The organism is Streptomyces nodosus, from assembly GCF_008704995.1.
In the GTDB taxonomy this organism is placed as follows: domain Bacteria; phylum Actinomycetota; class Actinomycetes; order Streptomycetales; family Streptomycetaceae; genus Streptomyces; species Streptomyces nodosus.
The window spans coordinates 799,300-912,724 of sequence record NZ_CP023747.1 but is presented as its reverse complement, the minus strand read 5'-3'; the positions used below and the strand labels follow the sequence as shown (position 1 = coordinate 912,724).

Annotated in this window: 100 protein-coding genes and 1 pseudogene (2 of these 101 running past the window's edge); 51 read left to right on the top strand and 50 right to left on the bottom strand. The window is 71.5% G+C overall.

What is annotated here, in order from left to right; all coding sequences use genetic code 11:
- Both CP978_RS04075 and CP978_RS04070 read left to right on the top strand, forming a co-directional pair.
- Positions 1-282 carry the final stretch of a hypothetical protein gene (locus tag CP978_RS04075; RefSeq protein WP_063839039.1) on the top strand. The gene continues 285 nt to the left of window position 1, outside the view, so only the last 282 of its 567 coding nucleotides appear in the window; its start codon lies off the left edge, out of view; its stop codon occupies positions 280-282.
- Positions 283-452: 170 nt separating this feature from the next.
- Positions 453-938: a DUF4232 domain-containing protein gene (locus CP978_RS04070; protein ID WP_158508320.1), complete on the top strand. Its 486-nt coding sequence runs from the start codon at positions 453-455 to the stop codon at positions 936-938.
- A 30-nt stretch (positions 939-968) separates the two neighbouring features.
- Here the strand turns inward: CP978_RS04070 and CP978_RS04065 are convergent, their stop codons facing one another.
- The 3 genes from CP978_RS04065 to CP978_RS04055 form a co-directional block, all read right to left on the bottom strand.
- Positions 969-1,694: a polysaccharide deacetylase family protein gene (locus CP978_RS04065; RefSeq protein WP_052454522.1), complete on the bottom strand. Its 726-nt coding sequence runs from the start codon at positions 1,692-1,694 to the stop codon at positions 969-971.
- 104 nt (positions 1,695-1,798) lie between these two features.
- A complete protein-coding gene (locus tag CP978_RS04060; protein ID WP_043437568.1) occupies positions 1,799-2,725 on the bottom strand; it encodes a DMT family transporter in 927 nt (308 codons plus the stop codon).
- A 7-nt stretch (positions 2,726-2,732) separates the two neighbouring features.
- Positions 2,733-3,542 (bottom strand): SDR family NAD(P)-dependent oxidoreductase, encoded by an 810-nt coding sequence (locus CP978_RS04055; protein WP_052454010.1) that lies wholly within the window; start codon positions 3,540-3,542, stop codon positions 2,733-2,735.
- 370 nt (positions 3,543-3,912) lie between these two features.
- Between CP978_RS04055 and CP978_RS04050 the strand changes: the two genes are divergently transcribed.
- Positions 3,913-5,079: an MGDG synthase family glycosyltransferase gene (locus CP978_RS04050; RefSeq protein ID WP_079161996.1), complete on the top strand. Its 1,167-nt coding sequence runs from the start codon at positions 3,913-3,915 to the stop codon at positions 5,077-5,079.
- Positions 5,080-5,191: 112 nt separating this feature from the next.
- Here CP978_RS04050 and CP978_RS04045 read toward each other — a convergent pair whose 3' ends face one another.
- Together CP978_RS04045 and CP978_RS04040 are read right to left on the bottom strand one after the other, a co-directional pair.
- Entirely contained in the window at positions 5,192-5,629 is a 438-nt protein-coding gene (locus CP978_RS04045) for an SPW repeat protein (RefSeq protein WP_227745311.1), read from the bottom strand.
- A gap of 208 nt (positions 5,630-5,837) precedes the next feature.
- Entirely contained in the window at positions 5,838-6,521 is a 684-nt protein-coding gene (locus CP978_RS04040; protein WP_052454520.1) for a dienelactone hydrolase family protein, read from the bottom strand.
- Positions 6,522-6,843: 322 nt separating this feature from the next.
- On the opposite strand from CP978_RS04040, the gene CP978_RS04035 reads away from it, so the two are divergent.
- Positions 6,844-8,004 (top strand): glutathione-independent formaldehyde dehydrogenase, encoded by a 1,161-nt coding sequence (locus tag CP978_RS04035; protein ID WP_043437566.1) that lies wholly within the window; start codon positions 6,844-6,846, stop codon positions 8,002-8,004.
- A 45-nt stretch (positions 8,005-8,049) separates the two neighbouring features.
- Here the strand turns inward: CP978_RS04035 and sbnA are convergent, their stop codons facing one another.
- Genes sbnA through CP978_RS04010 form a run of 5 tightly spaced genes read right to left on the bottom strand, consistent with a single transcriptional unit; the run spans position 8,050 to position 17,110 of the window.
- Complete coding sequence (gene sbnA / locus CP978_RS04030; protein WP_043437565.1) at positions 8,050-9,066, bottom strand: 2,3-diaminopropionate biosynthesis protein SbnA; 1,017 nt, start codon at positions 9,064-9,066, stop codon at positions 8,050-8,052.
- Positions 9,067-9,102: 36 nt separating this feature from the next.
- Positions 9,103-10,179 (bottom strand): 2,3-diaminopropionate biosynthesis protein SbnB, encoded by a 1,077-nt coding sequence (gene sbnB / locus CP978_RS04025; protein ID WP_043437562.1) that lies wholly within the window; start codon positions 10,177-10,179, stop codon positions 9,103-9,105.
- Positions 10,176-11,183, bottom strand: a complete 1,008-nt coding sequence (locus tag CP978_RS04020) for a TauD/TfdA family dioxygenase (protein WP_043437557.1) — start codon at positions 11,181-11,183, stop codon at positions 10,176-10,178. Before CP978_RS04020 ends, sbnB begins: the two co-directional genes overlap by 4 nt.
- A 40-nt stretch (positions 11,184-11,223) precedes the next feature.
- Complete coding sequence (locus CP978_RS04015; RefSeq protein ID WP_043437554.1) at positions 11,224-14,496, bottom strand: non-ribosomal peptide synthetase; 3,273 nt, start codon at positions 14,494-14,496, stop codon at positions 11,224-11,226.
- Between the two features lie 13 nt (positions 14,497-14,509).
- On the bottom strand, positions 14,510-17,110 hold the full coding sequence (locus CP978_RS04010; protein WP_227745608.1) for a Pls/PosA family non-ribosomal peptide synthetase: 2,601 nt from the start codon (positions 17,108-17,110) through the stop codon (positions 14,510-14,512).
- A 489-nt stretch (positions 17,111-17,599) separates the two neighbouring features.
- On the opposite strand from CP978_RS04010, the gene CP978_RS04005 reads away from it, so the two are divergent.
- Positions 17,600-18,751 carry a glutathione-independent formaldehyde dehydrogenase gene (locus tag CP978_RS04005; RefSeq protein WP_043448103.1) on the top strand — a complete coding sequence of 384 codons (1,152 nt, stop codon included), beginning with the start codon at positions 17,600-17,602 and terminating at the stop codon, positions 18,749-18,751.
- Positions 18,752-18,824: 73 nt separating this feature from the next.
- Here the strand turns inward: CP978_RS04005 and CP978_RS04000 are convergent, their stop codons facing one another.
- Positions 18,825-19,454: a DedA family protein gene (locus tag CP978_RS04000; protein ID WP_043437552.1), complete on the bottom strand. Its 630-nt coding sequence runs from the start codon at positions 19,452-19,454 to the stop codon at positions 18,825-18,827.
- Between the two features lie 144 nt (positions 19,455-19,598).
- On the opposite strand from CP978_RS04000, the gene CP978_RS03995 reads away from it, so the two are divergent.
- Complete coding sequence (locus tag CP978_RS03995; RefSeq protein WP_043437550.1) at positions 19,599-20,078, top strand: general stress protein; 480 nt, start codon at positions 19,599-19,601, stop codon at positions 20,076-20,078.
- Positions 20,079-20,216: 138 nt separating this feature from the next.
- On the opposite strand, the gene CP978_RS35510 is transcribed toward CP978_RS03995, so the two are convergent.
- A complete protein-coding gene (locus tag CP978_RS35510) occupies positions 20,217-20,390 on the bottom strand; it encodes a hypothetical protein (protein ID WP_174498606.1) in 174 nt (57 codons plus the stop codon).
- Here CP978_RS35510 and CP978_RS35505 point away from each other — a divergent pair.
- From CP978_RS35505 to CP978_RS34765, 3 genes are all read left to right on the top strand, one after another.
- Positions 20,383-20,673: a hypothetical protein gene (locus tag CP978_RS35505; protein WP_052454007.1), complete on the top strand. Its 291-nt coding sequence runs from the start codon at positions 20,383-20,385 to the stop codon at positions 20,671-20,673. The two genes, CP978_RS35510 and CP978_RS35505, sit on opposite strands and share 8 nt — an antisense overlap.
- Before the next feature lie 254 nt (positions 20,674-20,927).
- Positions 20,928-25,526 (top strand): cation-translocating P-type ATPase, encoded by a 4,599-nt coding sequence (locus tag CP978_RS36065; RefSeq protein WP_052454006.1) that lies wholly within the window; start codon positions 20,928-20,930, stop codon positions 25,524-25,526.
- A gap of 242 nt (positions 25,527-25,768) precedes the next feature.
- Positions 25,769-25,909 (top strand): hypothetical protein, encoded by a 141-nt coding sequence (locus CP978_RS34765; protein WP_158508319.1) that lies wholly within the window; start codon positions 25,769-25,771, stop codon positions 25,907-25,909.
- A gap of 50 nt (positions 25,910-25,959) precedes the next feature.
- Here CP978_RS34765 and CP978_RS03980 read toward each other — a convergent pair whose 3' ends face one another.
- A complete protein-coding gene (locus CP978_RS03980; protein ID WP_174498605.1) occupies positions 25,960-26,769 on the bottom strand; it encodes an SGNH/GDSL hydrolase family protein in 810 nt (269 codons plus the stop codon).
- Positions 26,770-27,295: 526 nt separating this feature from the next.
- Between CP978_RS03980 and CP978_RS03975 the strand changes: the two genes are divergently transcribed.
- A complete protein-coding gene (locus tag CP978_RS03975) occupies positions 27,296-28,465 on the top strand; it encodes an alanine--tRNA ligase-related protein (RefSeq protein WP_043437545.1) in 1,170 nt (389 codons plus the stop codon).
- A gap of 6 nt (positions 28,466-28,471) precedes the next feature.
- Here the strand turns inward: CP978_RS03975 and tpg are convergent, their stop codons facing one another.
- The 3 genes from tpg to CP978_RS03960 all read right to left on the bottom strand — a co-directional run bounded on the left by tpg (position 28,472) and on the right by CP978_RS03960 (position 32,194).
- Positions 28,472-29,029 (bottom strand): telomere-protecting terminal protein Tpg, encoded by a 558-nt coding sequence (gene tpg / locus CP978_RS03970; RefSeq protein WP_043437544.1) that lies wholly within the window; start codon positions 29,027-29,029, stop codon positions 28,472-28,474.
- Between the two features lie 9 nt (positions 29,030-29,038).
- Positions 29,039-31,288 (bottom strand): telomere-associated protein Tap, encoded by a 2,250-nt coding sequence (tap, locus tag CP978_RS03965; protein WP_043437542.1) that lies wholly within the window; start codon positions 31,286-31,288, stop codon positions 29,039-29,041.
- Between the two features lie 96 nt (positions 31,289-31,384).
- A complete protein-coding gene (locus CP978_RS03960) occupies positions 31,385-32,194 on the bottom strand; it encodes a LysR family transcriptional regulator (protein WP_043437541.1) in 810 nt (269 codons plus the stop codon).
- A 151-nt stretch (positions 32,195-32,345) separates the two neighbouring features.
- Here CP978_RS03960 and CP978_RS34760 point away from each other — a divergent pair, with 151 nt between their 5' ends.
- The gene (locus CP978_RS34760) at positions 32,346-32,837 is read left to right on the top strand and encodes a nuclear transport factor 2 family protein (protein WP_043437539.1); all 492 of its coding nucleotides are present in this window, start codon (positions 32,346-32,348) and stop codon (positions 32,835-32,837) included.
- A 273-nt stretch (positions 32,838-33,110) separates the two neighbouring features.
- Positions 33,111-33,590 (top strand): pyridoxamine 5'-phosphate oxidase family protein, encoded by a 480-nt coding sequence (locus CP978_RS03945; protein ID WP_043437538.1) that lies wholly within the window; start codon positions 33,111-33,113, stop codon positions 33,588-33,590.
- Positions 33,591-33,855: 265 nt separating this feature from the next.
- On the opposite strand, the gene CP978_RS03940 is transcribed toward CP978_RS03945, so the two are convergent.
- Positions 33,856-34,752 carry a serine hydrolase gene (locus tag CP978_RS03940; RefSeq protein WP_052454005.1) on the bottom strand — a complete coding sequence of 299 codons (897 nt, stop codon included), beginning with the start codon at positions 34,750-34,752 and terminating at the stop codon, positions 33,856-33,858.
- A gap of 381 nt (positions 34,753-35,133) precedes the next feature.
- Here CP978_RS03940 and CP978_RS03935 point away from each other — a divergent pair, with 381 nt between their 5' ends.
- Entirely contained in the window at positions 35,134-37,746 is a 2,613-nt protein-coding gene (locus CP978_RS03935) for a SpoIIE family protein phosphatase (RefSeq protein ID WP_052454004.1), read from the top strand.
- Positions 37,747-37,759: 13 nt separating this feature from the next.
- Here CP978_RS03935 and CP978_RS03930 read toward each other — a convergent pair whose 3' ends face one another.
- A complete protein-coding gene (locus CP978_RS03930; RefSeq protein WP_079161993.1) occupies positions 37,760-38,932 on the bottom strand; it encodes a PP2C family protein-serine/threonine phosphatase in 1,173 nt (390 codons plus the stop codon).
- Positions 38,933-39,167: 235 nt separating this feature from the next.
- On the opposite strand from CP978_RS03930, the gene CP978_RS03925 reads away from it, so the two are divergent.
- Entirely contained in the window at positions 39,168-40,001 is an 834-nt protein-coding gene (locus CP978_RS03925; protein WP_150478140.1) for a maleylpyruvate isomerase family mycothiol-dependent enzyme, read from the top strand.
- A gap of 64 nt (positions 40,002-40,065) precedes the next feature.
- Here the strand turns inward: CP978_RS03925 and mgrA are convergent, their stop codons facing one another.
- The gene (gene mgrA, locus CP978_RS03920; protein WP_150478139.1) at positions 40,066-41,109 is read right to left on the bottom strand and encodes an L-glyceraldehyde 3-phosphate reductase; all 1,044 of its coding nucleotides are present in this window, start codon (positions 41,107-41,109) and stop codon (positions 40,066-40,068) included.
- Positions 41,110-41,317: 208 nt separating this feature from the next.
- Here mgrA and CP978_RS03915 point away from each other — a divergent pair, with 208 nt between their 5' ends.
- Both CP978_RS03915 and CP978_RS03910 read left to right on the top strand, forming a co-directional pair.
- Entirely contained in the window at positions 41,318-42,196 is an 879-nt protein-coding gene (locus tag CP978_RS03915) for a YegS/Rv2252/BmrU family lipid kinase (protein WP_043437536.1), read from the top strand.
- 334 nt (positions 42,197-42,530) lie between these two features.
- Positions 42,531-43,007: a lamin tail domain-containing protein gene (locus CP978_RS03910; RefSeq protein WP_043437534.1), complete on the top strand. Its 477-nt coding sequence runs from the start codon at positions 42,531-42,533 to the stop codon at positions 43,005-43,007.
- Positions 43,008-43,209: 202 nt separating this feature from the next.
- Here the strand turns inward: CP978_RS03910 and CP978_RS03905 are convergent, their stop codons facing one another.
- The gene (locus CP978_RS03905) at positions 43,210-45,546 is read right to left on the bottom strand and encodes an ATP-binding cassette domain-containing protein (RefSeq protein WP_043437533.1); all 2,337 of its coding nucleotides are present in this window, start codon (positions 45,544-45,546) and stop codon (positions 43,210-43,212) included.
- A 223-nt stretch (positions 45,547-45,769) separates the two neighbouring features.
- Between CP978_RS03905 and CP978_RS03900 the strand changes: the two genes are divergently transcribed.
- The gene (locus CP978_RS03900) at positions 45,770-46,615 is read left to right on the top strand and encodes a class I SAM-dependent methyltransferase (RefSeq protein ID WP_043448095.1); all 846 of its coding nucleotides are present in this window, start codon (positions 45,770-45,772) and stop codon (positions 46,613-46,615) included.
- A gap of 82 nt (positions 46,616-46,697) precedes the next feature.
- Here CP978_RS03900 and CP978_RS03895 read toward each other — a convergent pair whose 3' ends face one another.
- The gene (locus tag CP978_RS03895; protein WP_043437532.1) at positions 46,698-47,915 is read right to left on the bottom strand and encodes a saccharopine dehydrogenase family protein; all 1,218 of its coding nucleotides are present in this window, start codon (positions 47,913-47,915) and stop codon (positions 46,698-46,700) included.
- 147 nt (positions 47,916-48,062) lie between these two features.
- Between CP978_RS03895 and CP978_RS03890 the strand changes: the two genes are divergently transcribed.
- Positions 48,063-48,800, top strand: coding sequence for a TetR/AcrR family transcriptional regulator (locus CP978_RS03890; protein ID WP_043448094.1), 738 nt, complete (start codon positions 48,063-48,065; stop codon positions 48,798-48,800).
- Positions 48,801-48,912: 112 nt separating this feature from the next.
- On the opposite strand, the gene CP978_RS03885 is transcribed toward CP978_RS03890, so the two are convergent.
- Positions 48,913-49,323, bottom strand: a complete 411-nt coding sequence (locus CP978_RS03885) for a hypothetical protein (protein ID WP_144401430.1) — start codon at positions 49,321-49,323, stop codon at positions 48,913-48,915.
- Positions 49,324-49,539: 216 nt separating this feature from the next.
- On the opposite strand from CP978_RS03885, the gene CP978_RS03880 reads away from it, so the two are divergent.
- The 8 genes from CP978_RS03880 to CP978_RS03845 all read left to right on the top strand — a co-directional run bounded on the left by CP978_RS03880 (position 49,540) and on the right by CP978_RS03845 (position 59,624).
- Positions 49,540-50,016 carry a hypothetical protein gene (locus CP978_RS03880; protein WP_052454003.1) on the top strand — a complete coding sequence of 159 codons (477 nt, stop codon included), beginning with the start codon at positions 49,540-49,542 and terminating at the stop codon, positions 50,014-50,016.
- A gap of 185 nt (positions 50,017-50,201) precedes the next feature.
- Entirely contained in the window at positions 50,202-54,374 is a 4,173-nt protein-coding gene (locus CP978_RS03875) for a Pls/PosA family non-ribosomal peptide synthetase (RefSeq protein WP_063839038.1), read from the top strand.
- Complete coding sequence (locus tag CP978_RS03870; RefSeq protein ID WP_227745310.1) at positions 54,371-55,147, top strand: BPL-N domain-containing protein; 777 nt, start codon at positions 54,371-54,373, stop codon at positions 55,145-55,147. Before CP978_RS03875 ends, CP978_RS03870 begins: the two co-directional genes overlap by 4 nt.
- 101 nt (positions 55,148-55,248) lie before the next feature.
- Positions 55,249-55,677: a GntR family transcriptional regulator gene (locus CP978_RS03865; RefSeq protein WP_043448088.1), complete on the top strand. Its 429-nt coding sequence runs from the start codon at positions 55,249-55,251 to the stop codon at positions 55,675-55,677.
- Entirely contained in the window at positions 55,674-56,630 is a 957-nt protein-coding gene (locus CP978_RS03860) for an ABC transporter ATP-binding protein (protein ID WP_043437530.1), read from the top strand. The genes CP978_RS03865 and CP978_RS03860 overlap by 4 nt, the downstream gene beginning before the upstream one ends.
- Complete coding sequence (locus CP978_RS03855; protein WP_052454002.1) at positions 56,627-57,589, top strand: ABC transporter permease; 963 nt, start codon at positions 56,627-56,629, stop codon at positions 57,587-57,589. Before CP978_RS03860 ends, CP978_RS03855 begins: the two co-directional genes overlap by 4 nt.
- Positions 57,590-57,779: 190 nt before the next feature.
- Positions 57,780-58,349, top strand: coding sequence for a TetR/AcrR family transcriptional regulator (locus CP978_RS03850; RefSeq protein WP_043437529.1), 570 nt, complete (start codon positions 57,780-57,782; stop codon positions 58,347-58,349).
- A 99-nt stretch (positions 58,350-58,448) separates the two neighbouring features.
- The gene (locus tag CP978_RS03845) at positions 58,449-59,624 is read left to right on the top strand and encodes a GDSL-type esterase/lipase family protein (protein WP_043437528.1); all 1,176 of its coding nucleotides are present in this window, start codon (positions 58,449-58,451) and stop codon (positions 59,622-59,624) included.
- Positions 59,625-59,850: 226 nt separating this feature from the next.
- On the opposite strand, the gene CP978_RS03840 is transcribed toward CP978_RS03845, so the two are convergent.
- Both CP978_RS03840 and CP978_RS03835 read right to left on the bottom strand, forming a co-directional pair.
- Positions 59,851-60,180 (bottom strand): antibiotic biosynthesis monooxygenase family protein, encoded by a 330-nt coding sequence (locus tag CP978_RS03840; protein ID WP_043437527.1) that lies wholly within the window; start codon positions 60,178-60,180, stop codon positions 59,851-59,853.
- A gap of 72 nt (positions 60,181-60,252) precedes the next feature.
- The gene (locus CP978_RS03835) at positions 60,253-60,624 is read right to left on the bottom strand and encodes a hypothetical protein (RefSeq protein ID WP_043437526.1); all 372 of its coding nucleotides are present in this window, start codon (positions 60,622-60,624) and stop codon (positions 60,253-60,255) included.
- 253 nt (positions 60,625-60,877) lie between these two features.
- Between CP978_RS03835 and CP978_RS35495 the strand changes: the two are divergent.
- Positions 60,878-61,213 (top strand): annotated as a pseudogene (locus tag CP978_RS35495) (helix-turn-helix transcriptional regulator); the annotation flags it as partial.
- Between the two features lie 173 nt (positions 61,214-61,386).
- Here CP978_RS35495 and CP978_RS03825 read toward each other — a convergent pair.
- Together CP978_RS03825 and CP978_RS03820 are read right to left on the bottom strand one after the other, a co-directional pair.
- Complete coding sequence (locus tag CP978_RS03825; protein WP_227745309.1) at positions 61,387-62,082, bottom strand: DUF1963 domain-containing protein; 696 nt, start codon at positions 62,080-62,082, stop codon at positions 61,387-61,389.
- Positions 62,083-62,588: 506 nt separating this feature from the next.
- Positions 62,589-63,089 carry a MarR family winged helix-turn-helix transcriptional regulator gene (locus CP978_RS03820; protein ID WP_043437524.1) on the bottom strand — a complete coding sequence of 167 codons (501 nt, stop codon included), beginning with the start codon at positions 63,087-63,089 and terminating at the stop codon, positions 62,589-62,591.
- A gap of 122 nt (positions 63,090-63,211) precedes the next feature.
- Here CP978_RS03820 and CP978_RS03815 point away from each other — a divergent pair, with 122 nt between their 5' ends.
- From CP978_RS03815 to CP978_RS03800, 4 genes are all read left to right on the top strand, one after another.
- A complete protein-coding gene (locus CP978_RS03815) occupies positions 63,212-63,727 on the top strand; it encodes a YceI family protein (RefSeq protein ID WP_043437522.1) in 516 nt (171 codons plus the stop codon).
- Between the two features lie 342 nt (positions 63,728-64,069).
- A complete protein-coding gene (rodA, locus tag CP978_RS03810) occupies positions 64,070-65,248 on the top strand; it encodes a rod shape-determining protein RodA (protein ID WP_376697988.1) in 1,179 nt (392 codons plus the stop codon).
- Between the two features lie 136 nt (positions 65,249-65,384).
- Complete coding sequence (locus CP978_RS03805; RefSeq protein WP_052454000.1) at positions 65,385-66,842, top strand: FtsW/RodA/SpoVE family cell cycle protein; 1,458 nt, start codon at positions 65,385-65,387, stop codon at positions 66,840-66,842.
- Between the two features lie 144 nt (positions 66,843-66,986).
- Positions 66,987-67,334, top strand: a complete 348-nt coding sequence (locus CP978_RS03800) for a DUF1330 domain-containing protein (RefSeq protein ID WP_043437518.1) — start codon at positions 66,987-66,989, stop codon at positions 67,332-67,334.
- Positions 67,335-67,405: 71 nt separating this feature from the next.
- On the opposite strand, the gene CP978_RS03795 is transcribed toward CP978_RS03800, so the two are convergent.
- Complete coding sequence (locus CP978_RS03795) at positions 67,406-67,873, bottom strand: winged helix-turn-helix transcriptional regulator (RefSeq protein ID WP_043437516.1); 468 nt, start codon at positions 67,871-67,873, stop codon at positions 67,406-67,408.
- 89 nt (positions 67,874-67,962) lie between these two features.
- On the opposite strand from CP978_RS03795, the gene CP978_RS03790 reads away from it, so the two are divergent.
- Complete coding sequence (locus CP978_RS03790) at positions 67,963-68,511, top strand: PaaI family thioesterase (protein WP_052453999.1); 549 nt, start codon at positions 67,963-67,965, stop codon at positions 68,509-68,511.
- Here CP978_RS03790 and CP978_RS03785 read toward each other — a convergent pair.
- Entirely contained in the window at positions 68,484-69,023 is a 540-nt protein-coding gene (locus CP978_RS03785) for a hypothetical protein (protein WP_043437514.1), read from the bottom strand. The two genes, CP978_RS03790 and CP978_RS03785, sit on opposite strands and share 28 nt — an antisense overlap.
- A 67-nt stretch (positions 69,024-69,090) precedes the next feature.
- Positions 69,091-71,556 (bottom strand): SpoIIE family protein phosphatase, encoded by a 2,466-nt coding sequence (locus CP978_RS03780; RefSeq protein ID WP_150478138.1) that lies wholly within the window; start codon positions 71,554-71,556, stop codon positions 69,091-69,093.
- 305 nt (positions 71,557-71,861) lie between these two features.
- Between CP978_RS03780 and CP978_RS03775 the strand changes: the two genes are divergently transcribed.
- Positions 71,862-72,821, top strand: coding sequence for a Vgb family protein (locus CP978_RS03775; RefSeq protein ID WP_227745307.1), 960 nt, complete (start codon positions 71,862-71,864; stop codon positions 72,819-72,821).
- On the opposite strand, the gene CP978_RS03770 is transcribed toward CP978_RS03775, so the two are convergent.
- The 3 genes from CP978_RS03770 to CP978_RS03760 form a co-directional block, all read right to left on the bottom strand.
- Entirely contained in the window at positions 72,818-73,858 is a 1,041-nt protein-coding gene (locus CP978_RS03770) for a LacI family DNA-binding transcriptional regulator (protein WP_043437512.1), read from the bottom strand. The two genes, CP978_RS03775 and CP978_RS03770, sit on opposite strands and share 4 nt — an antisense overlap.
- Before the next feature lie 123 nt (positions 73,859-73,981).
- Positions 73,982-75,733 carry a discoidin domain-containing protein gene (locus tag CP978_RS03765; protein WP_043437511.1) on the bottom strand — a complete coding sequence of 584 codons (1,752 nt, stop codon included), beginning with the start codon at positions 75,731-75,733 and terminating at the stop codon, positions 73,982-73,984.
- Positions 75,734-75,824: 91 nt separating this feature from the next.
- The gene (locus tag CP978_RS03760) at positions 75,825-76,925 is read right to left on the bottom strand and encodes a DUF1996 domain-containing protein (RefSeq protein ID WP_043437510.1); all 1,101 of its coding nucleotides are present in this window, start codon (positions 76,923-76,925) and stop codon (positions 75,825-75,827) included.
- 458 nt (positions 76,926-77,383) lie between these two features.
- On the opposite strand from CP978_RS03760, the gene CP978_RS03755 reads away from it, so the two are divergent.
- Positions 77,384-79,600 (top strand): discoidin domain-containing protein, encoded by a 2,217-nt coding sequence (locus tag CP978_RS03755; protein ID WP_043437509.1) that lies wholly within the window; start codon positions 77,384-77,386, stop codon positions 79,598-79,600.
- A 142-nt stretch (positions 79,601-79,742) separates the two neighbouring features.
- Here CP978_RS03755 and CP978_RS03750 read toward each other — a convergent pair whose 3' ends face one another.
- Complete coding sequence (locus tag CP978_RS03750; RefSeq protein WP_221501102.1) at positions 79,743-80,492, bottom strand: NPP1 family protein; 750 nt, start codon at positions 80,490-80,492, stop codon at positions 79,743-79,745.
- A 183-nt stretch (positions 80,493-80,675) separates the two neighbouring features.
- Positions 80,676-81,821, bottom strand: coding sequence for a chitinase (locus CP978_RS03745; protein ID WP_174498604.1), 1,146 nt, complete (start codon positions 81,819-81,821; stop codon positions 80,676-80,678).
- 323 nt (positions 81,822-82,144) lie between these two features.
- Between CP978_RS03745 and CP978_RS03740 the strand changes: the two genes are divergently transcribed.
- The 7 genes from CP978_RS03740 (at position 82,145) to CP978_RS03710 (ending at position 88,754) form a co-directional block, all read left to right on the top strand.
- Positions 82,145-82,795 carry a CatB-related O-acetyltransferase gene (locus CP978_RS03740; RefSeq protein ID WP_043437508.1) on the top strand — a complete coding sequence of 217 codons (651 nt, stop codon included), beginning with the start codon at positions 82,145-82,147 and terminating at the stop codon, positions 82,793-82,795.
- Between the two features lie 241 nt (positions 82,796-83,036).
- The gene (locus CP978_RS03735; RefSeq protein ID WP_043437506.1) at positions 83,037-83,777 is read left to right on the top strand and encodes a DUF1684 domain-containing protein; all 741 of its coding nucleotides are present in this window, start codon (positions 83,037-83,039) and stop codon (positions 83,775-83,777) included.
- 55 nt (positions 83,778-83,832) lie between these two features.
- The gene (locus CP978_RS03730; protein ID WP_043437504.1) at positions 83,833-85,356 is read left to right on the top strand and encodes an ABC transporter substrate-binding protein; all 1,524 of its coding nucleotides are present in this window, start codon (positions 83,833-83,835) and stop codon (positions 85,354-85,356) included.
- Positions 85,356-86,321, top strand: a complete 966-nt coding sequence (locus tag CP978_RS03725) for an ABC transporter permease (protein WP_043437502.1) — start codon at positions 85,356-85,358, stop codon at positions 86,319-86,321. Before CP978_RS03730 ends, CP978_RS03725 begins: the two co-directional genes overlap by 1 nt.
- Complete coding sequence (locus CP978_RS03720; RefSeq protein ID WP_043437500.1) at positions 86,318-87,196, top strand: ABC transporter permease; 879 nt, start codon at positions 86,318-86,320, stop codon at positions 87,194-87,196. Before CP978_RS03725 ends, CP978_RS03720 begins: the two co-directional genes overlap by 4 nt.
- Entirely contained in the window at positions 87,193-87,993 is an 801-nt protein-coding gene (locus tag CP978_RS03715; RefSeq protein WP_043437499.1) for an ATP-binding cassette domain-containing protein, read from the top strand. Before CP978_RS03720 ends, CP978_RS03715 begins: the two co-directional genes overlap by 4 nt.
- Positions 87,990-88,754 (top strand): ABC transporter ATP-binding protein, encoded by a 765-nt coding sequence (locus CP978_RS03710; protein WP_043437498.1) that lies wholly within the window; start codon positions 87,990-87,992, stop codon positions 88,752-88,754. Before CP978_RS03715 ends, CP978_RS03710 begins: the two co-directional genes overlap by 4 nt.
- 54 nt (positions 88,755-88,808) lie before the next feature.
- Here the strand turns inward: CP978_RS03710 and CP978_RS03705 are convergent, their stop codons facing one another.
- The 13 genes from CP978_RS03705 to CP978_RS03645 form a co-directional block, all read right to left on the bottom strand.
- On the bottom strand, positions 88,809-89,336 hold the full coding sequence (locus CP978_RS03705) for a DUF302 domain-containing protein (RefSeq protein WP_043437496.1): 528 nt from the start codon (positions 89,334-89,336) through the stop codon (positions 88,809-88,811).
- A gap of 5 nt (positions 89,337-89,341) precedes the next feature.
- Positions 89,342-90,151: a BTB/POZ domain-containing protein gene (locus CP978_RS03700; RefSeq protein WP_052453998.1), complete on the bottom strand. Its 810-nt coding sequence runs from the start codon at positions 90,149-90,151 to the stop codon at positions 89,342-89,344.
- Between the two features lie 108 nt (positions 90,152-90,259).
- On the bottom strand, positions 90,260-90,847 hold the full coding sequence (locus tag CP978_RS03695) for a CGNR zinc finger domain-containing protein (protein WP_043437493.1): 588 nt from the start codon (positions 90,845-90,847) through the stop codon (positions 90,260-90,262).
- A 71-nt stretch (positions 90,848-90,918) separates the two neighbouring features.
- A complete protein-coding gene (locus CP978_RS03690; RefSeq protein WP_079161990.1) occupies positions 90,919-91,929 on the bottom strand; it encodes a cytochrome c oxidase assembly protein in 1,011 nt (336 codons plus the stop codon).
- Positions 91,930-92,193: 264 nt separating this feature from the next.
- Positions 92,194-92,769, bottom strand: coding sequence for a TerD family protein (locus tag CP978_RS03685; RefSeq protein ID WP_043437491.1), 576 nt, complete (start codon positions 92,767-92,769; stop codon positions 92,194-92,196).
- A gap of 274 nt (positions 92,770-93,043) precedes the next feature.
- Complete coding sequence (locus CP978_RS03680; protein WP_043437489.1) at positions 93,044-93,661, bottom strand: phosphatase PAP2 family protein; 618 nt, start codon at positions 93,659-93,661, stop codon at positions 93,044-93,046.
- A 486-nt stretch (positions 93,662-94,147) separates the two neighbouring features.
- Positions 94,148-94,330, bottom strand: coding sequence for a hypothetical protein (locus tag CP978_RS03675; protein WP_043437487.1), 183 nt, complete (start codon positions 94,328-94,330; stop codon positions 94,148-94,150).
- A 379-nt stretch (positions 94,331-94,709) separates the two neighbouring features.
- Positions 94,710-97,175 (bottom strand): SpoIIE family protein phosphatase, encoded by a 2,466-nt coding sequence (locus CP978_RS03670; protein ID WP_221500843.1) that lies wholly within the window; start codon positions 97,173-97,175, stop codon positions 94,710-94,712.
- 111 nt (positions 97,176-97,286) lie between these two features.
- Positions 97,287-98,480 carry a PP2C family protein-serine/threonine phosphatase gene (locus tag CP978_RS03665; RefSeq protein ID WP_174498603.1) on the bottom strand — a complete coding sequence of 398 codons (1,194 nt, stop codon included), beginning with the start codon at positions 98,478-98,480 and terminating at the stop codon, positions 97,287-97,289.
- Positions 98,481-98,646: 166 nt separating this feature from the next.
- Positions 98,647-99,084 (bottom strand): hypothetical protein, encoded by a 438-nt coding sequence (locus tag CP978_RS03660; protein WP_043437484.1) that lies wholly within the window; start codon positions 99,082-99,084, stop codon positions 98,647-98,649.
- 54 nt (positions 99,085-99,138) lie between these two features.
- Positions 99,139-99,354 carry an antitoxin gene (locus CP978_RS03655; protein ID WP_043437482.1) on the bottom strand — a complete coding sequence of 72 codons (216 nt, stop codon included), beginning with the start codon at positions 99,352-99,354 and terminating at the stop codon, positions 99,139-99,141.
- 162 nt (positions 99,355-99,516) lie between these two features.
- Entirely contained in the window at positions 99,517-100,707 is a 1,191-nt protein-coding gene (locus tag CP978_RS03650) for an acyl-CoA dehydrogenase family protein (RefSeq protein WP_043437479.1), read from the bottom strand.
- The gene (locus tag CP978_RS03645) at positions 100,704-101,888 is read right to left on the bottom strand and encodes a CaiB/BaiF CoA transferase family protein (protein WP_043437476.1); all 1,185 of its coding nucleotides are present in this window, start codon (positions 101,886-101,888) and stop codon (positions 100,704-100,706) included. Before CP978_RS03645 ends, CP978_RS03650 begins: the two co-directional genes overlap by 4 nt.
- Before the next feature lie 231 nt (positions 101,889-102,119).
- Between CP978_RS03645 and CP978_RS03640 the strand changes: the two genes are divergently transcribed.
- From CP978_RS03640 to CP978_RS35490, 9 genes are all read left to right on the top strand, one after another.
- Positions 102,120-103,589 (top strand): PucR family transcriptional regulator, encoded by a 1,470-nt coding sequence (locus CP978_RS03640; RefSeq protein ID WP_043437474.1) that lies wholly within the window; start codon positions 102,120-102,122, stop codon positions 103,587-103,589.
- A 113-nt stretch (positions 103,590-103,702) separates the two neighbouring features.
- On the top strand, positions 103,703-104,476 hold the full coding sequence (locus CP978_RS03635; protein WP_052454516.1) for a GntR family transcriptional regulator: 774 nt from the start codon (positions 103,703-103,705) through the stop codon (positions 104,474-104,476).
- 228 nt (positions 104,477-104,704) lie between these two features.
- Positions 104,705-105,826, top strand: a complete 1,122-nt coding sequence (locus tag CP978_RS03630) for a TIGR03364 family FAD-dependent oxidoreductase (protein WP_079161987.1) — start codon at positions 104,705-104,707, stop codon at positions 105,824-105,826.
- A 53-nt stretch (positions 105,827-105,879) separates the two neighbouring features.
- Positions 105,880-106,575 carry a phosphonatase-like hydrolase gene (locus CP978_RS03625; RefSeq protein WP_043437469.1) on the top strand — a complete coding sequence of 232 codons (696 nt, stop codon included), beginning with the start codon at positions 105,880-105,882 and terminating at the stop codon, positions 106,573-106,575.
- A complete protein-coding gene (locus CP978_RS03620) occupies positions 106,572-107,726 on the top strand; it encodes an ABC transporter ATP-binding protein (RefSeq protein WP_043437465.1) in 1,155 nt (384 codons plus the stop codon). Before CP978_RS03625 ends, CP978_RS03620 begins: the two co-directional genes overlap by 4 nt.
- Positions 107,719-108,621, top strand: coding sequence for a 2-aminoethylphosphonate ABC transporter permease subunit (locus CP978_RS03615; protein WP_043437463.1), 903 nt, complete (start codon positions 107,719-107,721; stop codon positions 108,619-108,621). The genes CP978_RS03620 and CP978_RS03615 overlap by 8 nt, the downstream gene beginning before the upstream one ends.
- Positions 108,608-109,405: an ABC transporter permease gene (locus CP978_RS03610; protein ID WP_043437460.1), complete on the top strand. Its 798-nt coding sequence runs from the start codon at positions 108,608-108,610 to the stop codon at positions 109,403-109,405. The genes CP978_RS03615 and CP978_RS03610 overlap by 14 nt, the downstream gene beginning before the upstream one ends.
- A 161-nt stretch (positions 109,406-109,566) precedes the next feature.
- Positions 109,567-110,631, top strand: coding sequence for a 2-aminoethylphosphonate ABC transporter substrate-binding protein (locus CP978_RS03605; RefSeq protein WP_043437458.1), 1,065 nt, complete (start codon positions 109,567-109,569; stop codon positions 110,629-110,631).
- 53 nt (positions 110,632-110,684) lie between these two features.
- Positions 110,685-110,981, top strand: coding sequence for a DUF6479 family protein (locus CP978_RS35490; protein WP_311775004.1), 297 nt, complete (start codon positions 110,685-110,687; stop codon positions 110,979-110,981).
- Here CP978_RS35490 and CP978_RS03600 read toward each other — a convergent pair.
- Positions 110,940-111,671: an ANTAR domain-containing protein gene (locus tag CP978_RS03600; protein ID WP_052453997.1), complete on the bottom strand. Its 732-nt coding sequence runs from the start codon at positions 111,669-111,671 to the stop codon at positions 110,940-110,942. The genes CP978_RS35490 and CP978_RS03600 overlap by 42 nt on opposite strands.
- A 133-nt stretch (positions 111,672-111,804) precedes the next feature.
- Here CP978_RS03600 and CP978_RS03595 point away from each other — a divergent pair, with 133 nt between their 5' ends.
- The gene (locus CP978_RS03595) at positions 111,805-112,146 is read left to right on the top strand and encodes a helix-turn-helix transcriptional regulator (protein WP_043437456.1); all 342 of its coding nucleotides are present in this window, start codon (positions 111,805-111,807) and stop codon (positions 112,144-112,146) included.
- 166 nt (positions 112,147-112,312) lie between these two features.
- On the opposite strand, the gene CP978_RS03590 is transcribed toward CP978_RS03595, so the two are convergent.
- Both CP978_RS03590 and CP978_RS03580 read right to left on the bottom strand, forming a co-directional pair.
- Positions 112,313-112,624, bottom strand: coding sequence for a hypothetical protein (locus CP978_RS03590; protein ID WP_174498602.1), 312 nt, complete (start codon positions 112,622-112,624; stop codon positions 112,313-112,315).
- A gap of 296 nt (positions 112,625-112,920) precedes the next feature.
- Positions 112,921-113,425: the final stretch of a metallophosphoesterase family protein gene (locus CP978_RS03580; protein ID WP_043437453.1), read on the bottom strand. The gene runs 509 nt beyond the window's last position; only the last 505 of its 1,014 coding nucleotides appear in the window; the start codon falls outside the window, past its right edge — the gene reads right to left on this strand; it ends in the stop codon at positions 112,921-112,923.

Sequence of the window (113,425 nt, the reverse complement as noted above, 5' to 3'; positions counted from 1 at the left end):
GAGGCCGCCCGCCACTGGGCGAGCCTGACCGAGGACACGCCCGGGACCGCAGGGGCCGGGGGCCGGTTCCCGTACGCCGTGGCCGCCATACTCGGCGCCGGTCTGGCCGTCGCCCTGGCCACCGCGACCCTGCTGCTGGCCGCCGGATCCGAGGACGACCCGCACCGGTGGACGGTCGCGGCCGTCCCCGCGGCGGTCGTCGCCGGCTTCCTCACCCTGGCATTCACCCGCACATCGATGGCCCGCCGACGGGCGGCGGGCCATCTCAGGACCCCGCGCTAGGGGTGGTTCCCGGGTCGGATCCCTCACCGGCCCGGGAATCGCGGCACCCGCTGCCGCCGACGGCACGTCGGGATGCCGCGCCGTCGCCCGCGCCGTACCGTCGACCTGGAACGAACGCGCTCCGCGACCCCGCGGAGCGCCGGTGCGAGACGGTCATGGAGGCGGGCCTCATGTCCCCTGTCCACAGACGGGCGGCCGTCGTCGCCGCCCTCCTCGCCGCCACGGCCTCGGGGACCGGAGCGGTACAGGCCCAGGCGGCGGCCCCGACCTGCCGGACGGCCGATCTGTCCCTGTCCGTCGGTCAGGTGACGGGCGGTGCGGGATCGTTCTTCCACCCGATCCGGTTCACCAACACCTCGGCCCGCAGCTGCGCGCTGCGCGGCTATCCGGGGGTGAGCGTCCTGGACTCGCGGCACCGGCAGATCGGAGCCGCGGCGAGTGCCGGCCCGCACTCCGTGACCACCGTGCTCGTCCATCCGGCCGGGAGTGTCTACGCCGCCGTCCGCACCAACGATCCGAGCATCGTCGACCGTTGCCGGGCGACCTCGACCTATCTGCGGGTCTATCCGCCGGGCAACCGGGAGGCCGTCCTCGTCCCCCACCGGCTGCGCGTCTGCGGGGCCTTCCAGGTCAACCCCGTGCAGAGCACACCGTAGGCCGTCCGACCGAGGGGGAGCGGCGCCTGTTCATCGGGGGGCTCCCCGCCGGACCCCGGTTCCGTGCTCCGCGAGCGGACCCACGGACAGCCCGGCCTCGCGCAGCCCGAGGACCACATCGGGCAGGGCCCCGAGCGCGGCACGCCAGCAGCCGGGGGCCGAGGTCCGGTCGCTGTCGTGCAGCAGCAGCGTGCCCCCGCCGCGCAGCTCCGTCCCGATCACGGCACGTACGGAGGCGGGCGAGGCGTCGGCGGTCCAGTCCCTGCCCCAGGCCGTCCACAGCACGGGCCGCAGTCCCGCCGTCCGGGCGGCCGCCCAGCGGCCGGAGGTGAGGATCCCGTACGGCGGGCGGTACCACCGCGGCCGGCTGCCCGAGACCTCGCCCACCACCCGGGCGGCCCGCACCACCTCCGCCCGGTCCCGGGCGGGGCGGGGCAGCCAGGGGCGGTCATGTCTCCAGCCGTGCACCGCGAGTTCGTGCCCGCGCTCCGCGATCGCCCGGGTCAGCGCCGGATGGCGGACGACACTCTCCCCCAGCAGAAAGAAGGTCGCCCGCACCCCGAGACCGTCCAGTGCGTCCAGAAAGTGCGGGGTCGATGCGGGATCGGGGCCGTCGTCGAAGGTGAGGGCGACATGCCGGGGGTGGCCGGTGCCGGCCAGCCCGGGCAGGACACCGCGCCGCAGCCCCGGAAGCCAGGTGACGGCCGGGCCGATGTGCAGGGCCGCCACGGTGGCGAACGGCGCCAGCACCGTCATCGCGCGCCAGGCCGGGGAGCGACCGTAACGGACGGGGGAAAGGGACACGCGGACTTCCACCTCTTCCTGTCAGGGGCTCCGTACCCGGTCCCGGCGCCCCGGGCTCAGGGCCTCTGCGGCGCCGGCTCCGGGGATCCCGGGTCCGCCCCGTTGTGCGTCGACGACGCCGAGTCCCAGGCGCCGCGCACGGACGGGGCGTTGGCCAGCCCGATGCTTCCCACCCCGATGAGTACGACCCCGGTCACCTCCGGCAGCACCCGCACCCCGAGGGCGATCTGCTCCTCGAACAGCACCGCCCCCAGCACCACGCTGGTCAGCGCGTCGCCGAGGGTGAGGGCGGGCTGGGAGGCCGTCAGCGTCCCGGCCCGCAGCGCGCTCTGCAACAGCAGGAAGGCGATCGCTCCGGCGCCGACCGTGGCATACGGCGGCCACTGCGCCAGCACGGTGCCCGGATCGCGCGCCACCCGCCCCGTGACCTCCTTGAGCAGGGCGGCCGTGGCGGCGAACGACACGGCGGACGCCATCCCCAGCAACGCGGCGCGCGGCGCCCCCCTGACCGGTCGGGACACGGCGACGAGCAGGACCACCGCGCCCAGCAACGACACTCCCGTGAGGAGCCAGCGCCCCGGTGCGGCGGTGGACCGGCCGGGTGAGGGATCGGCCCCGCCCAGGAAGAGCGCGAGCCCCACGGCCAGGGCCATGAACGCCAGCCAGGTGCGGCGGTCCGGACGGCGGTGGAAGACCACGCTGCCGACGGCCAGGGTGAAGAGCAGCTCGGTCACCAGCAGCGGCTGGACGACGGACAGACTACCCAGGGCCAGCGCGGACGCCTGCAGCGCGGTGGACAGGGCGAGGAAACCGGCACCCGCCAGCCAGTGCGGTCGCCGTAGCACACCGGCCAGCCACCGTATCGCCTGGCGCATCCCGCGCCCGCCCTCCGGCTCGTCCGTCGCGGCCCGCCGCTGGAGCACCGAGGCCGCCGCGTTGGACAGCGCCGCGAGCAGGGCCAGCGCCATGGTCAGAGGGTTCACCCGTCACTCATCCGAACCGGGCGGCGAGCCGCCGGTACAGGGCGGGCGTCGTGCCCCGTACCCAGGCGGGAAACCGCAGCCAGCCGGGGACGAAGACCTCGTCCCGGCCGCGGGAGACCGCGCACCAGACGGCCTCCGCCACCCGCTCGGGCGGCACCGGCCTGGGCCTGGAGCGCCGATAGGGGGCTCCGCGGCGTTCGAAGAAGGGGGTGTCCACCACACCGGGGACCACATGGCTGACTCCCACACCGGTGCCGCGCAGTTCATAGCGCAGCGCATCGGCGAAGGCGCCCAGCGCCGCCTTGGCGCCGGAGTAGACGGCCTCGCCGCGCACCCCGACGGTGCCTGCGAAGGATCCGACGATCACCACCCGCCCGGAGCCGGCTTCGACCATATGGGGGAGCAGCTGCCGTACCAGATGCATCGTGGCGAGCACATCGACATCGATCACCTCGTCGATGGCGGGTTCCGGCATGGCGCTGAAGTCACCGGCCCAGCCGATCCCGGCACAGGCCACCAACAGGTCCACCCGGCCCAGATGGCCGAGGGCGAACTCGGCCAGTTGCCGGTGGGCGCCGGGCCGGGTGTGGTCCGAGGGGAAGACGGTGGCGGACGCCTGCGCCGCCACTCGGGACAGCCGGGTCGCGTCGCGGCCGTTGAGCACCATCCGCCACCCGCCCTCGGCGGTCAGCCGGCGGGTGACTGCGGCCCCGATGCCGGAGGAGGCACCGGTCACCAGTGCCGTACCCCGGTGCACCACCGGGGGCGGCTGGTCCAGGAAGAAGCCGGGGACGGAACGGGACGGGGCTTGAGACATGGCGGCTGACCTCGGCGGCGACGGTGAACACCGGAGTGACGGGCGGACGGTTGCTGCTCCCGGGGCCGCCGGAACGGCGGACCGGGAGTGCCCCGCCCGTCACACTCCGGCCTCGGAGCGAGCGTTTGGGACAGCATGACAGGGGACAATCGGTATCGATGTGTGCATTTTCCCCTGGGTTGCGACGACCGGCGACGCGAGCGACGAGCGGCCATGACCACCCCGTTCCGTCAGCCGGGTGAGCGGCGCCGCCCCGCCGACGGGACCGGGTCGTCGGCTCCGCCCGCCGTCACCCCCGTACGCCATGGCTGAGGCGGCGGGCCCCGGGCCCCTGAGGAGGCCTCGGCGACTGCTGATCGTCAGCGCCAGCATGGGATCCGGGCACGACACGGTGGCGGGGGAACTCGCCCGCCGCGCCCGGGGGCAGGGCCATGAGGCGCACCTCGTCGACGTCCTCCGACTGCTGCCGCACGGCCTGGGCGCGGATCTGCGGCGCTGCTACCGGGCCTCGGTACGGCACTTCCCCTGGGCGTACGACGTCCTGTACCGCACCCTGCTGCGGCGCGGGCCGGGCCGCCGCCCGAGCGGTGTCCCGCTGGCCCGCCTCGCAGGCGACCGCCTGACGGAACTGGCGGACCGCACCGGCGCGGATGTGGTGGTCCCCGTCTTCCATCTCGCCGCACAACTGACCGGACACCTCAGGGCCAGCGGCAGGCTCACGGTGCCCAGCGTCGTCTTCCTGATCGACTTCGCCGTGCACCGGCAGTGGCTGCACCAGGGGAACGACGGTTATCTCTGCGTCACGGACGAGGCCGCCGCCGCGGTGCGCCAGGAGATCGCGACGCCCGCCGAGACGACCGGCCCGCTGGTGTCCCCGGAGTTCTTCGCCGCCGCGGCGCCGATGCCGACGGTGCCGCCCGTGGTGCCGATGCCGACGGTGCCGCCCGTGGTGCCCACAGGGCCGGCGCGGCCCCTGGAACCCGAGGTGTCCGCCCCGCCCGTGCCGTCCCCGTGGTCACCGCACTTCACCGCATACGCCGCCGGGCGTACGCCGGTGCTGCTGGCCGCGGGGGCCTGGGGGGTCGGTTCCCGCCTTCCCGCCACCGCCGGGCTGCTGGCCGGGCACGGGTTCCTCCCGGCCGTGCTGTGCGGTCGCAACGAGCGGCTCCGGCGCCGGCTGTCCCGCGTACCGGGCGTGCTCGCCCTGGGGTGGGTCGACGACATGCCCGCTCTGCTGCGGACGTCCGGGGCCCTGGTGGACAACGCCGCGGGGCAGACGGCCGTACAGGCCCTGGCCGCGGGGCTTCCGCTGGTGGGGTACCGGCCGCTGCCGGGGCACGGGGCGGACGGGGTACGCCGGATGGCCGCACTCGGTCTCTCGGAACTCGCCGACGACGAGGCCGGTCTGCTCGGTGCGCTGGACCGGCTCACCATGGCTGGCCCCGCCCGGGAACGCCGGGTGGCCCACGGCCGGTCACTCTTCCGGGGCGATGTCCTTACGCGGCTGCTGGAGTTCGTCGACGCGTCCGCCGGTTGAACCGTCCCGGACGAACCGGGGGCCCGGTGTGCCGGGCCCCCGGTAGAGGCGTGTCGTACCAGCGGACCGCCGCAGGTACGACACGTCGCTCATGGAACCGTCAACCGTGGACTCACCGCGGGTGATGGTGGTGGTGCTGGCGCCGCCTCATCCCGACGGTCAGCCCCATCGCGGCCAGACCCAGCAGCGCGGTGATCGCTCCTATCACGCAGTTGTTCCAGATGGTGCCCGCGCTCGCGGTGTGGGTCACCGTGGCCACCCACGGGGAGATCAGCAGCCACAGACCGAGCGGCACGACCACCCAGGCCAGCCGGAACATGCGTCCCGGTGCCATGGTGAGCGCGAGCCCGATCAGGGCGACAGCGATTCCCACGATCAGATTGCTGGCCGTGATGTTCGGTGAACCCGTGTGGAAGTGCACGATCCAGGGCGATATCGCGGCGTAGACACCCGCCAGGAGGATCAGCCCCTCGATGAGGATCGCCGGCTTGCTGGAGGCCGTCCGTTCGAGCCGTTCCCGCATCTCCGCCAGCTCTGGATGCGTGCTCATTCCACCGGCACCGGTCATCCCGCCGGTCCCGGCCATTCCGCTGGTCCCGCTCGTCCCACTGGTCATTCCACCGGACTGCTGCGGATACGACATGGCTCTCGTCTCCCCTCTCTGGAGGTGCGTGAGGAGGTTGCTCCCAGGATATTTCCCTATGGCAGAAAATTCCCCCTTATGGGGGGTTTATTCACATGTTCAGGACATTTTGGGGTCAGGGTGTCGTGCCGGTCCGTCGCCCTTCGGGGGCTCGCCCCTCCAGATGCGTCAGGAACCAGCGGCCTGCGGCCTCAGCCACCTGCTCCAGGGCTCCGGGCTCGGGGAACAGATGGGTGGCCTCCGGTATCACACAGATCTCGTGCGGCGAAGGCAGCCGGTCGGCGGCCTCCCGGTTGAGATCCAGGACCACTTCGTCGTTGCCCCCGACGATCAGCAGGACCGGGGCCGTCACCCGCGCCAGGTCGTCGCCCGCCAGATCCGGCCGGCCACCCCGGGAGACCACCGCGTACACCTTCTCCGGATGTTCGGCCGCGGTCGCCAGTGCCGCGGCCGCCCCGGTACTGGCTCCGAACAGTCCCGTCGGCAGTCCGCTGGTGTCGGGCTCCCGCGCCAGCCAGTCCAGGGCCCCGTCCAGGCGTCTGCTCAGCAGGGGGATGTCGAAGCGGTGTTCGGCCGTGGTGGCGTCCACACGCTCCTCACGCTCGGTCAGGAGGTCCAGCAGCAAGGTTCCCAGCCCCATCTTGTGCAGTTCGGCCGCGACCGCGCGGTTGCGGACGCTGAGCCGGGAGCTGCCGCTGCCGTGTGCGAAGAGCACCACCGCCGGCACCTGTCCGGGCACCACCAGGTCACCCGTGAGCACCGCTTCCCGGGTGGGCACCATCACCAACTCGGAGATCATCTCGTTCATCTCCCCGCCGCTGTCGGATATCCGGCTTCAGCGGGTACCCACGGTGCGCCGGCCCACGCGGGCTGCCGCGCGGTAACGCTCAGGTGGAGCTTGACCCTCGTCTCACTCATGTGGCGGTCGAGACTCCTCGGAGAGCCCGCCCGGCCGAGCATCGCAGGGCCCGGGCGCGCGCACCGCTTGGGCGGGGCGTGTGTGCGGGACGCCTTCGGGTACTCGACCGCCGCCGGTGCGGGCCGTGGGGCGCCGTCGCCGCCCCGGGGCGAACGGCCGAGGAAGGCCGCGTCCGCACCCCCTGCACGCTGGGAGAGACGCCATGAAAGCAGCGGTATACGAAGGCCCCCGGAACGTCACCGTCAAGGACGTGCCGGACGCGAAGATCGAGCATCCGTGCGACATCCTGGTGAGGATCACCACCACCAATATCTGCGGCTCGGATCTTCATATGTACGAGGGCCGTACCTCGTTCCAGGCCGGGCGTACCTTCGGGCATGAGAACCTCGGGCAGGTGATCGAGGTCGGCCCCGCGGTCCGCAAGGTCCAGGTCGGCGAGTATGTGGTGCTGCCGTTCAACATCGCCTGCGGCTTCTGCAAGAACTGCGAACGGGGCCTGACGAACTACTGTCTGACCATGCAGCCCGAGCCGGACATGGCCGGTGCTGCGTTCGGATTCGCCGACATGGGCCCCTATCAGGGCGGCCAGGCCGAGTTCCTCCGGGTGCCCTACGGCGACTTCAACGCCCTGCGCCTCGGCGAGGACGGAGTCGAACGCCAGAACGACTATGTGATGCTGGCGGACATCTTTCCCACCGGCTACCACGCCACCGAGATGGCCGAGGTGAAGCCGGGGGACCAGACCGTGGTGTTCGGGGCCGGGCCCGTGGGGCTGATGGCGGCCTATTCGGCGCTCCTCAAGGGCGCCGGCCGGGTGTGGGTGGTGGACCACCAGCCGGACCGGCTGAGGGTGGCCGAGTCGATCGGGGCCCTGCCCATCAACTGCGCGGAACAGGATCCGGCCGAGGTCGTCAAGGAGGCCACCCTCGGTCTGGGCGCGGACAACGGGTGCGAGTGCGTCGGCTACCAGGCGCATGACGCCGGCGGCCACGAGGACGCCTCCCTCGCGCTCAACGGGCTGATCGACACGGTGCGGTTCACCGGCTCCATCGGGGTGGTCGGCGTGTTCATCCCCGAGGACCCGGGCGGAGCCGAGGCGCAGAACGAGATGGAGGCGCACGGCAAGGTGCCGATCGACTACGGTCTGATGTGGTTCAAGGGCCAGCGGATGGGCACCGGTCAGGCTCCGGTCAAGCGCTACAACCGCGGTCTGCGCGATCTGATCGCGGGCGGCAGGGCGGAGCCGGGCTTTGTGGTCTCCCATGAGCTGGACCTGGACCGGGCGCCGAACGCCTATGAACACTTCGACGCCCGGGACGACGGCTGGACCAAGGTCGTCCTGCACCCCGACGGCTCCCACTGAGCCCGGGCCCGGGGCCCGGCCGTCCGGACGTCGCCTGACGCGGCCCTAGGAATTCGGCCCCGTCGTCCGGGGGGCCGGCTCGCTGCCCCGGGGGCCGGCGACCTCGTCGGGGCCCAGTACCTGGTCGCCGTAGAGGTCCTGCAGCCAGTTGGTCTGGTAGATGGTGTCGAGGTAGCGCTCGCCGAGGTCCGGGGCGATGGCCACCGCCGTGATGTCACGGTCCTCGTTCCGGGCCATCCAGTCCATCGCGCCGCTGACGATGGTCCCGGTGGAACCGCCGAACAGAAAGCCGCTCCTGGCCAGACGGTGGCAGGCGCGGATGGTGTCCGCCTCCTCGACCTGCAGCACCTCGTCGACATAGGACTCGTCGAGCAGCGGCGGGCGCATGCTCATGCCCAGGCCGGGAATCATCCGCCGGCCCGGCTTGCCGCCGAAGATCACCGAGCCGACGCTGTCCACCGCGACGATCCGCACCGGGCGGTGCCACTCGCGGAAGTAGCGGGCGCAGCCCATCAGGGTGCCGGTGGTTCCCGCGCCGACGAACAGCACGTCCAGGCGCGGGAACTGACGGGCGATCTCCGGTGCCGTCCTGCGGTAGTGCGCCTGCCAGTTACCCGGGTTGGTGTACTGGCTGAGCCACACATAGCGCTGGTCGGAGGCGCACAGCCCGCGTACGTACTCGATGCGCGCCCCGAGGAAACCGCCGTTGGCGTCCAGGTCGGAGATGATGTGGACCTCGCTGCCCAGCGCCTCTATCAGCAGCCGGGTCGACAGATTGCAACGGGAGTCCGTCACACACAGGAACCGGTAGCCCTTGCTCGCGGCGATCACGCTGAGCGCCACCCCCAGGTTTCCGGAGGAGGACTCCACCATGATCGAGTCCGGCGTCAGCAGTCCGTCCCGCTCGGCGTTCTCCACCATCTCGACCGCGGCCTTCAGCTTGATCGAGCCGGCGAAGTTGAACCCCTCGCACTTCAGGTACAAGGCGCGCCCGAAGATCGACCGAAGGTCGACATAGAGCTGGCTTTCGTTGAAAGCATGAGGAGCGGAGATGACGGGCACGGTGGCCTCCTGATGCCAGGCCGGCGGACACGGCGTTCAGCCGTACCGGCGCAACTCATGGAAGAAGTCGTCGATGAGGTGGAGCTGCCCGGCCAGCGTGACCTCGTCGTAGACGTACTTGCCGACGGCGAGGTCGAGCACGCCGAGGCCGAAGGGGGAGAAGACCACCGGCCGGTCGGCCGGCGGTCTCACCTGTCCCGTCATGACGTCGTAGAGGGTGCCGTCCAGGAAATCGCGGTTTCCGGTGAGCTGTTCGGCCAGATGGGGGGAGGTGTCGGCTTTGAGGCAGTGCTCGACGTCGTCCACGAAGTTCGCCGACGCGAGCAGGATCTCGGGGGCGAGGTCGCGCAGGGACACATGCAGGACCAGCGGGTGGTGCGCGAACCAGGAGGGGTCGGTGACATGGGGCCGGCCGGCGACGGTGGCGAAGACCACCAGATCGCTGGAGCGGATCAGATCCTCGGGACGCTCGTGGACGGTGATCTCGCCGGCCCGTGCGGTGGCCGTCTGCTCCAGATGGCCACGGAACCCGGCGACGCTGTCGGCGGACACGTCGTGCACCCCGATGGCGTCGAACGTCCAGCCGGTGCCGGTCAGGAAGGCGTGGATGTACCGGGCGATCAGGCCCGTGCCGAAGAACCCGACACGGGTGGGGCGGGACCTGCCGCGGCTGAGCCAGTCGGCCGCCAGCGCCGCGGAGGCCGCGGTCCTGGTGGCGCTGATGATGGAGCTCTCCAGACAGGCGAAGGGATAGCCGGTGGCGTGGTCGTTGAGCAGCAGGACCGCGGAGGCCCGGGGGATCCCGGCCTGCACATTGCCCGGGAAGCTGGAGATCCACTTCAGGCCGTCCACCTGCATCGGACCGCCGAGGGAGGCCGGCAGCGCGATGATGCGGTCCGCGGGGCGGTCGGGGAAGCGCAGGAAGTACGACGGCGGGTTGACGGAGTCCCCGGCGCCATGGAGCCGATAGGTGGTCTCGACCAGCTCCACGATGTGCTTCTCGCGTCCCCGGAGCGTCTCCCGCACCTCGGCGCCGGAGATCACCGCGAAGCTCGGTGCCCGCAGTGGCCCGGAGCCGCCGGGCCGGGTGGCGGGGGAGGGCGTCCTGCTCATCGTCCGTCCACCTCCGGGGACGGGCATCCGTCGGCCAGTCGCCGGGGCTCGGCCATGGCGACCACCACCTGCCGCTCCCCGGTGAACGGCTCCCTGCTGTGTGCGGTGCGCACATTGTCGACCAGCATCAGATCGCCGGCCTGCCAGGGCTCACGCAGGGTGTGCTCCTCATAGGTGGCGTTGAGCGTCTCGACGATGTCCTCACCGAGGGGGCTCCCGTCCCCGAAGCGGGTGTTGAAGGGCAGCCCGTCCTCCCCGTAGACGTCCACCAGGTACTCCCGCACCTCGGGGGCCAGCGTCCACTCGTTGAGGAAGGCGATCTGGTTGAACCAGCAGCGGCGGCCCGTGAGCGGATGTCGCACCACGGCGCTGCGGCGCTGCCGGGTGCGCAGCGAACCGTCGGACTGCCACGCGAAGTCGATGGCGTGCGAGCGGCAGTAACGCTCGACGGCCACCGGGTTCCCGGTGCCGAACGACTCCTCCAGGGACGCCCCGATCTCGTCGTTGTAGCTGCGGGTGAGCAGCCAGCCCTCGCGTTCGAAACGCTCGGTCAGCGCGGCCGGCAGCGCCTCGAGCACCCGCTCGGCGTCGGCGATCCCGGTCGCCCCGCCCTCGCCGGGCGCGGTGAGACACGCGAACAGCATCAGACCGGGGACGTCCAGCGCGTAACTCAGTTCATGATGCATGCACATGGGCTGGTTGGAGGGCCATTCGGTGGACGAGTACAGCCCCGGGCCGTGGCTCTTCCGGGGAGCGAAGGCCTCACGCTCCGTCATCAGCTCACCGGCCAGCGCGGCGAGGACGGCACCGGCCTGGTCCGCCTCCCGCAGCCCCAGGCCGCGGACGAGGACCGCCCCGTGCTCGTCGACCCGGGCACGCAGCGCCTCGCGGTGCTCGGCCGCCCAGCCGCGCACGTCCCCGGGGGGCTCGACATGCACCAGGGGAGGTCTGCCCGGCTCCCGCTCCACCTGGAGAACGGGGGCCACGGATGAGGAGGACGACATCTGGTTTCCTTTCGGTTGTCGCTCGGGGGCGCGAGGGGACTCAGGAGGAGGTCAGTGGTTCGGGGGCGCCCAGGACGGCCTGTGCCGCGCCGGCCGGCCGGGTGCGCAGGAAGTAGTGGCCGCCGTCGGCGAGTTCGACCAGGTCCACCTGTTCGGCCAGCAGCTCCCAGTCGCGGAACCGGTCGCGGAAACCGGCAGTGTGGGGGTCGTCGGCGGCGACGACCACGGTGACGGGTACCGGCAGTCTCACCGCGGGCGGGTTCTCCAGCAGCTCGGCGAAGTAGCGGTGCGCGTCGGCACAGTCGTGCCGGTAGGCGGCGCCGATGTGCGCGGCATGGCGCGCATGGAGCTCACCGAGCTCGGTGTAGCCGCTGTCCGAGGTCAGCGTCGCGGCGATGCCGGCGTCGCTCAGCGCCGACAGCTCGGCGAGGGCGGCCCGTCTTTCGGCTGCGGTGCCGAGCAACTGCGCGGCCAGGAACACCCGCTTGACCTCGACCCCGCGCTCCCGCAACCGCCTGGCCGTCTCCAGGGCCGGTGCGGCGCCCGAGGAGTGGCCCCACAGCATGACCCTGTCCAGGCCGTGTTCGATGATCTCGTCGACGACCTGCCCGACCACCTGCGCCATCGGAGCGAACGCCTCGCTCCGGGCGGCCAGATCGTGACCGGGCAGATCCACGGCGTGGACCGTGGGCCCGTTGCCCGCCAGGGTGTCGGCCATCGGCCGGTAGTTGACCGCGTTGCCGCCGGCGTACGGGAAGCACACCAGCGCGCACTCCGGGGGGACGCCCGCCGTCCGGGACAGGGGCTGGAGAAGCTCGGTGCGCCGCCGGGCGGTGCCGTCGAGGAGCGCGGCCAGGTCGGCGAGCACCGGATGGCGGGTGATGTCCTTGAGGGACACCGCGCGGTCCAGCACGATGCTGAGTCTCACCGCCGAGAGCGAGGTGCCGCCGGAGCCGAAGAAATGATCCCGCCGGCCGATGTGGTGCTCGGGGACGCCCAGGATCTCGGCCCAGGCTGCCGCCAGTCTCCGCTCGCCCGGGGTGCGCGGGACGCGGTCGTGCCGCCCGGGGGCGTCGCCCTCCTGGACCGAGGTGTTCCGTTCGGCGAGCGCGGTCAGGGCCTTTCGGTCGATCTTGCCGTTGCCGGTCAGCGGCAGGGACTCCTGCCAGTGGAAGGCGGAGGGGACCATGTACGCGGGCAGCGCGGCGCCCAGCGCCTGCTGCAACACCTCCACCTGCTGCTGCCGGCCGGTGTAGAAGGCGATCAGATGCTTGCTCCGGCCGGCCCGCTCGGCGACGACCACCGCACCGTCGCGCACCCCGGGAACCCGCATCAGGGTGTTCTCGATCTCACCCGTCTCGATTCGGAAACCACGGATCTTGACCTGGTTGTCCCGGCGCCCGAGGAACTCCAGCTTGCCGCCGGGATGCCAGCGCCCCCAGTCGCCCCCGAGATAGAGGCGCTCGCCCGGCCGGAACGGATCCTCCCGGTAGGCGGCGCGGGTCCGCTCGGGATCGTTGACATACCCCCGCCCGACGCAGACCCCGCCGAACGCGATCACTCCTGGGGCACCCAGCGGCACCAGCGACAGATGCTCGTCGACGACATGGACGCGCACATTGCTGACGGCCCGCCCCAGCAGCACCCGGCCGTCCTCCGGCGGCCCGTCCATGACCTCGTGGTTGGTGTCGTCGGACGTCTCGGTCAGCCCATAGGCGTTGACCAGGGTGATCCCCGGCCGGATCGCGAACCAGCGCTGTACCAGCTCCGGCTTCAGGGCCTCGCCGGTCACCGACACACACCTCAGGTCGGGCAGCGCACGGGGATGCTGTTCCAGGTACGCCATCACGACCTCCAGATAGGAGGGCACGACCTGCACCACCCCGACCCGGCCACGGACGAGCGTGTCGACGAACCGCTCCACGTCCAGGATCACCTCCTGCTCGACGAGCAGGGTGCGTCCGCCGACCAGCAGCGCGGACAGCAACTGCCACAGCGAGATGTCGAAGCACTGCGGGGCCGTCTGCGCGACCACCACGCCCTCGTCGATCCCCAAGTCGTCGATCTTGGCGTAGAGATGGTTGAGCATCCCCGCGTGCTCGCACATCGCCCCCTTCGGCTCGCCGGTGGAACCGGAGGTGAAGTAGATGTAGGCGAGCCGGCCGGCGTCGACCTCCGTCCCGATGTCGTCGCCGGGGTGGTCCTCCGCGTAGGCCTCCTCGATCAGCAGCCGTTCGGCTTCCGGGAGGGTGGCCAGGGCCTGGTCGAGGGTGTGCGTGCTGTCCCGCTCGGTCAGCACCAGCCGGCACCCGGCACGGGACAAGGTCGCCGCGATACGGGCGGGGGGAAAGTGCGGCTCGACCGGTAGATAGACGCCCCCGGCCTTGAACACCGCCAACACCGCGGCCGGCCAGTCGAGCGTGCGATCGGTGACGACGGCCACCACGTCCTCCGGACCGAGCCCCCGCGCCAGCAGCGCCCGTGCCAACCGGTTCGCGCGTGCGTCGAGTTCCCCGTAGGTCCAGGTGCGATCGCCCCGCACCACCGCCACGGCCTCCGGATGCGCCCGCACCCGCTGCTCGAACAGCTCGTGCGCCCGCCCTTCCGGCAGCCTCCGGCGCGGCCCGGCGAGTCCTTCGAGCTGATAGCGCACCTCCTCGGCCGAGAGCAGACTCTGCCGTGCGTGTTCGGCGTCCGCGTCGGCGGCCATCAAGGCCAGCGCGGCCATGTGATAGCCGCCGACCCGGGCCGCGGCCTCGGCGTCCAGCACCTGTGTGCGATAGCGCAGCCGCACGGTCGGCCTTCCGTCCCGGTCGGACCAGCTCACGCCCAGCGCGATGCCGTCGGCCAGCCCGCTCTCCGTTCCGGTGGGGTCGAACACGACCTCGTACGAAGGGCCGGCCACCCCCAACTCCCGCCGCAGCTCGTCCACCGCGAAGTCCCGGTGTGCCAGCATCTCCTCCTCGACGCGCTGCGCCTCGGACACCAGCGCGCGCCATGACCCGGGCGCGACGCTCAGCCGGCACGGCAGCGCCTCGCTGCCCGCCCCGGCGACATAACCGGTCACCACGTCCCGCTCACCCGAGAGCACGGCCAGCACCTTGGCGTGTGCGGCCAGGAGCACGGCGCTCTCCGGCACCCCGAGCTCCGCGGCCAGCCCACGGATCTTCTCGGCCACGTCTTCCGGCACCGGCGCGGCGTACTCGAACACGCCCGCCGTCGGCATCCGCGCCCACCGTGGAACGGCGGTGAAACCGCCGGAGGTCAGCACATCGCTCCAGAATTCCCGGTCAGCCTGCACATTCGCTCCCATCGAATGGCCTTCCTCAACTCACGTTCGCCGAGGACGTCTCTGCCGCCCTTGCCGAGCCGACGGAGGGGGACTCCTCGGGCATGTCCGGCAGTTCCGCGGCCGGGTTCCCTCCCCACCGCGCGCTCGGGGGGACTTCCTCGCCCTTCATGAGGAAGGAGTCGGGGGCCAGTACGGCGCCGTCGCCCAGCGTCACGCCGTAGTGCACATGAGCGGCCACCCCGAGGGTGCAGCCGGCGCCGAGCGTGCTGTGGTCGGACTTGAAGGTGCCGTCCTCCTGCGAGTGGCACTGGATCTTGCTCCCCGCGTTGAGCGTGGAGTCGTCGCCGATGGCGGTGAGTGTGCGTTCGGTCAGATAGCAGCCGTCGTCGAAGACCCTGCTGCCGATGCGGACGCCCAGCAGTCGCCAGATCACGTTCTTGAAGGGCGTGCCGTTGAAAACGTTGAGGTAGTGGTCCGGCACCTTCCACAGCCGCTCGTGCCACCAGAAGTACGGGTCGTAGATGGAGCACAACTGGGGGCGCAGCCGGCGGAACGACCCGATGCAGCGCTCCACGAGGACGTAGTACAGGGCGGTGAACCCGACCGTGATCACCAGATAGGCGGCGATCACCAGATGCCCGACCGCGCCGTACAGATGGACGGAGACGAGGCCGAACGCCGTGAGGGCGAAGGCGTGCAGCCACCGCACCAGCAGGAACAAGGTGATCGAGCGGAGGTTGAAGCGGTTCTTCGCGGCGAGGTGGCGGCGCAGTTCCTGCCCGGTCCGCAGATGGTCGAACCGTGAGTCGCGCTCCACCGAACGGGGGATCTCGAAGCTCGGTGAGCCGAGCAGCCCGACGCCCTCGCGGATCTCACCGTCGAGGGGAATCATCACCTTCGTGGCCAGCAGGCAGTTCTCCCCCGTCCTGCCGCCCGAGGGATAGGCGATGTTGTTGCCGAGGAAGCTCCGCGCTCCGATCGTGGCCCGGGACACCCGGAAGGACGTGCTGGAGTAGTCCGCGTTGATGATGGAGAGCCCGTCGGCCACCATCGTCCCGCGGCCGACCGTGGCGAGAAACGGTGAATCGTGCTGGACCTCCGTGCCGAAGTTCGATCCGGTCTGCTCGACGTGGGACAGGTCGTATCCGAGGCCGCGCAGGTAGGGGACGATGTAGGAGCTGTCGCCGAAGAGCCAGGTGAAGAACTTGATGTTCGTCAGTCGGGCGATCGTCTGGTGCGCCGCGTAGTGGAAGCCGTAGAGCGGATAGACCGTGTCGGGCTTGACGGCCAGCCGGAGCAGGCGCGGAAGGCCGAACAGCACGGCGATCCCCACGACGACGAAGCCGAAGAACAGCACGAGTGACAGCGCCAGCGTGTCGGTCAGGAGGTGGATGGGGGAGAGATCGGTGTTCTCCGGGTCCAGCCGGTCGCCGAGCGCGGGAACCTCGGTGAACAGCATGTACACCCCGCCCACGGTCAGCGGGAGATACAGGGCGAACAGCTGAAGCAGGCTGAGCAACGCGAAGCTTGCCCGCCGTGAGGTGTCGCACCGGGCCGGTCCGATCCTCAGATAGTCGATCTCGGTGGGCTGTGCGGGTGACCCGTGGTGGTGCTCTCCCTCCGGGACCGACTGGCCGTGGTACAGGGCGGAGGCGTGACCGAGCTGGGCCCCGTCACCCATCGATGTGCCGATGTCGAGCACGGTCTTCTCGCCCACGAGCACCTTGCTGCCCAGGGTGACCCGGCCGGTCTGGATGCGTCCCGCGTATGCCCGGTAGCAGAGGAAGAACGAATCCTTGCGGATGACCGTACCGGAGCCGATCGTCAATAGATCCGTGCACACCGGAACATTGCGGGAAAGGATGGTCACTCCCTTTCCGATGCGCGCGCCCAGCGCTCGCAGATACATCACATACAGCGGATTGCCGATGAAGAGGATCATCGGATTGGCGTGCAGCAGGACCTTGACGACCCAGAAGCGCAGATACGTCAGACTCCAGACCGGGAACTCGCGGGGCTTCCAGCGGCCGACGAGGATCCATTTGGCCGCGATGGGGAAGGTGCACACCGCGAGGAATCCGAGGCCGCCGAATGCGACCGACCGCAGATATATGTCGACGAGGCCGGTTCCGTCGGAGACCCACTCGTATCCCCGGGTGGTGGCGATCCCGGTGACGAAGGAATACCCCAGGAAAATCAGCAGCTGGAGAGTTCCGCACAGGATGTACCTCGGCGTGCTCGGCCGCGTCGCGGGGGCCTCCGGCGCCACCGGCGCGGGGGTGGGGGAAGGGGCGGGCGCGCCGGCGGGAGGAGCGGGCATGGTGTGCAGGAGGGCCGCCGTCAGACTGCGGATCGTGGGATGCCGGTAGATGTCCTTCATGGAGGCGGACGGCAGGTCCGGCCGCTTCCTGATCCGCGCGCAGAACTGGGCCATGACCATGGAATTGGCGCCGAGGTCGCTGAAGAAATGGCTGTCGGGGGAAACCTGGTCGACGCTCACGATTTCGGCCAGCACCTCGGCGAGTTTCCGCTCCGCGGTCTGCCGGTCTTTCGTCGTCGGATCGGCCCTGCCGGGTCCGGCGGCCACGGGGCCGTCGGGCTCGGATTCCAAGAACTCGGCAGACTTTTCCACTATTCGAGCTCCTCGAGATGTTTCGACAACCATCGGCCGGTCTCCGGTCCGATGTCCTCGTGCCCGGAAAGGGCCGGACCGAGAAATCCGGAAGGCATGAGGTCCCGCGTCCCTACGTGATCACGAAACCACGCGATTCAGTGTCAGCCACCCGGCGTCACGGTGCCAGTCGGATCGGATCGCCGGAACAGACCGGCAGCGGAATCCCATGGTGGCATTTCTCGCCCTCCGCACCGCTGGAAGGAGTAACCCGTCACCCGTTCGGCGGAGCTGTGGTCCGGCACCGAGGAGCGCCGTCAGGGGCGGGCCGAGGCCGTCACGGTGTGGGTTGCGGCCCCCGCCGTACGGGCGTTACCTGGAGGTAGTCGGCGGTGAAGCGGGCGTGTCCCGGGGCCATGGTGCAGCAGGCCGGGCCCATGTCGCCGCGTGAGTTCACTGTGGCCGCCCGTCCGTCGCCGCCGTCGTCCGGCGCTCGACGCGGAGGTGACCCAGGTGAAAGCAGTCGTCTATGAGAAGCCCTTCAGCGTGACGGTGAGGGACGTCGACGATCCGCAGATCCAGCATCCCAACGATGTGCTGGTACGGGTCACCTCCACCGCGATCTGCGGATCGGATCTCCATATGTACGAGGGCCGTACCGCGGCCGAACCGGGCATCGTCTTCGGACACGAGAACCTCGGCGTCGTCGAGGAGACCGGCTCCGGAGTGACCTCCCTCGCCCAGGGGGACCGTGTGGTGATGCCCTTCAATGTCGCCTGCGGATTCTGCAAGAACTGTCTCGCCGGGGAGACGGGCTTCTGCCTGACCGTCAATCCCGGGTTCGCCGGCGGGGCCTACGGCTATGTGGCGATGGGGCCGTACAAGGGCGGCCAGGCGGAGCGGCTGCGGGTTCCGTACGCCGATTTCAACTGTCTGAAGCTGCCGCCGGGAAACGAGTTCGAGACCGACTTCGTGCTGCTCGCCGACATCTTCCCGACGGGCTACCACGGATGCGAACTCGCCGAGGTGTCCCCGGGCGAGAGCGTGGCCGTCTACGGGGCCGGCCCGGTGGGACTGATGTCCGCCTACTCGGCACTGCTGCGCGGCGCGTCCAAGGTGTTCTGCGTCGACCGGGTGGCGGAGCGGCTCGCCAAGGCGGAGGAGATCGGGGCCATCCCCATCGACTTCACCAAGGGCGACCCGGCCGAGCAGATCAAGGAGCACACCGGGGGACAGGGCACCGACAAGGGCGTGGACGCCGTCGGCTACCAGGCCCAGGCGCACGACGCCAGCCACGAGGAACCGGCCGTCGTCCTCAACGCCCTGGTCGAGACCGTGCGGCCGACCGGCAGGCTCGGTGTGCCGGGCCTCTATGTGCCCTCCGATCCGGGCGCATCCGATGAACACGCCCGGCACGGCCAACTTCTGGTCTCCATCGGCAAGATGTTCGAAAAGGGTCAGAAGATGGGCACCGGTCAGTGCAACGTCAAGCGCTACAACCGCCAGCTGCGCGATCTGATCATCGCGGGCCGTGCCCGGCCCGGCTTCGTGGTGTCCCATGAACTCCCGCTGGAACAGGCACCGCAGGCCTATCAGAAGTTCGACAAGAGGGTCGAGGGCTACACCAAGGTGGTGCTGCACCCGGGCCACGCGCTCGCGGCGTAGTCCGGCGCCTCACGGCCATGTGTGCCGCACACCCGGGGTCCCGTCCGGCCCGGGACCCCGGGTGTGCGCCGGGTCACGGCTCGCGGTGCCGGCGGCGGCGACGCAGCAGTCGGCGGGCGATCAGCGCGGCGACCAGCACCCCCAGGGCGATCAGCGCATACAGCTGGTAGCGGGAGATCACCCCGTACAGAGCGGTGACATGGGTACCCGCCAGATAGGCGAGGGTCACCCAGAACGCCACCCACAGCGCCGCACCGAGCGCGTTGAAGGCGAGGAAACGGGGCCAGGGCATGCCGCTGGTGCCCGCGATGAGGCCGTTGACCTGGCGGAGCCCCTCGACGAAACGGGCGACGGTGACGACCTTGCCGCCGTGCCGGGTGAAGAACTCCTCGGCCGTGCGGAAGCGTTCGGGGGTCAGAAACACATAGCGGCCCCAGCGATGGACGAAGGGGCGTCCTCCGGAGCGGCCGATGAGATAGCCGATGTTGTCCCCGACGGCCGCCGCGACGAACGCGAGCACCGCGACCGTGACGATGTCCAGCCGTCCCGCCCCGGCGTAGATCCCGGCCGCGATCAGGATGGTCTCTCCGGGCGCGGGGACCCCGAAGTCCTCGACGAGGATCACGACGCCGACGGCCCAGTAGCCGTAGTGGCCGAGCAGCGGGGCCAGATGAGCCAGCGGGCCCGGAAGCGGCGGCTCCATGGGTCCACCGTACGTCGCCGCGCGGCCCGTCGGCTTCTGCTCCCCGCTCCGGCGCGGCCGACCCGGCGGGAACCGCCCGCCTTGCGACGGGTGCCGCGGCGCAGGAGGCTGCTTGACGGGGGAGGCGACCCGGAGGGAGCTGCGATGACCCAGCATCCGCCCACGGCACCCGTCGACCGCCCGGTGGTCGGCTCCTATCCGACCTATGAGCGCGCCCAGCGCGCGGTCGACTTCCTCTCGGACAACAGGTTCCCGGTGGAACGCACCGCGATCATCGGCTCGGACCTGCGGATGGTGGAGACGGTGCTGGGCCGCCTCACCCGAGGCCGGGCCGCCCTGGCCGGCGCGGGCTCCGGAGCCTGGTTCGGGCTGCTCATCGGCCTGCTGCTGTCGCTGTTCGCCGCGGGCCACCATCATGTGATCGTGCTGATGCTCAGCGGACTGTTCTACGGCGCGATCTTCGGCGCCCTCTTCGGTTTCACCGGCCACGCCCTCACCGGGGGCCGGCACGACTTCGCCTCCCGCAACCAGATCGTCGCCGCCCGCTACGACGTGGTCGCGGAGGCCGATGTGGCGGAGGAAGCGAGGAACATGCTCATCAAGCTGGGCTGGCGCGAAGGCTGACGGGACGCGGGCTCCCGCTCCACCGAGGGTCCGTACAGCCGACCGGGAGAACGGGAAGCGGTCCGTGGCCGCCGTCGGAGGACCTGACGGCGGCCACGGACCCGCGGGGCCCGGGTCGCGCAGCGTGCCGGGCCCCGCTCACCTCTTCTCGGTGGGTGGCGCGAGCGGCCCGCGGTGCCTCAGGACGGCGTAGCCGATGCCGACGCCCATCGCCACCGGCCACTCCAGGGCGCCGAGCACGGCCAGCGCGCCGAGGCCGGCGTACAGCGGCAGACCGCCCTTGGCGGGCAGCAGACGACGAGCGGTGTTCATCGGCAGCGACGCGACCTCGACCACCAGGTCCGCCGCCTGGGCCAACGGCGGGACGGCGATGGTGATCGTACGGTGGCCTGTCGCGGGGGAGTCCTTCTTCGGCGTCGTCGCGGTCGATGTCTTCGCCACTGGGGCCTTCGCGGCCGGGGCCTTCGGGGCCCTTGTGGTGGGCGCCTTCGTGGTGGGCGCCTTGGTGGTCGGCCCGGAGCGGGGCCGCTGCGTCGCCTTCACCTTGGGGGCGGAGCGTGAGGTCTTCGTGCTCCGCGTGGCCGGGCGTTGTTGAGCGGTCTTCGGCGTGCTCACGGTTCACATCCGTTCATGGGTCCGGGACTTCACCCCCCAACCAGCGACCCACCGGGTGACGTCCGCCTCGTCGCGAACGCCGCCTGCCGGGCCACTGGGCCCAAGCTACCCGCGGCTTCCGGGGCCTGCGAGCCAGGCAGCCGTTCGGATCAACCCGTCGGGCGGGCGGCTCCGGAGCGGGTCAAGATGATCGCGAACGATGCGGAACAGAACTGCTCCGGAGGTGGAAATCGGATGTCGCTGCTGTCCGGGGTACGTCTGCCGTTGCCGACACCGCTGACCGAGGGACTGGCCGGCGAGGTGGCCGCCGGCGCGCGGGGCATCGTGGACTCGGCCACCGCACTGCTGCGTGGCGAACGTCGGGAGGTGTGGTCCCGCCCGGGCCGCTGCCACATCGAGGTGCGAGGGGTGCGCGGCCCCCGCGGGACGGAGGTCGGCCGCACCGTCGAACGCGCACTTGAGGAGCATCCGGGTGTGCTGTGGGCGCGGGTGAACGCTCCCGCGGAGCGTGTCGTCGTGGAGCTGGCCTCCCCGCCACCACCGCAGCGGGAGCTGCTCCGGATCGTCGCCCGCGCGGAGTCCCACGGGGCCACCGCCACCGACGAACCGGGCATGTCCGGCCCCTGGTGCCCCGAGCCGCACCATCCGAGCCAGGGGCTGCGCCGGCGGACGGCCCTTCCGGCCCTGATGGCGGACATCGGCGGACTGCTGCTCACCGTGGGCACGCGTCTGTCGCCGTGGACGCCCCTGCCCGCCGAGGCGGGCGCGCTGGCCACGGCGGTCCAATACCATCCGGGGCTGCGCAACATCGTGCTGACCGGCCTTGCCGGTCCCGCGCGCCCGGCGTCGATGGTGCCGGTGCTCAATGCCTTCGTCCAGGGCGTGGCCACCCGCGGTGGCGGACTGGTCCTCGATGTCACCCAGCGCCTCGCCCAGTGGCGGGAGACCGGCGCGGCCCTCCAGACATGGGCGGAGGCGGAGCCGCGACTGGTGCGGGGGCCGCAGGACGCGGAGGCCGAACCGATCGTGGTGGAACGCCCCAAGGGGCACCGGGACGTGGCGACGCGCTACGCCGAACGGGCCATGGGGACCGGCGCCGCGATCGGCGCCCTGACCACCCCGTACGCCGGGCCGCGGCGGGCGCTCGCGGTGGCGCTGTCCAGCATGCCGAAGGCACCGGAGGCCGGACGGGAGGGCTTCGCTACCAGCCTCGGCCGGTTTCTCGCGCTGCGCGGGGTCGTCGTCATGGACAACAGCGCACTGCGCCGCCTCGGCCAGGTGGACACCGTGCTGCTGGACGAGGGGGTGCTGCGCAGCGGCCGGCACGAACTGGCCGAGGTGACACTGCTCGGCGGCGCCGAGTCCGACCAGGTCGCCGACCGGCTCTTCGGCCTGTTCGACCCGGCCGCGCCCTGGCAGGTGCGGCGCGACGACGACGGCTGGGCACTCGGCCCGCTGGAGAACCTGGACGTGACCGGCCGCACCGGACGGGGGGCCGCCGAGCGGCTGCGGCGCCGGGGCGGCGAACGGGTGCTGGGCCTGGCCTTCCGGCGGCGCCTGGTGGCCGTGGCCGGCGTGGTGGCGCAGACCCTCCCGGGCGCGCAGGCCCTCGCGGCGGCGGCCCGCCGTTCCGGGATCCGGGTGGTGCTCGCCAGCGACCAGCCCTATCCGGAGCTCGGCTTCGTCGACGCGATGGTGCCCGCGGGCGGCCATCTGGTGGCGTCGGTACGCGCCTTGCAGGCGGACGGCGCGGTGGTGCTGCTGGTGTCGGGGAACCGCCGTGCGCTGGGGGCCTCCGACTGCGGCATCGGGGTCCACCGGGAGGGGGAACCGCCCGCCTGGGGCGCCCATCTGCTGGTCGGCACGGACCTGGACTCGGTCGCACTGATCCTGACCGGGGTCGGCGTGGCCCGTCAGGTCGACCGCGACAGCGCGGTGCTCTCCGCGAGCGGCAGCGGGATCGGCGCGGTCGCGGCGATGCGGGCACCCGCGGGCGAGGCATGCTCCCGCGGACAGGCCGCCTGCAACACCGCCGGCGGGATCGCCTTCGGCCTGGGGGTCTGGCGCGCCCGGCAGCTCTACTCACGCCCCGTCACCCCGTCCGTGGAGACCGTGCCCTGGCATCTGATGCCCCCCGAGCGGGTGCTGGACCGGCTGCGCTCCGGACCGGAGGGCCTCTCCTCCGAAGAGGCCGCGGCGCGCGCCCGAGGAGCCTCGCCGACGGGCGTGCTGCCCCGCACCACCCTGCCCTCCGCGTTCGTCGAGGAACTCGCCAATCCGCTGACACCGGTGCTGGCCGGAGGGGCGGCGCTGGCCGCCGCCGTGGGCTCCCGTGCGGACGCCGTGCTGGTCGCCTCCATCACGGCCACCTCGGCGCTGGTCGGCGGCTTCCAACGGGTGCGGACCGAGCGCGCCCTCGCCGAGCTGACCGCCCGCTCCGCAGTCGGCGCACGGGTACGGCGCGGGGGCCGCGAGCGGCTGGTCACCGCCGAGGACCTGGTGCCCGGCGATGTCGTCCTGCTGCGGCCCGAGGACGTGGTGCCCGCCGACTGCCGGCTGCTGGAGGCCGAGGGACTGGAGACCGACGAGTCCTCGCTGACCGGGGAGTCCCTGCCGGTGGCCAAGGACCCGGCCCCCGTGGTCGCCTCCCATCTCACCGACCGCCGCTCGATGCTCTACGAGGGCACCACCGTCTCCACCGGCGAAGCGGTCGCCGTGGTCGTGGCCACCGGAGCGGCGACCGAGGTCGGGCGCACCATGGCCACCGCGCGGGAGGCGGCACCGGTGACCGGCGTCGAGGCGCGGCTGTCGTCGCTGACCCGGGCCAGCCTGCCGGTGGCGACGGCCTCCGCGGCCGCGGTCGCCGGGGCCGGTCTGCTGCACGGGCGCCCGCTCGCCGAGAGCCTGGCCTCGGCGGTCAACCTGGCGGTCGCCTCGGTACCCGAAGGTCTGCCGTTCCTGGTCAACGCGGCCCAACTGGCCTCCGCCCGTCGCCTGGCCGAACACGGCGCGCTGGTGCGCAATCCCCGCACCATCGAGGCGCTGGGCCGGGCCGATGTGCTCTGCTTCGACAAGACCGGCACCCTCACCGAGGGCGACCTCCGGCTCGTCGCCGTCAGCGACGGGGACCGCACCGATCCCGTCGACCGGCTCGGACTGCCGCACAAGGCGGTCCTGGCCGCCGCGCTACGGGCCACGCCCGCCGCCCGGCAGTCCGAACCGATGGCCCATCAGACCGACCGCGCCGTGGACGCGGGCGCGCGGCAGGCGCGGGTGTTCGTGACCCGCGGTGCGCCCCGCTGGCGACGCACCGACACCCTGCCCTTCGACTCCTCCCGCGCCTACCACGCCACCACGGGCCGCTCCGCGGGCGCCACCCTGCTGAGCGTCAAGGGAGCCCCCGAGGTCGTGCTGGCCCGCTGCCGGAGCAGACGGGTGAACGGGACGGACATCGCGCTCGACGACGCCGGCCGTCAGATCCTCACCGCGGCCACCGAGGAACTGGCGGGCGCCGGCCGCCGGGTGCTCGCGGTGGCCGAACGGCCCATGCGGCCGGACGAGGAGCTGTCCGGCGACGCGGTGCGCGACCTGGTCTTCAGCGGATTCGTCGTCCTCGCCGACCCGGTGCGCCCGGGAGCGGCACCCGCCACCGCCCGGCTGCGCGCGGCCGGGGTGCACACGGTGCTGCTCACCGGGGACCACGCGGCGACCGCCGAGGCCATCGCCGCCTCCGTCACCGGTGACCCCGAACAGACCGTGTGCACCGGGCCGGAGCTGGACGAACTCGACGACGACGCACTGGACGCCCTGCTTCCGAAGGTGGACGTCATCGCCCGGTGCACCCCCCACCACAAGGTCCGGATCGTCAAGGCGTACCGGCGTCTCGGGCGGGTCGTGGCGATGACCGGCGACGGCGCCAACGACGCCCCCGCCATCCGGCTCGCCGACGTCGGCATCGCCCTGGGACGCCGCGGCACCCCCGCGGCCACCGCCGCGGCCGATCTGGTCATCGGTGACGACCGCCTGGAGACGATCGTCACCGCCCTGACCGAGGGCCGGGCGATGTGGACCTCGGTGCGTACCGCGCTGGCCATCCTGATTGGCGGCAACCTCGGTGAGGTCACCTTCAGCGTGCTGGCCTCCGCGCTGGCCGGCAGCTCACCGCTGAGCGCCCGCCAGATCATGCTGGTCAACCTGCTCACCGACCTCGCCCCCGCACTGTCCATCGCCGTCCGCACCCCGGCCGAGAGCACCGGGGAACACCTGCTGGAGGAAGGCCCCCACCAGTCGCTGGGCACCGCGCTCACCCAGGAGATGCTCCAGCGCGGTCTGACCACCGCGCTCGGTGCGGGACTGGCCTGGACGGCCGCCCGCTTCACCGGCACTCGACGCCGAGCCGGTACGGTGGCGCTGGCCGCCGTGGTCGGCACCCAGCTCGCCCAGACGCTCACCAGCGGCGGCACCGGCCGCCAGGTGCTCCTCTCCACCGTCGGCTCGGCCGTGGTGCTGGCCGGGATCATCCAGACCCCGGGCATCAGCCAGTTCTTCGGATCCACCCCGCTCGGCCCCGTCGCCTGGGGTATCGCGCTGGCCGCCATCGCCACCGCGACCCTGCTCCACTCGGCGCTGGAGCCGCTCTCCTGCCGTCTGGCGAGCACCGGCTGGTTGTCCGCCGCCACCGAGCAGGCGGACGGAACCGGGAAAGCCGGGGAGGCCGACTCGCCGTCCTCGGCCGCGGGCGTGCTCGCCGCGCTCCCCACCGGCTGGCTCAGCGGGACGCTGTCCCGGCTCGGCATCCTGCGCCCCGACTTCGACCTGCTGGCACCTTCCTGACGGTGGCCGGGACTGCGGCTTCCGCCCTGCCCGGACAGCACAGTTCCGGCGAGGGCGCGAAGCCGGAGCAGCCGTTGGGGTGATCATATGCGTGCACAGCCATGAGCGGCGGCTCGTCCTGAGACCATCACAAGCAGTCCGGTGAGCGCCGGTCGCGGGCTGGGCCGTTCCTGGGCCCTGCCTCTCCGGATCGACCTGTGCCTCGCCGATCCCCCCCCCACGCCCACGAGGAGTCCACCGCCATGCGCACGCGCTTTCTCATCCTTCTGGCGGCCCTGGCCGCCGTGCTGCTGACCTCGGCCCCCGCCGCCCGCGCCGGCATGGACGGCGCGAACGCCACCTACCGCGCGTACGGCTTCGACGCCGCGCCCCCTCCCCGGTGACGGTGCGAGGGGGCGCGGCGGCCGTCCGCCGTACGAGCCGCCGGTCCGGATCAGGCCGCGCGGGTGAAGACCGGGAGATAGCCGCGGGACTGCCCGAGCGCCGTGGGGTGGTACGACTCGGTGAGGGCCAGCACGGTGACGCTGTGCAGCCACGGGGCGGCGGAGCAGATCTCGTGCCCGGAGAAGGCCGGCCTGACGTCGGCGAAGGTGAACCCGTGGTCGGCGGCGCGCTTGGCGGTCACCGTGTTGAGGTGGTCCACCGTGTTGTTGATCGCGGACCGGGAACTGTCCGGGAGGCCGGACGTACAGCCGCCGGGACGCTTGTACAGGTGCGGATAGCCGAGAACCACCACATGGGCGGCCGGGGCCTTCCTCCTGATGGTCCGGTAGAGACGGTCCAGGTCGCCCGGGAGGGTCCGGTCCATGTAGGAGCGTGCCCCGGCGGTCGCGGACACACAGGCGCCGGCGCCGCGCAGCACACAGGTCGTCATGACCCCGGAGAAGCCGGAGTCGCTGCCGCCGACGGTGATGCTGACCAGGCCGGTGCGCCGGTTGAGCGGGCCGAGCTGGTCGGCCAGGACATCGCTGGTGCGTGCGCCGTTGCACGCGGTGAAGCTGAACGAGGAACGCGTATGGGCCGCGGCCCACAGGGCGGGATAGGACCTGCTGCTGCGCCGGCAGCTGCCGGCGGACGAGAGGTAGCCGCCGGCTCCGACCCCGGAGGAGTAGGAGTCGCCGAGGGCCACATAGCCGGTGGCGGCCTCCTGCGGTACCGCGTGCGCGAGGGCGGAACCGGTGAAGGTGCAGGCGGCGGCGAGGAGGAGCGAGGACACACGTGCCGCGATTCGGGGCTGTCTCATAGACCTCGCTTACCATGGCCCGTCCGCCCGCGACGGCATGGCGCTGCCCCCGCGCCCGGCCGTGTTGAGGGATGTCCGGGGACGTGCCCGCCACCGGAGCGCCCCGCAGGAGAGGGCCATGTGCCCCGCGCCCAGGGGGCCCTGGCGGTGCGTCGGCTTCCCGCGGATGTCACCCGGACAGCCGTCACTCCTCCGGCGGCACTCACGAGGAGCCTCGGTGGGTACCGAGGGAAGGGACCTGTGCGGGAAGGGACCTGCGGTTCCCCCGACATCCGGGCGGCTTCAAATCACGTGCCACGGGGTCACCGGACGGCTTATCCTCGACCCATGAACGTCACAGGCCGAAGCACCACCGCGACCGCGCGAGCGACCAGCTCGCCGGTTGCCGCCGCCTGACGTACGTCCTGCTTCCACCGGCGACCGGAAACGGCCCGCCGGTGGTTCCCTGGCGTTCCCGCCCCGGATCCGATGACCGTGTGGACTGCTTTCCGGTGCCTCCCCGCTGAGCCCGCGAAGGAGCCACCCCATGAACACCGAGCAAACCGTCCGCACCTTCATCGAATACTTCGAGGAGCGCGGCCACCGCCGGATCACCGGCTCGACCCTGCTGCCCCCACCCGGCGACCCGGTGCTGTTCACCACCTCGGGCATGCACCCGCTGACCCCTCATCTGGAGGGGCGTCCCCATCCGCTGGGCAGACGGCTGGTCAATGTACAGCGCTGTCTGCGCACCACGGACCTCGACGAGGTCGGCGACCGCACCCATCTGACCGTCTTCGAGATGCTCGGCACATGGTCGCTCGGCGACTACGAGGGCCCGCAGAGCCTCGACTGGGGCTACGGACTGCTCACCGACGGGTTCGGCATCGATCCGGGCCTGCTCCATGCCACCGTCTTCGGCGGGGACGAACAGGTCGGCCCGGACACCGGCTCGCTGGAGCTGTGGCAGGACCGCGGGGTGCCGGTCGAGCTCACCGTCGACGACAACTGGTGGTCCAACGGACCGACCGGCCCGTGCGGTCCGGACTCGGAGATCTTTCTGTGGACCGGCGAGACCCCGCCGCAGTCCACGCCCACGCGGGACGACCGCTGGGTGGAGGTGTGGAACCACGTGATGATGCGCCACCGGCGGCTCGACGACGGCACCCTCGTCCCGCTCCCGCAGCGCAACATCGACACCGGACTCGGGCTGGAGCGGCTGTCCTCACTGCTGCAGGGCCGGTCGTCGGTCTTCGAGTGCGATGTCTTCGACCCCTGGCGCCGGCTCGTCCCGACCCTGTGGCAGCTGGACGAACCGTCGCTGCGCCTGGTCTGCGACCACCTGCGCTCGGCCGTCGTCGTCATCGGCGACGGCGTGCGACCGTCCAACACCGGCCGCGGCTATGTGCTGCGCCGCCTGGTGCGCCGGGTGCTGACCGTGCTCCGCCGGGACGACCAGCAGCGCGGACTCGGCGACCTGCCCGACGAACTGGTGCGGCACACCCTGGACCACTTCCGCCAGGACATGGATCCGGACCTGGTGCGCCAGGTGCTGCTCGACGAGGAGCGCCGCTTCGGCCGCCTCCTGGAGCGCGGCCGGCTGGTGCTGTCCCGCCCCCGGTTCCGCGGCCCGCTCAGCGAGGAGGACTTCCACTACCTCCATGACACCCACGGTCTGCCGCGCGATCTCGTCCTGAGCCTGAGGCCGCCGCGGTGACGGCTGCTACAGGTCGAACTCCAGGTGCTCGATGTCCGTGAACCGGACTTCTTCCAGGGCGCCGGCGCGGCGGCCGCCGTCCTGGAAGTAGACCTCCTTGAGCGCTTCGGCCGCGATCTCCCGCAGTCGCTGCTCGGGGGCGCCCTGCTGCTGGGCGTCGAAGAGACGGGCGGCGTACTGCGGCGGCAACGCCACCGTGAGGTGCCGGAGCCGGGCCTCGTCGGTCGATCCGATCGGCGCGGTGTAACCGATGCGGGCGCGGGTGTCGATGACGATGCCGTCGGTGGTGGCCGCCTTCCGGCGGGCCTTGGCGCGGATCTGCGGCTGCCATCGCTTCTTCACCTCGCGCTCCAGGCGGGCGGCGAGGTCCGGGCGGGGCTTCGTGATCTGGTCCTTCACATACCGTTCGACGGTGCGCTGGGAGATCCGCAGCATCTGGGCGACGGCCTTGGTGCTCTTGAGCTGCTTGACCAGGTAGCGCATCTGCGCGGGCGCGCTCTTGGGCGCCGGGCGGGTGAAGGCCTTCTGCACCGCGGCGTCCAGGCCGTCGTCGAACAGGCTCATCGCCCTCCCCTACTCTCCGTTGTCGACGTCGGTGACGGTGCCGTCCTTGATGTAGCGGGCGAGGTTGAGCTCCGGGGCGTCGAACCGCTCGCGGACCTCTTCGCCCCACAGGACGGTCTGGGTGCCCTCGTGCTTGACCAGGCCCGGGTTGACGCCGAGTTTGAAGCCGCCGGGCAGCGGCTTTCCGTCCCGGTAGGGCAGGAAGTCCAGCGGCGATGTCCCGTCAGCCGCGTACACGACGCAGTCGGACAGGATCGCGACCGGATACCGCCCGGTGAATGCCGCATGCTTGACGATCTTCCGGTGCAGGTTGATCCGGGTGCGGGAGATGACCGCCGCGCGGATGTCCGGCCGCCAGGTCGGCCGGGACAGCGCCCGCCACGGCTCGCCCGGCCTCCAGCCCTCGCCCCGGGGCCGCTCGCGCAGCTTGCCCAGGCCGCCCTTGACCGTCGCCTTGATCGCCGAGGCGACGATCGCCAGCTGAGGGTCGCGCTCCTTGTAGCCGTCCATCGCCGCCAGGAAGCCGGCCGGCGACAGGTCCGCGTCCACGCCGAGGTCGGCCATCGTGGCGAGGTAGGCGTCACGGAGCCGGTTGTACCAGCCGTCCAGGTAGCGGCCGTTCTCGTGGCGCACCCACGCCTCGACCGGCCGCACCGCGTAGCCCAGCTCCACCGCGTACGCCACGGTCGGCGTCGCGTACCAGGCCGGGCCGTCGGGGCGCTCGCCCTTCGGTGTGAACGGGCTGGGCAGCAGACCGGCGTCCAGGTCCGCCCACCGGTCCTTGCCGACCTTCACCCGGGACAGATCGACATGGGACAGGTCGACCAGCCATGAGCCGGGCAGCTTCGCATCGAACACCGGCGCCTTGACATGCGTCGGCGCACCGAGGCCGACGACCAGACCGTTGGCGCCGGCGGCGAAGGCCATGTTCACATCGATGCCGACCAGGTGCCGCAGCATGCACTCGGCGTCCGTCATCGGCCGCGCCCAGTCGTACGCCTCCTCGAACAGCTTCTCCGCCGGGCCGCGCACGTGGAACCGCGGCAGATCCTTGAGCAGCGGGTGCCCGTCCGGGGCCTCGCACGGCGCGCAGTCCACCGGGTCCTTGCCCAGTGAGCCGGGGTTGTGCTCGGAGTGCCGACGTCCTTCGGCGTCGGGCTCGGAGGCGCGGGTCGGCGGATGCAGCGCGGTCATCAGCTCCAGGCCGGTCACCGCGGTCGACCCGCGCGGCGTCATCACCCTGGACGCGTACACGCCCAGCAGTCGGGCAAGTTCGGCTGGCGGGAGCTGCCCGGCCTCGCCCCAGTGCCGGGAGTCCAGTGCGTGCCACGACGGGATGCACAGCTGCACGCAGGCCCGCTCCGAACCCGTGGCGGGGCGGTAGATCCGCGCCCACGGCCCGAACCCACGCTTCGTCAGCTTCCAGTCGGCACGCGCCAGTTGCTTGACGACCTTGTGGCCCTCCGGGATCCGCCCGGCGAGCCGCTCCTCGTCCGTCAGGGCGACCGGCAGTCCGTAGCGCTCCAACGCGGCCTCGGTCAGGACGAGCAGCGGGTCGGCGTCCTTGCCGGGACCGGACAGCTTCGGCTGACCGAGCCTCGCCTCGCGCAGCGTCCAGTCCACCAGGGCCGGGACGGACTTGGCGGGCACGTCCAGGACCAGGCCGCCGGGGCAGTACGCCAGCATCTGCCCGTCCGTGTCGACATCGACGACCGCGAGCGGCCCGTTCTCGAAGCGCGGATCGGTGCCGCCCGGGGCCGCCTTCGGAGCACTCGGGCGACGCGATGTCGCCGTACCTCTGACGGCCCGCGCCGAACGCGGCGCGGGCTGCTCGGCAGGGGTAACGGGAGCGGGGGCGGTCCGGGTGTTCTCGTGTGTAGCCGTAGCCGCAGCTTCGGAGGCCGGGTCTGTGGGCAGGGCGGCGGTCTCGGTCGGAGCCGGCGGCCGGGCGGTGATCGTGTCCGGCGTCGTCTCAGCGGCCGTCTCAGCCGCCGACTCCGACGTCGTCGGGGGTGCCGGATAGAGCTCCGCGAGCTGCTTGAGCAGTCGCGCGTACGCCTCACGCTCCGGGCCGCGCGGCTCGGTCCGGGTCTTGCTGGACTCCCAGCCGGACACCGTGGCCCTCCGCACCTTCAGCGCGGTGGCCACCTCGTCCAGCGTCAGGCCGTGCGCCTGACGCAGCCGCTTGCGCTCCGGCGCCGAGGGCAGGGGAGCGCGGGACGAGACCAGCGCATCGACCGCGTCGAACAGCTCGGACATGAAGCACCTCCCGGCCGACACCATACTCGGTGAACCGTACGGATCGCGCACTTCCACCGTACGGGCCGCGTACGAAACGTGCAGGTCAGGTGGGGTTCAGGGGGTGATGCCGGGGTCCGCGCACAGACGTCGGGCCGTGCGGGCGAAGGCGGCGACCTCGGGGCGCCGCATGTGCTGGGGCCAGGCGACGGCCAGTGTCGTCGCAGGCAGGTCCAGCACCGCGACGGCGGCTACTTCCTGCGGGAGGCGGCCGACCACGGCCGAGCCCACGACGGTGACAAGCCGGCCGAGCGCCACGCGGTCGAGGATCTCGTCCAGGCCCACCGGCGGACACTGCTCCCGGTAGGTGGAGTCCTGGCGGAGCTCGATGGTGGTCACCGCCTGGCGACGGGCCAGCGGGTGGCCCCCGGGGAGCAGGGCGACCGGGTGCTCCTTCCCCACTTCGACGGTGCACAGGCCCGTCAGGTCGTCGCTGTCGAGGCAGACCAGCGCGACATCGGCCGAGCCGTCACGCAAGGCACCCACCTGGTCGTGGGTGAAGGTGAATTCGGGTGCGATGCCGTCATGGGACCTCACCAGCTGTGTGAGCAGTCCGGAGCCGCCGCCGGGGCGGACCGCCACGACGAGCCGGGTGGGGCCGGCCGCCTGCTGTGTGCGGTGGACGGCGGCGTCCAGCTGCTGGAGCAGTCGGCGGCACTCGTCGAGGAACGCACCGCCGGCCGGGGTGAGTTCCACCCGTCGGGAGCTGCGCTCGAAGAGGCGAACTCCCATGCGGCGTTCCAGCCGGGCGATGGCCCTGGACAGGGGTGGCTGGGCGATGCCCAGGCGTTCCGCCGCGCGGCTGAAGTGCAGCTCCTCGGCCACGGCGACGACGTACTCGAGCTCGCGGGTTTCCAGCCGATCCATACCTTCAGGGTATCGCTGCATGCCGGAAGCATCATGGCTCCTTCCCCAGGCCTGCTGGTCCACTGGGAACCGCAGCGGGGGTGTCCCACAGCCTCGAGGGTGCGACATCCCGCGCAGGAGACCGAAGCAGACGACGATGGGGAGCTATGCGATGAGCAGCGACGAGCGTCAGGTCCAAGAGATCCTGGCCCACTATGTCCGCGCGGCGGACCAGCGGAACGGCAAGGCCCAGGGGTCCTTGTTCACCGACGACGCGACCGTGCAGATCTACGCCAAGGGCGGATCCGGCGGCTATCGGCCCGTCGGCGAGCCGCTGGTCGGCGGCCCTGCGGTGCGGTACGCCACCGAGAACTTCATGGCACCGCACCCGGAAGGAGGGGCGAGTCACCACACGACCAGCGATCATCTCATCGAGGTGGACGGCGACCGTGCCCACATCAACGCCCAGTTCATCGTCTTCCGGATCCGGGCCGCCGCCCGGCCCGCCGATGGTTGGCCGGAGGGGACCTTCGGTGCTCAGGGCACCGTGACGCCCATCGAATCCGGGTACTACGACACCGACCTGCGGCACATCGACGGTGTCTGGAAGATCGTGCACCACCGCGTGCTGCTGGACATGCCGCTGGTCCTCCCCGGGGCGTGACGACGGCGTACCCGGCGCCATGCCGGCCTGGGCCGAGGGGTTCATCGGTCGTCGGCCGTAGGCCTTCCGCCTCATGCGCGCCGTGAGCCCACTGGCTAAGAGGTCGCGCGGATAGGTGGGGTGGAGGAAGGAGCGGGGCCGGGTGCGTGCAGCTGCAAGGCGGAGGATTGAGGCATGGCGGAGCCATGGTGATTGACGACAACGCCGCAGATGTGCGTGCCCGGCCCGGCGACGCCGCCCCATCTATCCGCGCGACCTCAAAGGTCGGCGCTCATGCAGAGCACGGGGATCGTTCGCCGCCCGGCGGCGGAGCGCAGGCGCGACACTCTGGAACGGCTCGTCACCGAGCGGGACATATGGGTGTCGACAGCGCATCCTGATCATGGGCCGCACCAGGTGCCGCTGTGGTTCCTGTGGGACGGGCGAGCGGTGTGGATGTGCACCGGCGCCACGTCCGCGACCGCGCGGAACATCCGCGAGGAGCCGCGCGTGCGCCTGGCGCTGCCGGACACCTTCGATGTGGTGCTTCTCCAGGGTGAGGCGGAGTGGTTCCTGGACCGGGATGTGCCCGCGGACGCGGCGGAGGCGTTCGCCGCCAGGTTCGGGTGGGACCCGCGCGCGGAGGAGGGTTCCTTCTTGTATGTGCGTGTGGTGCCGAAGAGTGTGCGCGCCTGGCGTGGCGAGCCGGAACTGCGCGGCAGGGTCATCATGCGCGACGGGACGTGGCTGGACGAGTGGCCGTCAGGGCCGTGACGGTGCCCGCGGACCTTCCGGCGTGCCGTGCGCTGCTATAGTAGATCTTGAGCTGGTCGCCACAACTCCCGGTGTTCAGCAACGCGTTGGTGGTCCAAGGAAAGACGTCCCGCTTCCTGCGGGGAGATGCAGGTGCAAGGCCTGCCCGGCGCTCGAACAGGTGGCCCGCCCCGATCCGGGGCGGGCCACCTTGCGTGTGCGCCCGTCGCGGCGCCGAGGCCGAAGCGCGGGATGTCCGGTCCTCGCCGCGTCCGAGGGCGCCGGGTCACCGGGCGGAGGCCGCGGACACTGCGGTCCGGGCGGTGCGCTCCACCAGTGAGATGCCGTCGTTCATCGAGGTGTTGCCGTCCGAGAGGACCGCCACCAGATAACGGTGTCCGTTCATCGTGACCTGTCCGATGCTGTTGATGTCCCACAGCCCGGTCGCCGTCCGCTCCAGCCAGCCGTTCTTCAGCGCCCATCCGGAGCCGGCCGCCGAGACGCCCCAGGACTGGTCGTCGGCGATATGGGTCATCAGCGTCCGGATGGCGGAGCGGGAGGTCTTGTCCAGTGCCGTGGGGCCGGGGCCGAACACCGCGCGCAGCAGCCGGATCTGGTCGCTCGCCGTCGTCCGGGTCAGCCCCCACAGAAAGCCGGGGCCGCCCTTGGTCGACGTCAGTCCCAGCCGCTTGTTCGCCGCCTCCAGTCCCGGAGCCAGGCCGATCTGCCGCCACAGGGCGTTCGCCGCGGCGTTGTCGCTGTGCTCGATCATCGCCCGGGCGAGGGTCCCCTGGGTCGCGTCCAGAGGCCGTCCCGCGTCCTGCGCCTGGAGCAGCAGCGCCGCGAGGATGTCGACCTTGATGATGCTCGCGGTGTCATAGGGGGTGTCGTCCCCGTACAGCGTGGGCCGGAGGCCGGTGCCGTCCAGGTCGAGCACCGCGGCCGTGACCCTGGCCTTGTTCAGCGGTACCACCGGGGCGGCGGAGCCGGGCGGGACGGCGGCGTCCCGGGACGCCGCCGTGACCGCGGCCGCCGGGATCGCGGGGAGCGGGCCGGAGGACACCAGCGCCGTCGCCGATGCCAGCAGCACCCCGGCACCGGCCAGGGCGAACCGGCGCCGGCGCCCTGTCGCGGACTTTGTCGGGGTCTTCGCGTGGGGCAGGGGGAAGGAGCGGTACGGCATGGAAGAGCAGGCCCTCGGCAATTCATGGGTAAGCGGGCAGTGGCTTGCGAAGGTAGACAAACCGCCCGGATTTCGGAGTGACCGCCGTCACTGAGGGCGCTTTCCCGGCCGGATTGTGTGCAAGCCCACAGGTCCGGAAGGTGACTGCCGCCACAAGGAGTCGTCGGTGCCGCGGGGTGGCGGGCCTCCGGGTCCGGAACGGGGGTGGTGGGGTGCTCCGGATGGTCGCCGGGGAGGCAGTCGCGGTACAAAGGACACATGCCAGGGCGTACAGGGCGGATCGGGCTCCCGTCGGGAGCCTTTCTCTCGGGTGGCAAGGCCCCACGTCGTCGGCGCGGAGGCCTGCGGTCGATCGTGAGTGTCCGGAGTGTCGTCGGACAAATGTTCGTATTGCAGCTTGTGGTCGTCCTGCTGCTGGCGGCCGTGGCGGGCATTCTGCTGGTGCTGGCGGTGCAGCGCGAGGGCGCGCGTGCGGCCACCCAGCGGTCACTCGCCGTCGCCGAGGGGTTCGCCCACGCCCCCGGGATCGTCAAGGCGCTGGAGGGCCGTGATCCCGCCACGGTGCTGGGGCCGGAGGAGGCGGCGGCCCGGCACGGCTCGGGGGTCGACTTCCTCACCGCGGTGAACCGCCAGGCACTCCGCTCCCCGCTCACCCTGCCGGGCCGGGCCGACCATCTGCTCCCCCTGCTGGCCGGGCGCACGGTGACCGAACGGGCCGCGGGTTCCCACGGCTCCCAGTACCGGGCCTTCGTGCCCGTCGAGAACGCCAGGGGCACCGTCGTCGGCGCCGTCAGCGCCGGCGTCACGGAGAAGAGCACCTACGGCATCGCCGCCCGGGGACTCCCGGACGTGCTGGGCATCACCGCCGGAGCCGTCGCCGTCACCACCGCGGGCGCGGCACTGGTCAGCAGAAGGCTGCTGCGGCAGACCCACGGCCTGGGCCCGGACGAGATCACCCGCCTCTACGAGCACCATGACGCGGTGCTGCACGCGGTGCGGGAGGGCGTCGTCATCATCGACGCGAGCCATCGCCTGCTGCTGGTCAACGACGAGGCGCAGCGGCTGCTCGAACTGCCTTCCACCGCCCGGGGACGCCCGGTGGACGAGCTCCGCCTGGCGCCGCCGATCGCCGAGCTGCTGGCCTCCGGCCGGGAGGCCGTCGACGAGCTGCACCTGGCGGGGAGCCGGGTGCTGGCCGTCAACCAGCGGCCCCTCGACCGGTACGGGCTCCCCGCGGGAAGCGTCGCGACGCTACGCGACTCCACCGAGCTCCAGACGCTCTCCGGCAAGGCCGAGGCGGCCAGGGAGCGCCTGAGCGTGCTGTACGACGCCAGTGTGTCCATCGGGACCACCCTCGATGTGACCCGGACCGCCCAGGAACTGGCGGAGGTGGCGGTTCCGCCGTTCGCCGACTGTGTCACCGTCGACCTCGCCGAAGCCGTGATCCTCGGCGACGAGCCGGGAGACACGGACACCCGGATGCTCCGCATCGCCACGGCCACCGCCACCGCCACCGCCGGGGTCCGCGAGGAGCCGACGGGGCGGACGCCCGAGTCGGTCGGCTTCCTCCCCGACACCCCGGAGGCCCGGAGCCTGGCCACGGGGCGTGCCGTCCTGGAGCCCGATCTGCGCAACGCCCACGGGTGGCGCGCCACGGCCCCCGAATGCGGCCGGCGTGCCCTCGACCGGGGACTCCACTCCCTGATCACCGCCCCCCTGTGCGCCCGCGGGACCGTGCTGGGAGTGGCGAGTTTCTACCGCCTGGAGAGCCACAAACCGTACGAGGACGACGATCTGGAGCTGGCCGAGGAACTGGCCGGCCGCGCCGCGGTGTGCATCGACAACGCCCGCCGTTACACCCGGGAACACGCGCTGGCGGTGACCCTGCAGCGCAGTCTGCTGCCGCGCGGTCTGCCCGAGCAGAACGGCCTCGACGTCGGCTACCGCTATCTGCCCGCGCAGAAGGGCGTCGGCGGGGACTGGTTCGATGTGATCCCCCTGCCGGGCGCGCGGGTCGCGCTGGTGGTGGGGGACGTGGTGGGGCAGGGCCTGCACGCCGCGGCCACCATGGGCCGGCTGCGCACGGCGGTCCGCAACTTCTCCTCCCTGGACCTCCCGCCCGACGAGCTCCTGGCCCGGCTCGACGAACTCACCTACGGCGACGAGGACGAGGAGACGGCGGACCTCCCCGGCGGGATGGTCGGGGCCAGCTGTCTGTACGCCGTCTACGACCCCGTCGAACGGCGCTGCACCCTGGCCAGGGCCGGCCATCTCCCTCCGGCGCTGGTCCTCCCCGACCGCACGGTGGAGTACCTCGAACTGCCGGCCGGCCCCCTGCTCGGGGTGGGAGGGCTGCCCTTCGAGTCCATGGACAGGGACATACCGGAGGGCAGCGAGATCGTGCTCTACACCGATGGACTGGTCGAGCACCGCGAAGGGGACCTCGACGACCGCCTCGGTCTGCTCGCCGGCGCTCTGAGCCGTGCCGACGGGGAGCCGGACGAGGTCTGCGGGGCCGTCCTCGACGCCCTGCTGCCCGAGAACCCGCATGACGACATCGCCCTGCTGGTGGCCCGCACCCGTGTGGTGCCGGAGGACCGGATCGCGCGCTGGGACGTGCCCCGCGATCCCGCGGCCGTGGGACGGATACGCACCGCCGTCGCGGACCGGCTCGACGTCTGGGGCCTGCCGGAGGACATCGGTTTTGTCACCGAACTCGTGCTCAGCGAACTGATCACCAACGCGCTGCGCCATGCGGAGGGCCCGATCGGCGTCCGGCTGGTGCTCGACCGCAAACTGATCTGCGAGGTGTCCGACGGCAGCAGCACCGCGCCGCATCTGCGGTACGCCGAGGCCACGGACGAGGGCGGCCGCGGGCTCTTCCTCGTCGCCCAGCTCGCCGAACGCTGGGGCACCCGCTACACCCCTCAGGGCAAGGTGATCTGGTCCGAGCAGCCCGTCCCCGGTCCCGCGCAGGGCCGGGCGGACCGGTGAGGAGCCCGCGCGGTCACTCCTCGGCCGTGGCGGTGCCCGCCGAGGAGGAGGCCTCCTGAGGATGGATGCCGGGACGGGGCGTATGGACGCGCTGGATCGCGATCAGGGCCACATCGTCCCCGAGTCGTCCGCCGGTGTGGGACAGCAGATCGCGCTGGATGTGCTGGAGCAGCGTCCGGGGGGTGCTGTCGGCCCATTGGACGGTCCGTTCCGTGAACGGATAGAAGTCACCGTGCCGGTCCCGCGCCTCGATGACACCGTCGGTGTAGAGCAGCAGGGTGGCATCGGAGTCGAAGGGCACCACATCGACCGAGTAGGCGTCGGGGCCGGTCATGCCGACGCCGAGCGGGGGAGCGGGGGTGAGGGCCGGCTGGGTCACGGTCCGGTCCGCATGGAGCACCAGGGGCGCCAGATGACCGCAACTGGTCATCCGGACCACCGGCTCGTCGTCGGGGATCTCCAGGAGAAGAGCGGTGACGAACCGCTCTCCGGCCTCTTCGTCGGGCTCGAAGTCGGTGAGATAGCGGGCGACGCTCTGCTCCAGGGCGGCGGCCAGCGGTGGCAGGGTGACATGCTGATGCGCGGCTTCACGGAAGGCGCCGAGCACCAGGGCCGCCTCGCCGATGGCGGGCAGCCCCTTGCCCCGCACGTCGCCGATCAGCACCCGGACCCCTTCCTCGGTCCGGGCCGCGGCGTACAGATCGCCGCCGATCTCGGCCTCGTCCTCGGCGGCCAGATAGAGCGAGGCGAGGTGCAGCGAGCCGAGGCGGGCCGGCAGCGGCCACAGCAGCACATGCTGAGCGGCCTCGGCGACCGACCGGACCTGGGCCAGCTGGCGGCCGCGCCGCTCGCTCACCACGCACATCACGACGATCAGCAGGATGAGAAGGGTGAGGGCGATGAGCTGCACCGCGATGTCGCGTGTGGCCAGCAGGCCGGAATGCCAGCCGATGACGGCCTCGGCGGCCAGCGCGAGGACGCCGACGCCCGCCGTGGTCCAGGGCCCCTCGAACCAGGCGGTGAGCGCGGGCGCGATCACCAGCAGGGGGCCGAGGACGATGTCGGACGGGGACAGGAGGTCCGCCGTCATGATCACGACGACCAGCCCGACCGCGATCAGCAGAATCGTGTGCCCCGACCGCAACGGCCGCAGGAGCTTCCTGAAGCGTGGTTGCCAGGAGTGCATATCTTCCACATTGCACCGCTGAGAGCGGGCCCGCGAGCACGGGAATGCGGCCGCGGTGGTGCCGCCGCGGCGGTCGAGGCACCGGCCGTACGACCCGGCCCCGCCCGAGGGCGGGGATGCGTTCCTCCGGGAGTGCCGCCGGGGCGCGCGCACCCTTGTCGCGCGCCCCGGCGGCTGATTGGGTACCGGGGCCGCACGCACGACGGGCGCGACGGGCACGGCGAGAGGAGCGGGCGTGGAGCCGGGAACACCACGGGCGACCGGGGACGGACTGCCCGACGGGCTCGGGCAGTCACTGCGCGGCACCGCCGGTGACATCGCGGCGGTGTTGCACGGGGTGTCGGACACGGCCGTGCCCGTGCCGGGCTCGGAGTGGACCCTGGGAGAGGCCGCGGCCCATCTGGCGCAGGCCAATGAGCTGATGGCGGACCTCGCGGCCGGCCGGGAGCGTCCCTACGGGGACGGCACACCGCAGAGCCTGGCCGCCGCCAATGCGCGGGCGCTCGCCTCGTTCGGGGAGCGCCGGGCGGAACCGCTGGCGGCGCTGATCGTGGAGCAGACGGAGCGGTTCCTGGAGGCGCAGGCCCGGGCCGTGGCGGACGGGGAGGCGGACCGGACGCTCTTCACGCCCCTCGGGCCGTTGGACCGGCCGCAGCTCGCCTCGTATCTGCTCACCCATATGCTGGGCCACGGCCATGACCTGGCCCGCGCGGTGGGCCGCCCTTCCATGATCGACCGTGGGCGGGTGGGCCTGTGCCTGCCGTTTCTGAGGGCGGCCATGCCGAGGGTCGCCGATGCCGGCGCCGCCGCCGGGCTGACGGCCCGCTACACCGTCCGTCTGCGCGGTGGTTCCGCGTTCGGTGTCGCCTTCACCGACGGCGCGGTCGAGGTGACACCGGAGCCGCCGGACCGCCCGGACTGCACCCTCCTCGTCGAACCGGTCACCTTTCTGCTGATGGCGCTGGGCCGGCGCGACCGGTGGGGGGCCGTCCTCCGCGGCGGGGTCGTCGCCTGGGGCCGCAGGCCCTGGCTCGGGCCCCGCTTCCCGACCCTGTTCACCGCGCCCTGACCGTTCACCGCGCCCTGACCCGGGACGGCGATCCCGGCCCGGGTCAGGGCATCGCGGAGGACCGTCAGCGAAGGTTGCCGAGGCGGGCGTCCTGCCACAGGTCGACGCCGCCCTCGGTGACGTGGCTGTCGATCTCGGCCAGTTCCTCGCTGCTGAACTCCAGGTTCTCCAGCGCGGCGACGTTCTGTTCCAGTTGCTCGGTGCGGGACGCGCCGATGACCAGCGAGGTGACCCGCTCGTCCCGCAGCGCCCAGGCCAGAGCCATCTGGGCGAGGGTCTGCCCGCGACGGGCCGCGATGTCGTCGAGGGCGCGCAGTCTGCGCAGCATGTCGTCCGAGAGCCATCCGGTGTCGAAGGTGGAGCCCTGGGCGGCGCGCGAGTCCTCGGGGACGCCGTGGAGATAGCGGCCGGTCAGCAGCCCCTGGGCGAGCGCCGTGAAGCCGATGACCCCGAAGCCCTCCTCCTCGGCGGTGTCGAGCAGCCCGTCCGCCTCGATCCAGCGGTTGAGCATGTTGTACGACGGCTGATGGATGAGCAGCGGGGTACCCAGCTCCCGCAGGACGGCCGCCGCCTGACGGGTCCGTTCGGCGTCGTAGGAGGAGATGCCCACATAGAGGGCCTTGCCCTGGCGGACGGCGGTGTCGAGCGCCCCCATGGTCTCCTCGAGCGGGGTGGTGGCGTCGAGGCGATGGGAGTAGAAGATGTCCACATAGTCAAGGCCCATACGCTTCAGCGACTGGTCCAGCGAGGCGAGCAGGTACTTGCGGGAGCCGCCGCCCTGACCGTAGGGGCCGGGCCACATGTCCCAGCCGGCCTTGGTGGAGATCACCATCTCGTCCCGGTACGGCGCCAGGTCCTGCTTCATCAGACGCCCGAAGTTGATCTCCGCGGAGCCGTAGGGCGGGCCGTAGTTGTTCGCCAGGTCGTGGTGGGTGATCCCGAGGTCGAAGGCGCGCAGGGCGATCTCCCGCTGCCTCTCGAACGGCTGGACGTCCCCGAAGTTGTGCCAGTAGCCCAGGGACAGAAGGGGGAGGTCGAGCCCTGAGCGACCGGTGCGCCGGTAGCGCATGGTGCCGTTGTAGCGTTCGGGGTCCGCGACGTGGTTCATCGGATGGTCTCCGGTGGTGCAGTGAACAGGGGGCGCCCTTCGGGATCGAGGGCACCCGCCCACCCTGCTCCGAAGTGATCCTGAAGTCCAACAGTTCCTTTTCATCGCATTCAGTGGTGTCGCTTCTGAATCGGGTTCCGCTGCCCGCCGGCCGGCCCCGCGTACCACCGTCGCGACCACGACCCGCCAAGCCCCCGGAGGCGCCCCGATGCGACAGTTCACCGCCAGCGTCAACCCCACCGCCGGAGGGTCCACGGGGGTGGCGGCGCTGAGCGGAGTGGCCCCTCTGCTGCGGGAGGCCGGGGCGGAACTGGAGACCGAGTACAGCGACAGCCTGGCCCATGCCCGGGAACTCGCCCGGCGGGCCGGAGCGCGTGGGCGGGTCGTCCTCGCCGTCGGTGGCGACGGCATCGTCGGCGGCATCGGCGGGGCGCTCAGCGGCACCGGTGCGCTCCTCGGCATCGTCCCGGCCGGCCGCGGCAACGACTTCGCCCGGGCACTGGAGCTGCCCACCGAACCGGCCGCGCTGGCCGGGACCCTGCTCCGAGGCGGCCCGCGCCAGGTCGACACCATCGAGGTGGCCTCGGCCCACGGCCGCACCGTGGTGCTCGGCAGTGTGTACGCGGGGGTCGACGCGCTCGCCAACCGCCACGCCAACCGGGCCAGGTTCCTCACCGGCGCCGCCTCCTACTACGCGGGCGGACTGCGCGCCGTGGCCGGCTGGCGACCGGCCACCTACCGGGTCACCGTCGACGGCGAGGAACTCACCCATCGCGGCTACACCGTGGTCGCCGCCAACTCCGCCTATTACGGCTCCGGGCGCGTCATCGCCCCCGCCGCCCGCGTCGACGACGGCCTGCTCGAGGTGGTGATGATCCGTGATGTGCCGCGCCTGCTCTTCTTCACCCTGATGAACGAGCTGAAGTCGGGTGCGCACATCCACCGGCCCGAGGTGTGCGTCCTGCGCGGCAGGGAGATCCGCATCGAGGCCGACCGGGAGGTCTTCTACGGCGCCGACGGCGAGGTCGAGGCCGTTCTCCCGGTCACCGCCAGGGTCCTGCCCGGAGCACTCGCCGTCGTGTGCTGAGGCCGTCGCCCGGCCTGTTACTCACTTTCGGGTGAGGGTCGCGGGCGCGCCGGGACGGGGCCGCACCACGGCCGGGCGCCGTGACCAGGCATCCATCGGGGCTTTTCACCCGGACCGGCGTCAACTCGACGCATATGCAGACTGAATGAACAATCCACATGACAGTCACGGAAATATGCGTAAACGGTAACAGCGCTCCTTTCATCGTCATAACTGCCGTTTCAGGGTGCCAGGGTGTGGGTGGCGGCCAGCCGGCCGTCACCAGCACCCGCACAACGCCGGTCACGGCCTCTGGCCGTGAGCCGCATGTGCCCGCACTACGCAGGGAGACCCTGTGACCGTTTCCACGACTGCCGGCCGTCTGGCCGCTGTTGCCCTCGCCGCCACCGCGCTGACCGGGGCCGTGATGCCCTCGGCGTCCGCCGCCCCTCAGCACCCGCGGTCCTCTTCCGAGGTGCGCATCAGCGATGTGCGGTCCGACGTCCGCGCCCATGGTGTCCGCTCCAACCACGCGCTGAACAAGGAGTGGGTGGAACTCACCAACTCCGGCCGCCGTGAGGTGAATCTGCGCGGGTGGACGCTGTCGGACGCGCACGGCCACACCTACACGTTCCACCACTACCACCTGAGGGGCCGCGCCAGCGTGCGGGTCCACACCGGGTTCGGCCGCGACACCGCCACCGACGTCTACCAGGACCGCCGCAGCGGAGTGTGGGACAGCCGCTTCGACTCCGCGACCCTGCGCAACGACCGCGGCCGTCTCGTCGACAGCATCTCCTGGGGCAGCCGGGGCTACCGCGGCCACCGCTGACGACCGGACGGCGGGCCGGTGGCCGGACCCGGTGCGGTGGTCCGGCCACCGGGCCGGCGGGGCGTCCCTCCTCCACGACGGACGCGCCGCCACCCGTCCGAGGCCCTGCGGAGGGTTCAGCGCCCTCCGCAGGGCCTTTCCGCTCGCGCCCGAACCTCACCGCGTCACCGGACCGGCCGCCGAGGAGCCCGTGCGACAGGTCCTATCGGTGCGGGAGTGCGCGGGCGAGGTAGGGGGCCGTCGCGCTGTCGGTCGCTCGGGACACCTCGGCGGGGGTTCCCGTCGCCACGATGCGGCCGCCGGCTTCCCCGCCGCCCGGGCCCAGGTCGATCACCCAGTCCGCGTGCGCGACGACGGACATGTCGTGCTCGACCACCACCACGCTGTGGCCGCCGTCCACCAGCTCCTGCAACTGGCGCATCAGCACCTCCACATCGGCCGGATGGAGCCCGGTCGTGGGCTCGTCGAGGACATAGAGGGTGTGGCCGCGCCGGCCACGCTGGAGTTCGCCGGCCAGCTTGATCCGCTGGGCCTCCCCGCCGGAGAGCTCTGTGGCGGGCCGGCCGAGCCGCAGATAGCCGAGACCCACGTCGAGCAGTGCGCGGAGGCTGCGCACGGCCGCCGGGACGTCCGAGAAGAAGTCCGCCGCCGCCTCCACCGTGAGGTCCAGCACCTGGGCGATGTTCCGCCCCCGGTAGGCCACTTCGAGGGTCTCGGGGTTGTAGCGCGCCCCGCCGCAGTCCGGGCACGGGGCGTAGGCGCTGGGCAGGAACAGCAGCTCCACGCTGACGAACCCCTCGCCCTGGCAGGTCTCACAGCGTCCGCCCGGCACATTGAAGGAGAACCGGCCGACACCGTAGCCGCGCTCCCGGGCCTGATCGCCGGCCGCGAACACCTTCCGGACGACGTCGAACAGGCCCGTGTAGGTGGCCAGATTGGAGCGAGGTGTACGGCCGATCGGCTTCTGGTCGACGGTGACCAGCCGGCCGACACCGGGCAGTTCCTCCGTGATCGCGCCGATCAGCGTCGACTTCCCGGAGCCCGAGACCCCGGTGACCGCCGTCAGCACGCCCAGCGGGATCTCGGCCGTCACTCCGCACAGGTTGTGCCGGGTGACCGGGCCGACCTTCAACCGGGCGCGCGGGGTGCGGACATCGCGCACCGGGGCGGGGGAGCGGCCGAAGAGGAAACGGGCCGTCTCCGACTCCTCGACACCCGCCAGCTCCGCCGGCGGCCCGCTGTGCAGCACCCGGCCGCCGTGCTCGCCCGCCCGGGGCCCGATGTCCACCAGCCAGTCGGCGGCGCGCATCACATCCAGCTGGTGTTCCACCACGAACACCGAGTTCCCGGTGGCCTTCAGCCGCTCCAGCACCGTGAGCAGCGCCTCCGTGTCCGCCGGGTGCAGTCCCGCGGACGGCTCGTCGAGGACGTACACCACCCCGAACAGCCCGGAACGCAACTGCGTGGCGAGACGCAGCCGCTGCAACTCGCCCGCCGACAGCGTCGGGGCGGCGCGGTCCAGGCTCAGATAGCCGAGTCCGAGCTCGACCACCGGGGCGATACGGGAGGTGAGGTCGTCGGTGAGCACCCGCGCGGTCTCCGTGGTGCCGACGAGCAGTCCGGCCAGCTCCGCCAGCGGCAGCTTCACCAGCTCGGCGACGGTGCGTCCCGCGAACGTCACCGCCAGGGCCTCCGGCCGCAGCCGGCTGCCGCCGCACGCCGGGCAGGGCGCACTGCTCAGAAAGGACTCGGCCTTCGCCCGCAGCGCGGGGCTCCTGCTGTCCGAGAACGTCTTCAGCACATAGCGCCGCGCGCTCATATACGTTCCCTGGTACGGCCGTTGGATCCGGTCGGCGTCCCGCACCGGGTGCACCGTCACCACCGGCTGCTCGTCCGTGAACAGGATCCATTCCCGTTGCTCTGCGGGCAGTTCGCGCCACGGCAGATCGATGTCGTGTCCGAGCGCGTCGAGGATGTCACGCAGGTTCTTCCCCTGCCAGGCGCCCGGCCACGCGGTGATCGCGCCCTCCCGGACCGACAGCGAGGGGTCCGGCACCAGCAGCTCCTCGGAGGTGCGGTGCACCCGGCCCAGCCCATGGCACTCGGGACACGCGCCGGCCACGGTGTTCGGGGAGAAGGCGTCCGAGTCCAGGCGCTCCGCGCCCGGCGGGTAGTCGCCCGCGCGGGAGAACAGCAGCCGCAGCGAGTTGGACAGCTGGGTGACCGTGCCGACGGAGGAGCGGGACGTCGGGGCGGAGCGGCGCTGCTGGAGCGAGACGGCGGGCGGCAGCCCGGTGATCTCGCCCACCTTCGGCGCGCCCACCTGATGGATCAGCCTGCGCGCATAGGGCGCGACCGACTCGAAGTAGCGCCGCTGGGCCTCTGCGTAGATGGTGCCGAACGCCAGGGACGACTTTCCCGACCCTGACACCCCGGTGAACACCGCCACGACATCCCGTGGGACATCGACGTCCACATCTCTGAGATTGTGCTCACGGGCTCCGCGCACACGGACGTACGGATCGTGGGGGCTGTGCATGCGCGGATCTCCGTACGTGCTTCGAACGAGGGCGCGGCCGGGGCCTGACATCGGGGCCGTCACCGGGGCGGGACAAACCACGCCATTCTATGCGGGGGGACCGGACGGCGCCCGGCCGGGCGACGGCGGGGGACCGGGCCGGGCGACCCGGGTGCGTCCGGCCCGTCCCGCCGCGGACACGGCCGCGCTGGAGGGCGTCCCCGTCCTGCACGACAATGGGGACATGGCACAGGAGGCCGGTTCCCGGCTCCATGGGGGATCCGACGGTCCCGGGCGCTACGGGGAGCGGATGTTCCGCCCGGGGGACGAGGGAGAGTCGGCCCGTATCGACCTCGGGGCGCTCACCTACGACCCCCTGACCCTCGCGCGGCTGCGGCAGCTGGGCGCCGGACCGGGGTGGCGGTGCCTGGACGTGGGTGCCGGAACCGGGACCGTGGCCCGTGCGCTGCTGCGAGAGGCGGGCGTCGCCGAGGTGGTGGCGGCGGACCGGGACATCCGGTTCCTCAGGGACCGCCCGCTGCCCGGGCTGACCCCCGTCGAGGCCGATGTGACCTCCGACCGTTTCGGGCCGGCTCTCTTCGGGCCCGCTCGCTTCGACCTGGTGCACGCCCGGTTCGTGCTGATGCATCTGCCGTCCCCCGCCCGCATGATCGAGCGGCTCGCCGGGCTGCTGGCGCCGGGAGGCGTACTGGTGGTGAGCGACGCGGTCGACCTGACGACCGGCACCGCTCCGGACACGCCCTACACGATCGCCCTGCGCGCCATGTGGCAGGGGCTGCGCCGGACGATCGGCACCGATGTCTCCTGGGTGCCCCACTGCCCGCAGCTGATGGTGGCCGCCGGCCTCGAGTCCGTGGCCGCCGAGATCCATGTGCCGCCCCTGATCCCGGGCAGCCCCAACAACCGTTTCTGGGCCCGTACCTGGGACCGTGCGCGGCCCGTGATGGTGGCGACGGGGCTGGTGGACGACGCCGGGATCGACGAGGCCGAGCGCTGGCTGGACGATCCCACCGGCGCCGCGCTGTCCCCCGGGATGCTGACCGCCTGGGGACGGCGGCCGGGTCCGTAGGGCCGAACCGCCGCACCCGGCCCGCGCCCGACGAGGAACGCGGCCCGGGTGGGCGTACTCCGGTGCCCGGCCGGGGGCGGGGTCACTGTTCGCGGATGCCCCACGGGGAGCCGTACTCCCTGAGCAGATCCAGGAACGGCCGGGCGGGGAAGGCCTCGGGGCCGAGGACACCGGACCCGCTCCAGGTGCCGGAGGCGACGAGTTCGAGGGCGACCACCGGATTGAGGGCCGTCTGCCACACCACGGCCTGACAGCCGTACTCCGCCATGGACCACTGGTTGTCGACGACGTGGTACAGATACACCTCGCGCTCCGCCCCGTCCTTGCGGCCGCGCACCCAGGTGCCCGCACAGGTCTTGCCGTGCATGCGGTCGCCCAGCGTCGCCGGGTCCGGCAGACAGGCCGCGACGACGTCCCGGGGCGAGACGGCGACCGGACCGGCCGCGCTCGGCACCGTCACCGGGTCCGTGCGGTCCAGGCCCAGCAGGTGGAGGGTCTTCAGCGTCTCGATGAACTCCGTGCCCAGCCCGTACTTGAAGGTGACACGGCGGGCGTCCACCCAGCGCGGGACCAGCAGCACCTCCTCGTGCTCCACATTCACGCATTCCACCTCGCCGATGCCCTCGGGGAAGTCGAACACCTCGGGCTCGCTGAACGGCTCCGTGGTGAACCAGCCGCGCCCGGACTCGTAGACGACCGGCGGGTTGAGGCATTCCTCGATGGTGGTCCAGATGTTGAAGGACGGCGCGAAGTCATGGCCGTCCACCGTGAGGTTCGCGCCGTCGCGGACACCGATCTCCTCGATCTCGTCGAAGAGTTCATCGGCCGCGTACCGGGCGAACACATCCGACAGCCCCGGCTCCACACCCATCCCGACGAGCGCCAGCGCGCCCTGCTCCTCCCACTCGGCGGCCCGCGCGAACTGTGCGTCACCGAGCTTGACCCCGCACTCCTGGTACGGGCGCTCCGGGTGCGGCCGGGACAGGGACATCGCCATGTCGAGATAGCCGGCGCCGGCCGTTTGCGCCGCCCCGAACAGCGGCATCACGAACCGCGGGTCGGTGGCGTTGAGCAGTATGTCGCAGCGGTGCCGCGTCAGCAGGGCGGCCACCGCCGCCTCGTCGCCGGCGTCCACGGTCTCGGCGAGGAACCGGCCGTCGCCGTCCAGGGCCGCCACCGCGGCCTCGGCGCGGGCCGGGTCGTGGTCGGCGACCACCATCGCCTCGAAGAACTCACGCCGGGCGGCGATCCGGGTGATCGCGGTGCCCACACCGCCGGCTCCCACGAGCAGTACACGCATGGCAAGAACTCCCTGTCGGTCTCTGGGGATGAGGAGGGGCGCCCTTCGCCGCAGATACAACGCCCGGCGGTGTCGTAAGGTCAATGGTGTTGGCATAAGGCGTGGCGGATGTGCGCACCGGGCATGCGCGCGGGTGAGGAGGCCGAGGTGCCGAAGCAGGTGGTGCCGGAGGAGGGGCGACGGAGGCGCCGTCCCACCAGGAGCGGCACGGTGCTGTCCGAGAGCCTGATCGTCGAGACCGCGCTGCGGATGCTGCGGGAGCACGGCAGCGCGGGACTCAGCGCACGACGCCTGGGCGTGGCGCTGGACTGCGACCCGAGCACCCTCTACCGCTACTTCCGCGGCATGGACGACCTCACCCTCGCCATCGGCGACGCCCTCATCGGCCAGGCCCTGCGCGGCTGGGAGCCCACGGGGCGGTGGCGGGAGGATCTGCGGTCCGTGGGAGTGCGCATCCACGCCGCCTATGTCGCCCATCCGCAGGCGGCCCAGCTGACCGCCAGCCGGGTCACCGGCCGGGCGAACGAACTGGCGGCCGACGAGGCGGTCCTCGAGGTGCTGCGCACGGCCGGGTTCCCGCTGCCCGACACGGTGCGGATCTACCACGCCTTCATCGATCAGACGCTCGCCTTCGCCGCGCTGGACGCCGCCTCCCTGGCGCTGCCCCGTGCCGCACTCCGCGCCGACGAGGACATCTGGCGCTCGACCTACGCCCGGCTGCCCGCCGCGACCCATCCGCGGATCGCGGAGGCCGCGCCCCTCCTCGCGACCCGCATGGTCACCAGCGCCTATCCGACGGCGCTGGACATGCTGCTGGAGAGCGCGGCCGCACGGCTGGAGGTGCTGGGCCGAAAGGGTCCGGACGCGGACCCGGACGCGGGCTGACGGATTCCGGCCGGCTCACCGGCCGTCAGGCGGGGGAGACTCACCGGCCGACGGGCAGGAGGGGGCTCACCGGCTCTGGCGGGAAGGGTTCACCTGCCCTGGCGGGAAGGGCTCACCGGCATCCGGACAGGGCGGGGACGGGATCGACCAGCCATGTGCCGTCCTGGTGCAGGAGGCCGAAGGCCATGCATCCCGCCGTGTCCGCGGAGATCCGCAGCTGATCACCGTGCAGGGCGACGGAGACCGGCGCGGACCGATCCTCGAGTTGACTCAGAAGCGATTCCGCGTAACCGTCGCCCGCCGCATCGGAGAAATACTGCTCGATTTTCTTCGGGTCCCGCTCCTTGACGGCCGATTGCAGGGACGCTGCCAAATTCTCCTTCGACGGAGCACCGGAATGGGGGTCGGGTTCCCTGGCGATTCCCACGACTATGGCCGCGATCCATGCGACGAGAAGCGCGCCGGCCAGCGTCGGGAGCAGCTTCTTCTTGAAACGCCGTGGGGGCGCGCCGTCCATTGCCATGGCCCGAGTGTATCGGCTTCAACTCCGGTGAAGGATTGCCCTCCACGGGGTGGCCGCAGCGGAAAGGGAGGGGGAAATCCGTCGCTTTTGTGTCGATTCCCCGTCCCGGATTTCCGGGGGCGTCACCGAGGGCGGGGCGGGCGGATTCCGGACGGAGGCACAGCCTCGCCGGAGGCCGGTCGCGGCGTGAGGATGGTGCTGTGAAGGGAGGCACCGATGTGGGCTCTCCAACTCCTCCACGGCTGGTACGTGCTCCACGGCCGGTACGCGGTGGCTCTCGGCATACCGCCGGTCTGGATCAGGGGTCCCGCCACCGCACACCCGGGTCCGGCCCTGCTGGTGCTCGTGGTCGCCGTCGTCGCCCTGATCGTGGGCACCCGGATGCGGCAGGGCCGTGCCCGGCGGCTCCGTCACGCACCGGGCCGGGCCCCCGCCGAGTCCGTCGACACCTCGTGGTTCGCCGCCCACACGCTGGACGGCTTCCCCGAGGACGCCGTCCGCGCCCGGCTGAGGACACCGGGCGCACCGCCCGTCGACCGTGCCTACGCGGCATGGATCCTGGCCACTCACGGTGCGGACGCCGTATGGCTGGAGCGGAATCTGGCCCTCCCCGCGGATGTGGCGCGGTTGATCGCCGAGGCCGCCGAGACGAGACGCCGGACGCAGGACACCCCCGACGGCCACGACCGCTGAACGGCGCGGGCACCGGCCGGCCGGACAGCGCGGCCGAACACCGCTGAACACCGCCCGACCTGCGAAGCCCGGATGAGTACCGGCGGGTTCCGTTCTCTCTCAGCGCTCTCTCAGCGGGCCTTGCACAGGCTGGAGTAGGTATCGGGGACAGACCGGTTCCCCGGTGAACGGGAGAGAGGGAGCCCATGGCCTCCCACACCGAGGCCCCGCTCGTCGTCCCGCCCGGCGGTCACACCGGCCCGGGCACGGCGGACGTGGACGGCCGTATGCACCGCTTCTTCGAATCCACCTGTGACCGCGCACCGTCGGCCGTGGCGCTGGAGTGCGAACAGGAGCGACTGACCTACGCCGCACTGGACGCCCGCGCCAACCAGGTCGCCCACCAGCTGCGCGCTCTCGGCGTCGCGAGAGGATCACGCGTCGCGGTCATGCTGCCGCGCTGTGTCGACCTGTATGCGTGCCTGCTGGGCATCGGCAAGGCGGGGGCGGTCTTCGTACCGATCGACCCGGCGTCACCGCCGGACCGGATCGCGTTCATCCTGGGCGACGCGGAGGTCGCCGTACTGCTGACCACATCCGCCCTCGGGGACGCCGCGGCGGGGGCCGAGAAGGCCGGGGGATGCCGGGTGATACGGGTCGACACCTGGGCGCAGGCTCTCGCGGCCCGGCCGACGGCCCGCCCGCCCTCCGTGATCCCGGCCGCGGGCCGGGCCGAGAGCGACCCGCTCGCCTACATCACCTACACCTCGGGATCCAGCGGCAGGCCCAAAGGGGTGGAGATCGCCCAGTCGAGCATCTGCAACTTCCTCCGGGTGGTGACACCCGTCTACGACGTACGGGCCCACGACCGGGTCTACCAGGGCATGACCATCTCGTTCGACTTCTCCGTCGAGGAGATCTGGCCGACCTGGATGGCCGGAGCCACGCTGGTCGCCGGACCGACCGGCCCCGGGCGGCTCGGCGACGAACTCGCCGACTTCCTGGAGGAGCACGAGATCACGGTCCTGTACTGCGTGCCCACGCTGCTGGCCACCATCCCCCGGGACCTGCCGCGGATCCGCAGCATCGTGGTGGGGGGCGAGGCATGTCCGGGGCGGCTGGTCGAGCGGTGGAGCGGGCCCGGACGCCGCATCCTCAACACCTACGGACCGACCGAGACCACCGTCACGGCGACCTGGACGGAGCTGCTTCCGGGCCGGCCCGTGACCATCGGGCGGCCCCTGCCGACCTACTCGGCGGTGCTGCTCGACGAGCGGTGCCGGCCCGTCCCCCGCGGCGCCGTCGGGGAGATCTGCCTGGGCGGTCCCGGGCTGGCCCGCGGCTATGTGGGCAGACCGGATCTGACCGCCGACCGCTTCATCGAGCACCGTCTCGCACCCCGCGGCGGACGGCTCTACCGCACCGGTGACCTGGGCCGGATCACCGACGACGGGGAGATCGAGTATCTGGGGCGGGCCGACGCCGAGGTGAAGATCCGCGGATACCGGGTGGCGCTCGGCGAGATCGACGATGTGCTGCTGGAGGACCCCGGGGTCGCCGAGGCGGTCACCGCGCTGGTGGCGGCACCGACCCCGGAACACCGGGACACGGCCGGCCGGGGCGACGGTGATGGCGAGGGCGACACGGTTCTCGCCGCCTATGTCGTGCCCGCCACGAACGGCCGGACCGCACACCGTCCGGACAAGGACGGCCGGGGCGCGGGCACCGCCCCGGACGACACCCTGGCCGTCCGCCTGAACCAGCGTCTGCGCCGCACCCTGCCCGCCTATATGGTGCCGTCCTTCCTCGACGTCCTCGACCGGCTGCCCGCCATGCCGAGCGGCAAGGTCGACCGCCGGCGGCTGCCCGCCCCCAGCGGCCGCAGGCTCGGGGACACCGGCCGGGTGGTGCCCGCCCGCGGCGCGTGGGAGACCCGGGTGCGGGACGTCTGGGCCCAGGTCCTCGGCATCGCCCCGGAGTCGCTTTCGGCGGAGGCGGACTTCTTCACCGACCTCGGCGGCCACTCCCTGCTGGCGGCGCGCGCCGTGTCGCTGCTGCGCGGCCAGGACGACGGCACCGGCCTCACCCTGCGCGACCTCTACGGACATCCGACCGTGCGGACGCTGGCGGCACGGCTGAGCGCCTCGGAAACCACCGCCGGCACCACGACCGCATCGCCGCCCCGCGCGGAGGCGCTCCGCCACGGCCGCGGCCGGATCGCGCTCGCCGGACTGGCCCAGGCCGGCACGTTCTACCTGCTGCTGGTCCTGCTCACCCTGCCGGTGGCCGTCAGCTACGCCACCCGCCACGGCGCTGTCTCCGGCTGGCGGCTGGCGGAGCCGGCGTTCGCCCTGATCGCCGGATATCTGCTGCTGCGCTGGATCGTCCCGGTCGTCCTCGCACGTCCGCTGGCGGCCGGCATCGGCCCGGGCCGTTATCCCCTGTGGGGGGCGACCTATCTGCGGCTGTGGGCGCTGAACCTGCTGTTGGCCGCCTTCAGCCCGCTACGGGTGCTGAGCGGCTCCCCCCTGATGGCCCCCTATCTGCGCCTGCTCGGGGCACGTGTCGGAGCCCGCACCACCATCGCCACCGGCATGATCGCCCTGCCGGCCCTGCTGCGCATCGGCGACGACGCCGCGATCGGCTACGGGGCCTCGCTGCGCCCCTGGGAGGTGGTGGACGGCTGGGTCACGGTCGCCCCCATCACGATCGGCGAGCGGTCGTACGTCGGCGCCAACGCGGTGCTCGAACCCGGTGCGTCCCTGGGCCGCCGGGCAGGGCTCGGTGAGCAGTCCCTGATCGGCCAGGGCGAGGCGGTCCCCGAGGGAGCGCGCCGGGCGGGATCGCCGGGCCGCCCCGTCGAGGCCCTGACACCCGCCGTCGAGACCATGCTGGAACGGGACGGCGACTTGGACCCCTGGCGGCCACGGCACTGGGCCGCGGCGCTGCTCGGACTGCTGTTCCTCGAAGTGGCCGTGCTGGTGATGGCCGGGCCGAGCATCGCGCTGTTCTGGTTCGCCTGGCTGCGCTGGGGCACCCTGGCCGGACTGGCCGCCACCCTGGTGTCCGGCCCCGTATGGGTGGTCACGGTGTGCTGCGTCGTGGCCCTCGGCAAGCGCCTGGTGCTGCCCCGGATACCGCTCGGCATCCAGCCGGCGCGTTCCTCGCTCGGCGTACGCAAGTGGGTCGCGGACAAGCTCCTCGAGGACAGCCTCACCTTCACCAACTCGCTCTACGCCACCCTGTACACGGTGCCGTGGCTACGGCTGCTGGGGGCGCGCGTGGGCCGGGGCGCCGAGGTGTCCACCACCGCGTACATCGACCCGGATCTGCTCACCCTGGGGGAGGCCAGTTTCGTCGCCGACATGGCGAGCGTGGGCTCCGCCGCGTTCGCGGCCGACCGGGTGGCGTTCGGGCCCACCGAGGTGGGCAGCCGCGCCTTCGTCGGCAATGCGGCGCTGGTACCGGCCGGAACGGAGCTGGGGACGGGCTCACTGGTCGGGGTGGGCACCGTGCCGCCCCCGGACCGGGTGCCCGAGGGCACCACCTGGCTCGGCTCGCCCGCACTGCGGCTGCCGGTGCGTCAGAGCAGCGGCCCCTACCCCGAGGAACTGACCTACCGGCCGCCCCGCAAGGCGGTGCTGGGCCGCCTGGCCATCGAGTTCTTCCGGATCGTCGTGCCCCCGACGGTGCTGGAGATCAGCGCCTATCTCTATCTGCGGGTGCTGTCCGGACTGGCCCCCCGGGCGGGGGTGACGGCGGCGGTGGCCGTGGTGTCGCCCGGCCTCGTGGTGGGCGCCGTGCTCACCGCCCTCGTCTGCTGTGTGACCGTCAAGCACCTCGTGGTCGGACGGTACCGGCCGCGGGTCGAGCCCCTGTGGAACCTCTTCGTCCGGCGTACGGAGTTCGTCACCGGTCTCTTCGAGGGCGCCGCGGTCCCGGCCGGGGTGGGGGCCCTGGCGGGAACCCCGTTCCTGCCCCGGGTGCTCCGGCTGTTCGGCGCCAGGATCGGTCGGCGCACCTGGATCGGCACCACCTTCCTCACCGAGTTCGATCTGGTGGAGGTCGGCGACGACGCGGCGGTCGGCGTGAATGTCTCGTTGCAGACACACCTGTTCGAAGACCGGGTCATGAAGATGTCGACGGTGACCGTCCGGTCCGGTACGAGCATCGGCACCCGCGCCATCGTGCTGTACGACGCGGTGGTGGGCGAGGGCGTCAGACTCGGACCGCTGTCCCTGGTCATGAAGGGCGAACAGCTGGCCCCGGGCACGATGTGGCAGGGGCTGCCCACCGAGGGGATGCAAGAGCGGTCCATCGCCGACCCGGGCGAACCGCCGCCGTCGGAGCGAGGACGCAGCACGGGAGCGCGGCGATGAGCAGGCCGGCGGACGGGGCGAACGTTGCCTGTCGGGGCACCAGGTCCGGGGGCGGAGAGCGGCCACGGGCTGCCGAACCGTCGTCCGCCCCGTCCGGACGGCGCCCGCTCGCCCTCGTCTACCGGGGGCGGGCCTCGCTGCCCGGCTGCCCGGAGGCGGTCGCGGAACTGCTCGCCTCGGGCCCCTGGGACCTGGACGTCCGCTTCACCGGCCCCGACGAGGAGCTGCCGCTGTCGGCCGAGTCGCTCTCCCGGGCCCGGGTGTACGCCCAGCCGGGCGGCGGCACGCTCTCCCCCGCCTATCGCCGACTGCGCCGCCGGCGGTCGGCGATCCGTGACTTCGTTCGGGAGGGCGGCTGCTATCTGGGCTTCTGCCTGGGCGGATATCTGGCCGGGGCGACCCCGGGGTTCGATCTGCTGCCCGGCGACTGCGACCAGTACATCTCCTCACCGGGGTGCACGGTCCACGACGAGAGCAACACCCTGGTGGACGTGGAGTGGCGCGGCAGGCCCCGTACGGTCTTCTTCCAGGACGGCCCGTACTTCGTCCTGGACGAGGGCGCCGAGGACGCGGACACCACGGTCCTGGCCACCTATCCGAACGGCACGCCCGCCGCGCTGGTGACCGGGTTCGGCGCCGGGCGGGTGGCGGTGACGGGACCCCACCCGGAGGCCACGGACATCTGGTTCGCCGACTACTCCCTTCCGGTCCAGCACACCCATGACCTGGCCCTGGACCTCGTTCAGACGGCACTGAACGCTCCCGGGCGGTAGCTCTTCCCGCGTGTCTGCGGCGCGCGCCCGCACAGCTCCGTTTGACACCGGGCGGACCACTTCCTATCTTCCACTAATGTGTTAGTTAAAGGGTGGTGGTGATGATCGAGTACCGCATCGAGCGGCGCAGTGGGGTTCCCACCTATCAGCAGATCGTCCGGCAGACCGAACAGGCGCTGCGGCTGGGGTTGTTGCGGCCGGGGGACAAGCTCCCGACCGCGCGCGAGGTGGTGGAGGCCACCGCCGTGAACCCGAACACCGTGCTCAAGGCCTATCGGGAACTGGAACGTTCGGGTCTGGTCGAACCACGTCCGGGGCTCGGCACCTTTGTGCTGCGCACGCTCGGCATGGGAGAGACGGACAGCGAACTGCGGGCGGAGCTGGTGCGGTGGACGGCCCGGGCGCGTCAGGCCGGTCTTGAGCAGGAGGACGTCATCGCACTGGTGACGTCCGTGGTGGAACGGGAGTTCGCCGACGGTGCCGCAGAGAGCGGAGCCGATGCGCGGGCACAGAAGGCGAGGACGACATGACCGACCGGACGGAGGGCGCGGCGGCCGTACGGGCCGACGGTCTGAGCGTGCGGCGGGGCGCAAAGGCCGTACTGCAAGGGGTCCGTGTGGAGGTGCCCGCAGGCCGGGTCTGCGCGCTGATCGGCCCCAACGGCGCGGGCAAGAGCACCTTCCTGGAGGCGGCCGCGGGACTGCTGCGCCCGCATCGGGGGACGATACGGCTGCTGGGCGAGGACCCGGGCAGCCACGCGGGACGGGCCCGGATGGCGTTCGTCGCGCAGGACAAGCCGCTGTACGGACGGCTCACCGTCGCCGAGACCCTGGCGATGGGCCGCGATCTCAACCCCGGCTGGCGGCCGGAACTCGCCGAGCGGATGCTCGACGAACGGATCCCCCGGAACGTGCGGGTCGGATCCCTGTCCGGAGGGCAGCGCACCCGCGTCGCCCTCGCCCTGGCGCTCGGCAAGGCGGCGGACGTACTGCTGCTGGACGAACCCCTGGCCGATCTGGACCCCCTGTCCCGCCACCATGTCACCGCCGTGCTGATGGCCGACGCCGCCGAGCGCGGCACCAGCATCCTGATGTCCTCACACGTCCTGGCCGAACTGGAGGGCGTGGCCGACGAGGTACTGGTGCTGGACGGCGGCCTCGTACGGATGTCGGGACCGGTCGACGATGTGCTCGCCGACCACCGGCTGCTCACCGGGCCGGCCCCCGAGCCCGCCCCCGGGAAGCGGGGCGTCGCCGACGTACCCGGCCTGGTGGAGGCCCGCACCCGCGGGCGGCAGGCGACGCTGCTGGTACGCGGCGACGGCACCGCGCCGGGCGGCCCCTGGCAGAGCGAAGAACCCTCCCTGGAGAACGTGTTGATGTCCTACCTGCGCTCCCCCCAGGCCCCGCCCTGGAGCTCCCGCCCCGCGGACGGCACCGCGTCGACGGCGGGCACGGCCGGCCGGACGGGGGCGGCGGCATGAGCGCACAGACCCTGTCCGCCGGCACCCGGACGTCGCCGGTCGCGTCCCCCTCGGGGCTGCTGCGCACGATGACCCGCAGGCACCGGCCCCTGTTCCTGGCCGCGGGCCTCGTCCTGCTCGCCGTCCTTGGCTGGGCCGCCGCCGACCGTGCGGCCCTGTTCCGGGCCTCCGGGGAGGCCCACGCGTGCATCCGGGCGGGCGGGAACTGCGATGCGGCGTTCGCCCAGCTGGCGAACGCCGAAACGGCCCTGCAGTACTTCCAGTTCGCCCTGATGGCCCTGCCGCTGCTGATGGGCGCGTTCATCGGCGCGCCGCTGATCGCGCAGGAACTGGAGCGGGGCACCCACCGGTTGATGCTGACCCAGTCGCTCTCCCGCGCCCGCTGGCTCACCGCCCAACTGGCCGTCCCCGCCGCCGTCGTGCTGGTCACCGCGGTGGGCTGCTCGCTGGCCGCGGCCTGGGTGCGCTCGGCCGCCCGCGGGGCCACCGCGCAGAACTACTGGGGCCGTTGGGAGACCCCGGTCTACTCCACCTTCGGCATCGTGCCCGTGGCCTTCGCCCTGCTGGCTCTCGCCGTCGGGATCCTCATGGGCCTCCTGGTGCGGCGCACCCTGCCCGCGATGGGCCTGACACTGCTCCTCTGCGCGGGTCTCGACGCCCTGTTCCTGTGGGTGCGGCCCCATCTGCTCCCGGTGCGCACCTGGGTCGGGCACGGTGGCTACCAGCTGAAGGGGGAGGTGTGGATGCTGAGCGACGGCGTGGTCCGCGCGGACGGCTCCTGGCTGCCCTACCACCGGTGCCCCACCCCGTCCGGCTGTCGCACGGGCACCGTCTTCGAGCAGTACCACTCGCAGGATCAGTTCTGGCCGATGCAGGGCGTCGAGTCGGCCCTCCTGCTGATCTGCGCCGTCGCGGCCGTCGCCGTCACCTGTGCGGTGGTGCGGCGCAGGGCCTTCTGACGGGCTTCGACGGGGGCGCCGTCACGACGGCGCCCCCGCCTCCTCTCTCCTCTTGTCTCCTCTTGGGACGGCGGGTCCTGTGCCCCGGCCACCACCCCTGCCCGATGGATCCCGTCCCCTGCTCCTGACGCCGTTTGCCTAAAAGTATTAGGAAGCTGCATAATGGTTGTCGTCAGCAGGGAGGAAGGTCATGGTTCGAGCAGGGTTGAATGCGGAACGTCTGGCCCGGGCGGGGGCGGAGATGGCCGATGAGGTCGGCTTCGACCAGGTGACCGTCTCGGCGCTCGCCCGGCGCTTCGACGTCAAGGTGGCGAGCCTGTACTCCCATGTGAAGAACTCCCGGGATCTGAAGACCAGGATCGCCCTGTTCGCCCTGGAGGAACTCTCCGACCGGGTCGCCGTCGCCCTCGCCGGGCGGGCCGGCCGGGACGCCCTGGCCGCCTTCGCGGACGCCTATCGCGTCTATGCCAGGGAGCACCCCGGCCGTTACGCCGCCGCCCAGCTCAGGCTCGACCCCGAGACCGCGGCCGCCAGCGCCGGTGTCAAGCACGCGCAGATGACGCGGGCGCTCCTGCGCGGCTACGACCTGGCGGAACCGGACCAGACGCATGCCGTCCGGATGCTGGGCGGCATCGTCCACGGCTATATCGGCCTGGAGCTGGGCGGAGGCTTCAGCCACACTCCCGTCGACCCGCAGGAGTCCTGGTCCTGGATCGTGGACTCCCTGGACGCCCTGCTGCGGAACCGCGCCACATCCTGACCCCCAGGCACCAGGAGGCGCACCGCCGGAGGCGGCCGGTCGCGCCCGCGCCCCGGCGCATCCGAACCACTCCGGACATCTCGATCAAGAGGTTGGGCCATGAGCACCGAGCACGACTGGATCATCACACCCGTCACTGCGGACCTCCTGCGTGGCGCCCTCGACGTGGAGCACACGGCCCACGGTCTGCTGCCGCACCGGCTGCCCGCCGGGGCCCGCCGACAGATTCCCGACGAGCAACTGGCCATGGCCGAGTCCCAGCCGTCCGGCGTGCGGGTGGCCGTGCGCACCAGGGCCACCACCGTCGAACTGGACGCGCTCCCCACCAAGCGGGCCTACCGGGGGTTCCCGGCTCCGGCGGACGGCGTGTACGACCTGCTGGTCGACGGGCATCTCACGGCCCAGGCCACGGTCGCCGGCGGCAATGTCCGCATGATCGACATGGCCACCCAGTCCGTGGAACTGCGTCCGGGGTCTCCCGGCACCGCCCGGTTCACCGGTCTGCCCGCCCAGGACAAGAACATCGAGATCTGGCTCCCCCACACGGAGACCACCGAGCTGATCGCCCTGCGCACGGACGCGCCGGTCGAGCCGGCCCCGGACCACGGGCGCCGGGTGTGGCTGCACCACGGCAGCTCCATCAGCCATGGCTCGAACGCCGCGCACCCGACGGCCGTCTGGCCCGCCCTGGCCGCGGCCCGAGGCGGAGTGGAACTGGTCAATCTGGGGTTCGGCGGCGGCGCCATGCTCGACCCCTTCACCGCCCGTGCGATGCGGGACACGCCCGCGGATCTGATCAGCGTCAAGATCGGCATCAATGTCGTCAACGCCGATGCGATGCGGCTGCGCGCCTTCGGCCCCGCGGTCCACGGCTTCCTCGACACCCTCCGCGAGGGGCATCCGACCGCACCGCTGCTGGTCGTGTCCGCCGTTCTGTGCCCGGTCCAGGAGGACACCCCGGGCCCCCTGGCGCCCGATTTCGACGGCGGGACCGCGCGGTTCAAGGCCACGGGAGACCCCGCCGAGCGCGCCGCCGGGCGTCTGACGCTCCGGGTCATCCGCGAGGAACTCGCCCGGATCGTCGCCCAGCGGGCGGCGGACGACCCGCATCTGCACCATCTCGACGGCCGCGAGCTGTACGGCGAGGCGGACTACGCCGAACTGCCGCTGCCGGACGAGGTCCACCCCGACCCCGCGGGACACCGTCGCATCGCCGAGAACTTCGTACGGCTCGCGTTCGGCGCCGACGGCCCCTTCGCCGCGCAGACCGGCTGACCCCGGCCTTGTCGCCCCGACGAGGCCGCGGCGGCGGCGCGTTCGGGCGCGCCGCCCGCCCTGCCGTTGCCGGGGACGGGCCCCGGAGCACCGGGGGACACTGCCCGCGGCCCCGGCGCCCACTGCCTCCGCCTCACCGGGCTCGACCGGTCGGCGGAGCATGACGCCCGACGGCCGGGAGGCCCTTGCACCCCCCGGCCGTCGACGGCGCCGCGGTCGGCTGCGGTCACGCGCCCTTCGGCGCGGCCTGCTGGACGACGTCGAAGGACCACAGCGTGGATCCGCTCGCCGCCGGCTTGGGGCGCTCGCCGCTCTCCGCGCCGCCGCCCTGGTGGGCCGCCTTCATCGGACCCTCCAACCAGGCCTGGAAGGACTCCTCGTCACGCCAGCGGGTGTAGACGAGGTAGTCGTCGGTTCCCTCCACGGGCCGGAGAAGCTCGAACCACTCGAACCCGTCGGAGCTCTCCACGGCATGGGCGCGGGAGGCGAAGCGCTTCTCCAGCGTCTCCCGCTGCTCGGCGGGGACCGTGAGTACGTTGATCTTGACTACGCTCATGCCCCCATCCTGCCGCAAGACGACCGGGAGACGGCGAGCGGCTCGTCCCCGACGGGGCTTCACGGTGGGCGCTCAGCAGTTGATGTACCTCATCTGGAGCTCGGAGAAGGATTTACCGCGGGGCGCGTTGAGCCGGACCGCCGTCGAGTGCCCCTTCGGGCCCGCCCAGTTGCTGTCGACATGGCCTCCGCCGCGCAGCAGACCGCGCACGAACGGGCATCGGCCGTCGGCCTTGGTGTCATGGACCGTTCCGATGACCTTGGTGTTGTAGTTGCACCACTTGCCGTTGGCGTAGCCCTCGTGGCTGGAGACGGACCAGTTGGTGGTACAGGAATCGGCCCTCGGCGTCCCAGGGGCGGCGGCCGCCCCCGGCGCCAGGGCGAGGCCGCCGCCCAGCAGCGCCGTCACGGCCAGGCCGACTGCGATGCGCCTGCGTGTGTTCATGGGTTCGCTTCCCCTCTTCGGATGCGGGGTCGGTGGTCGGCCGACTCCGGCATGTTCCGGCATGTTCCTCGAACATGCGGTTCGCCCGTTATGTCGGGCATCCGCGGTGAGGTGAACTCTAGGTCCGCCGTATCGACGGGCCGCGCCGTTCCCCCATGACTCCCCCGAAAGGCTGACCCGCGGTGTGCGGCACGGCCCGAACCCCATCTGCTGACCGGCGACCTGCGGGTCCTCCTGGCTCTGGTCGACCTTGGTGCCGCGTGGAGCGCCGGGCCGCCCGGAATGCGGACGTGCCTACCTCTGGCTGGACACCCCTGGCCGGCCGGTGGAGCTCACACCGGGAACCGTTGCGCTGGTGCGCGGCGGGCCGAACCACTACATCGGGCACGAGCCGGGGGCCGACTGCCTGGAAACGGTCCCCGAACTCGCCGCGACCAGCGGACTGTCCCGCGCCGCATTCGCACGGCTGTTCAGGGAGGCACTCGGCCAAGCCCCCATGCAGTACCTGACCGAGTGGCGCATGACGCTCGCCCGCGACCACCTGCGAACCGACGATCGCACCCTCGCCCAGATCGCCGACGCCGTCGGCTACGGCTCACCCTTCAACACCACCGCTCACCACCACACACTCCGGCTCGTGAGGCACTTCATTCGCGGCACCGACAGAGTGGCTATGTCGGTGATAGTCGGGTTGTCATACCGCCCGTCGGTACGGAGGCCGCTGTGTGTGGGGGCGGGCGCCTGGTTGCGGTCCTCTGCCAGTCACGAGCAGTCGAACCAGTGCCCGATGGGGCGGTCCAGGCAGGTTCGGCACTCGAAGATGTACACGCCTCCGACGTCGCCGAGGCACAAGCCTGCGGGATTGTCCGCGGCTTCTGTCCAACCGCTGTCGGTTCTGTCCTCCACCGGCAGCCACGTACGCCAGGACTCTCCGTCGAATTCCTCGCTCGCGACGGTCAGCAAGTGCTCCATGCGGTCACCGCAGGCTTCGCAGTCGGGCCAGCAGGGTTCCTGTGTCCAGCCGGGGTATCCGCCCAGCTTGATCCCGGGCGCCTCAGCCAAGTGATACGAGTAGTACAGGCCGGTCGTTGCCTTCAGCTCTTCGAAACGGGCATGCAACGCGTCATGCGTGTCCCGGGAAAGGTCCCGGCTGGGGTACTCGGTCACCTGCTCCGGGTGGACCACACACGGGTCCGGATACCAGTCCTTCGGGAGGGCTTCCACCGGCTCCGGAGTCGGCAGTATGTCTTTGATGGCACCAGAGTCCCTCCAGTGCACCTGCGGCAGGGGGTAGCAGTACTCGCCGTGCGCATAAGGGCACCACAGCACCTGCAGCAGGTCGGTTCCCTCCGGGAAGGGGACTCCGGGTGCGTCCGCCTGGTGGACCTGGACGATGGGAACCATGGGCACGGCAGCCTGGAGCTCGCTCACGGTGTCGGGGTCGAAGTGCTCCTCCACGCAGACCGGCCATGGCTCTGCCACAGGCCACAGCAGTGGCCCTCCAACGGAACTGTCGTAGCAGGAAGGAGAGCCGGCGCGCGGGTGAAGGCGGACGGACTCACGGCGGAAGGGGACCAGCTCAGGGAAGAGCTTTTCCACGTCCACGGGGCGGGTGGGGGTGCGACGGACCATGCATCGGACTCTAGGACCGGGGACTGACAGTCAACCCACCCGTCCCCGCGATCCCCCATTTCAGGCTCCCCCGTCGCCGCGAGCTGGTGTTCAGGGCGACGCGACGCACGGGCGCTCTCAAAACGCGGCAACATTTTGGCACTTCGGGCTCAGCAGCCGCTCTCCACATCTGTCGACGAACGCTCTCCGTTGTCGCCTACGCAGCCAGACAGCGCGGACGGGGCCTCGGGTCCCGTCGCATCGCGGACCTCACCGCTCCCGCGTCGAGCGGGCGAAGGAACTCACCCGTCTCCTAGGGACCCCGCCAGTGCACAAGCGGTCCCGTAGGGGGCCTATGTGATGTCTTCGGCGTCCGTCGGCTTCGGCAGCAGATTTTGCATCATTGCGCACTCGTGTGGGCCCTCCAGCCCCTTGACGGCTCGGGCGACGGCTTCGGCCAGGGCGGGGGAGGCTTCCCTCAGGAGCTGCCGTGCCTTGTCGGTGAGCGTCACCTGGATGCCGCGCCGGTCGCCGCAGGTGGTGCTGCGGGTGATGAGTCCGGCGCGCTGGAGGCAGGCGACCTGGTAGGTGAGCCGGGTCTTGGGGCGGCCGAGGTGTTCGGCGATCTGCGTCATGCGCAGGCCGGTGGCGGGCCCGTCGGCCAGGAGGCACAGCACGAGGAATTCGTCGTGGGAGACGCCGAGTGTCTTCTTCACGCGGGCGCGCAGTTGCTGTTCGATCGCGCCAGCCGCGGCCAGCAGCCCCATCCAGGCCCGTAGTTCGGGTGGCAGGAGGGCTGACTCGCCTGTCGCGTCGTGTCCGGGCGGGTCGGCGGGGATGGGTGAGTCGGCCATGGTGCCCCAGTGTATCTGTTGTTCAAATTTGCAGTATCGGCTAGCCTGCAGTCGTTCAAATTTGGATGACTAGTGTCACCGTGTCCCCGCCTTCACCCCACGCATTCCTCCAGGAGGACTTCATGACTGTGGCAGTCGAAACTGGCACCTGGCAGCTCGATCCCGCCCGCTCCACCGTCGGTGTCCAGCACAAGACGATGTGGGGCATGGTCACCGTGAAGGGCATCTTCACCGGCCTCAAGGGTGAGGGTGAGGTCAGCCCCGACGGGTCCGCCAGCGGTTCGATCACCCTGGCCGCCGCCTCCCTCGACACCGAGAACGCCAAGCGCGACACACACCTGCGGTCCCCCCACTTCTTCGACACAGACCGGCACCCCGAGATCACCTTTGCCGTGCGCAGCGCGACTCCCGGGGACGACAAGGCGATCCAGGTCGCCGGTCAGCTGACCGTGCGGGGCATCAGCCGTCCGCAGTCGTTCACCGCGCACTTCACCGAGGCGAACGCCGACGCGGTCACGCTCGTGGCGGAGTTCACCGTGGACCGGGAACAGTTCGGCATGGGCTGGAACCAGCTGGGCATGATCCGCGGCCGCACCACCGTGACCGGATCCCTCCACTTCGTTCACGCGGCATCCTGAGACCGTCCCGCCGGGTCGGTGGGAAACCGCCCTGCTCGTATCCCACGCCGCCGACTGACACCGACGCGCGCCCGAACCTCCGGCCACACGCCGGGGGTTCGTCGTGCATCAACCCCTGAGCATGGCGCTGCGCCAGGCCCGGGCGGAACGCTCGGTCCGCTTCGGGCCGAGCACCTTGTCCACGACTGGTCATAGGGGGTGGACAACACGCTTAAGATCAATGAGTTGCGCAAGTGACAGATGGTAGCGTTCCGCACCGCCGGGTCCCGCGCAGTCGGCTGCCGAGGGGCCCGTACGGCCGTGAGCAGGGTGAACGGGAGGGTGGCGGTGAGAACGGGGAGCGTGTCCCCGGGGCGGCGGGGGCCCGGGGTGTCGGGGACACGGGCCCGGTCGGCCCTCGGCTCGATGCTGCGGCGGCTGGACTGGCCGCTGCTCGGCGCGGCGCTGACACTGTCTCTGCTCGGGGCGGTGCTGGTGTACTCCGCCACCCGCGGGCGCACCCAGCTGACGGACGGTGATCCGTACGCCTTCCTGGTGCGCCACCTCCTCAACACCGCCATCGGGATCGTCCTGGCCGCCCTCACGGTGTGGCTGGGCCCACGCCGACTGCGTGATCTGGTGCCCGTGCTGTACGGCGTCACCCTGCTGCTGGTGCTCCTTGTGCTGACCCCGGTCGGCGCCACCATCAACGGGTCGCGGCGCTGGATCGTCGTCGCCGGGGTCTCGATCCAGCCCGCGGAGTTCGTCAAGGTCACGATCGTGCTGGCGATGGCACTGCTGCTGGCCACCAAGGTGGACACGGGCGACCGCAGCCGCCCGGACCGCCGCAGTGTGCTCGAGTCCCTGGCGGTGGCGGGCGTTCCCGCCCTCCTCGTCCTGCTCACCCCGGACCTCGGGCAGTTCATGGGCATCGGGGTCATCGTCCTCGGGGTGCTGCTCGCCTCGGACGCGTCGGTGCGCTGGGTCGCCGCCCTGCTGGTGTCCGGCCTGGTGGGCGCCGTGCTGGTGTGGCAGTTGCATCTGCTGGACCAGTACCAGGTCAACCGGTTCGCCGCGTTCGCCGACCCCGCCCTGGACCCCTCCGGCGTGGGCTACAACACCAGCCAGGCGCGCATCGCCATCGGGGCCGGAGGGCTGCTCGGGCAGGGACTCTTCCACGGTGCGCAGACCACCGGGCAGTTCGTGCCCGAACAGCAGACCGACTTCGTCTTCAGTGTGGCCGGGGAGGAGTTGGGGTTCGTGGGCGCCGGGGCGCTGATCGCCCTGCTCGGCGTCGTGCTGTGGCGGGCGCTGCGCACCGCCCGTGCCTGCCCCGATCTGTACGGGACGGTGGTCGCGGCGGGCGTCGTCGCCTGGCTGGCCTTCCAGGCGTTCGAGAACATCGGCATGAATCTGGGCATCATGCCGGTCACCGGCCTGCCGCTGCCCTTTGTGAGCTACGGCGGCTCGTCGATGTTCGCCGGCTGGATCGCCGTCGGCATCCTCCAGGGGATCCGCCTGCAACGCCCCTTGTCCGCCTGAGGGTTCGCCTCGCTCCTCCCCGTCGGGTCAGTGGGTGGGGTGAGATACAGTTGCGTCATTGCGCAATCGTGCATCTTATTGGTTCCCGCGCCCGATCGGCAGGTGCGGGCGGGCGGATCTCATCGGGGGGACGTGTATGAGCGGTCGACGTGGGCCGGCCGGGCGACGGGGGAGTCCGAGCCCCCGCACCGTGGAACTGGCGCTGCTGCTGGGCGCCCTGCTCATCTGCGGGTACGGCAGTGCCGAGGTGGCCCTGGCCACCACCGGGGAACTGCCGCCGGGCCTGTGGACATGGTTCGCGGTCGCCGCCGTGCTGCCGCTGGCCTGCCATGCCGCCGTACGCCGGTTCGCCCCCCACGCCGATCCGCTGATCCTGCCGCTGGCCACCCTGCTCAGCGGTCTCGGTCTGATCCTCATCCACCGTCTCGACATCGCCTATGAGAGCCGCTACGACTCGGCGACCGCGGCCTCGGGGCAGATGATGTGGTGCGCCGTCGCGGTGGCGGTGTTCATCGGGGCGGTGATGCTGTTCAAGGACCACCGCAAGCTCCAGAAGTATCCGTATCTCACCATCACCGTCGGACTGGTGCTGCTGATGGCGCCCGCCTTCTACCCGGGGGACGTCTACGGCGCCAAGCGATGGATCTTCCTGGGGCCCATCTCCTTCCAGCCCGGCGAGTTCGTGAAGATCGTCATCGTGGTGTTCTTCGCCGGCTATCTGACGCTGCGCAGGGACGCCCTGGCGCTCGCCGGCCGACGGTTCATGGGCATGTATCTGCCGCGGGGCCGGCAGCTGGGCCCGGTCGCGGCGGTGTGGATCCTCAGCCTGCTGGTCCTGGTCCTCGAACGGGACCTGGGGACGTCGCTGATCTTCTTCGGCCTCTTTGTGATCATGCTGTACGTCGCCACCGAGCGGACCAGCTGGGTGCTGTTCGGTGTCCTCATGTTCGCCGTCGGGGCCTTCGTCGTGGGCTCCCTGGAGCCCCATGTCCATGGGCGCGTGGTCGCCTGGCTGCACCCCATGGACATCTATCTGCCACCGGACCAGCGCCCGGCGGGGCTCATCTCGGACCAGGCCGCCCAGGCCCTGTTCAGCTTCGGCTCCGGCGGAATCCTGGGCACCGGCCTCGGCCAGGGCCACCCGGAACTCATCGGCTTCGCGGGCCGCAGCGACTTCATCCTCACCACGGTGGGCGAGGAACTCGGCCTGACCGGTGTGACGGCCGTGATCCTCCTCTATGCGCTGCTCGCCGAACGGGGGCTGCGCACCGCGATCACGGTGACCGATCCCTTCGGCAAACTGCTCGCCGTGGGCCTGGCCGCCTCGCTCGTCCTCCAGGTCTTCGTCGTGGTGGGCGGTGTCTCCGGACTGATCCCCCTCACCGGCAAGGCCCTGCCCTTCCTGGCTCAGGGAGGCTCCTCCATGGTGGCCAACTGGCTTCTGGTCGCCCTCCTCGTCAAGGTCAGCGACACCGCGCGCCGCCCCCTGCCGGCGCCGTCCCTGGATCTGAGCGCCGCCGAGACACAGATCGTCCGGACCCGGGCGGACGTGGCCGACAGCCGCGCCCGGCCGTCCGGGTCTCCTGCACCCTGACAGGGCTCCGGCGTCCGCGGCGAGCGCCGTCCGGGAGGTGACGGCAGGTCAGCCGCCCGGCGCTTACCTGGGAAGTCATCGACCCCGGAGCGGGCGCGTGCCACGATCGTCGGCGTACCGAGCCCGACCGAGCGGAAGGACGCCATGCCCGCCTACGCCATAGCCCATCTGCAGGAGGCCGCCCCGCACCCGGAGGTCGCCGCATACATCGAACGGATCGGCGCCACCTTCGCGCCGTACGGCGGCCGTTTCCTGGTGCACGGCACACGGCACGAGGTGAAGGAGGGCAGCTGGCCCGGACATGTCGTGGTGATCGGTTTCCCGGGGATCGCCGAGGCGCGGGCCTGGTGGGACTCACCCGCCTACCGGGAGATCGCGCCGCTGCGCTCCCGGCACATCGAGGGCGACATCATCCTGGTCGAGGGAGTCCCCGAGGGCTACGACCCCGGGGTCACCGCACTGGCGCTCCGCGGCTCCCTGCCCTCCGAATGACCCCGGGTCCGGGCGGGCTCCGTGGCCCCCGTCGGGCGGTCGGCCGGGGGAGCCCGCGGCCGGAGAGCCGTTCAGCTCACGGCGCGCGCCGCGCGGCCGGGTCGTGCGGCGGCCTCGCGTGGGGTGAGCGGACCATGGCCCCCGGCGCACACGACCACGGCCTCCAGCGGCTCGCCGCAGTCACGGTGGCGGACGTCCAGCGGGGGCCCCTCCGGGTCCGCGGTGTAGCGGTCGCCCCACTGCTTGAGAGCGATCATCACGGGCCACAGCTCCCAGCCCTTGCGGGTGAGACGGTACTCGTGCCGGGTGCGACGGCCCGGCTCCCGGTACGGCACGGTGTCCAGGATCCCGGCGGCGACCAGCGTGCGCAGCCGGGCCGCCAGTACCGCCTCGGACAGTCCCATATGCCGACGGAAGTCGTCGAAGCGGCGCACCCCGTTCATGGCGTCGCGCAGTACCAGCAGCGACCACTTCTCACCGATCAGGTCGAGGGTGCGCTGCACCGTGCAGTTCTCGGTGCTGGTCTCAAGCCAGGTCATGGGCCCATCGTAGGCTGACTTCGAGATTGACAGCCAGATGGTCCACTGGCTAGCTTCGGCCGGTGAAGCCAGTCGAGGAGGGAACGGCCATGCCCAGGTCACGCACGTTCGAGTGGGAGGATCCCCGCGTCTCCGCCGCCGCGGTCGGGCAGCAGAGCGGTCTGGACTTCCTCCGGGGCGTGCTGAGCGGCCGGCTGCCCGCCCCGCCCATCGCCGCGACCCTCGGATTCGCGCTGGAACAGGTCGAGTTCGGCCATGCCGTCTTCACCCTGGAACCGGGGGAGGAGCACTACAACCCCATCGGCAGCGTCCACGGCGGTGTCTTCGCCACCCTGCTCGACTCGGCCGCCGGCTGCGCCGTGCAGTCCGTTCTCCCCGCGGGCACGGGATACACCTCGCTCGATCTGAACCTGAAGTTCCTGCGCCCGATCACCGTCGACACCGGCAAGGTGCGCGCCGTCGGGGCGGTCCTCAACCAGGGTCGCCGCACCGCCCTCGCCCAGGCCGAGCTGTTCGACTCCACGGACCGGCTGCTCGCCCACGCCACCAGCAGTTGCATGCTCTTCCCCGTGCCCTCGAACAGCGCACCCGCCGAGACGGGGACGGAGCCTCAGGAGGTGAAGCGTTCGCGGACCTGATCGCGGACATGATCCCGGGTGGTCCTGGTCAGCTCGTGCCAGAACGGCGCCGCCGTCAGATACAACCCCAGCACACTGAGGATGCCCAGCGAGACATCCACACTGATCCGCCCCTGCTTGGCCCAGTAGACGTCCTTCAGGTCCAGCAGCAGGGCGAACTCGTCGGCGATCAGCGCCGAACCCGCACCGTATGCGGCACCGACCCCCGGATGGCCGACATACGCCTGGTCGCCGCGCACCGCCACCAGACCGACGCCCGCCAGCGTGGCGATGCCGAGGTTGTAGTGGTGCAGATGTGTGCCGCCCGCGGAGATGTTGCCCCACGGCAGCCATTTCCCCCGGATGCCGTGGGTGACCAGCCGGGCCGCGCCGAAGGTGACACCGAAGGCGAGCCAGGTCGCCATCAGCGAGCGCTCCGTCGCGGTGGTGTTGTCGTCCACCACCCGGCGCCACCGGTCCCGCAGCCCGGGCCGCCGGTCACCGTCGGATCGGTCTATGTGGTCACCGGGCATACGTCCTCCTGGTCGTGTCGTCCGGGGTGACGCCCTGCACGGTCGTGCCCCGGATCACCGCCGCGCCTCAGTCGGGCGTCAGCGCCTGTTCGGTCCAGATGGTCTTGCCATGGCGGGTGTAGCGGCTGCCCCAGCGCTGGGACACCTGGGCGACCAGGAAGAGCCCCCGGCCGCCCTCGTCGGTGAGGAGGGCACGGCGCAGCCGCGGCTGGGTCTGGCTGGGGTCGGAGACCTCGCAGATCAGCGTCTTGTCCCTGATCAGCCGCACGCCCACCGGACCGCCCGCGTACCGGATGGAGTTGGTCACCAGCTCGCTGACGATCAGTTCGGTGCTGAAGGCCAGATCGTCCAGCTGCCAGGCCGTCAGCTGCGCGGAGACCGCCTCCCTCGCCCGGGACACGGCCTCGGGGCTGGCCGGGAACTCCCAGGTGGCGGTGGCCTCGGGGGGCAGCGCACGCAGCCGGGCCGTCAGCAGGGCCACATCATGGGCGGGCGGCTCGGGCACCAGATGCCGGAGCACCGTCCGCCCGGTCTCCGCCGGAGAGCTGTCCTCCAGCGCGGCGGCCTCCACCTGATCGCGCAGCTGTCGCATCCGCTGCTCGGTGCCGTCCTCACCGTGCGCCAGCAGCTTGTCGGTGTAGAAGGCGAGCAGTGTCCCCGGCTCCAGCACGGACTCCACCGGCTCGAACGGCAGTCCGCCCACGCCGAGCGGCGGCCCCGGCTTGATCTCCACGAACTCGGCGCCCGTCCGCCCGGGAACGGACAGCACGGGCGGCGGGTGTCCGGCGCTGGCGATGGTGCAGACCCCGGTGATCGGGTCGTACACCGCGTACAGACAGGTGGACCCGAGAAAGGTGCCCTGCCTGCCGCCCGGCGCCGCGACCGGCCCCGTCCGCTCCGCCGCCGACATCCGGGTGACCAGATCGTCGAGGTGGGTCAGCAGCTCCTCGGGGGAGAGATCCATGTCGGACAGGGTCTGCACCGCGGTCCGCAGGCGTCCCATCGCCGCGGCCGCCTCCACCCCGTGCCCCACCACATCGCCCACCACGAAGGCGACCCGGCAGGAGGACAGCGGGATCACATCGAACCAGGTCCCACCGACCCCGGCCGCGGTGCCGGCCGGCACATAGGAGCCGGTCGCCTCGGCGGCGCTCACCCGGACCACCTCCTGCGGCAGCAGATTGCGCTGCAGCGCCTCGGCCGCGCGATGCTCACGGGCGTACCGCCGGGCGTTGTCCAGACTGATCCCGGCCCGGGCGCCGACCTGGGTGCCCAGCGCGACGTCGTCCTCGTCGAAACGGGGGCGGCCGCCGTCGCGCCACAGCACCGCCGCGCCCAGCAGCCTCCCGCGCGCCCGCAGCGGCATCAGCAGCAGGGAGGCGGCCTCGTCGGGCAGCACCGCACGACGCGCCTCGGCGTCGTCGGCCAGCGCGGCCTGCAGCTCCGACAGATCCGGCACACACACGGTCGTGCGCTGGTAGACGCGCTCGTTCCGCGGATCCCGGACCCGCAGCGAGGCGCCGGCCGGCAGGAGCTCCGCCGGCCAGCCGCCGAGCCGGGCCGCCACCGCCACCCGGCGCAGCGGAGCACCGAGCGAGTAGTCGCCGGGCTCCTCACCCACCAGCGCCGCCTCCGTGAGGTCCACCGCCGCCAGATCCGCGTACTCGGGCACCAGCACCCCGGCCAGCCCCTGGGCGACACGGACGATGTCCAGCGACCCCAGCAGCAGCTTCTCGGCCCCGTTGACCAGCGCGGAGCGGCGCTGGGCGCGATGCCGCTCGGTGATGTCGCTGAAGGTCATGGCGACACCGACGCAGCGGCCCTCACCGTCCTCCAGCCGCATGGCCGACATCAGGACGACGAGCTCCCGCTCGGGGGCCTTCCGGCAGTGCACCCTGACCAGCCGTTCGGAGATCGGCTCCCCGGTCCGCGCGACCCGTTCCAGCTGTGCCTCGACGATCTGGGCGTCCTTCGGCACCAGTACCTCGCCGAGCGGCACCGCGACCGGCTCGAACCCCGCCCCGGCGGACAGTTCGAGCCCGGCGGCGCGGTTGGTCCGTACGATGCGCAGATCGGCGTCGTGCAGGGTCAGCCCGATCTCGGTCTGCCCGAACAGGGCACGGACCAGGGCCTCGTCCTGCTCCCCGGCCGCCGCCACGGCGGCTGGCACCGCCCGTACGACGTACCCGTCCTCGCCGCCCCCGCCGGCCAGCGGCAGCACCTCCAGCCGCACCTCCACGGCAGGGTCGCCGCGACGGCGCAGCACCACCGGGCCCACCGGCGGTGCCGGTGCCCCGGCTCCCGGCGGGAACCACGTGTCCGCCCCGACGAACAGCTCGGCGAGCGGGCGGCCGCACAGCTCCCGGGCCGGGGCGCCGAGCAGCTCCTCGGCGGCGGGTGTACAGGCGCCTACGTTCCCGTGGCCGTCCAGCACCACGGCCGCACCGCCGTCCGGCGGCCGCCCGTCGAAGCCGGAAGCAGGGTTAGCACTCGTCCGCCTCACCCCCGCGGCACGGGATAGGTCTGTTTCCATTGAACGCGTCCCCGGCCGGACACGCACGGTGGCGTCCACGACGGACCGGACGGCCGGTGTCCCCGAGGCGCCCGCCGCTCTCCCTCCGCACGGCGCGCCAGGCTCGCCCTCGGCGGCCCCGCCGCTCAGATGCGGTCCGTGAGGTCCTTCGCGGACGGGCCGGGAGCGCCGCCGTCCGCGGCGGATCCGACCCCGCGGAAACGCAGTTGCGTCAGGGGCGCTCCTGCGGGCAGGGTGCGACAGCGATCGGCTCCGGGACCGACCTCCTTCCCGCGGACCGATCCCCGTCACCGCAAGGAGTCGCCGTGCCTTCTTCCGAAACCCCGGCCGTCAGGGAGATCTGCGTGGCGGACCGGAGCGCGGGACCCTACGGCATCACGGCCGGACCCGACGGCGCGCTGTGGCTCACCCTCGTGCACAGCGGTCGCATCGCGCGGCTCACTCTCGACGGACAAGTCGAGGAACACCCCCTGGACTCGCCCGGGTGCCGCCCGACCGTCATCACCCAGGGACCCGACGGGGCACTGTGGTTCACCCGCTACCAGGACCACCGGATCGGCCGCATCACCGTCGACGGCGAGACGGAGTCCTTCCGCGTGCCGACGCCCGACAGCGGACCCTTCGGCATCACCGCCGGTCCGGACGGTGCGCTGTGGTTCACGCAGATGAACACCGACCGGATCGGCCGCATCACGACCGAGGGAGAGATCACCGAGTTCCCCCTTCCCCTGGCGGGAGGCATCCCCTCGGCGATCACCGCGGGCCCCGACGGAGCCCTGTGGTTCACCCTCAACCAGGCGCACGCGATCGGCCGCATCACCGTCGACGGCGACATCGCCGTCCACGCCCTCCCCACCCCCGGTGCCGCACCCGTGGGCATCACCGGTGACGGCGTGGCCCTGTGGTTCGTCGAGATCGGGGCGGGCCGGATCGGCAGGATCTCGGTGGACGGCGAGATCGAGGAGTTCCCGCTCCCGGACCGTACGGCCCGACCCCATGCCGTTGTCGCGGCCGCCACCGGGGACTGCTGGTTCACCGAATGGGGAGCGAACCGTGTCGGCCGTATCACCGAGCACGGCGAGATCACCGAGTACGACCTTCCCTCACCGTCGTCCGAACCCCATGGCATCGCCCTCGGGCCCGACGGCGCGCTCTGGGTGGCCCTGGAGACGGGGGCGGTCGCCCGGGTGGATCCACAGCACGTCCGGCGTGCTCCCGTGCGGAGCCGGCCCATCAATCCGGAGCGGGCCCGCCGGGTCTTCTAGGCCGACGCCCGTCTCACCAGTTCCGGAGCGAAGACCACGGAGGCCGGGCGGTCGCGCACGCCCCGGATGTGTTCGTCCAGGAGGCGGGCCATGTCGGCCGCCATCCGCTCCACCGGCTGGCGGACCGTGGTCAGGGCGGGGCGGGAGGCCAGGGCCACGCCGGAGTCGTCGAAGCCGACCACCGCGAGATCGTCCGGCACCCGCCGCCCCCGCTCCCGCGCCACCTCGCAGACCCCCTCGGCCATCAGGTCGTTGGCGGCGAACACCCCGTCCACCTCCGGATGCTCGGCGAGCAGCCGTGCCGTCGCGGCGATACCGCTGTCCCGGGTGAACCGGCCCTCCACGACGGGTATGCGGGGGTGGCCGTGACGGGCCATCGTGTCGCGGAACCCGGCCAGCCGCTCCCGGCTCGCGGGCACGGCCAGCGGCCCGCACACGGTGGCCGGTGCCCGGCAGCCGCGCTCCAGGAGGCACTCGGCCGCGAGCCGGCCCCCGGCCCGGTGGTCCAGGTCCACCTGGCTGAGCGGGACCGGCCGGGAGGGCCGGGCGAACAGCACCGCCGGGAGCCGTGCCTCGGCCAGCAGCGCGGGCAGCGGGTCGTCGGCGTGGGTGGACACCACCAGGGCACCGTCCGCCCGGCCCTGCCGCAGACAGGCCAGCACCTCCTGCCGGGCCTGCGCCGACTCGGCGAACATCAGCACCGGATGCATCGAGCGCGGCCGCAGAAAGCTGACGACGCCGCCGACCACCCGGCCGAAGAAGGGATCGGAGAACACCCGTGAGGCAAAGGCGCTCTGGGCCTCCTCGGAGGTGTCGCCCGCCCCGGAGACCACCAGCGCGACGGTCTCGATGCGACGGGTCACCAGCGAGCGTGCGGCACGGTTGGGGGCGTAACCCGTCCGCTCGATCGCCTGGCGCACCACTTCCTGGAGGGCCGGGTCGACATTGCGGACACCGTTGACGACCCGGGAGACCGTCGCCCGTGACACCCCCGCCTGCCGGGCGACGTCCTCCAGCGTCGGGGCCCGTCTGCTCATGCCCGCACCCTAACGGGCAGGGCGCGGCAGCGGACAGAGCGTTCTTGGGGAACGCCCCGCCCGCTGCCGGCCCCGGCCCTGCTGCGGCTCATGCCCGCGGCCCGGCTCCCTTCACGGTCGCGGTCACTTGTAGACTCCGAACTCGTAGAGCGAATAGCCCCAAGCCGTCCCGCGTGCCGTGGCGTTGACGCGGACGTAGCGACCGGTCCCGGTGACGTCGAGGTCGTCCACGCCGCCGTTGCCGTCAGTCACCTCGCGGACGGTGCGCCAGTTCTGCCCGTCGTCGGAGGTCTGGAGGGTGTACCCCTTCGCATAGGCGGTCTCCCAGACCAGCTGTACATGCGTGAACGTGGTGCCGGCGCCGAGGTCGACCTGGATCCACTGGGGATCGCTCCAGTCGCTCGCCCAGCGGGTGTCCAGCTTGCCGTCGACGGCGTTCGCGGCGGTGCAGGGGCAGTCGCCGCCGCCGGTCTGGTACGAGGAGGCGGTGGCCGGCTTGCCCAGCGCCACATTGACCCCGTTCACCTGCGGGGGGACGACCCTGATCGACCGGGTCTCGACGCCGACGTTCCCCCGGCCGTCCGTGGCCTTGACATAGACCTTCCAGACGCCCGGACGGTCCGGAGCCGTGACCCTCAGCCGGCCGCCACCGAGGTCCGTGAAGGACCGGGAGTTCAGCTGGCTGCTCTGGTCGATGTACTTGCTGTTGTCGAGGACCTCGTAGGAGATCCGGTCGCCGTCGGGATCGGTGGCCCGGACCGCGAGGGTGAGATCACGCCCCGCCTGCACCGAGCCGGCACCGCCCTCGACGGTCAGGTCGGAGATGACGGGCGGGGTGTTGTCGTGGGAGGTGTCCTTCCCGTAGGCCCTCTTCACCGCGTAGTACGACAGCCGCTTCTGCCCGGCGGGCAGCAGGTTGAACCAGATGCCGCCGAAGTCGTACTCGGTGCCGTAGTGGAACATGGTGGCGCCGAGGGCCACCCCCTGGTGCCCGGTGATACAGCCCCACGCCCTGGTGTACCCGTCGGCCTTGGCCTGGTCGGTGGGCTCCTGCGGAACACCGTTGGCGTCGTCGGGCACCTCCCATTCCCCGGCGGGTCCGGTCTCGGTCACGATGTACGGCTTGGTGTAACCGCCCTGCTGCCACGCCGACTTGATGTCGCAGACGGCGTTGTAGGCGTTGACGGCGTACAGATCGAGGTCGGGTGCGTTCTTCTTGAAGTACGGCCATGCGCCGACCCATGCGTCCGTGGAGGTGACGGGATGGTTCGGGTCGATGCCGTGGATCTTTCGGGCGACGTCGTTGACGAAGCCGGTGTAGGCGTCGCGCTCCCTCTCCAGCTGGTCGCCGCTGTAGCAGTTCTGCAGGCCCAGGACGGACTCGTTGCCGACGTCCCACATGAGCACACCGGGGTGGTCCTTGTAGGTCGACACCCAGTTGGTGAACTCGCTCATCGCCTGGTTCTTGTACGAGGTGTCGGTGACATAGTCGACGCAGCCGCCGCTGCCCGGCCCACCGCCGGGCTGCAGCCAGAAGCCGGCGACGACCTTGATGCCGTGGGCGGCCGCGGAGTCCAGCAGGGGCCTGCTGGAGGCGTCCGTGCCCCAGGTGCGGATGGTGTTGACGCCCATGGAGGCGAGGTCGGGCATATACCTCTCGGCGTCGGCGGCGGACGGACCCCAGGTCAGACCCTTGAGCTGATACGGGCTTCCGTCCACCGTCAGCTGCCAGTTGCCCTGGCTTCCGGTCACCTTGACCACGCTGCCGGCGGCCTGGGCCTCGGTCTGGGCCGGGAGGACGAGGGCGCCGATCGTCAGGGCGCCGGCGATCAGGGGTGCGGTCGGACGGAGGGTGCGCTTGCGGGCTGGGGGCATGGAGGCTTCTCCGATGTGGGGGGGCGGGGAGAGGGGGAGGACCGGTCCGGCCGCGCCGGGGCGGCGGCCGGACCGTACGGGTGCCGCGGGTTCAGTGCTTGGGGAGCTGGTAGTTCGCGTCGAGCGCCGCTCCCGCTTCGGGATGTGCCTCGTCGTAGCCGCGGGCGTTGCACTGCAGACCGCCGACGATGCAGTGGTCGACCATGGCCTTGAGGGTGGCGTCGTCCCAGGCGTTGAAGAAGTCGTAGTGGTACGACCAGGCGGCTCCGCTCGCCAGCCGCACCTGGGACATGTCACCGTTGACCGGGAACGCCATCTTGAACTCGATCATCGGCAGCGCGACCGGGTGGTCGGCCGGGCACATGTTGTCGTTGGTGCCGGGCCTGACCACCGGGTAGGCCATGTGGCTGCGGTGGTCGGGGGTGTCGAGGTACTTTCCGTCCCAGCAACTGGGGGCCTGGAAGCGGATGTTGAGCTGGACGTCGGCCCGGTTGGGGCAGGAGGCCGGGAAGTCGACGTTGAAGTAGCTGTCGCCGCACTCCCAGCCCTCGACGAAGCCCGGGCTGTGCCGGAAGTCGTCGGCGCTCTGCATCGGGTTGGCCACCACGAAGCGCAGCCCCTTGGGGAAGGGCCGGACGCTGGTGTAGTCGGCGACGCCCGTCTTGTAGTAGATCGTCTGCGGGCCGACCGGCAGCACCTCCTTGTTGCCGTTGTAGACCGTGGGCACCCAGTAGCCCGACTTGTCCCCGGGCACGACACAGGTGGTGCCGCCCGCGTCCAGGGAGGCCGTGGTGCTGTTGGCGTTGGTGGTGGTGTTGCCCATGAAGGTGTGGTCATGGGACTTGCCCGGCTGTTGCGGATAGACGATGGGGTCGTCGGGCGCGTGATGGCTCGCCGAACAGTTGGCCTGGAACTCGTGGAAGTAGCGGTGCGGCGGATTCGCCGTGGACGGCTCCACACCGGTGACCGGAGGGTTCGCGGGTATGTAGCCGTCGCCGTCGGGGTCCTCGATCGAGGCGGCGGTCGACACCGCCATGGTGTGGCCGGAGTGGGTCGCGCTGAACGCCGCGTCCGCGTCGCTGCCCGGCACGGGCGCACCGGCGCTGGTGGCGATGCCGGCGAGGCCGAACGAGGTCAGCAGCAGCGCGCCCGCGATCAGCGTTCCTGAGAGGGTCTTCGATCTCCGTGGCATGGAGACCTCCTGAATGAGGGGGGGTGGTGGAGGTCGCGTGACCCACGACATGACGGAGCGTCAGGAAGCGACGGGGCGTCATGACCGGCTGGGTCACGGGAGAGCGCTCTCCCGCCAGGGAGTGTTGAGGCGCTGTGTGAGGGTGTCAAGGGATCCGGCGGAAGGATCAAAGCCGACCCGTGATCGCATCACTTCTTGAACGCGGGGTCCACCTGCGAGAACGCCCCCATGGCCAGGACTTGAAAGATTCCTGTGTCCGGGGGCTTGTCGGAAGTCTCGAATCATCAGTTAAATCAAGTCCTGAACTAAGCCGTCTCTCGGGCCTGTTCACCTTCCGAGCCGATCCTGGAAGGTCAGGTGGCCGGTCCGTGGGACAGCGGCGGGCAGGGCGTTCCCGTTTGTCATGCCCTTGCTCGCCACACCCCCCTCCCCCTACTTGCACCCGCAGGGAAGCCGACATGAGACTCAGAGCCCTGGGTGTTGCGCTGGCCGCCACGGCAGCGCTGATCACCTTGCCCGCCACCCATCCATCGGCCGCCGCGGCCGGATTCCCTCTGTCCCCGAGCAGGACGGCCACGTCCTCGTCCGCCGAGAACGTCTTCGGGACCACCGCCGCGTCCGCGTGCGGCACGGACAACGCCGCGAAGGGCAAGCCGGCCTCGGCCTCCTCCACGGAGAACGCGGGCACCCCCGCGTCCGCCGCCTTCGACGGTGACCCGGGCACCCGCTGGTCCAGCGAGTGGTCCGACCCCCAGTGGGTGCAGGTCGACCTGGGCTCGGTCCAGGACCTGTGCAAGGTCGACCTCAGCTGGGAGGCCGCCTACGGCAAGGACTTCCAGATCCAGGCCTCCACCGACGGCCAGAAGTGGAACACCCTGAAGAGCGTCACCGGCGCGAGCGGTGGCACGGCCTCCTATGACGTCAGCGGCTCGGGCCGGTACGTCCGCATCAACGGCACGGCCCGCGGGACGGGCTACGGCTACTCCCTGTGGGAGGTCGCCGTCCACACCGGCTCCTCCGGCAGCACCCCGCCCGTCGAGGGCGGCGGCGACCTCGGACCGAACGTCATCGTCGTCGACCCCTCGACGCCCAATCTCCAGCAGAAGTTCGACCAGGTCTTCGCCCAGCAGGAGTCCAACCAGTTCGGCAGCGGCCGCTACCAGTTCCTGCTGAAGCCGGGCACCTACAACAACATCAACGCCCAGATCGGCTTCTACACCTCGATCTCCGGGCTGGGCCTCAACCCGGACGACACCAAGATCAACGGTGACATCACCGTCGACGCGGGCTGGTTCAACGGCAACGCCACCCAGAACTTCTGGCGTTCGGCGGAGAACCTCGCCGTCCGGCCCGTCAACGGGGACGACCGCTGGGCCGTCGCCCAGGCCGCGCCGTTCCGCCGGATCCATGTCCAGGGCGGCCTCAACCTCGCCCCGAACGGCTACGGCTGGGCCTCCGGCGGCTATATCGCCGACTCGAAGATCGACGGCACCGTCGGCCCCTACTCCCAGCAGCAGTGGTACACCCGGGACAGCTCGGTCGGCGGCTGGACCAACGGCGTCTGGAACATGACGTTCACGGGTGTCCAGGGCGCCCCGGCGACCGACTTCGCCACCGGTTCGTACACCACGCTGGACACCACCCCGGTCTCCCGGGAGAAGCCGTTCCTGTACCTGGACGGTTCCACCTACAAGGTGTTCGTCCCCGCCAAGCGCACCAACGCCCGTGGCGTGTCCTGGCCCGCGAACGCCGGCACCTCGCTCCCGCTGGACCAGTTCTACGTGGTCAAGCCGGGCGCGACCGCCGCGACGATCAACGCCGCTCTGGACCAGGGCCTCAACCTGCTGGTCACCCCGGGTGTGTACCACCTGAACCAGACCCTCAATGTGAACCGGGCCAACACGGTGGTGCTCGGCCTCGGCCTCGCCACCTTCGTCCCCGACAACGGCATCGACGCGATGCATGTCGCCGATGTCGACGGGGTCAAGCTCGCCGGCTTCCTCATCGACGCCGGCTCCGCCAACTCCGACACCCTGCTGCGGATCGGCCAGCCCGGCTCCACGGCCGACCACTCCGCCAACCCCACCAGCATGCAGGACGTCTTCATCCGGATCGGCGGTGCGGGCCCCGGCCTGGCCACCAACTCCGTGGTCGTCAACAGCAACAACGTTCTGATCGACCACACCTGGATGTGGCGCGCCGACCACGGCAGCGGCGTCGGCTGGAACACCAACCGGGCCGACTACGGGCTGGTGGTCAACGGCAACGACGTCCTGGCCACCGGTCTGTTCGTCGAGCACTACAACAAGTACGACGTGCTCTGGAACGGCGAGCGCGGCCGCACGATCTTCTTCCAGAACGAGAAGGCCTACGACGCCCCGAACGCCGCCGCCATCACCCATGACGGCATCGTCGGATACGCGGCCTACAAGGTCGCCGACTCGGTGAACACCCATGAGGCGTGGGGCCTGGGCAGCTACTGCAACTACACCTCCGACCCCACGATCGTCCAGGCGCACGGCTTCCAGGTGCCCGTGAAGTCGGGCATCAAGCTGCACGACATCCTGGTCATCTCGCTGGGTGGCCAGGGCCAGTACGCCCATGTGGTCAACAGCACCGGGGCACCCACCTCGGGCACCAGCACCGTTCCCTCCAAGATCACCCAGTTCCCCTGACCGTGAGTCCGTCATGCACCACCGGGTGACCTGAAACGGCGACGGGCATCGGACCGGACTTCTCCGGCCCGATGCCCGTCCTCGTCGTCGATCAGGCGTCGTCGTCGATCAGGCGTCGTCGTCGATCAGGCGTCGGGATCGATCAGGCGTCGGGGTCGAAGGGGATGCCGGGCGGCAGGGTGCGGGCGAGGGCGTAGGCGAAGTCGCCGTCCTTGATCTTGATGGTGGCCGCGCCGAAGTCGGCGTTCATGAGCTTGTCGCGGAGGCCGTCCGGGTAGCCGTTCCAGCCGACCAGGCGCGGATAGAACCAACCGCCGGTGGCGTTCTCCGGCGGCTCGTCGTTGGCGTTGGCGAAGCGGAAGCAGTGGGTGGACAGCCCGTCCTTGTGGTAGACGACCTTGGGATGGGTGCCGTCGAAGCGTATGGACGAACGCGGGGCCAGCTGATAGCCGCTGTGCTGGGACACCGCGACGTACTGGACCTCGTTGTTGTTGATCCACACCACGACATGTTCCCAGTCATGGGTGTGGCCGATGGCCAGCGGACCGAGCGTGGCCTGGTCCTTCTCGAAGTAGCTGGCGTACATCACGGCGCACCAGCCGTTGTTGCACTTCTCCCTGGAGTAGGTGTTGGCGTTGGCCAGTTGGGCGTAGTCATGGCAGTGCCCGTTGACATCGCCGCCGAGCTTCAGACCGGGGTTGAGGGTGCCGTCGGCGCTGATGGCGGCGGTGGTGTAGCAGCCGTCGGTGTCGTAGTCGTAGGCGGGGGAGAAGGACTGCTCCAGGCCGTCGGCGTTCTGGGGCAGAAGTGTCAGGACGTCGGCCTCGGCGGTGGCCGGAAGTGCCAGTGTCAGCACCAGGGCGCCCAGGACGGCGGCGAGCGCGGACCGCAGGGGCCGCCGGGGGTGGCGGGGCCGGGCCGCGATGGTGCCGGGGTCGTGCGATGAGGGTGTCGGGGGGTGCACGGCGACTCCTTGCTCGGGTGGGGGGTGGGGCGAGCCGGGTGAAGCGGGCCGGGAAGCACCGCAGGCGCGGACCGAGCCGGTGCTCGGTCCGCGCCCTCGGGGGAGAAGGGGTCAGCAGTACAGGTTGTTGCCGGGGCTGACACCGAGGATGGAGGTGAACCGCTGGTAGGCGTCCACCCGGCTCTGCACCTGGGCGGGGTTCCTGCCGTCGCACTCCAGGGATCCGTTGATGGAGCGGATGGTCTGCCCGAAGCCCGCGCCGTTGACCATGGCGTTGTGCGGGGTCATGGAGCCGGGGCCGTTCTGGGTGTTCCAGTACCACAGACCGGTGCGCCAGGCCACGGCGGAGTCGTTCTGCACCAGCCAGGGGTTGTTGAGCAGATCGATGCCGAGGGCGTCACCGGCGGCCTTGTAGTTGAAGTTCCAGCTGAGCTGGATGGGGCCGCGGCCGTAGTAGGCGGCCTGGCCGGCCGGGCAGCCGTACGGCTGACCCCAGTCGCAGTAGTTCGGGTAGTTGGCGGTGTTCTGCTCCACCACATACACCAGCGCGCCGGTCTCGTGGTTGACATTGGCGAGGAAGGCGGCGGCCTCCTGCTTCTTCACCGTGTCGCTGCCGGTCTTGGCGAAGCCGGGGTAGGAACTGAGCGCCTGCACCAGGCCGTTGTAGCTGTAGAAGGAGTTCCGGTTCGGGAACATCTGGTTGAACTGCGCCTCGGAGACGACGAATCCGGACGGCGTGCCGCCGCCACCCCCGCTCGCCGGGGCGTTCCACTTCTGGTTGGCTCCACCGGTGCAGGTCCAGATCTGCAGCCGGGTGCTGTTGGCGCTGTTGTTGTCCCGTACGTCCAGGCACTTGTCCGCGGCCGGGTTGACGATGTCGTGGGCCGCGGTGACCACCCACTGCTGGTTGGCGCCGCCCGTGCAGTCCCACAGCTGGACGGCGGCCCCGGAGGCCGTGCTGCGGTCGACGACGTCCAGGCACTTGCCGAGCGCCCGCAGGGTTCCGTCACCGGGGTTGGACCAGCGCTGGGCGTCGGTGCCGTTGCAGTCGTAGAGCTGGACGGCGGTGCCGTTGGCGCTGTTGGCGGCCGCCACGTCCACACACTTCCCGGCGAGCCCGCTGATCTGACCGTCGGCCGCCTGAGCGGGGGCGGAGACGAACAGCGTGGCGAGAAGGGCGGAGAGAACGGCACCCACCGTGAGCCGGCTCAGGGGTATGCGCCGCGGAAGCAGTCTTCGGATGTGGGGGATTGACATCGAGGAGAGCACTCCTAGGTCGTGTCGTGTGGGGAGGGATCCGGCGGAGCCGACCGGCCGTCTACGGCGGCCGACGGGACCGTAGGACACATCTGCAGCATGCAGGTCTAGACCATGGCAGGTGCATGCATGGCCGTCAACTACTTGAAGAGTCAAGGCTGTTGCTGCTCATCCGCCTGAAAAGCCCCCAGGGGAATCCCCTCGCCCGCCGGTCTTCGGGCAGTCGGGACCTCTCTCCTCGACCCGATAAACGGGTGTCCCGGGGCGGCGCGGTGCCGCGATCATGGGCCGGACACGGAACCGCCACCGAAGAGGAATCCCCCATGCCTGTGCCCGCCGACCCGACGGTTCTCCATCCCATGCCCGGGCAGCCCCGGGTGGTGCTGCTCAAGCCGCTGGTGAAGTCCCCGCTGATCGAGGTCGGGGAGTACTCCTACTACGACGACCCGGAGGACGCCACCGCGTTCGAGACGCGCAATGTGCTCTACCACTACGGACCGGAGAAGCTGATCATCGGCAGGTTCTGTGCGCTGGGCACGGGGGTGCGGTTCATCATGAACGGCGCCAACCACCGTATGGACGGCCCCTCGACCTTCCCCTTCCCCACCATGGGCGGCTCCTGGGCCGACCACTTCGATCTGCTCACCGGTCTGCCCGGCCGAGGGGACACTGTCGTCGGCCATGACGTCTGGTTCGGTCATGGCGCGACGGTCATGCCGGGTGTACGGATCGGGCACGGCGCGATCATCGGCACCGGCGCCGTGGTCACCGGCGATGTGCCCGACTACGGCATCGTCGGCGGCAACCCGGCCCGCCTCATCCGCACCCGCTACGACGAGCGGGACATCGCCCGGTTGCTGGCGGTGGCCTGGTGGGACTGGCCCGTGGAGCACATCACCGAGCAGGTGCGGACGATCATGTCGGGCAGCATCGCCGACCTGGAGGCGGCGGCCCCGGACGCCCCGCACCTGTGACGCGCGCCGGGCCCAACACCCTTTTCCCGCAATCGGAAACGCCTCATGGGGCAGCCGGTGCGGCCGGTCGCCGGCCGCGGGGGTTCAACCGGCGGGTGTCCATCTGGAGAGGGGCTTGTCTCACTATGTGTCGGCATCATTTGACATTAGATCCTCTTATGAAAGATAAAGGGGATGCTTTGGCCATGCATTCTCGCAGCGTGATGGCGCGCGGCGTGAGGCCGGCGTTCCGTCTACGCGAATGAGTCCGACCGTGTCCCACTCCACCCCCGACCAGCCCGCCGCCGACCCCGCCGGGGACTGGGACGCCTGGCGCGCCGAGCGCCGGCGCTCCCTCACCTCGCCGACCGGCAACCTCGCCCTCGTCGAGACCCGCTGGCTGCCGGCCGGTGAGCGCCCGGACGCGGAGGCGGCCCGCGCCGGGCAGCCGGACACGGTGACCGTCACCACGCTCCAGCGAGCCGACCTGGTCACCGGCGAACCCGAGCACGGACTGCGCTTCTGGGACGCCGACTCCCCCGCCATCCGCCACTTCGACCGTGTCGAGGCCTTCCCTTACGACCCGGCCTGGGTGCTCCACGCGACCTACACCCCGGTGCCCGGCGCCCGGCGGGTGTCCTTCGAGCACCTCCGGGACAACGGCGGCACCCGCGACCTCGTCGTCCCCGGCGACATCTCGCTCACCGTCGACGGCCGCGACTACACCCTGAGCGCCTTCGACGACGACGGCACCCTGCTGCTGGTCTTCGGCGACCCCACCAACGGTGACACCACCTATGGCGCCGGCCGCTTCCTGTTCGTGCAGCGCACCGAGGACGACGACCGGGTGCTGCTCGACTTCAACCGTGCCTTCGTGCCGCCCTGCGGCTTCTCCGATCAGTACAACTGTCCGATGCCGCCGCGGCAGAACCGTTTCCACCTGCCCGTCGAGGCCGGCGAGAAGCGCCCCGTCTTCCGCGACGGCTTCCCCGCACAGCACTGATCACTTCACGGCACCCCGCCGCTCCCCGTACCGCAGCACGAAAGCGCCCCTCGCCATGAGCATCAAGAAGACCTCCCTGTACGCCACCACCACCGCGGCCGCCCTCGCCCTGACCCTGACCGCCTGCGGCGGCTCCGGCTCGGGCGGCGGCAGCGCCTCCGGCGGCTCCTACGACAAGAACGCCACCGTCGACATCGGCTCCCTCTACGAGCCGCAGAACCTGGACAACACCGCGGGCGGCGGCCAGGGCGTGACCGAGGCCCTCAACGGCAACGTCTACGAGGGGCTGTTCAAGCTCACCGACGACGGCAAGGTCGAGAAGCTGCTCGCCCAGGACTACAAGGTCAGCGGCGACGGGCTCACCTACACCTTCACCCTGCGCGACGGAGTGAAGTTCCACAGCGGCAAGGCACTCACCAGCGAGGACGTCAAATACAGCCTGGAGAAGGTCCTCGCGGACGACTCCCAGTCCGCCCGTAAGGCCAACCTCCAGGTCGTCAAGGACATCGCCACCCCGGACCCGCGGACCGTCAAGGTCACCCTCTCCCAGAAGTCGATCTCCTTCGTCTACAACCTCTCCTACGTCTGGATCATCAACTCCCGGGCCGAGAACCTGAAGACGACCGAGGACGGCACCGGCCCCTACAAGCTCGACAAGTGGACCCGCGGCTCCGCGCTCAGCCTCGACCGGTTCACCGGCTACTGGGGCAGGGCCGCAAGCAACAAGAAGGTCGTCTTCCATTACTACAAGGACGCCACGGCCCTCAACAACGCACTGCTGACCAACGCCGTCGACGTGGTCACCAGCGAGCAGTCGCCCGACGCCCTCGACCAGTTCAAGAACAACCAGAACTACAAGGTCAACGACGGCAACTCCACCACCAAGCTGCTGCTCGCCTTCAACGACAAGGCCAAGCCCTTCACGGACGTCAAGGTGCGCCAGGCCGTGTCCTCCGCCATCGACGACAAGAAGCTGCTCGAGTCGGTCTGGGGCGGCTACGGCAAGCTCATCGGCTCCATGGTGCCGCCCACCGACCCCTGGTACGAGGACCTCACCAAGGTCAACGCCTACGACCCGGCCCGCGCCAAGAAGCTCCTCGACGAGGCCGGATACGCCAAGGGCTTCAGCTTCACCCTGGACACCCCGAACTACGACCCGCACCCCACCGCCGCGACCTTCATCAAGTCGGAGCTCGCCAAGGTCGGCATCACCGTCAAGATCAACACGATCACCCCGGACGAGTGGTACACCAAGGTCTACAAGAACCACGCCTTCACGGCCACGCTCCAGGAGCACGTCAACGACCGCGACCTCGTCTGGTACGGCAACCCCGACTTCTACTGGGGCTACGACAACAAGCAGGTCACCCGGTGGGTGAACCAGGCCGAGGAGGCCTCCACCACGGCCGGGCAGACCGAGCTGCTGAAGAAGGTCAACCGCAAGACCGCCGAGGACGCCGCCAGCGACTGGCTGTACCTCTACCCGCAGCTCGTCGTCGCGAACAGCAAGCTGTCCGGCTACCCGCTCAACGGCCTCAACTCGCAGTTCTTCGCCTACGACATCAAGAAGAAGGGCTGATGGCCCGCTATCTGCTGCGCCGTCTCGCCTTTCTCCTGGTGTCGCTGGCCCTGGCGAGCGTGGTGCTGTTCGTGCTGCTGCGCATGCTGCCCGGTGACCCCGCCAACGCGCTCACCTCGGTGGGCGCCAGTCCCGAACAGATCGCCGCGGCACGGCACTCCATCGGGTCCGACAAGCCGCTGCCCGAGCAGTTCACCCACTGGCTCGGGCAGCTGGCGGGCGGCGACCTCGGCACCTCCTTCGTCAGCTCGCTGCCGGTGGGACCCGAGGTCGCCTCCCGGCTGAACGTCACCGTCCCGCTGACCCTCGCCGCCTTCGCCCTCGCCGTCGTCGTCGCCGTGCCCGCCGGATTCCTCGCCGCGCACAAGCGGCACACCTGGTACGGCGCCCTGCTCAACGGCGTGTCCCAGCTGGGCATCGCCGTACCGGTGTTCTGGCTCGGCATGATCCTCATCGCGGTGTTCGCGCTGAACGCGGGCTGGCTCCCGGCGGGCGGCTTCCCCCAGGACGGCTGGTCCGAGCCCGCCGAGGCGTTCCGCTCGCTGGTCCTGCCGATCGTCACCATCGCCCTGGTGATGAGCGCCTCCCTGATCCGCTATGTCCGCTCCGCCACCCTCGACGTCCTCGGCAGCGACTATCTGCGCACCGCCCGCGCCCTCGGCTCCTCCTTCGGGAAGGCGATGTGGCACCACGGACTGCGCAACGCCTCCGTACCGGTGATCTCGGTGCTCGGCATCGAACTCGCCTCGACCCTGCTCGGCGCGGTCGTCGTGGAGTCGGTGTACGCGCTGCCGGGCCTCGGCTCGATGCTCGCCACCGGCATCGCCCAGCACGACTATCCGGTCATCCAGGGCGTGCTGTTCGTCTCCACCCTCGCCGTGCTGCTCATCGGCTTCGCCGCCGACCTGGTCCAGCGGATCATCGACCCGCGGCTGCGCGGCCGACTCTCGGGAGGCGCGCGATGACCCCCGCCGAGGTGCTCAGGCCCGTACGGCCCGGGAAGGCGGCGCCGGGCGGGCGCCGGACCCGGGGCTCCGCCACGCTCGTCGTCGGCTGTGTCCTGGCCGGACTCATCGCGCTGCTCGCCCTGGTCTCCCTGTTCTGGCTGCCCTACTCCGCCGACGACACCTCCGGCGGACGGCTGGCCGGGCCCGGGGACGGACATCTGCTGGGCACCGACAAACTCGGCCGCGACCTGTTCACCCAGGTGATGACCGGTTCCCGGATCGCCTTCGAGGCGGGGCTGGGTTCGGTGCTCATCGCCGCCGCCGTGGGCGTCACCCTGGGGGTGCTCGCCGCATTCGCCCAGGGCTGGCTCGACGACACGCTGTCCGCCTTCCTCGACATCCTGATCGCCTTTCCGACGCTGCTGCTCGCCATGCTCATCGTCGCCGCCCGCTCCGCGACCCTCGGCTCGGCCGTGCTGGCGATCGGCCTGGCGCAGAGCGCGGTGGTCGCCCGGTTCGTCCGCATCCTGGTCAAACGGGTTCTGGCGCAGGACTACATCACGGCCGCCCGCACCTCCGGCACCTCGTGGCCGCGTACGGTGCTCGGGCATGTCCTGCCCAACATCTGGCCCAGCCTGGTCGTCAACCTCGCGCTCCAGTTCGGTCTCGCCGTGCTGGCCGAGGCCGGCCTGTCCTATCTGGGACTGGGCGCACCACCGCCCAACGCCTCATGGGGCCGGATGCTCCAGGAGGCGCAGGCCACCTTCACCACGGCCCCCGTCGGGGCCATCGCCCCGGGCATTCTGCTCGTCCTGCTGGTGATCGGCGTCAATCTCATCGCCGACGGCCTGCGGGAGACCCTCGACCCGGCGTCGCGCCGGAGGCGCACATGACCCTTCTCGACGTCCGCGGACTGACCGTCCGCACCGCCGACGGGCGGACCCTCGTCGACGACCTGTCCTTCACCGTGGCGAGCGGCGAACGGCTCGGGCTCATCGGCGAGTCTGGCTCCGGCAAGTCGCTGACCACGCTCGCCGTGCTCGGCCTGCTGCCCGACGGCATGACCGCCACCGGCAGCATCGAACTCGCCGGCACCCAGATCGTGGGCGCCGGCGAGAAACGGCTCAACGCGGTACGGGGGCGGGACGCCGCCGTGGTGTTCCAGGAGCCGCTCACCGCGCTGGACCCGCTGATGCGGGTGGGCCGGCAGCTGGCCGAACCCCTCGGCCGGCGCACCGGTCTCAAGGGCGCGGCCCTGCGGGACGCCGTACGCGAGGCGCTGACACGGGTGCGGCTGCCGGAACCGGAACGCGTCGCCCGCGCCTTTCCCCATGAGATCTCGGGCGGACAGCGCCAGCGGGTCGCCCTGGCCATGGCCCTGGCCTGCGCCCCGAGACTGCTGATCGCGGACGAGCCGACCACCGCGCTGGACGTCTCCGTGCAGGCGGAGATGCTGGACCTCATCGACACCCTGGTGAGGGAACGGGAGATGGCGGTGTTGTTCGTCAGCCACGATCTCGCCGTGGTGGCCGGGGTCACCGACCGTGCCCTGGTGATGAAGGACGGCCGGGCCGTCGAACAGGGCCTGGTCCATGACCTCGTCCGCGCCCCGCGCGAGGAGTACACCAGGGCGCTCGTGGCCAGCGCCCGGAAGCTGGAGTCCGCCCTGGACCGGAGGAGCGCACGGTGACGTCCGTACTGGAACTCAGGGACGTGGCCCTGCACCACCGGGGCGGCACGGCCCCCGCGGTGGAGGACGTCTCGCTCACCGTGGAGGCCGGGCACAGCCTCGCCCTGGTCGGGGAGTCCGGGGCGGGCAAGACGACACTCCTCCGCCTGCTGCTGGGCCTGTCCCGCCCCACCGCCGGCCAGGTCCTCTTCGACGGTGCCGAGCTGTCCCCACGTGACCGGCGGCAGATGCGCTTGTTCCGGCGCAGTGTGCAGTGCGTCTTCCAGGACCCCTACTCCTCGCTCGACCCCCGCCGCCGGGTGGGTGCGATCGTGGCGGAGCCGCTGCGGTCCCTGGGCATCGAGACCCGGGCCGGCGCGGCGCCGAGGGTGGCCGCGGCCCTGGAACAGGTGGGGCTGCCGGCCGACGCCGCGGAACGCTATCCGCACGAGTTCTCCGGGGGACAGCGCCAGCGGATCGCCATCGCCCGTGCCACGGTGTGCCGTCCACGGGTGCTGCTGGCCGACGAACCCGTCAGCGCGCTCGATGTCACCACCCGGGTCAAGGTCGTCGAGCTGCTGGCCGAGCTGAAGCAGGAGCAGGGGCTGACCCTGGTGATGGTCTCCCACGATCTGTCGGTCGTGGCGTCCCTGTGCGAGCGCACCGCCGTGCTGGAGCGCGGCCATGTCGTCGAACAGGGCACCACCGCCCAGGTGCTGGGCGACCCAGGGCACCCGTACACCCGCCGCCTGATCGACAGCGTGCCCCGGCTGCCCGCCTGACCCCCCGCGCCCCTCATGGGCCGGGGCGGTCGCAGCGGCCGCCCCGGGCCCTCGTCAGACCGGAACGGCGCTCCTGAGCACCTCGGGAACCTCCGCCCCGAGCAGCTCGAGCAGATCGGCGAGCTGCCGGTCGAGCCGGCGCCCCACCTCGGTCACCTCCGGCTTTCCGTAGGAGGCGAAGTGGGACGACGGCTGGTCGACGTTCAGATGGGTGCGCCCCTCGGCGTCCGCGTAGAGCACCGTGCGCAGGGGAGCGTGCAGCATCACCGCGGGGTCGTGGCGGAACATGCCCTGCGCGGTCACATGGTTGCCCATGAGGTACTCGGCGCACTTCCAGCCCGAGGGCGAGGTGGCCATGAGGCCCGTCACATCGGCCTTCCAATAGATCATGAAGGCGTGCGGCGCGTTGATCTCGGCCTGCTCCCGCACGGCCTCCCAGGTCCCCAGCGAACCGAAGCGCGCGAGGTCCACGGCGGGAACCAGTTCCTCGTAGCGGCGCACGGCCTCGTCGTACGGCTGCGGGAGCACGACATCGAGACGGCGGACGGGATATGCGGTGTACTGCCCGGACGCGCTGGTCATGGTGGTCACCTGCCTTGGTACGCCGGTGCGGAGGCGGTCGGCGCCCCGGCGTGGCCGAGGTGCATCCCGTGGACATCGACGGTGATGGAGGGAAGGTTGATGTTGGAGGTGCCGTCGGGATTGCGGCGGAAGGTGCGGCGGCGGCTCGGGAAGACCAGCCCGCCGAACGAGCGGTGACGGCCCGAGTAGTGCGCCACCAGGGCGCTGCCCATGACCTCGTTGACATAGTCCATGCGCCGCTGAAGCCCGTCGGAGTCGTAGTAGAAGGTCTGCTCCAGGCTGTGGGTGGCCAGCGTGTCCGGATAGCGCACCCGGAGCCTGCGCCAGGTCTGGCCCGCCTCGTGCCACGGTTCGAGTTCCCGGGTCAGCACATCGGGCCGGAGCAGCAGGAAGGGCGCCGTGAGGTAGTTCCAGAGGGCGTAGCCGAGGAAGTACCCCAGGTGCAGGGGGCGCCAGGGGGTGGCGCGCAGCATTCCGGTGAAGGCGGCGCGGGGGTCGGTGAGCTCGTTGACCACCCGGCCCGCCGGGTCGCGCAGGACCACGCGCTGGGGCTCGCCGGTGGCCGGCACCCCGTCGAGCGCGGTGGCACCGGTGTTGTCGAACTCCATGCTGAGGCCGGGAGCGGTGAAGGGTGCGATCACCGTGTGCTGCCGCCGGGTGTCGACGGTGACGGTCAGATCGCGCAGTGCCCCGGCCCAGCCCTTGGGCGCCCAGACGGGGCCGCCCACGGAGACCTCCGCCGTGAGGGTGGGGGTCCTGGACCACAGATCCTGGCCGCCGCTCGCGTCGACGACCTGCTTCAGCAAGGTGTTCATGGTGGGGCCCGACTCTCTCCGGCTGCCGCCGCGGCCCTCGGCGGGATCACCCGGGCGAGATGACCTGGCGGCTGCCTTCTTCTCGGGGAGTGTGTCGCACGGCGCTCCTCAACGGGGCTTCCCGGCGGTTCGGCGGGCGCGGAAGGCCCGTACGTTCGCCGCGTTCCCGCAGACGGACACGTCATGCCACACACCGCTGCTGTTGCGGGAGCGGTCGTAGAAGACCACCCCGCATGCCGTGTTGCGGCAGATCTTCAGCCGCGTCCAGACACCCAGGCAGCGGGAGAGCAGGCACTCGGCGGCGACCGCCGAGGCGAGCCAGCCCACCCCGGTGCCGAGGGGCTCCACGGTGGCGTGTCCGGGCGTGACCTCGATACGGACGTCGGCCGCCATCGCCGGGCCGGTCCGCTCCTGGGGGCCCTCCGCGCCCAGCAGCCGTCTGATGCGGTGACGCAACAGCCGGGCGGCGGAGAGGTCGTCGTCCGTGACGGTCGGTACGGGGCGGGCGAGACCGTGTACGGCACACCAGCGGCCGCCGGCCTCGGCCAGCCAGTCCGTGGCGGTCGCCGCGTCGGAGAGCAGATCGCTTCCCACGGGTGGCCGCGGGTGGGGGATCGTGTTGGCCAGATCCTGCACGAGCAGCAACCCGCCGGGAGCCTCACCGGCGCCATAACGGCTGGTTGCGGTAACGGTCATCGCCTCATGCACCTTTCAGGTAATAAGCGTAGTACGTTCACCTATTACGTCAAGGCGGGCGTCCCCCGCGTTCAGGTCCCGGGGCCCTGCTGCCGGATGCGCCGGGCGACCTCGCTGTTCTCGGTCTCCCACCAGGGGCGGACGAGTTCCGGCCCCGGGGACTGTCCGGGCACGGGGGCCGCCGGGACCAGCTCCGTCTCCAGACGGCGGTCCAGCACGGCGGACTCGGCGCGCTCGGTACGGGCCCACTGCACCAGGATCGCCAGCAGGAACGGCAGGGCCACCAGCTCGGCGATGCTGATCATCGCGCCGCCCCCGAGCTGCTGGTCCCGCAGTACGTCCGGCGCCCAGGGCGGGGCGTGGTGCAGATACCAGGCCCCGGCGATCAGCGTGCCATGGGTCATCACCACGATGCCCGGCACGGCGTCGACGACCCCGTCGAGGAACACCAGCGCCGCGCGCACCGGATGGGTGCACCAGGCGGGCAGCGCGCCCTCATGGGTGAGCATCGGCACGACGAACAGGGCGCCCGCCAGCAGCAGATGCAGGTACATCAGCTCATGCAGCCAGCCGTGGGCCAGGGCCGTCTCGAAGTACGGGGTGAAGTACACGGTGAGCTCGGTGGCGAGCACCAGAGCCGTGCTGACCAGGGGGAAGGTGAGCAGCCGCACCACGCGTCCGGTCATCGCCCGCCGTACCCGTCCCGCCGGGCCCTCGGGCAGGGCGCGGACGGCCAGCCGCAGCGGATCGCCCAGCGCCAGCCCGAGCGGTGCGATCAGGTCGAGGAGCACGTTCTGCACCGCGGCCGGCCAGAACAGGAAGCGGTCGTACACGGCCAGCGCGGACATGGTCGCCGCCACGAGCGTGCCGAGACCGATCAGGACGAAGGCCGCGGTGCGGAGCGGGGGCCAGGCTTCGCCCCGCCGTCCGAGCCGCAGTACGCCCCAGCCGTAGAGCGTCCCCAGGAGCACGACGAGGAGCAGGGCGGGCACATCCAGCTGCCAGGACGACAGCAGCCGTCCCATCGTGAGCTCCGGTGGACTCCCCGTCGCCGTCTCGAGCAGCGGCATGGTGGCAGTCATGCGGGCCGTCCTCCTCACCGATTCGTCGTACGGGCCGGGCGTGCTGGTGCGCCCTGAAGCGGAATCCCGGCCTCCGGGACTCTACGCCGGGCGCCCCACGGTGCCGACGGGCACCACCCGCGGAAAGGTGCTGTCACGGTCCGGTCCGCGCGGCGCGCGGGGCACGGCCCGGCGGCCGTACGAAGCGGCCCGGGGATCCTTCAGGGGCCCGGGCCGCTCCGGAGGCCGTCGTGGACGGTTCACCCCGTCCGGGGGATGGTGCGGTCACACATTGACGCCGTAGTCCTGGGCGATCCCGCGCAGGCCCGAGGCGTAGCCCTGGCCGATGGCCCGGAACTTCCACTCGTCGCCGTGCCGGTAGAGCTCGCCGAAGACCATGGCCGTCTCGCTCGAGGCGTCCTCCGTCAGGTCGTAGCGGGCGATCTCCCGGTCGTCCGCGGCGTTCACCACACGGATGAAGGCGTCACGGACCTGGCCGAAGCTCTGGCCGCGCTGCTCCGCCTCATAGATGGAGACCGGGAAGACGATCTTGGTGACCTGGGCCGGAACCAGACCGAGCTCGACCTGGACCTGCTCGTCGTCGCCGTGGCCACCGCCGGTGAGGTTGTCGCCGGAGTGCTCGACCGAGCCGTCGGGGCTGCGCAGGTTGTTGAAGAAGACGAAGTGCTGGTCGGAGACGACCCTCCCGGAGGCGTCACACAGCAGGGCGGAGGCGTCGAGGTCGTAGTCGGCACCCGTGGTGGTGCGCACGGCCCAGCCCAGACCGACGGTCACCTTGCTCAGGCCCGGCGCCTCCTTGCTCAGCGACACATTGCCGCCCTTGCTCAAGGTCACACCCACGAGATTCCCTCCATCGGCTCTCCGCGTGCATGCCACACCGGTACGGGGGCATCGCCGCGCCAGTTTCGTGCTTGCGCAATCTTAGAACCATCATCTCCGGTTCCGGCGACGGCCCCCGGATCGACGCCCCGCACATCCGGGGGACGGTGAGATGCGCCCCGGACGCACGTCGCCCGGCTCATGCGGGGCATGAGCCGGGCGAGAAGGCGTGGGACGGGGACGATGACCGCCGACCGGGAGCCCCGGGACGCGGACGGCCTCGGGGCAGGGGGAGTTACGAGGTGAGCAGCGGACGCAGGGCACCCGTGCGCATCCGCTCCACGAGGGGGGTGCCCACCCGGTGCGCGACCAGGGTGACGACGAGGGCGACGGTCGTTCCCATCACGGCGCCGATCAGGACGTCATGGGGGTAGTGGGCACCGACATAGACCCGCGAGGCTCCCATCAGCACGGCGGCCAGCAGGGCGATGACCCCGAGCTGCCGGTTGATCAGCAGAAGGGCCACGGTGAAGGCGAAGGCCACGGTGGTGTGGTTGCTCGGGAATGCGTAGTCGTCCGCCGGGGGGCACTCCTCGATCAGAAAGGCGTGGGGGAGGGCGCGACAGGGACGGGGCTCCTGGACCACGGACTTGAACGTGTTGTTGACCGCATAGGCGAGTATCACCGCCACCGGTGTGGCCAAAGTCGCGGCCATGACCCTGCTTCCCTCCCGGCGGGCACGCCACCAGGCGACCAGCAGAAGGACCGCGAACAGGCCCATGCCGTAACTGGTGTAGACCGAGACCGGTTCGTTCAGCCACTCGGTGTGGTGGGCGAAGTCGGTGACCTCGGTGTACAGCCCGCCGCTGATGGACGCGCCGTCGAGTGCCTGGGTGGTCGGGGAGGAAGTCATGAGGTGGATCTCCGGGCATGGTCCGAGTACGGGAGCGCTCCGGGGGAACGCACAGCGTCAAGAAAGCGAAATCCTGGTTGATTCGAGACGTCCGGTGAATGAACGTCTACAGAGTGGTAGACCGTACCAGGTGAAGATCGGACCGCTGTCATCGCCAACTGCGTTCGGCGCCCCTGCACTTGCCGGGCGCCTCGTCCAAGTGGCGGAAACCGCGCGCCGGCTGTCCGGCGTCGCCGAGCGCGGCGCATCCCCGGCGGTCCGCGCGGTCCGTGGTCCGGACGCTCCCCGCGCACAGCGGCGTCCTGTGCTTCCGGGAGGGAGGCACAGGACGCGAGGCAGGTGGCGGCCGAGTGTAGCCGTGTGGCTGATCGGCGATGCGCGTTCTTGTTCGTGCGGGATTATTTTGGCGCGATCATGAGCCGGGATGTCCGTGAACCGAACGGACCCGGTCGTTCACCGTGCGCCTCCAGGGAGCCGTGCCGTCGATCAGTCCTGCGTGCCGGGGCGGGTGATCTTGAGGCCCAGCTCCAGCATGCGTACCGGCAGTCCGAGGCCGTAGGCGTCGGCCACGGTGAGAAGGAGCGGCTTGGCGACCGGCAGCAGCCGACGCAGCACCCGCTCGGTCTCGGCGGCACCCGGGATACGGGGCAGTGTGATGGTGATCGTCATGGCGTGACCTCCGCCTGATCGGCACCCGTGGGCGAGCCGGCGGCGAACCTGAGTGCCGCCCGGCGCCTTCGGTCGAGGTCGCCGTCAGACGGTGGCGTGTCCGCCGGGCGCCCCGGGTGCAACGGGATGGGGACTGGGACTACTGCTGCTGGGACTCATCCCGTTCACCTCCTTGCGCTCGCAGCGGTCACCGTGGGTTTCGGGGCGCGAGGCACCCTCCGCCCGTACGACTGTCTCCAACGGGTTCTCCCGTCGAAATGTTCCCCTTCAGTAGAGTCCACCTATTTGCCACATTACGCAACTATATGACCGGAACGGGTGTGCGGCTGACCACTCCGGACCCGGCCGCCTGCCCCGTTTTCCCCCCGAGAGGAGGCGGCTAGGCGGCGGCGTGCTGGGGCGATGCGGCCTGGGAGAGGGACTGTTCGGCCCAGATGGTCTTGCCGTCGGAGGTGTAACGGGTGCCCCACCGCTGAGTCGTCTGGGCCACCAGGAACAGACCGCGTCCGCCCTCCTCGTCGCCGGCCGCGTGCCGTAGATGCGGTGAGGTGTGCCCGCTGTCCGAGACCTCGCACAGCAGGGCCCGGTCCCGGATGAGCCTGAGACGGACCGGGCCCGAGGCGTAACGGATGGCGTTGGTGACCAGCTCGCTCACCACCAGCTCCGTGGTGAACGCCAGCTCGGGCAGCCCCCACTCGTCCAGCTGCGCGGCGGCCACCGTACGGGCGTGCGCCACCACGCTGGGGTCGGCCGGCAGGGTCCAGCAGGCCACCTGGCGGGCGTCCAGCACCCGGGTGCGCACCAGCAGCAGCGCCGCGTCGTCATTCACCGGTCCCACGGGGAGCACCGCCATCGCCCGGTCGCACAGCTTCTCCAGGGGGAGCCGGTGCTGGGCGAGCACCTGGACCAGCCGGTGCAGCCCGACGCCGGCGCCTCCGGTGCGGGAGTCCACCAGACCGTTGGTGAAGAGGGCCAGCACGCTGCCCGGGGCGAGCTCGACCTCCGCGTTCTCATAGGTCGCACCACCCAGCCCCAGCGGCGGGCCGGACGGCAGTTCGGCGATGCAGACACGGCCGGTGGCGGGGTCGACCACCGCCGGCATCGGATGCCCCGCGGAGCACCAGCTGCACCGCCGGGAGATGGGGTCGTAGACCGCGTAGAGGCAGGTGACGCCGATGATCTCGTCGTCCTCCGCGCCGACGCCGTCGTCCGGGGAGTCCCGGTCGCCCCGGCCGGCGACGCCCGCCAGCCGGGTCAGCAGTTCATCGGGGTCCAGATCCAGCTGGGCCAGGGCCCGTACGGTGGTGCGCAGCCGCCCCATGGTGGCCGCGGCCCGCAGGCCATGGCCCACCACATCGCCGACCACCAGTCCCACCCGGGTGCCGGACAGCGGGATGACATCGAACCAGTCGCCGCCCACGCCGACCTGGCGGTCGGCGGGCAGATAGCGGTACGCCGCCTCGACCGCGCTCTGCGGCGGCAGCCGCTGGGGCAGCAGGCTGCGCTGGAGCGTCACGGCCGCCGCGTACTCCCGGGCGTACCGGCGGGCGTTGTCGATGCATACGGCGGTCCGTGCGGCCAGCTCGTCGGCCAGCTCGTGCTCGTCCGCGTCGAACGGCACCGCCGTACGACTGCGCAGAAAGGTGACCAGCCCCATCACGGTGCCGCGGGCCTTCAGCGGCACGAACAGGCGCGCGTGGACACCGGTTCCGCTGTGCCCGGCCGGTGTGCCCGGGGCGTTCTCCACGATCGACCGGCCCGAGGCCAGACAGCGGGCCTGGGGAGAGGCGAAGGCGTACTCGACGGGCTCCCCGGCCGCCACGGAGGTGCCCCCCGCCGGGCGGGCGGTGTGCTGCGCGCCCCGCCCCCCGCACACCCGGAGCAGCCCCTGCCGGGGGCCGCCCTGGTCGGCGGGTTCCATGCCCTCCAGGACCTCCGGGAGCAGATCGACGGTGACGGCGTCCGCGAACCGCGGCACCACCACCTCGACCAGCTCCGTCGCCGTACGGACCACGTCCAGGGAGGTGCCGATGGTGGAACCGGCCCTCACCAGCAGCGCCAGCCGCTGCTCGGCGCGGTGGCGCTCGGTGATGTCGACCGCCTCCTCGCACACGCCGATCGGTTCGCCCCGTGCGTCGAGCAACCGGTAGTAGGAACAGGACCAGACCCGCTCGTACTCCGGGGCGACCGGCACCCGGCCCAGATAGTGCAGGTCGATCACGGGCACACCGTCCTCGAGGACCTGGAGCATCGTCCCGGCCAGCGTCGGGGGATGGTGCTCGGTCAGTATCCGGCCCTGCGGAAACAGCTCGTCCACGGTGCGGCCGACATAGGGCGTGAGCGGCCCTCCCATCTCCCGGTCCACCACGGCGTTCGCCCACACCACGCGCAGCTCGGGGTCGTAGATGGTCAGCCAGACCGGTGACTGGGTGACCAGACCGCGCAGCATCGCCTGGTGCGCCTCCCAGCTGCGCAGCTCCTCCAGGTCCGCCGCCAGCAGCACCACCGCGGGACCGTCGGGGCCGTGCGCCACCGCGCACATGGTGGTGGCCATACGCAGGATGCGGCCGTCCCGGTGGCGCAGATTGAGCGCCGCACTGCGGATCGACCCGGGGTCGCCGACCGTGTGCATCCACGGTGCCGGCTGGGTCCCGGCCTTCCGGGCCACCAGGGTCGCGGCAGGCCGCCCGAGCACCTCTTCCGGTGGGTAACCGAGGAGTCGCTCGGCGGAAGGGCTCCAGCCGATGACGACGCCGCCGGCGTCCAGAACGACTGCGGCCGCCCTCGTCACATGGAGCGGACCGAGCAATTCACCGGCAGAGATCTCGGGTCCTGGAATCGTCAATGCCGCTCACCCTCCAACGGGATCAGGATCCGCCCGCCGATCGGGGTGACGCAACCGCACGGCGACGGCGGACGACGCGCCGTACCCGGCCTCGCAGACCGGGCCGTACACCTAGTCCTCGACCTGCTCGCGCTGGTCCTGGCCCCACCCGTGGACGCCGTCGGCGTGGACCAGATCGCTGAGGTGCAGTCCGGTGTGCGGCGGGGGTGTGCGCTGGACGGCGAGGATCGCGGCGTCGTCGGCGAGCGCCCCGTCGGTGTGGGCGCACAGATCCTGCTCGATGCGCTGGACGAGCGCCCTGGGGCTGCTCCTGCCCCAGAGGGCCACCCGTTCCTCCAGCGGGTAGAAGGCGCGGTTGCTGTCACGGGCCTCCACGACACCGTCCGTGTAGAGGAACAGGGTGTCCCCGGGCCGGAAGGAGAACGTATGGGTGCCGTGGTCGCCCGACTCCAGGTCCCACATGCCCAGCGGGGGCGCCGGGTCCGGGCTCATCAGCGGTGTCGTGCGGCCGGACCTGATCAGCAGGGGCGGCGGATGACCGCAGTTGATCATACGGATCACGGGGCTGCTGTCGGGGATCTCCATCAGGAGCGCGGTGATGAAGTGCTCCTGGGCCTCCTCGTCCTTCTCCGGGAACTCGGCGAGATAGCGGCGGACGCTGCGGTCCAGCGCGCCGGCCAGGGCGGGCAGCGTGGCGTACTGGTGGGCGGCCTCGTGGAACGAGCCGAGCAGGGTGGCCGCCTCCCCGACCGCGGCCAGCCCCTTCCCCCGGACATCGCCGATGATCAGACGCGTACGGCTGCCGGTACGGGCCGTCGCGTACAGATCGCCGCCGATACGGGCCTCCTTGTCCGCGGCCAGGTACGAGGACGCGATGTGCAGGGCGCCGAGCCGGTCGGGGAGGGGACGCAGCAGGGCCCGCTGCGCGGCCTCGGCCACCGACCGCACCTGGGCCAGCTCCTCGGAGCGCCGCTCGCGCAGGAACCGGACGAACACGGCGAAGACCGACAGGAAGGCGAGCCCGACGAGCTGGGCGACATGGTTCTGGTTGAAGCCACCCTGGACCTCGGAGATGAGGGCCTGGGCCCCCACGGCCAGCGCCCCGATCAGTGCCGTCATCCGATAGCCGGCGAACGAGGTGGTGAGGGCGGGGGCCACGACGAGCAGCGGGCCGAGATGGATGCTCTGGGGGGCGCGGATGTCCGCCACGGTGATCGCCACGATCAGCACGAGGGGGATCACCACCAGCGCCAGGCTCGAGTGCCAGGGCTGCCGGACGCGGGCGAGGCGCGGCCCAAGTCGCATGTCTCCAATGTGCACCATCCGCCCGGAAACCGAGCCCGGCCGGAGGCGCCGGACGGCCCGCCCGCCGGGGCGGCCGGGACCGGCCCGGTCAGCCGGGGCGCTCCTGGACCAGGGGTTTCGGCCCGGTCGCGGTACGCGAGCCGGCCGCGGGCGCGGGCAGCCCGGACTACAGCGACATACGGCAGTACAGGCCGTACCGCTTCTTTCGCGCGTGCCGGGAGAGGGCGGCGAGCCGGTCCAGGAAGTCGGCCGTCAGGGCCGCCTGCTCCGCCGGTTCTCCCTCGCTCGACGCCCATGCGGCGGCAGCGTCGTGCAGACGGGCGGCCGACGCCGTGGCCAGCGAGTCCCGCAGCCGGTCCGTCAGGGTGACGAGCCAGGAGCTCTCGTGTCCGGGGTCGCTGAGCAGCCGGGTGAAGCGGGGGTCCGTCTCCACCTCTTCCGGGGGAAGCCCGCTGAGGCGGGCCTCGATGGTTCCGAGCAGCAGATCGGGGTCGACGCCCTTGAGTCCGACGGTCCCGAAGGGATCGCTCCCGGGACCGTCGGTGAAGAGGGCCGCCGCCGCCGTGTCGTCGGCGGCGGCGAAGTAGTCGTAGAGGTTGCCCATGAGGGCATCCTGCCGGTCGGGACCGACAACGCGGCGCCGGGCAGGCCGTTCCGCTCAGTGCTTCTGGTCGCCCAGCTTCCCGATGTAGTCCTGTGCCTTGTCGACCGCGGTGTCGATCTTGTCGCTGTGCTTGCCGCCGGTCTTGTCGTCGATGAAGTGACCGACCTTCTCCAGGCCGTCGGAGATCTTGCCGCCGTGGGCCTCGGCGACGTCCTCGACCTTGTCCTTGAGGTCCTTGAGGTTCTTCAGATTCTTCAGCTGGTCGAACATGCGGGGTGCTCCTCCACGGTGCTGTGGTGACCGATGGGCACCATGATCTCACCGCGGGCGACCGGCCGGGACTCAGCCGGTCGCGGTGGCAGGGGAGTTGGACCGCCCGGAAGGCGCCCCGCCGACCGGCCGGCCGGCGGGGCGGGAGCCCGGGTGCCGTGGTCAGCGGAAGGCGTCCTGGCCGGTGAGCGCCTGACCGATGATCAGGGTGTGCATCTCCGGGGTGCCCTCGTAGGTGAGCACCGACTCCAGGTTGTTCATATGGCGGATCACCGGGTACTCCAGCGAGATCCCGTTGGCGCCCAGGATGGTGCGCGCGGTGCGGCAGATCTCCAGTGCCTTGCTGACGTTGTTGAGCTTGCCCAGGCTCACCTGCTCCGGGCGCAGCCCGACGGCGTCCTTGCGGCGCCCCAGATGCATCGCGAGCAGGGTGCCGTTGGTGAGTTCCACGGCCATGTCCGCCAGCTTGGCCTGGGTGAGCTGGAAGCCGCCGATCGGCCGTCCGAACTGTGCGCGCTCCCCGGCATAGGCGAGCGCGGTCCGGAAGGCGCTGCGGGCCGCGCCCATCGCGCCCCACACGATGCCGTAGCGGGCCTCGTTGAGGCAGGACAGCGGACCGCGCAGCCCGCGCACCTCGGGGAAGACCGCGTCCGCCGGGAGCCGTACCCCGTCCAGCACCAGTTCGCTGGTCACCGAGGCGCGCAGCGACATCTTGTGCTTGATGGTGTGCGCGGTGAAACCGGGGGTGTCGGTCGGCACCACGAAGCCGCGCACCCCTTCCTCGGTCTCCGCCCACACCACGGCGACGTCCGAGACCGAGCCATTGGTGATCCACATCTTGGAGCCGTCCAGCACCCAGTCGGCACCGTCGCGGCGTGCGCGGGTCCGCATACCGGCCGGGTCGGAGCCGTGGTCGGGCTCGGTGAGTCCGAAACAGCCGATGGCGTCGCCGGACGCCATCCGCGGCAGCCACTGCTGCTTGTGCTCCTCGGTGCCGAACCGCCAGATCGCATACATCGCCAGCGAGCCCTGCACACTGACCAGCGAGCGGATCCCGGAGTCGCTGGCCTCCAGCTCCAGACAGGCCAGACCGTAGTCGACGGCGCTCATGCCCGCGCAGCCGTAGCCCTCCAGGTGCATGCCGAGCAGCCCCAAGGAGCCCAGCTCCTTGGCCAGTTCGCGCACCACGGGCAGTTCCCCGGACTCGAACCAGTCGGCGACATAGGGGTCGATCGAGGTGTCGCAGACCTGCCGTACGGCGGCCCGTACGGCCTTCTCCTCCGGGCTGAGCAGATCGTCGATGCCGGCCAGGTCGAGCGGGTCGGCCTTGGGGCGCGGCGTCTTCGCGGTCATGAGGTCACCTCGTGTTCGGTGGCGGGATGGGGGAGGGAGGCAGGCCGGGGGTCGGCCAGCCAGGCCCGGACCCGGTCGTCGTCGGCGCCCAGCGCGGGCGGTGCCGAGGCGGGGCGGACCAGGCCGGTGGAGTAGGAGACGGCGTGCCGCGGAGCGGGGGTGCCGCCGTCCACGGGGGTGACGGTGGGGGCCAGGCCCAGCCGCTCGGCGAGCGCGAAGCCGTCCGCGACGGTGCCGACCCTCCCGGCCGGCACCCCGGCCGCGGTCAGGCGCTCCTGCCAGACCGCACAGTCGTCGGCGGCGAGCCGTTTCTCCAGCGAGGCGATCAGCTCCTCGCGGTGGCCCACCCGGGCGGCGTTGCCGGCGAAGCGGGCGTCGTGCGCCAGCCCCGGCTCGCCGAGGGCCGCCGCGAGGCGTGCGAACTGCCCGTCGTTGCCGCAGGCCACCGCGAGCAGCCCGTCCCGGCAGCGCAGCGTCTCGTACGGCGCGATCGAGGGATGGCGGTTGCCCATCCGGCCCGGCGGCCGGCCGGTCTCCAGACAGCTCTGCGCCTGATTGACCAGGGAGCCCAGCAGGCTGGAGAGCAGATTCACCTCCACCCGGCAGCCGCGGCCGGTACGGGACCGGTCGGCCAGCGCGGCGAGCACCCCGATGGCGGCGTCCTTGCCGGTGAGCACGTCCACCAGGGCCACCCCGGCCTTGGTGGGCTCGCCCTCGGCGTCACCGGTGATGCTCATCAGTCCGCCCAGTGCCTGGACCACGAAGTCGTAGCCGAGCAGATCGGCTCCCGCCCCGCTGCCGAACCCGGTCACCGAGCAGTACACCACGCCCGGGTTGGCCGCGGCGACCTGCGCGTGGCCGAGGCCGAGCCGGTCCAGCGTGCCCGGCCTGAAGTTCTCCACCAGGACGTCCGCACGGCGGGCCAGCTCCTGCGCCAGGGCCAGATCGGCGGGGTCCGCCAGATCGAGCGCGACGCTCCGCTTGGAACGGTTGACGCTCTCGAAGTAGGTGGTGGAGGACGCCGACCAGGGCGGCCCCCAGGAGCGGGTGTCGTCGCCGGAGCCGGGGCGCTCCACCTTGACGACGGTCGCCCCCAGGTCGGCGAGCGTCATGGTGCACAGCGGGCCGGCCAGCACCCGGCTGAAGTCCGCGACGAGGACGCCCTCCAGCGGCCCGCTCATGACACGCCTGCGCCGCGGGGCGCACGGGCGGATCCGTCCGCCGCCGGAGGCGGCACGGAGACGACGTGGGTGGTCACGGGGCGTCCTTCCGAGAGTCAGCGGCCATGTGCTGAGCGCCAACCTAGGCAGCCGGGGTGCGGGATCCCATTGGACGACCTGCACAGGAACGCGGTGGACCGGTGCAGAATGCACAGGAGATCCGGGCGCCGGCCCCGGCCGGAGGAAAGCACCATGACCGCACTCGACCTGCTCGCCCGCACCCTGGGCGCCGATCTGACGCCCGTCGTCCCCGCCGTCCCGCCCCCGCGGGAGGTCACCGGGGTCCATGTCAGCGAGCTGACCGATCCGACCCCCTATCTCTTCGGAGGGGAGCTGCTGCTCACCACCGGGATGGGGCTGACGGGACAGACCGCGCAGGCCCGCGCCTACGCCGCACGGCTGGCCGGACACGGCGTCGCCGCGCTGGGCATCGGCCTCGGCCCCGTCCACACCGCCGTGCCCCGGACACTGGCCGAGGCCTGTGCGGCGGCGGCCCTGCCGCTGCTGGTGGTGCCCGCGCCGACGCCCTTTCTCACCGTCGCCCGCACCTATTGGTCACTGGTCGCCGCGGCCGGACGGGAGGAGCTCACCACGGCGCTGGGCGCGCACCGCGAACTGGTGTGGGCCGCCGCCGGTCCCGACCCGGTGCCCGCCGTGGTCCGCACCCTGGCGGGCGCCGTGGAGGGGTGGGCCGCCCAGCTCAGCCCGCGGGGCGAGGTCATGGAGGTCTGGCCGCGGGGGCGCCGCTCGAGCGTCCGTGAGATCGCCGCCGAGGTCGCCCGGCTGCGGGGCGCGGGACCCCATTCCTCGGCGACCTTTCCGCTGGGCGCCGAGGACGTGGTGCTCCAGCCGCTGACCAGCAGGGGCCGGCTGAGCGGCTTCGTCGCCACCGGCTGTCCCCGGCCGATGAAGGCACCCGACCGGCAACTGGTGCTGACCGCCTGCGCCCTGCTCGCCCTGCAGAGCGAGCAGCAGCGGCGCGGTGTGGCCGGGGCCCGGGCGGCCCGGGCCTGCGTGGCCCGGCTGCTGCTGTCGGGCTTCGTCGACGCGGCCCGGTCGCTGGCCGCGGAGCTGGGCCTGTCCGCGATCGCCCCGCGAGTCAGGGTGCTGGGGCTGGCCGGGCTCGGCGCCGACGCCCTGGACGAGGTGCTGGACGCCCTGGAACCGGCCGTGGCGCGGCACCGCCGGCAGCTGTCGGCGGTCGCCGAGGCGGACCAGGTGTGGGTCCTGATCGGGCCCGAGGACGCCCCGGCAGTGCCGGACGCCGTACGACGCTTTCTGGCCGAACGCGCGCCCGGAGCCCGGGCGCTGCTGGGCGCCGACACGGGGGTGGCCGAGCTGCACCGCCAACTGCCCGCGCTGCGGCGCACCCTGGCGGGCCTGCCGGGCGGGGAGCTGCGGGACCGGGCGGCCCCCGAGGTGCCGGCCGCGCCCTCCCTCGAGCCGCTGCTCGGCTATCGCCGTGCCGATCTGGTGGGCACGGTGGCCGCCTATCTGCGCCACCGGGGCCAGTGGGAGCGCGCCGCCGCCGACCTGGGGGTGCACCGCAACACACTGCGCCACCGCATCGCCACCGCCGGCCGGCTGCTCGGCGCCGACCTGGACGACCCGGACGTCGCCAGTCACCTCTGGCTGGCCCTTCGCGAGAACGGGCTGGCCTGAACCCGTGCCCGCGCCCCACGGCGTACGGACCAGGGTCTTTCGTCCGGACCGGCCGCGAGCCCGGCATGATCCGAAAGCGACTCCGGTTCACCGTGGCCCGTTACCGTGTCCGCGTGAACACCAACGGCTCGCATCCTGCCGCATCGCTGAACGGCCCGGTCCGCTCCGGGATCCCCGAGCACGGCAGATTGCCCAAGTACTACGCCGTCAAGGGCCAACTCACCGAACTGATCGATGAGTTGGGTCATGGCGGGATGCTGCCCACCGAGCGGGAGCTGGCGGTCCGCTACGGCGTGGCACGGGAGACCCTGCGGCAGGCGCTGCGTGAACTGCTGCTGGAGGGGCGGCTGCGTCGGCGTGGCCGCAACACCGTGGTGGCCGGGCCGAAACTCGAGCAGCCGCTGTCCCTGGCGAGCTACACCGAGGGGGTGCGGCGGCAGGGGCGTCGTCCGGGGCGACTGCTGATCGGTCTCGAGCGGTTCTCCGCCCAGCCGGATCTGGCCGCTCTGCTCGGCATCGCGGTCGGCGACCCGGTCTGGCACCTGGAGCGGGTGCTCACCGCGGACGACGAGCGGGTGGGACTGGAGAGCACCTGCATCGCGGTCGCCCGGGTCCCCGAACTCGACCGTGACTTCGACCCCGACTCCTCCTTCTACGCCTATCTGCGGGAGCACATGGGCATCACCTTCGGCGGTGCGACCGAGCGGATCGAGACCGTGTCCGCCACCCCCCGCGAGGCGCTGCTGATCGGCACCCCGCCGGCCCTGCCGATGCTGCTGCTCAACCGGGTCAGCCGCGACCAGCACGGGGAGCCGCTGGAGCGGGTGCGGCTGCTCTACCGCGGTGACCGGTTCAGCTTCACCACGGAACTCCGGCCCGAGGGCTGATCCGGCAGGGAATCCCGGGCCCGAAGTCTGCTGCGCCGAGGAACTTCGGGCCCGATGGCCGCTCCGCACGGGGAATCCCAGGGCCTCCGCCGGATGCCGCGGTGGGCCGTCGCACCCCGTCAATTATCACGGAACGATAACGGGTCTGGTCCATGATTCGGTCGTTGTTCACCTCGGCGTCGCTCAGGGCCCCCCGTCGTTCAAGCTCGCAGATGCACCGTTGCCGATGTGAGAATCATCGTCGTAGGAGCAGGCGTGCTCGGCAGCATGCACGCCTGGCATGCAATCGAACGCGGCCACGAGGTCGTCCACATCGAGCGGGAGACCGAGGCACGCGGTGCGTCCGTCCGCAACTTCGGCCTGGTCTGGGTCAGCGGCCGGGCAGCGGGCGACGAGCTGAGCACCGCCCTGCGCGCCCGTGAGCTGTGGGAAGAGATCGGCGCCCAGGTGCCCGAGCTGGGCTTCCGGCCCAACGGCTCGCTGACCGTCGTCCGCACCCCCGCCGAGCTGGCCGTCGCCCGGGAGACCGCCGACCGGCCGGACGCCGCCGTCCGCGGCTTCGAACTGCTCACCGCGGACGAGGCACGCCGGATCAACCCCGCCCTGCGCGGCGAGTTCCTCGGCGCCCTGTGGTGCGAGCGGGACGGCGCGGTGGAGCCCCGTACCGCGCAGCGCGCCCTCCGCGCCCGCCTGGAGGTCTCCGGCCGCTACACCTTCCTCGGCGGACGCGAGATCCGCGAGGTCGTCGGCGACCGGGCGGTCCGCGACGACCACGGCGAGGTGCACACCGGCGACGCCGTGGTGCTCTGCACCGGCGCCTGGCTCGGCGGCCTGGTCCGCGAACTCGTCCCCGACCTGCCGGTGCGCCGGGTACGGCTGCAGATGATGCAGACCGCCCCGCTCGGCGAGGCCCTGACCACCTCCGTCGCCGACGGCGACAGCTTCCGCTACTACCCCGGCTACGCCGGTGCCGGCCTGGACGCCCTGAACGCCGGCCAGCGGCAGCACCCCACTGCCGCCGAACACCGGATGCAGCTCCTCATGGTGCAGCGCAGGGACGGCGGGCTGACCATCGGCGACACCCACGAGTACGACCAGCCCTTCGGCTTCGACGTGGTCGAGGACCCCTACGAGTACCTGACCGAGGTCGTCGAAGGGATCCTCGGACGCCCGCTGCCGCCGATCCGCCGCCGCTGGGCCGGCGTGTACGCCCAGTGCACCGACACCGGCCGGATCGTCCACCGCCAGCAGGTCCGTGACGGCGTCTGGCTGGTCACCGGCCCCGGCGGACGCGGCATGACCTGCTCGCCGGCCATCGCCGAGACGACCGCAGACACCCTCGGCCTCTGACCCCCTCCGTACCACCACCCGCCCTCACTGCCCCGCACCCAGGGAGCACCGCAATGACCGCACCCCGCCCCGCCGTCCGTCTCGTCGTCCTCGACATGGCCGGCACCACCGTCGCCGACGGCGGCCTGGTCGAGCAGGCCTTCGGCGCCGCCACCGCAACCCTCGGCCTGGAGGCCGGATCCGCCGAGCACGCCCGGATGCTCGACCATGTCCGCGCCACCATGGGCGAGAGCAAGATCTCCGTCTTCCGTCACCTCTTCGGCGACGAGGACACCGCCCAGCGGGCCAACCTCGCCTTCGAGACCGCTTACCACGACCTGATCGACGGCGGCAGCTGCGCCCCGCTGCCCGGGGCCGAGCAGGCCATCGGCGCCCTGCGCGACGGCGGCCTCAAGGTGGCCCTCACCACCGGCTTCTCCCGCTCCACCCAGGACCGCATCCTGGACGCGCTGGGCTGGCAGGGCATCGCCGACCTGACGCTGTGTCCCGCGGACGCCGGCCGTGGCCGCCCCTACCCGGACATGGTGCTCACCGCGCTGCTGCGCACCGCCACCGACGACGTGCGCCAGATCGCGGTCTGCGGGGACACCGGCTACGACATGCTCACCGGTGTCCGCGCGGGAGCCTCCGTCGTGGCCGGCGTCCTCACCGGCGCCCACGACGAGGCACGGCTGCGCACCGACGGCGCCACCCAGGTCCTCGCCTCCGTCGCCGAACTGCCCGGACTGCTGCTCCAGGAGGAACGGTGACGTCCGCGCCCGCCCCGGTCCGGGGGACACCCCAGGGCGCCGAGGCCGGCGCGGTCCGCTCCGGCCTCTCCTTCGAGGACGTCACCGTCGCCTACCACGGCACCACGGTCCTCGACGGTTTCACCCTCGACGTCGCCCCCGGCGAGGTGGTCGCCCTGCTCGGCCCCAGCGGCTCCGGCAAGACCACCGCGCTGCGCACCGCGGCCGGCTTCACCAGCCCGGTGCGCGGCCGGGTGCACATCGGCGGACGCGACGTCACCGACCTGCCGCCCTACCGGCGCGGCATCGGCATGGTGGTGCAGCAGTACGCGCTCTTCCCGCACCTCAGGGTGGAGCAGAACGTCGCCTTCGGCCTCAAGGCCCACAAGGTCCCGAGGGCCGACATCCCCGGCCGGGTCGCCCGCGCCCTGGAGATGACCGGCATGGCCGGCTACGCCCGGCGCTATCCGCGTGAACTCTCCGGCGGCCAGCAGCAGCGGGTGGCCATCGCCCGCGCCCTGGCCATCCGCCCCGACGTACTGCTCCTCGACGAGCCGCTCTCCGCGCTCGACGTCCAGCTGCGCACCGGGATGCTCGCCGAACTGGCCCGGCTCCACCGCGACCTGCCCGACGTCTCCATGCTGTATGTGACGCACGACCAGGTCGAGGCGCTGACCCTGGCCGACCGTATCGCGGTGATGAAGGACGCCCGGCTGGTGGACTGCGGCACCCCGCAGCAGCTCTACCGGCGGCCCCGCGACACCTTCACCGCCTCCTTCGTCGGACAGGCCAATCTGCTCCCGGTCACCACCCTCGCCGAGACCGGCCCCGACGGCGCCCGCGTCGCCCTGGCGGACAACGAGGTGCGGGTCGCCGCCGTGCAGCCGCTCCCCGCCGGGACCGACGCCGTGCTCTGCGTCCGCCCCCATCTGGTCCGCCTCGCGGACGGCGGCGACGGACCCACGCTCCGCGCCACCGTCACCGATGTGCAGTGGCGCGGCTCCGTCCACCGGCTCCATGCCGACCTGGTCACGGGCGGTACGGTCACCGCCGACATCGGTGAACTGCGCACCCCGCCGGTCCCCGGCGACCAGGTGGTGCTCACCTTCGACCCCGAGGACGCGGTGGTGCTCCCGGCCGCCCCGGACGGCGGAGGCAAGAGCGATGACTGACCTCTCGCTCACCGGGTCGGTCAGGGCGGCCGTCCGGATCCGCCGCCCGCGTCGCGTCCCCGGCTGGATCTGGGTGCTGCCGCCGGTCGCCGGGCTCGGCCTGGTCTTCCTCTACCCGCTGGTGCTGGTCGTCCGGCAGTCCTTCACCACGGACGACGGCAGCCGCTCGCTGGCGCCCTGGTCGGACGTCGTCGGCTCGGCCGCCTTCCAGCACGCCCTGGTCACCACCGTGTGGATCGCGGCCGCCTCCACCCTCGGCTGTCTGCTGCTGGGCTTCTTCCTGGCCCTGGTGATCTCCTTCGTGCCGTTCCCCGGCGCACGTCTGGTCGGCCGGTTCATCGATGTCTTCGTCGCCTTCCCGTCCTTCCTCATCACCCTGGCGCTGGTCTTCGTCTACGGCTCCGCCGGCATGGCCAACGGCGCCTGGCACGGACTGACCGGCCAGCAGGGCACCCCGTTCTCCTTCCTCACCACCCCCTGGGGTGTTCTGCTCGCCGAGATCACGTACTTCACCCCGTTCGTGATGCGCCCGCTGCTCGCCGCCTTCTCCCAGGTGGACAGCGCCCAGCTGGAGGCGGCCTCCTCGCTGGGCGCCCGGCCCCTGCGGATCGTCCGGCAGGTGATCCTGCCCGAGGCGCTGCCCTCGCTGGCGGCCGGCGGCAGCCTGGTGCTGGTGATGTGCCTCAATGAGTTCGGCATCGTGCTGTTCACCGGCGCCAAGGACGTCACCACCCTGCCGATGCTGGTCTACAGCCGGGCGATCCTGCAGTCCGACTATCCGGCGGCCTGTGTCGTCGCGGTGGTCAACATCGCCCTCTCGGTGGCGCTCTACGGCCTGTACCGCAGCTGCGTCCCCAGGACCGGCAAGGAAGGCGGTCCCCGTGCTGGTGCATAGCGCGGCCGCCCGCCGCATCCTGTGGGCCGTCTTCTTCCTCCTGGTCCTGCCGCTGTTCGCGCTCCCCTTCCTGGTGGTGCTCACCGCGTCCTTCGCCGACCGGTGGAGCGGCGTGCTGCCCTCCGCCTTCACGGCCGCCCACTACGCCGACATCGGCCATGGCGAGTCCCTGAACTCCCTGCTCACCAGCCTCGTCACGGCGGCCGTCGCCAGCCTCGCGGCGCTGACCTCCGGCACCTGGGCGGCGCTGGCCGCCCGCCGCCTCGGACCGAGGCTGCGCCGGGTGATCGACGGGCTGTTCATGCTGCCGCTCGCGGTGCCCTCGGTGGTCGTCGGCCTGGCCCTGCTGGTCGCCTTCAGCGCCCCGCCGCTGCTGCTCAACGGCACCCGTACCATCGTGATCCTGGCGCACACCGTGCTGGTGACCGCCTTCGCCTACCAGTCGGTACGGGCCGCGGTGGCCCGCCTCGACCCGGCGCTCGAGCAGAGCGCGGCGGGCCTGGGCGCCCGTCCGGCGCGTGTGCTGTGGCGGGTCACCCTGCCGCTGCTGCTGCCCTCGCTGGGCGCCGCCCTGGGCCTGTGCTTCGCCCTGTCGATGGGCGAGCTCAGCGCCACCATGATGCTCTACCCGCCGGACTGGCTGCCGCTGCCGGTACGGATCTTCGCCACCACCGACCGCGGTGCCCTCTTCACCGGCGCGGCGCTGGCCGTGGCCCTGATGGCCAGCACCCTCGTGGTGCTGATCGGCACCGCCCGGCTGCGGACGCGGGCCTCCTACCGCTGACCGCGCCCTGATCCCCTCTTGATCCACCCCCCTGATCCACATCCCCCTCCCACCCCTGCTCCTCTCTCGATCCCCTCTTGCCCCTCTTGTTCCGCCCCCTCAGAACTCGCCCCGTGCGGCGCCGTCGTGCGCCGCGCAGCTCCCAGGAGAGATCACACGCCATGCACGCACGTCTCAAGCCGATCGCCGCCGTCATCGGTGCCCTCGCCCTGTCCGGATCGCTCGCCGCCTGCGGTGGTTCGGGCTCCTCCGCGAAGAGCGACGCCAAGGAGATCACCGTCTACAGCGCCGACGGTCTCAAGGCCGACGACGGCAGCGGTTTCTACGACAAGGTGTTCAAGGACTTCACCGCCCGGACCGGCATCAAGGTCAACTACGTCGAGGGCGGCTCCGGCGAAATGGTCCAGCGCATGGTCCGCGAGAAGTCCAACACGCAGGCCGATGTCGTCGTCACCCTCCCGCCCTTCATCCAGCAGGCCGCGAGCAAGGGCCTGCTGACGTCCTACAAGCCCGCGGGCTGGGACAAGGTCGCGGCGTCGGACAAGGCCCCGAACGGCGACTGGACCTCGGTCATCAACAACTACCTCTGCTTCATCTACAACACCAAGCAGCTCAGCTCCCCGCCGAAGACCTGGAACGACCTGCTGGACGCGAAGTTCAAGAACAAGCTCCAGTACTCCACCCCGGGTGTGGCCGGTGACGGCACCGCCGTGCTGATCAAGGCGATGCACGACTTCGGTGGCATCAAGCCCGCCACCGAGTTCCTGGGCAAGCTCCAGCAGAACAACGTCGGCCCGTCCTCCTCCACCGGCCAGCTGGCCCCGAAGGTCGACAAGGGCGAGCTGCTGGTCGCCAACGGCGATGTGCAGATGAACTACGCCGACATGGCCTCCATGCCCAACCAGGGCATCTTCTTCCCCGCCGACAGCAGCGGCAAGAGGACCACCTTCGCCCTGCCCTACGCGGCGGGACTGGCGAAGAACGCCCCGCACTCGGCCAACGCCAAGAAGTTCCTCGACTTCCTGCTCTCCTCGCAGGTGCAGCAGGAGGCGGCCACCGTCGCCGGCGGCTTCCCGGTCCGCACCGATGTCACGGCCACGGGTGAGAACGCCACGAACCTCAAGAAGATCCTCGACGGGGTCGAGATCTTCACCCCGGACTGGAACGACATCGACACCAACCTCAAGAGCTATGTCAGCGCCTGGCAGGAGGCCACCGGCAGCTGACAACACCCTGACCATCCCGAGGGGGAGCGCGGACACCCCGCGCTCCCCCTCGGGTGATTGTCTCCGGGGCGCCTGCCCGGGCAGAGGCCCGCGCGGATGTACTGGTGACCGGCGGTCCGGACGACCGGCTGGCCTCGCGTGGCCGTCGTCGGTTGCTCCGGGCGGCAGGGGAGGAGACCCGGCAGGTCCGTGAACCGGACGAGGGGCCCCGGGCCGAGGGCGAGAGCGAGCGGCTCACACCCCACCAACTCCGGCACTCCGCGAGCAGGCGGAGCGGGAACCGAAACCGTCGGCGCGGGGAGAGCGGTTCAAGCGGATCGTTCGGCAGCGGCGGCAGCGGTGGCGGATGAGCCCCGGCGGCCGTCGGCCGGTTCCGGAGCGCCGACCCGGGCGACGGCGGCCGTCAGATGCCGCCGCAGCGGGCCGGAGAGCGGCTCCCCGGTCACGGCGGTCACCACGTCCCGAGCCACTCGGTGCAGCTTGGTGTTGGAGTTCTGGGAGGTCGTCACCAGTACCGTCCACGCCTGGTCCCGGCTCAGGCCGAAGGAGGCCATGAGGACCCCGCGGGCCATGTCGATGTCGGGCCTGGTCTGCATGGCGCGTCGGAGCTGGACGACCTCGGTGCTCAGCTCGGTGTCGGTGTCCTCGCCCGGCACCCGCGTTCCCGTGGGCGGGCGGCTCGCCCCCGAGCGGCCGGAGCGGCCGGGGAACAGCCCCCTCGTGCCGGTGGCGTTCAGCAGCTGCTGGGCCATGGGGCTCGTGGCGACCAGGGTGATCGTCTTCCGCTGGGCCAGGGCGCGGCGCCGGGTGCTGAGCAGCACACTGAGAGCGGATCCGTCGCAGTGGGTCACCCCGCTGAGGTCGAGGTCGATGCCGGCGACCGAGTCGCTGACGGCGTGCCGCAGGGCGCGCTCGAGTGTCTGGTCCTCGTCCAGACCGACTGTGCCGGTGACCGTCACGGCCACTCGGTCGCCCTCGGGCCGGGCATCGACCACCAGGCCGCGGGTGGTGCTGTGTACGTCGTGTGCGGGCTCCGGCATGACTGCCCTCTCCGTGGAAACTCGTCCGTAGCCGTGTCTTCAGGTTCGCCCCGGTCGGAGTGACACGTCAAGCAGTACCGGAAATTTGGTTCGTGTTTTTGTATACGTGAATGAGATGTCCTAGGATTCGGCCATGGATGGAGTGCTCGAGCCGCACAATGGATGGACGTTTCTGACCAACCATGCCCGTGTGCTCGCCGTCATCGCGGACAATCGCAACGCCCGCATCCGCGACATCGCGGCGCGCTGCCGTCTCACCGAACGCGCGGTGCAGAAGATCATCGCCGACCTCGAGCGGGGCGGCTATCTCTCCCACACCCGGGAGGGGCGGAGCAACCTCTACCGGATCGACCCGAGCAAGCTGCTGCGTCACCCGGCCGAGGCGGGGGTGACCGTGGCCTCGCTGCTCTCACTGCTGGTCAGGGACGAGGCCGACCGCCACCGGCCGGTCCAGCCGTCCGGGCCGGAGGTCTGAACCACAGCGAGAAGCCAAGCCCCGCCGGCCGTCCTGGCAGACGCCCTGGGCGTGAATCCTCAGACGGTGATGCGCTGGGCCGAGCGAGCCGGAACGGACTGCCTGGGCTACGCGACCCTGCGAAGTCTCCGGGGACCAGAAGGCGCTTGAGGCGCTCGCCTCAAGATCAGGACGTGGCCCAGGTTTCAGTGCGCCAGCCCGGCAGCTCCTTGTCCAGCCACTCCTCGATGGTCCTTCGCCAAGGATCCGAGGGAGCGCTGTCGGCGACGTCGGCCCAGACGTCCTCCGCCATGTCGGGGTCGATGAACAGGCTGTCGAGGTAGGCGTCGAAGTCGTCGGCGACCTTCGTGAAGACATGGTTGCCCAGATACCTCGGCCGGGCGATGGCGTGCACGAACGCATGGATTTGGCCATGAGTGGCCGGGTTCAGGTCCAGGAAGAGGGTGTCGCTGCCGCGGACACGAACAGAGTGTCGCACCCCGCTCCGACAGCCACGAGGCGCGACCTCACCCCTCCGGGCGAGGCCGGGGTCGGCCTGCTGATGCTGATGGCCAAGTCGAGACACAAGACCACGATGTCGCTGACTGTACGTCAGGAGTCCGTCACCGGAACCGCTTGAGCGCCTCGTGTCCGTGAATGCCCTCCGCGGACAGGCCCGCGGCGGCGGGTGGGCGAAGAGCGCACAGTCCGCTCGGGCGCCGCCGCGAGGACGGTGCCCGAGCGGGCCGCGGCCGACAGCCTCGACGGGCCCTGCCGAGCGCTGTGCGGCAGGTGTCAGATCCGCGTGGACAGCGGCACGGAGATCTGCTTCATCCAGCTACGGGTCGCGAAGTCACGCGCCTTGATGACGACGCGGTCGCGGTACACATCCACCTGGAGCCCCTGGTTGAAGGGTCCGGGGACGGTGACCTCGCCGCCCTGCCCGTTGTCGGAGAAGCCGGTCTGCACCGCACCGGTGTTGACGACCGAGAAGCCGTCGAGGTTGGCGGTGCCCGGCACGACCCGGCGCACATACCAGTCGGACAGGGTCAGGTCCCAGTGGGTGTGACCGCTGAAGAGGAACACGTCGCGGTACCGCCCGAGGAGGCCGAGCAGGCGGTCGGGCTGGAGGTAGTCGCTCATATAGATCTTGCTGCGGGTACCGGAGACGGTGTTGGGCAGCGGGTGGTGAGTGATCACCATGACCGGCTTGCGGTGCCGCGTCCAGTACTGCAGGCGGTCCTCCAGCCACCGGAACTGCGCCTCACTGATCCACACTTCGTCCCACAGGGAGCTGTCG

What these genes read in the sequence shown, in the direction of transcription:
- CP978_RS04070 (WP_158508320.1), top strand. Translation starts at nt 453, where the DNA reads ATGTCCCCTGTCCACAGACGGGCGGCCGTCGTCGCCGCCCTCCTCGCC.
- CP978_RS04065 (WP_052454522.1), bottom strand. Translation starts at nt 1,694, where the DNA reads ATGACGGTGCTGGCGCCGTTCGCCACCGTGGCGGCCCTGCACATCGGC.
- CP978_RS04055 (WP_052454010.1), bottom strand. Translation starts at nt 3,542, where the DNA reads ATGTCTCAAGCCCCGTCCCGTTCCGTCCCCGGCTTCTTCCTGGACCAG.
- CP978_RS04050 (WP_079161996.1), top strand. Translation starts at nt 3,913, where the DNA reads ATGGGATCCGGGCACGACACGGTGGCGGGGGAACTCGCCCGCCGCGCC.
- CP978_RS04045 (WP_227745311.1), bottom strand. Translation starts at nt 5,629, where the DNA reads ATGAGCACGCATCCAGAGCTGGCGGAGATGCGGGAACGGCTCGAACGG.
- CP978_RS04040 (WP_052454520.1), bottom strand. Translation starts at nt 6,521, where the DNA reads ATGATCTCCGAGTTGGTGATGGTGCCCACCCGGGAAGCGGTGCTCACG.
- CP978_RS04035 (WP_043437566.1), top strand. Translation starts at nt 6,844, where the DNA reads ATGAAAGCAGCGGTATACGAAGGCCCCCGGAACGTCACCGTCAAGGAC.
- sbnB (WP_043437562.1), bottom strand. Translation starts at nt 10,179, where the DNA reads ATGAGCAGGACGCCCTCCCCCGCCACCCGGCCCGGCGGCTCCGGGCCA.
- CP978_RS04020 (WP_043437557.1), bottom strand. Translation starts at nt 11,183, where the DNA reads ATGTCGTCCTCCTCATCCGTGGCCCCCGTTCTCCAGGTGGAGCGGGAG.
- CP978_RS04015 (WP_043437554.1), bottom strand. Translation starts at nt 14,496, where the DNA reads ATGGGAGCGAATGTGCAGGCTGACCGGGAATTCTGGAGCGATGTGCTG.
- CP978_RS04000 (WP_043437552.1), bottom strand. Translation starts at nt 19,454, where the DNA reads ATGGAGCCGCCGCTTCCGGGCCCGCTGGCTCATCTGGCCCCGCTGCTC.
- CP978_RS03995 (WP_043437550.1), top strand. Translation starts at nt 19,599, where the DNA reads ATGACCCAGCATCCGCCCACGGCACCCGTCGACCGCCCGGTGGTCGGC.
- CP978_RS35510 (WP_174498606.1), bottom strand. Translation starts at nt 20,390, where the DNA reads ATGAACACCGCTCGTCGTCTGCTGCCCGCCAAGGGCGGTCTGCCGCTG.
- CP978_RS36065 (WP_052454006.1), top strand. Translation starts at nt 20,928, where the DNA reads ATGTCGCTGCTGTCCGGGGTACGTCTGCCGTTGCCGACACCGCTGACC.
- CP978_RS34765 (WP_158508319.1), top strand. Translation starts at nt 25,769, where the DNA reads ATGCGCACGCGCTTTCTCATCCTTCTGGCGGCCCTGGCCGCCGTGCTG.
- CP978_RS03980 (WP_174498605.1), bottom strand. Translation starts at nt 26,769, where the DNA reads ATGAGACAGCCCCGAATCGCGGCACGTGTGTCCTCGCTCCTCCTCGCC.
- CP978_RS03975 (WP_043437545.1), top strand. Translation starts at nt 27,296, where the DNA reads ATGAACACCGAGCAAACCGTCCGCACCTTCATCGAATACTTCGAGGAG.
- tpg (WP_043437544.1), bottom strand. Translation starts at nt 29,029, where the DNA reads ATGAGCCTGTTCGACGACGGCCTGGACGCCGCGGTGCAGAAGGCCTTC.
- tap (WP_043437542.1), bottom strand. Translation starts at nt 31,288, where the DNA reads ATGTCCGAGCTGTTCGACGCGGTCGATGCGCTGGTCTCGTCCCGCGCT.
- CP978_RS03960 (WP_043437541.1), bottom strand. Translation starts at nt 32,194, where the DNA reads ATGGATCGGCTGGAAACCCGCGAGCTCGAGTACGTCGTCGCCGTGGCC.
- CP978_RS34760 (WP_043437539.1), top strand. Translation starts at nt 32,346, where the DNA reads ATGAGCAGCGACGAGCGTCAGGTCCAAGAGATCCTGGCCCACTATGTC.
- CP978_RS03945 (WP_043437538.1), top strand. Translation starts at nt 33,111, where the DNA reads ATGCAGAGCACGGGGATCGTTCGCCGCCCGGCGGCGGAGCGCAGGCGC.
- CP978_RS03940 (WP_052454005.1), bottom strand. Translation starts at nt 34,752, where the DNA reads ATGCCGTACCGCTCCTTCCCCCTGCCCCACGCGAAGACCCCGACAAAG.
- CP978_RS03935 (WP_052454004.1), top strand. Translation starts at nt 35,134, where the DNA reads ATGTTCGTATTGCAGCTTGTGGTCGTCCTGCTGCTGGCGGCCGTGGCG.
- CP978_RS03930 (WP_079161993.1), bottom strand. Translation starts at nt 38,932, where the DNA reads ATGCACTCCTGGCAACCACGCTTCAGGAAGCTCCTGCGGCCGTTGCGG.
- mgrA (WP_150478139.1), bottom strand. Translation starts at nt 41,109, where the DNA reads ATGAACCACGTCGCGGACCCCGAACGCTACAACGGCACCATGCGCTAC.
- CP978_RS03915 (WP_043437536.1), top strand. Translation starts at nt 41,318, where the DNA reads ATGCGACAGTTCACCGCCAGCGTCAACCCCACCGCCGGAGGGTCCACG.
- CP978_RS03905 (WP_043437533.1), bottom strand. Translation starts at nt 45,546, where the DNA reads ATGCACAGCCCCCACGATCCGTACGTCCGTGTGCGCGGAGCCCGTGAG.
- CP978_RS03900 (WP_043448095.1), top strand. Translation starts at nt 45,770, where the DNA reads ATGGCACAGGAGGCCGGTTCCCGGCTCCATGGGGGATCCGACGGTCCC.
- CP978_RS03895 (WP_043437532.1), bottom strand. Translation starts at nt 47,915, where the DNA reads ATGCGTGTACTGCTCGTGGGAGCCGGCGGTGTGGGCACCGCGATCACC.
- CP978_RS03885 (WP_144401430.1), bottom strand. Translation starts at nt 49,323, where the DNA reads ATGGCAATGGACGGCGCGCCCCCACGGCGTTTCAAGAAGAAGCTGCTC.
- CP978_RS03880 (WP_052454003.1), top strand. Translation starts at nt 49,540, where the DNA reads ATGTGGGCTCTCCAACTCCTCCACGGCTGGTACGTGCTCCACGGCCGG.
- CP978_RS03875 (WP_063839038.1), top strand. Translation starts at nt 50,202, where the DNA reads ATGGCCTCCCACACCGAGGCCCCGCTCGTCGTCCCGCCCGGCGGTCAC.
- CP978_RS03870 (WP_227745310.1), top strand. Translation starts at nt 54,371, where the DNA reads ATGAGCAGGCCGGCGGACGGGGCGAACGTTGCCTGTCGGGGCACCAGG.
- CP978_RS03865 (WP_043448088.1), top strand. Translation starts at nt 55,249, where the DNA reads ATGATCGAGTACCGCATCGAGCGGCGCAGTGGGGTTCCCACCTATCAG.
- CP978_RS03860 (WP_043437530.1), top strand. Translation starts at nt 55,674, where the DNA reads ATGACCGACCGGACGGAGGGCGCGGCGGCCGTACGGGCCGACGGTCTG.
- CP978_RS03855 (WP_052454002.1), top strand. Translation starts at nt 56,627, where the DNA reads ATGAGCGCACAGACCCTGTCCGCCGGCACCCGGACGTCGCCGGTCGCG.
- CP978_RS03850 (WP_043437529.1), top strand. Translation starts at nt 57,780, where the DNA reads ATGGTTCGAGCAGGGTTGAATGCGGAACGTCTGGCCCGGGCGGGGGCG.
- CP978_RS03845 (WP_043437528.1), top strand. Translation starts at nt 58,449, where the DNA reads ATGAGCACCGAGCACGACTGGATCATCACACCCGTCACTGCGGACCTC.
- CP978_RS03840 (WP_043437527.1), bottom strand. Translation starts at nt 60,180, where the DNA reads ATGAGCGTAGTCAAGATCAACGTACTCACGGTCCCCGCCGAGCAGCGG.
- CP978_RS03835 (WP_043437526.1), bottom strand. Translation starts at nt 60,624, where the DNA reads ATGAACACACGCAGGCGCATCGCAGTCGGCCTGGCCGTGACGGCGCTG.
- CP978_RS03820 (WP_043437524.1), bottom strand. Translation starts at nt 63,089, where the DNA reads ATGGCCGACTCACCCATCCCCGCCGACCCGCCCGGACACGACGCGACA.
- CP978_RS03815 (WP_043437522.1), top strand. Translation starts at nt 63,212, where the DNA reads ATGACTGTGGCAGTCGAAACTGGCACCTGGCAGCTCGATCCCGCCCGC.
- CP978_RS03805 (WP_052454000.1), top strand. Translation starts at nt 65,385, where the DNA reads ATGAGCGGTCGACGTGGGCCGGCCGGGCGACGGGGGAGTCCGAGCCCC.
- CP978_RS03800 (WP_043437518.1), top strand. Translation starts at nt 66,987, where the DNA reads ATGCCCGCCTACGCCATAGCCCATCTGCAGGAGGCCGCCCCGCACCCG.
- CP978_RS03795 (WP_043437516.1), bottom strand. Translation starts at nt 67,873, where the DNA reads ATGACCTGGCTTGAGACCAGCACCGAGAACTGCACGGTGCAGCGCACC.
- CP978_RS03790 (WP_052453999.1), top strand. Translation starts at nt 67,963, where the DNA reads ATGCCCAGGTCACGCACGTTCGAGTGGGAGGATCCCCGCGTCTCCGCC.
- CP978_RS03785 (WP_043437514.1), bottom strand. Translation starts at nt 69,023, where the DNA reads ATGCCCGGTGACCACATAGACCGATCCGACGGTGACCGGCGGCCCGGG.
- CP978_RS03780 (WP_150478138.1), bottom strand. Translation starts at nt 71,556, where the DNA reads ATGGAAACAGACCTATCCCGTGCCGCGGGGGTGAGGCGGACGAGTGCT.
- CP978_RS03770 (WP_043437512.1), bottom strand. Translation starts at nt 73,858, where the DNA reads ATGAGCAGACGGGCCCCGACGCTGGAGGACGTCGCCCGGCAGGCGGGG.
- CP978_RS03765 (WP_043437511.1), bottom strand. Translation starts at nt 75,733, where the DNA reads ATGCCCCCAGCCCGCAAGCGCACCCTCCGTCCGACCGCACCCCTGATC.
- CP978_RS03760 (WP_043437510.1), bottom strand. Translation starts at nt 76,925, where the DNA reads ATGCCACGGAGATCGAAGACCCTCTCAGGAACGCTGATCGCGGGCGCG.
- CP978_RS03755 (WP_043437509.1), top strand. Translation starts at nt 77,384, where the DNA reads ATGAGACTCAGAGCCCTGGGTGTTGCGCTGGCCGCCACGGCAGCGCTG.
- CP978_RS03745 (WP_174498604.1), bottom strand. Translation starts at nt 81,821, where the DNA reads ATGTCAATCCCCCACATCCGAAGACTGCTTCCGCGGCGCATACCCCTG.
- CP978_RS03740 (WP_043437508.1), top strand. Translation starts at nt 82,145, where the DNA reads ATGCCTGTGCCCGCCGACCCGACGGTTCTCCATCCCATGCCCGGGCAG.
- CP978_RS03735 (WP_043437506.1), top strand. Translation starts at nt 83,037, where the DNA reads ATGAGTCCGACCGTGTCCCACTCCACCCCCGACCAGCCCGCCGCCGAC.
- CP978_RS03730 (WP_043437504.1), top strand. Translation starts at nt 83,833, where the DNA reads ATGAGCATCAAGAAGACCTCCCTGTACGCCACCACCACCGCGGCCGCC.
- CP978_RS03725 (WP_043437502.1), top strand. Translation starts at nt 85,356, where the DNA reads ATGGCCCGCTATCTGCTGCGCCGTCTCGCCTTTCTCCTGGTGTCGCTG.
- CP978_RS03720 (WP_043437500.1), top strand. Translation starts at nt 86,318, where the DNA reads ATGACCCCCGCCGAGGTGCTCAGGCCCGTACGGCCCGGGAAGGCGGCG.
- CP978_RS03715 (WP_043437499.1), top strand. Translation starts at nt 87,193, where the DNA reads ATGACCCTTCTCGACGTCCGCGGACTGACCGTCCGCACCGCCGACGGG.
- CP978_RS03705 (WP_043437496.1), bottom strand. Translation starts at nt 89,336, where the DNA reads ATGACCAGCGCGTCCGGGCAGTACACCGCATATCCCGTCCGCCGTCTC.
- CP978_RS03700 (WP_052453998.1), bottom strand. Translation starts at nt 90,151, where the DNA reads ATGAACACCTTGCTGAAGCAGGTCGTCGACGCGAGCGGCGGCCAGGAT.
- CP978_RS03695 (WP_043437493.1), bottom strand. Translation starts at nt 90,847, where the DNA reads ATGACCGTTACCGCAACCAGCCGTTATGGCGCCGGTGAGGCTCCCGGC.
- CP978_RS03690 (WP_079161990.1), bottom strand. Translation starts at nt 91,929, where the DNA reads ATGACTGCCACCATGCCGCTGCTCGAGACGGCGACGGGGAGTCCACCG.
- CP978_RS03680 (WP_043437489.1), bottom strand. Translation starts at nt 93,661, where the DNA reads ATGACTTCCTCCCCGACCACCCAGGCACTCGACGGCGCGTCCATCAGC.
- CP978_RS03675 (WP_043437487.1), bottom strand. Translation starts at nt 94,330, where the DNA reads ATGACGATCACCATCACACTGCCCCGTATCCCGGGTGCCGCCGAGACC.
- CP978_RS03665 (WP_174498603.1), bottom strand. Translation starts at nt 98,480, where the DNA reads ATGCGACTTGGGCCGCGCCTCGCCCGCGTCCGGCAGCCCTGGCACTCG.
- CP978_RS03660 (WP_043437484.1), bottom strand. Translation starts at nt 99,084, where the DNA reads ATGGGCAACCTCTACGACTACTTCGCCGCCGCCGACGACACGGCGGCG.
- CP978_RS03655 (WP_043437482.1), bottom strand. Translation starts at nt 99,354, where the DNA reads ATGTTCGACCAGCTGAAGAATCTGAAGAACCTCAAGGACCTCAAGGAC.
- CP978_RS03650 (WP_043437479.1), bottom strand. Translation starts at nt 100,707, where the DNA reads ATGACCGCGAAGACGCCGCGCCCCAAGGCCGACCCGCTCGACCTGGCC.
- CP978_RS03645 (WP_043437476.1), bottom strand. Translation starts at nt 101,888, where the DNA reads ATGAGCGGGCCGCTGGAGGGCGTCCTCGTCGCGGACTTCAGCCGGGTG.
- CP978_RS03640 (WP_043437474.1), top strand. Translation starts at nt 102,120, where the DNA reads ATGACCGCACTCGACCTGCTCGCCCGCACCCTGGGCGCCGATCTGACG.
- CP978_RS03625 (WP_043437469.1), top strand. Translation starts at nt 105,880, where the DNA reads ATGACCGCACCCCGCCCCGCCGTCCGTCTCGTCGTCCTCGACATGGCC.
- CP978_RS03615 (WP_043437463.1), top strand. Translation starts at nt 107,719, where the DNA reads ATGACTGACCTCTCGCTCACCGGGTCGGTCAGGGCGGCCGTCCGGATC.
- CP978_RS03605 (WP_043437458.1), top strand. Translation starts at nt 109,567, where the DNA reads ATGCACGCACGTCTCAAGCCGATCGCCGCCGTCATCGGTGCCCTCGCC.
- CP978_RS03600 (WP_052453997.1), bottom strand. Translation starts at nt 111,671, where the DNA reads ATGCCGGAGCCCGCACACGACGTACACAGCACCACCCGCGGCCTGGTG.
- CP978_RS03595 (WP_043437456.1), top strand. Translation starts at nt 111,805, where the DNA reads ATGGATGGAGTGCTCGAGCCGCACAATGGATGGACGTTTCTGACCAAC.